Source organism: Rhizobium sp. NZLR1b (genome assembly GCF_019685155.1).
In the GTDB taxonomy this organism is placed as follows: domain Bacteria; phylum Pseudomonadota; class Alphaproteobacteria; order Rhizobiales; family Rhizobiaceae; genus Rhizobium.
In genome coordinates this window covers 1-113,769 of the sequence record NZ_JABDWC010000021.1, presented here as the reverse complement: position 1 = coordinate 113,769, position 113,769 = coordinate 1, and the positions used below count along the sequence as shown (strand labels likewise).

106 protein-coding genes, 8 pseudogenes and 1 other annotated feature (1 of these 115 only partly in view) are annotated in these 113,769 nt (G+C 60.8%); of the genes and pseudogenes, 62 read left to right on the top strand and 52 right to left on the bottom strand.

Annotated elements, in window-relative coordinates:
* From HJB84_RS25380 to HJB84_RS25350, 7 genes are all read right to left on the bottom strand, one after another.
* Nucleotides 1-1,286, bottom strand: the 5' portion of a protein-coding gene (locus tag HJB84_RS25380; RefSeq protein WP_207584598.1) for a diguanylate cyclase. It extends 646 nt beyond the left edge of the window; only the first 1,286 of its 1,932 coding nucleotides appear in the window; the start codon lies at nt 1,284-1,286; its stop codon lies beyond the left edge, outside the window.
* A gap of 86 nt (nt 1,287-1,372) precedes the next feature.
* Nucleotides 1,373-2,296 (bottom strand): ribokinase, encoded by a 924-nt coding sequence (gene rbsK, locus HJB84_RS25375; RefSeq protein WP_207584597.1) that lies wholly within the window; start codon nt 2,294-2,296, stop codon nt 1,373-1,375.
* On the bottom strand, nt 2,293-2,754 hold the full coding sequence (locus HJB84_RS25370; protein WP_207584596.1) for an RbsD/FucU family protein: 462 nt from the start codon (nt 2,752-2,754) through the stop codon (nt 2,293-2,295). Before HJB84_RS25370 ends, rbsK begins: the two co-directional genes overlap by 4 nt.
* Before the next feature lie 44 nt (nt 2,755-2,798).
* On the bottom strand, nt 2,799-3,821 hold the full coding sequence (locus tag HJB84_RS25365) for a LacI family DNA-binding transcriptional regulator (protein ID WP_221117224.1): 1,023 nt from the start codon (nt 3,819-3,821) through the stop codon (nt 2,799-2,801).
* A 17-nt stretch (nt 3,822-3,838) separates the two neighbouring features.
* Complete coding sequence (locus tag HJB84_RS25360) at nt 3,839-4,750, bottom strand: carbohydrate ABC transporter permease (RefSeq protein WP_221117223.1); 912 nt, start codon at nt 4,748-4,750, stop codon at nt 3,839-3,841.
* Nucleotides 4,750-5,868 (bottom strand): carbohydrate ABC transporter permease, encoded by a 1,119-nt coding sequence (locus tag HJB84_RS25355; protein WP_221117222.1) that lies wholly within the window; start codon nt 5,866-5,868, stop codon nt 4,750-4,752. Before HJB84_RS25355 ends, HJB84_RS25360 begins: the two co-directional genes overlap by 1 nt.
* 172 nt (nt 5,869-6,040) lie before the next feature.
* Complete coding sequence (locus tag HJB84_RS25350) at nt 6,041-7,681, bottom strand: extracellular solute-binding protein (RefSeq protein WP_221117221.1); 1,641 nt, start codon at nt 7,679-7,681, stop codon at nt 6,041-6,043.
* 337 nt (nt 7,682-8,018) lie between these two features.
* Here HJB84_RS25350 and HJB84_RS25345 point away from each other — a divergent pair, with 337 nt between their 5' ends.
* Nucleotides 8,019-9,086: an ABC transporter ATP-binding protein gene (locus HJB84_RS25345; protein WP_207584591.1), complete on the top strand. Its 1,068-nt coding sequence runs from the start codon at nt 8,019-8,021 to the stop codon at nt 9,084-9,086.
* Between the two features lie 99 nt (nt 9,087-9,185).
* On the opposite strand, the gene HJB84_RS25340 is transcribed toward HJB84_RS25345, so the two are convergent.
* From HJB84_RS25340 to HJB84_RS25325, 4 genes are read right to left on the bottom strand one after another with little or no spacing between them, the layout of a single operon-like run.
* Complete coding sequence (locus HJB84_RS25340; protein ID WP_207584590.1) at nt 9,186-10,625, bottom strand: coniferyl aldehyde dehydrogenase; 1,440 nt, start codon at nt 10,623-10,625, stop codon at nt 9,186-9,188.
* 21 nt (nt 10,626-10,646) lie between these two features.
* On the bottom strand, nt 10,647-11,753 hold the full coding sequence (locus tag HJB84_RS25335; RefSeq protein WP_207584589.1) for an NAD(P)-dependent alcohol dehydrogenase: 1,107 nt from the start codon (nt 11,751-11,753) through the stop codon (nt 10,647-10,649).
* Nucleotides 11,754-11,787: 34 nt separating this feature from the next.
* Nucleotides 11,788-12,612: a p-hydroxycinnamoyl CoA hydratase/lyase gene (locus HJB84_RS25330; RefSeq protein ID WP_207584588.1), complete on the bottom strand. Its 825-nt coding sequence runs from the start codon at nt 12,610-12,612 to the stop codon at nt 11,788-11,790.
* Between the two features lie 45 nt (nt 12,613-12,657).
* Nucleotides 12,658-14,241 (bottom strand): AMP-binding protein, encoded by a 1,584-nt coding sequence (locus HJB84_RS25325; RefSeq protein WP_221117220.1) that lies wholly within the window; start codon nt 14,239-14,241, stop codon nt 12,658-12,660.
* Between the two features lie 216 nt (nt 14,242-14,457).
* Between HJB84_RS25325 and HJB84_RS25320 the strand changes: the two genes are divergently transcribed.
* Nucleotides 14,458-14,943, top strand: a complete 486-nt coding sequence (locus HJB84_RS25320) for a MarR family winged helix-turn-helix transcriptional regulator (RefSeq protein ID WP_221117219.1) — start codon at nt 14,458-14,460, stop codon at nt 14,941-14,943.
* Nucleotides 14,944-15,066: 123 nt separating this feature from the next.
* Nucleotides 15,067-16,473 (top strand): adenylate/guanylate cyclase domain-containing protein, encoded by a 1,407-nt coding sequence (locus tag HJB84_RS25315; RefSeq protein ID WP_221117218.1) that lies wholly within the window; start codon nt 15,067-15,069, stop codon nt 16,471-16,473.
* A 177-nt stretch (nt 16,474-16,650) separates the two neighbouring features.
* Here HJB84_RS25315 and HJB84_RS25310 read toward each other — a convergent pair whose 3' ends face one another.
* From HJB84_RS25310 to HJB84_RS25300, 3 genes are all read right to left on the bottom strand, one after another.
* On the bottom strand, nt 16,651-17,154 hold the full coding sequence (locus tag HJB84_RS25310) for an SRPBCC family protein (RefSeq protein WP_207584584.1): 504 nt from the start codon (nt 17,152-17,154) through the stop codon (nt 16,651-16,653).
* Nucleotides 17,138-17,494, bottom strand: coding sequence for a helix-turn-helix transcriptional regulator (locus HJB84_RS25305; protein ID WP_221117217.1), 357 nt, complete (start codon nt 17,492-17,494; stop codon nt 17,138-17,140). The genes HJB84_RS25310 and HJB84_RS25305 overlap by 17 nt, the downstream gene beginning before the upstream one ends.
* A 478-nt stretch (nt 17,495-17,972) precedes the next feature.
* A complete protein-coding gene (locus tag HJB84_RS25300) occupies nt 17,973-18,878 on the bottom strand; it encodes a LysR family transcriptional regulator (RefSeq protein WP_207584582.1) in 906 nt (301 codons plus the stop codon).
* 119 nt (nt 18,879-18,997) lie between these two features.
* Here HJB84_RS25300 and HJB84_RS25295 point away from each other — a divergent pair, with 119 nt between their 5' ends.
* A complete protein-coding gene (locus tag HJB84_RS25295; protein ID WP_207584581.1) occupies nt 18,998-19,420 on the top strand; it encodes a DoxX family protein in 423 nt (140 codons plus the stop codon).
* Between the two features lie 45 nt (nt 19,421-19,465).
* Complete coding sequence (locus HJB84_RS25290; protein WP_221117216.1) at nt 19,466-20,338, top strand: NmrA family NAD(P)-binding protein; 873 nt, start codon at nt 19,466-19,468, stop codon at nt 20,336-20,338.
* Nucleotides 20,339-20,675: 337 nt separating this feature from the next.
* On the opposite strand, the gene HJB84_RS25285 is transcribed toward HJB84_RS25290, so the two are convergent.
* Nucleotides 20,676-21,572, bottom strand: a complete 897-nt coding sequence (locus tag HJB84_RS25285; protein ID WP_221117215.1) for an AraC family transcriptional regulator — start codon at nt 21,570-21,572, stop codon at nt 20,676-20,678.
* 254 nt (nt 21,573-21,826) lie between these two features.
* Here HJB84_RS25285 and HJB84_RS25280 point away from each other — a divergent pair, with 254 nt between their 5' ends.
* The 8 genes from HJB84_RS25280 to HJB84_RS25245 all read left to right on the top strand — a co-directional run bounded on the left by HJB84_RS25280 (nt 21,827) and on the right by HJB84_RS25245 (nt 30,366).
* A complete protein-coding gene (locus HJB84_RS25280; RefSeq protein ID WP_246762832.1) occupies nt 21,827-23,260 on the top strand; it encodes an aldehyde dehydrogenase in 1,434 nt (477 codons plus the stop codon).
* 71 nt (nt 23,261-23,331) lie between these two features.
* Nucleotides 23,332-24,651 (top strand): ABC transporter substrate-binding protein, encoded by a 1,320-nt coding sequence (locus HJB84_RS25275; RefSeq protein ID WP_207584577.1) that lies wholly within the window; start codon nt 23,332-23,334, stop codon nt 24,649-24,651.
* A gap of 13 nt (nt 24,652-24,664) precedes the next feature.
* Entirely contained in the window at nt 24,665-25,417 is a 753-nt protein-coding gene (locus tag HJB84_RS25270) for an ABC transporter ATP-binding protein (RefSeq protein WP_405049034.1), read from the top strand.
* Nucleotides 25,414-26,142: an ABC transporter ATP-binding protein gene (locus tag HJB84_RS25265; RefSeq protein WP_207584576.1), complete on the top strand. Its 729-nt coding sequence runs from the start codon at nt 25,414-25,416 to the stop codon at nt 26,140-26,142. Before HJB84_RS25270 ends, HJB84_RS25265 begins: the two co-directional genes overlap by 4 nt.
* Nucleotides 26,139-27,053, top strand: a complete 915-nt coding sequence (locus HJB84_RS25260; RefSeq protein WP_207584575.1) for a branched-chain amino acid ABC transporter permease — start codon at nt 26,139-26,141, stop codon at nt 27,051-27,053. Before HJB84_RS25265 ends, HJB84_RS25260 begins: the two co-directional genes overlap by 4 nt.
* Entirely contained in the window at nt 27,050-28,075 is a 1,026-nt protein-coding gene (locus tag HJB84_RS25255) for a branched-chain amino acid ABC transporter permease (RefSeq protein ID WP_207584574.1), read from the top strand. Before HJB84_RS25260 ends, HJB84_RS25255 begins: the two co-directional genes overlap by 4 nt.
* A 36-nt stretch (nt 28,076-28,111) precedes the next feature.
* Nucleotides 28,112-28,897 (top strand): coniferyl-alcohol dehydrogenase, encoded by a 786-nt coding sequence (locus tag HJB84_RS25250; RefSeq protein WP_207584573.1) that lies wholly within the window; start codon nt 28,112-28,114, stop codon nt 28,895-28,897.
* 23 nt (nt 28,898-28,920) lie between these two features.
* The gene (locus HJB84_RS25245) at nt 28,921-30,366 is read left to right on the top strand and encodes an aldehyde dehydrogenase (RefSeq protein ID WP_221117214.1); all 1,446 of its coding nucleotides are present in this window, start codon (nt 28,921-28,923) and stop codon (nt 30,364-30,366) included.
* Between the two features lie 56 nt (nt 30,367-30,422).
* Here HJB84_RS25245 and HJB84_RS33700 read toward each other — a convergent pair whose 3' ends face one another.
* Both HJB84_RS33700 and HJB84_RS33695 read right to left on the bottom strand, forming a co-directional pair.
* Nucleotides 30,423-30,689 carry a hypothetical protein gene (locus tag HJB84_RS33700; protein WP_246762830.1) on the bottom strand — a complete coding sequence of 89 codons (267 nt, stop codon included), beginning with the start codon at nt 30,687-30,689 and terminating at the stop codon, nt 30,423-30,425.
* Nucleotides 30,690-30,692: 3 nt separating this feature from the next.
* Nucleotides 30,693-30,998, bottom strand: a complete 306-nt coding sequence (locus HJB84_RS33695; protein ID WP_246762822.1) for a hypothetical protein — start codon at nt 30,996-30,998, stop codon at nt 30,693-30,695.
* A 430-nt stretch (nt 30,999-31,428) separates the two neighbouring features.
* On the opposite strand from HJB84_RS33695, the gene HJB84_RS25235 reads away from it, so the two are divergent.
* The 5 genes from HJB84_RS25235 to HJB84_RS25215 all read left to right on the top strand — a co-directional run bounded on the left by HJB84_RS25235 (nt 31,429) and on the right by HJB84_RS25215 (nt 34,705).
* The gene (locus HJB84_RS25235) at nt 31,429-31,950 is read left to right on the top strand and encodes a DUF4142 domain-containing protein (RefSeq protein WP_221117213.1); all 522 of its coding nucleotides are present in this window, start codon (nt 31,429-31,431) and stop codon (nt 31,948-31,950) included.
* 7 nt (nt 31,951-31,957) lie between these two features.
* Nucleotides 31,958-32,278 carry a cupredoxin family copper-binding protein gene (locus HJB84_RS25230; RefSeq protein ID WP_207584570.1) on the top strand — a complete coding sequence of 107 codons (321 nt, stop codon included), beginning with the start codon at nt 31,958-31,960 and terminating at the stop codon, nt 32,276-32,278.
* 39 nt (nt 32,279-32,317) lie between these two features.
* The gene (locus HJB84_RS25225; protein WP_207584569.1) at nt 32,318-33,046 is read left to right on the top strand and encodes an RNA polymerase sigma factor; all 729 of its coding nucleotides are present in this window, start codon (nt 32,318-32,320) and stop codon (nt 33,044-33,046) included.
* A gap of 139 nt (nt 33,047-33,185) precedes the next feature.
* On the top strand, nt 33,186-33,776 hold the full coding sequence (locus HJB84_RS25220; RefSeq protein ID WP_207584568.1) for a TetR/AcrR family transcriptional regulator: 591 nt from the start codon (nt 33,186-33,188) through the stop codon (nt 33,774-33,776).
* Nucleotides 33,777-33,886: 110 nt separating this feature from the next.
* The gene (locus tag HJB84_RS25215) at nt 33,887-34,705 is read left to right on the top strand and encodes an alpha/beta fold hydrolase (RefSeq protein ID WP_207584567.1); all 819 of its coding nucleotides are present in this window, start codon (nt 33,887-33,889) and stop codon (nt 34,703-34,705) included.
* Nucleotides 34,706-35,215: 510 nt separating this feature from the next.
* On the opposite strand, the gene HJB84_RS25210 is transcribed toward HJB84_RS25215, so the two are convergent.
* Nucleotides 35,216-35,644, bottom strand: coding sequence for a DoxX family protein (locus tag HJB84_RS25210; protein WP_207584566.1), 429 nt, complete (start codon nt 35,642-35,644; stop codon nt 35,216-35,218).
* A 116-nt stretch (nt 35,645-35,760) separates the two neighbouring features.
* On the opposite strand from HJB84_RS25210, the gene HJB84_RS25205 reads away from it, so the two are divergent.
* The 5 genes from HJB84_RS25205 to HJB84_RS25185 all read left to right on the top strand — a co-directional run bounded on the left by HJB84_RS25205 (nt 35,761) and on the right by HJB84_RS25185 (nt 40,865).
* The gene (locus tag HJB84_RS25205; protein ID WP_221117212.1) at nt 35,761-36,693 is read left to right on the top strand and encodes a LysR family transcriptional regulator; all 933 of its coding nucleotides are present in this window, start codon (nt 35,761-35,763) and stop codon (nt 36,691-36,693) included.
* A gap of 186 nt (nt 36,694-36,879) precedes the next feature.
* Nucleotides 36,880-38,241: a TadE/TadG family type IV pilus assembly protein gene (locus tag HJB84_RS25200; RefSeq protein WP_207584564.1), complete on the top strand. Its 1,362-nt coding sequence runs from the start codon at nt 36,880-36,882 to the stop codon at nt 38,239-38,241.
* The gene (locus HJB84_RS25195) at nt 38,238-38,768 is read left to right on the top strand and encodes a TadE/TadG family type IV pilus assembly protein (RefSeq protein WP_207584563.1); all 531 of its coding nucleotides are present in this window, start codon (nt 38,238-38,240) and stop codon (nt 38,766-38,768) included. Before HJB84_RS25200 ends, HJB84_RS25195 begins: the two co-directional genes overlap by 4 nt.
* A gap of 1 nt (nt 38,769) precedes the next feature.
* Nucleotides 38,770-39,354, top strand: coding sequence for a TadE/TadG family type IV pilus assembly protein (locus HJB84_RS25190; RefSeq protein ID WP_207584562.1), 585 nt, complete (start codon nt 38,770-38,772; stop codon nt 39,352-39,354).
* Nucleotides 39,355-39,863: 509 nt separating this feature from the next.
* Nucleotides 39,864-40,865 carry an Ldh family oxidoreductase gene (locus HJB84_RS25185; protein ID WP_221117211.1) on the top strand — a complete coding sequence of 334 codons (1,002 nt, stop codon included), beginning with the start codon at nt 39,864-39,866 and terminating at the stop codon, nt 40,863-40,865.
* Between the two features lie 92 nt (nt 40,866-40,957).
* Here HJB84_RS25185 and HJB84_RS25180 read toward each other — a convergent pair whose 3' ends face one another.
* The 10 genes from HJB84_RS25180 to HJB84_RS25135 form a co-directional block, all read right to left on the bottom strand.
* Nucleotides 40,958-41,713, bottom strand: coding sequence for an SDR family NAD(P)-dependent oxidoreductase (locus tag HJB84_RS25180; RefSeq protein ID WP_221117210.1), 756 nt, complete (start codon nt 41,711-41,713; stop codon nt 40,958-40,960).
* 9 nt (nt 41,714-41,722) lie between these two features.
* On the bottom strand, nt 41,723-42,487 hold the full coding sequence (locus HJB84_RS25175) for an SDR family NAD(P)-dependent oxidoreductase (RefSeq protein ID WP_221117209.1): 765 nt from the start codon (nt 42,485-42,487) through the stop codon (nt 41,723-41,725).
* A gap of 8 nt (nt 42,488-42,495) precedes the next feature.
* Nucleotides 42,496-43,530, bottom strand: coding sequence for a proline racemase family protein (locus HJB84_RS25170; protein WP_221117208.1), 1,035 nt, complete (start codon nt 43,528-43,530; stop codon nt 42,496-42,498).
* On the bottom strand, nt 43,527-45,017 hold the full coding sequence (locus tag HJB84_RS25165; protein ID WP_207584557.1) for an aldehyde dehydrogenase family protein: 1,491 nt from the start codon (nt 45,015-45,017) through the stop codon (nt 43,527-43,529). The genes HJB84_RS25170 and HJB84_RS25165 overlap by 4 nt, the downstream gene beginning before the upstream one ends.
* 34 nt (nt 45,018-45,051) lie before the next feature.
* Entirely contained in the window at nt 45,052-46,290 is a 1,239-nt protein-coding gene (locus tag HJB84_RS25160) for an FAD-binding oxidoreductase (protein ID WP_221117207.1), read from the bottom strand.
* Between the two features lie 59 nt (nt 46,291-46,349).
* Entirely contained in the window at nt 46,350-47,228 is an 879-nt protein-coding gene (locus HJB84_RS25155; protein ID WP_207584555.1) for a dihydrodipicolinate synthase family protein, read from the bottom strand.
* 28 nt (nt 47,229-47,256) lie between these two features.
* A complete protein-coding gene (locus HJB84_RS25150) occupies nt 47,257-47,922 on the bottom strand; it encodes an amino acid ABC transporter permease (protein ID WP_207584554.1) in 666 nt (221 codons plus the stop codon).
* Nucleotides 47,923-47,931: 9 nt separating this feature from the next.
* Complete coding sequence (locus HJB84_RS25145) at nt 47,932-48,594, bottom strand: amino acid ABC transporter permease (RefSeq protein WP_207584553.1); 663 nt, start codon at nt 48,592-48,594, stop codon at nt 47,932-47,934.
* Between the two features lie 42 nt (nt 48,595-48,636).
* Nucleotides 48,637-49,419 (bottom strand): amino acid ABC transporter ATP-binding protein, encoded by a 783-nt coding sequence (locus HJB84_RS25140; protein WP_207584552.1) that lies wholly within the window; start codon nt 49,417-49,419, stop codon nt 48,637-48,639.
* Between the two features lie 62 nt (nt 49,420-49,481).
* Complete coding sequence (locus HJB84_RS25135) at nt 49,482-50,315, bottom strand: ABC transporter substrate-binding protein (RefSeq protein WP_207584551.1); 834 nt, start codon at nt 50,313-50,315, stop codon at nt 49,482-49,484.
* A 200-nt stretch (nt 50,316-50,515) separates the two neighbouring features.
* Between HJB84_RS25135 and HJB84_RS25130 the strand changes: the two genes are divergently transcribed.
* Both HJB84_RS25130 and HJB84_RS25125 read left to right on the top strand, forming a co-directional pair.
* Nucleotides 50,516-51,235: a GntR family transcriptional regulator gene (locus HJB84_RS25130; protein ID WP_207584550.1), complete on the top strand. Its 720-nt coding sequence runs from the start codon at nt 50,516-50,518 to the stop codon at nt 51,233-51,235.
* Between the two features lie 4 nt (nt 51,236-51,239).
* Nucleotides 51,240-52,022, top strand: coding sequence for a pyrroline-5-carboxylate reductase (locus HJB84_RS25125; RefSeq protein WP_221117206.1), 783 nt, complete (start codon nt 51,240-51,242; stop codon nt 52,020-52,022).
* Nucleotides 52,023-52,068: 46 nt separating this feature from the next.
* Here HJB84_RS25125 and HJB84_RS25120 read toward each other — a convergent pair whose 3' ends face one another.
* A complete protein-coding gene (locus HJB84_RS25120) occupies nt 52,069-52,617 on the bottom strand; it encodes a cupin domain-containing protein (RefSeq protein WP_207584548.1) in 549 nt (182 codons plus the stop codon).
* A gap of 142 nt (nt 52,618-52,759) precedes the next feature.
* Here HJB84_RS25120 and HJB84_RS25115 point away from each other — a divergent pair, with 142 nt between their 5' ends.
* Nucleotides 52,760-54,094, top strand: a complete 1,335-nt coding sequence (locus tag HJB84_RS25115; protein WP_207584547.1) for an aspartate aminotransferase family protein — start codon at nt 52,760-52,762, stop codon at nt 54,092-54,094.
* Between the two features lie 79 nt (nt 54,095-54,173).
* On the opposite strand, the gene HJB84_RS25110 is transcribed toward HJB84_RS25115, so the two are convergent.
* The 3 genes from HJB84_RS25110 to alr form a co-directional block, all read right to left on the bottom strand.
* A complete protein-coding gene (locus HJB84_RS25110; RefSeq protein WP_221117205.1) occupies nt 54,174-55,193 on the bottom strand; it encodes an AraC family transcriptional regulator in 1,020 nt (339 codons plus the stop codon).
* An 82-nt stretch (nt 55,194-55,275) separates the two neighbouring features.
* Nucleotides 55,276-56,526 (bottom strand): D-amino acid dehydrogenase, encoded by a 1,251-nt coding sequence (locus HJB84_RS25105; RefSeq protein WP_221117204.1) that lies wholly within the window; start codon nt 56,524-56,526, stop codon nt 55,276-55,278.
* Between the two features lie 30 nt (nt 56,527-56,556).
* The gene (alr, locus tag HJB84_RS25100; protein ID WP_221117203.1) at nt 56,557-57,696 is read right to left on the bottom strand and encodes an alanine racemase; all 1,140 of its coding nucleotides are present in this window, start codon (nt 57,694-57,696) and stop codon (nt 56,557-56,559) included.
* 129 nt (nt 57,697-57,825) lie between these two features.
* Here alr and HJB84_RS25095 point away from each other — a divergent pair, with 129 nt between their 5' ends.
* Nucleotides 57,826-58,290, top strand: coding sequence for an Lrp/AsnC family transcriptional regulator (locus HJB84_RS25095; RefSeq protein ID WP_207584543.1), 465 nt, complete (start codon nt 57,826-57,828; stop codon nt 58,288-58,290).
* Between the two features lie 290 nt (nt 58,291-58,580).
* Entirely contained in the window at nt 58,581-59,099 is a 519-nt protein-coding gene (locus HJB84_RS25090; protein ID WP_221117202.1) for a hypothetical protein, read from the top strand.
* An 87-nt stretch (nt 59,100-59,186) separates the two neighbouring features.
* Here the strand turns inward: HJB84_RS25090 and HJB84_RS25085 are convergent, their stop codons facing one another.
* Complete coding sequence (locus tag HJB84_RS25085; RefSeq protein WP_221117201.1) at nt 59,187-60,833, bottom strand: sensor histidine kinase; 1,647 nt, start codon at nt 60,831-60,833, stop codon at nt 59,187-59,189.
* Between the two features lie 143 nt (nt 60,834-60,976).
* Here HJB84_RS25085 and HJB84_RS25080 point away from each other — a divergent pair, with 143 nt between their 5' ends.
* Nucleotides 60,977-62,284: a GGDEF domain-containing protein gene (locus tag HJB84_RS25080; RefSeq protein WP_221117200.1), complete on the top strand. Its 1,308-nt coding sequence runs from the start codon at nt 60,977-60,979 to the stop codon at nt 62,282-62,284.
* Nucleotides 62,285-62,318: 34 nt separating this feature from the next.
* Here HJB84_RS25080 and HJB84_RS25075 read toward each other — a convergent pair whose 3' ends face one another.
* Nucleotides 62,319-62,519 carry a hypothetical protein gene (locus HJB84_RS25075; protein WP_207584539.1) on the bottom strand — a complete coding sequence of 67 codons (201 nt, stop codon included), beginning with the start codon at nt 62,517-62,519 and terminating at the stop codon, nt 62,319-62,321.
* A gap of 207 nt (nt 62,520-62,726) precedes the next feature.
* Between HJB84_RS25075 and HJB84_RS25070 the strand changes: the two genes are divergently transcribed.
* The 3 genes from HJB84_RS25070 to HJB84_RS25060 all read left to right on the top strand — a co-directional run bounded on the left by HJB84_RS25070 (nt 62,727) and on the right by HJB84_RS25060 (nt 65,732).
* A complete protein-coding gene (locus tag HJB84_RS25070; RefSeq protein ID WP_207584538.1) occupies nt 62,727-63,419 on the top strand; it encodes a GntR family transcriptional regulator in 693 nt (230 codons plus the stop codon).
* A 76-nt stretch (nt 63,420-63,495) separates the two neighbouring features.
* A complete protein-coding gene (locus tag HJB84_RS25065) occupies nt 63,496-64,383 on the top strand; it encodes a dihydrodipicolinate synthase family protein (RefSeq protein WP_221117199.1) in 888 nt (295 codons plus the stop codon).
* 8 nt (nt 64,384-64,391) lie between these two features.
* The gene (locus tag HJB84_RS25060) at nt 64,392-65,732 is read left to right on the top strand and encodes an FAD-binding oxidoreductase (RefSeq protein WP_221117229.1); all 1,341 of its coding nucleotides are present in this window, start codon (nt 64,392-64,394) and stop codon (nt 65,730-65,732) included.
* 21 nt (nt 65,733-65,753) lie between these two features.
* Here the strand turns inward: HJB84_RS25060 and HJB84_RS25055 are convergent, their stop codons facing one another.
* The 8 genes from HJB84_RS25055 to HJB84_RS25020 form a co-directional block, all read right to left on the bottom strand.
* Nucleotides 65,754-66,788, bottom strand: coding sequence for an L-idonate 5-dehydrogenase (locus tag HJB84_RS25055; protein WP_207584536.1), 1,035 nt, complete (start codon nt 66,786-66,788; stop codon nt 65,754-65,756).
* Between the two features lie 10 nt (nt 66,789-66,798).
* Entirely contained in the window at nt 66,799-68,205 is a 1,407-nt protein-coding gene (locus tag HJB84_RS25050; RefSeq protein ID WP_207584535.1) for a TRAP transporter large permease, read from the bottom strand.
* 4 nt (nt 68,206-68,209) lie between these two features.
* Nucleotides 68,210-68,782, bottom strand: coding sequence for a TRAP transporter small permease (locus tag HJB84_RS25045; protein ID WP_221117198.1), 573 nt, complete (start codon nt 68,780-68,782; stop codon nt 68,210-68,212).
* Between the two features lie 58 nt (nt 68,783-68,840).
* Complete coding sequence (locus tag HJB84_RS25040) at nt 68,841-69,815, bottom strand: sialic acid TRAP transporter substrate-binding protein SiaP (protein WP_221117197.1); 975 nt, start codon at nt 69,813-69,815, stop codon at nt 68,841-68,843.
* Nucleotides 69,816-69,843: 28 nt separating this feature from the next.
* Complete coding sequence (locus HJB84_RS25035; protein WP_221117196.1) at nt 69,844-70,602, bottom strand: FadR/GntR family transcriptional regulator; 759 nt, start codon at nt 70,600-70,602, stop codon at nt 69,844-69,846.
* A gap of 390 nt (nt 70,603-70,992) precedes the next feature.
* Nucleotides 70,993-71,769, bottom strand: a complete 777-nt coding sequence (locus HJB84_RS25030; protein ID WP_207584531.1) for a molybdopterin-binding protein — start codon at nt 71,767-71,769, stop codon at nt 70,993-70,995.
* Nucleotides 71,766-72,608, bottom strand: coding sequence for a cytochrome b/b6 domain-containing protein (locus HJB84_RS25025; protein ID WP_207584530.1), 843 nt, complete (start codon nt 72,606-72,608; stop codon nt 71,766-71,768). Before HJB84_RS25025 ends, HJB84_RS25030 begins: the two co-directional genes overlap by 4 nt.
* Before the next feature lie 148 nt (nt 72,609-72,756).
* Nucleotides 72,757-73,005, bottom strand: coding sequence for a pentapeptide MXKDX repeat protein (locus tag HJB84_RS25020; protein WP_221117195.1), 249 nt, complete (start codon nt 73,003-73,005; stop codon nt 72,757-72,759).
* Nucleotides 73,006-73,191: 186 nt separating this feature from the next.
* Here HJB84_RS25020 and HJB84_RS25015 point away from each other — a divergent pair, with 186 nt between their 5' ends.
* Nucleotides 73,192-73,740, top strand: coding sequence for a sigma-70 family RNA polymerase sigma factor (locus HJB84_RS25015; protein ID WP_207584528.1), 549 nt, complete (start codon nt 73,192-73,194; stop codon nt 73,738-73,740).
* The gene (locus HJB84_RS25010; RefSeq protein ID WP_207584527.1) at nt 73,737-74,381 is read left to right on the top strand and encodes an NrsF family protein; all 645 of its coding nucleotides are present in this window, start codon (nt 73,737-73,739) and stop codon (nt 74,379-74,381) included. Before HJB84_RS25015 ends, HJB84_RS25010 begins: the two co-directional genes overlap by 4 nt.
* Before the next feature lie 44 nt (nt 74,382-74,425).
* Here HJB84_RS25010 and HJB84_RS25005 read toward each other — a convergent pair whose 3' ends face one another.
* The 3 genes and pseudogenes from HJB84_RS25005 to HJB84_RS24995 all read right to left on the bottom strand — a co-directional run bounded on the left by HJB84_RS25005 (nt 74,426) and on the right by HJB84_RS24995 (nt 78,359).
* Nucleotides 74,426-74,911, bottom strand: a complete 486-nt coding sequence (locus HJB84_RS25005) for a hypothetical protein (protein WP_221117194.1) — start codon at nt 74,909-74,911, stop codon at nt 74,426-74,428.
* A 221-nt stretch (nt 74,912-75,132) separates the two neighbouring features.
* Entirely contained in the window at nt 75,133-77,010 is a 1,878-nt protein-coding gene (locus HJB84_RS25000; RefSeq protein WP_207584526.1) for a methyl-accepting chemotaxis protein, read from the bottom strand.
* Between the two features lie 589 nt (nt 77,011-77,599).
* Nucleotides 77,600-78,359 (bottom strand): annotated as a pseudogene (locus HJB84_RS24995) (IS5 family transposase).
* Nucleotides 78,360-78,424: 65 nt separating this feature from the next.
* On the opposite strand from HJB84_RS24995, the pseudogene HJB84_RS33680 reads away from it, so the two are divergent.
* From HJB84_RS33680 to HJB84_RS24955, 9 genes and pseudogenes are all read left to right on the top strand, one after another.
* A pseudogene (locus HJB84_RS33680) lies at nt 78,425-78,514 on the top strand (phosphopantetheinyl transferase); the annotation flags it as partial.
* Nucleotides 78,515-78,966: 452 nt separating this feature from the next.
* A complete protein-coding gene (locus HJB84_RS24990) occupies nt 78,967-79,710 on the top strand; it encodes a FadR/GntR family transcriptional regulator (RefSeq protein ID WP_207584525.1) in 744 nt (247 codons plus the stop codon).
* A complete protein-coding gene (locus HJB84_RS24985) occupies nt 79,694-81,292 on the top strand; it encodes an ABC transporter substrate-binding protein (RefSeq protein WP_221117193.1) in 1,599 nt (532 codons plus the stop codon). The genes HJB84_RS24990 and HJB84_RS24985 overlap by 17 nt, the downstream gene beginning before the upstream one ends.
* A 65-nt stretch (nt 81,293-81,357) precedes the next feature.
* Nucleotides 81,358-82,317 (top strand): ABC transporter permease, encoded by a 960-nt coding sequence (locus tag HJB84_RS24980; RefSeq protein ID WP_221117192.1) that lies wholly within the window; start codon nt 81,358-81,360, stop codon nt 82,315-82,317.
* 2 nt (nt 82,318-82,319) lie between these two features.
* Complete coding sequence (locus HJB84_RS24975) at nt 82,320-83,198, top strand: ABC transporter permease (RefSeq protein ID WP_207584522.1); 879 nt, start codon at nt 82,320-82,322, stop codon at nt 83,196-83,198.
* Between the two features lie 18 nt (nt 83,199-83,216).
* On the top strand, nt 83,217-84,134 hold the full coding sequence (locus tag HJB84_RS24970) for a dihydrodipicolinate synthase family protein (protein ID WP_207584521.1): 918 nt from the start codon (nt 83,217-83,219) through the stop codon (nt 84,132-84,134).
* Between the two features lie 8 nt (nt 84,135-84,142).
* The gene (locus HJB84_RS24965; protein WP_221117191.1) at nt 84,143-85,159 is read left to right on the top strand and encodes an ABC transporter ATP-binding protein; all 1,017 of its coding nucleotides are present in this window, start codon (nt 84,143-84,145) and stop codon (nt 85,157-85,159) included.
* Nucleotides 85,160-86,113: an ABC transporter ATP-binding protein gene (locus HJB84_RS24960; protein ID WP_221117190.1), complete on the top strand. Its 954-nt coding sequence runs from the start codon at nt 85,160-85,162 to the stop codon at nt 86,111-86,113. It begins immediately after the preceding gene.
* A 24-nt stretch (nt 86,114-86,137) separates the two neighbouring features.
* Nucleotides 86,138-87,073 (top strand): dihydrodipicolinate synthase family protein, encoded by a 936-nt coding sequence (locus tag HJB84_RS24955; protein WP_221117189.1) that lies wholly within the window; start codon nt 86,138-86,140, stop codon nt 87,071-87,073.
* A 47-nt stretch (nt 87,074-87,120) separates the two neighbouring features.
* Here HJB84_RS24955 and HJB84_RS24950 read toward each other — a convergent pair whose 3' ends face one another.
* Nucleotides 87,121-87,885: an IclR family transcriptional regulator gene (locus HJB84_RS24950; RefSeq protein ID WP_221117188.1), complete on the bottom strand. Its 765-nt coding sequence runs from the start codon at nt 87,883-87,885 to the stop codon at nt 87,121-87,123.
* Between the two features lie 193 nt (nt 87,886-88,078).
* Here HJB84_RS24950 and HJB84_RS24945 point away from each other — a divergent pair, with 193 nt between their 5' ends.
* The 9 genes from HJB84_RS24945 to HJB84_RS24905 all read left to right on the top strand — a co-directional run bounded on the left by HJB84_RS24945 (nt 88,079) and on the right by HJB84_RS24905 (nt 97,700).
* Nucleotides 88,079-89,653 carry an ABC transporter substrate-binding protein gene (locus HJB84_RS24945; protein ID WP_221117187.1) on the top strand — a complete coding sequence of 525 codons (1,575 nt, stop codon included), beginning with the start codon at nt 88,079-88,081 and terminating at the stop codon, nt 89,651-89,653.
* 148 nt (nt 89,654-89,801) lie between these two features.
* Entirely contained in the window at nt 89,802-90,656 is an 855-nt protein-coding gene (locus HJB84_RS24940; RefSeq protein WP_221117186.1) for an alpha/beta hydrolase, read from the top strand.
* Entirely contained in the window at nt 90,653-92,263 is a 1,611-nt protein-coding gene (ggt, locus tag HJB84_RS24935) for a gamma-glutamyltransferase (RefSeq protein WP_221117185.1), read from the top strand. Before HJB84_RS24940 ends, ggt begins: the two co-directional genes overlap by 4 nt.
* A 124-nt stretch (nt 92,264-92,387) precedes the next feature.
* Nucleotides 92,388-93,362, top strand: coding sequence for an ABC transporter permease (locus HJB84_RS24930; RefSeq protein ID WP_065282810.1), 975 nt, complete (start codon nt 92,388-92,390; stop codon nt 93,360-93,362).
* A 4-nt stretch (nt 93,363-93,366) separates the two neighbouring features.
* On the top strand, nt 93,367-94,281 hold the full coding sequence (locus HJB84_RS24925) for an ABC transporter permease (protein WP_221117184.1): 915 nt from the start codon (nt 93,367-93,369) through the stop codon (nt 94,279-94,281).
* A complete protein-coding gene (locus HJB84_RS24920; protein WP_221117183.1) occupies nt 94,278-95,255 on the top strand; it encodes an ABC transporter ATP-binding protein in 978 nt (325 codons plus the stop codon). The genes HJB84_RS24925 and HJB84_RS24920 overlap by 4 nt, the downstream gene beginning before the upstream one ends.
* Nucleotides 95,252-96,253, top strand: a complete 1,002-nt coding sequence (locus HJB84_RS24915) for an ABC transporter ATP-binding protein (RefSeq protein ID WP_221117182.1) — start codon at nt 95,252-95,254, stop codon at nt 96,251-96,253. Before HJB84_RS24920 ends, HJB84_RS24915 begins: the two co-directional genes overlap by 4 nt.
* Nucleotides 96,254-96,474: 221 nt before the next feature.
* Nucleotides 96,475-97,149 carry a L,D-transpeptidase gene (locus tag HJB84_RS24910; protein WP_207585187.1) on the top strand — a complete coding sequence of 225 codons (675 nt, stop codon included), beginning with the start codon at nt 96,475-96,477 and terminating at the stop codon, nt 97,147-97,149.
* A 14-nt stretch (nt 97,150-97,163) separates the two neighbouring features.
* Nucleotides 97,164-97,700 (top strand): OmpA family protein, encoded by a 537-nt coding sequence (locus HJB84_RS24905; protein WP_207584511.1) that lies wholly within the window; start codon nt 97,164-97,166, stop codon nt 97,698-97,700.
* Between the two features lie 95 nt (nt 97,701-97,795).
* On the opposite strand, the gene HJB84_RS24900 is transcribed toward HJB84_RS24905, so the two are convergent.
* Nucleotides 97,796-100,258 carry a beta-glucosidase gene (locus tag HJB84_RS24900; RefSeq protein WP_221117181.1) on the bottom strand — a complete coding sequence of 821 codons (2,463 nt, stop codon included), beginning with the start codon at nt 100,256-100,258 and terminating at the stop codon, nt 97,796-97,798.
* 148 nt (nt 100,259-100,406) lie between these two features.
* On the opposite strand from HJB84_RS24900, the gene HJB84_RS24895 reads away from it, so the two are divergent.
* The gene (locus HJB84_RS24895; protein WP_207584509.1) at nt 100,407-101,045 is read left to right on the top strand and encodes a TetR/AcrR family transcriptional regulator; all 639 of its coding nucleotides are present in this window, start codon (nt 100,407-100,409) and stop codon (nt 101,043-101,045) included.
* 6 nt (nt 101,046-101,051) lie between these two features.
* Here the strand turns inward: HJB84_RS24895 and HJB84_RS34160 are convergent.
* A pseudogene (locus tag HJB84_RS34160) lies at nt 101,052-101,193 on the bottom strand (hydrolase); the annotation flags it as partial.
* Between the two features lie 51 nt (nt 101,194-101,244).
* Nucleotides 101,245-104,271, bottom strand: a complete 3,027-nt coding sequence (locus HJB84_RS24890) for a glycoside hydrolase family 38 C-terminal domain-containing protein (RefSeq protein ID WP_221117180.1) — start codon at nt 104,269-104,271, stop codon at nt 101,245-101,247.
* A 981-nt stretch (nt 104,272-105,252) separates the two neighbouring features.
* Here HJB84_RS24890 and HJB84_RS24885 point away from each other — a divergent pair.
* From HJB84_RS24885 to HJB84_RS24850, 8 genes and pseudogenes are all read left to right on the top strand, one after another.
* Nucleotides 105,253-106,187: pseudogene (locus HJB84_RS24885) on the top strand (IS3 family transposase); the annotation flags it as partial.
* Nucleotides 105,537-105,653 (top strand) — a sequence feature (AL1L pseudoknot). It overlaps the preceding pseudogene by 117 nt.
* A 46-nt stretch (nt 106,188-106,233) precedes the next feature.
* Complete coding sequence (locus HJB84_RS24880) at nt 106,234-107,640, top strand: IS30 family transposase (protein ID WP_207584484.1); 1,407 nt, start codon at nt 106,234-106,236, stop codon at nt 107,638-107,640.
* Between the two features lie 4 nt (nt 107,641-107,644).
* Nucleotides 107,645-107,947, top strand: a pseudogene (locus HJB84_RS24875) (integrase core domain-containing protein); the annotation flags it as partial.
* Between the two features lie 324 nt (nt 107,948-108,271).
* Nucleotides 108,272-108,580: a hypothetical protein gene (locus tag HJB84_RS24870; RefSeq protein WP_221117179.1), complete on the top strand. Its 309-nt coding sequence runs from the start codon at nt 108,272-108,274 to the stop codon at nt 108,578-108,580.
* A 349-nt stretch (nt 108,581-108,929) separates the two neighbouring features.
* Nucleotides 108,930-109,196, top strand: a complete 267-nt coding sequence (locus HJB84_RS24865) for a PepSY domain-containing protein (protein WP_207585185.1) — start codon at nt 108,930-108,932, stop codon at nt 109,194-109,196.
* Nucleotides 109,197-109,199: 3 nt separating this feature from the next.
* Nucleotides 109,200-109,766: a cytochrome b/b6 domain-containing protein gene (locus HJB84_RS24860; RefSeq protein ID WP_221117178.1), complete on the top strand. Its 567-nt coding sequence runs from the start codon at nt 109,200-109,202 to the stop codon at nt 109,764-109,766.
* On the top strand, nt 109,763-110,350 hold the full coding sequence (locus tag HJB84_RS24855; RefSeq protein WP_221117177.1) for a response regulator transcription factor: 588 nt from the start codon (nt 109,763-109,765) through the stop codon (nt 110,348-110,350). The genes HJB84_RS24860 and HJB84_RS24855 overlap by 4 nt, the downstream gene beginning before the upstream one ends.
* On the top strand, nt 110,347-111,663 hold the full coding sequence (locus tag HJB84_RS24850) for an ATP-binding protein (RefSeq protein WP_207584505.1): 1,317 nt from the start codon (nt 110,347-110,349) through the stop codon (nt 111,661-111,663). Before HJB84_RS24855 ends, HJB84_RS24850 begins: the two co-directional genes overlap by 4 nt.
* 62 nt (nt 111,664-111,725) lie before the next feature.
* On the opposite strand, the pseudogene HJB84_RS24845 reads toward HJB84_RS24850, so the two are convergent.
* Both HJB84_RS24845 and HJB84_RS24840 read right to left on the bottom strand, forming a co-directional pair.
* A pseudogene (locus HJB84_RS24845) lies at nt 111,726-111,920 on the bottom strand (IS66 family transposase); the annotation flags it as partial.
* A gap of 395 nt (nt 111,921-112,315) precedes the next feature.
* Nucleotides 112,316-112,774: a pyridoxamine 5'-phosphate oxidase family protein gene (locus tag HJB84_RS24840; RefSeq protein ID WP_221117176.1), complete on the bottom strand. Its 459-nt coding sequence runs from the start codon at nt 112,772-112,774 to the stop codon at nt 112,316-112,318.
* Nucleotides 112,775-112,885: 111 nt separating this feature from the next.
* Here HJB84_RS24840 and HJB84_RS34015 point away from each other — a divergent pair.
* A pseudogene (locus HJB84_RS34015) lies at nt 112,886-113,551 on the top strand (universal stress protein); the annotation flags it as partial.
* 15 nt (nt 113,552-113,566) lie between these two features.
* Here HJB84_RS34015 and HJB84_RS24830 read toward each other — a convergent pair.
* A pseudogene (locus HJB84_RS24830) lies at nt 113,567-113,769 on the bottom strand (IS110 family transposase); the annotation flags it as partial.

Genomic DNA, 113,769 nt, shown 5'->3' with positions numbered 1-113,769 from the left:
GTCCGGATGCTGCGCCAGTCGCCGTTATGAAGCTGAACTTCTTCGTCCTTGTTGCTGTGCAGTGAAGCAGTAGCAGCCTTGATCCACTCCTCCACATCCCCTTCCGGAACACCGGGCCGCTCACCGGTTTCGGCGACGCGGCGCAGGATGTCGCTGATATGGGCGCCGACCACGCGGGCCTCTCCGGAGAGCGGGAACGCATTGCGATACTGATCATTGCAAAAGAGGATAAACCCTCTGCTGTCGTACATGGCGATGCCATCGGACATGCCGGCCATCGCATGCGAGAGCAGGTTCTTGCTTTCGCGCAATTCCCGCTCCAGGGCGGTGCGCTCCGTAACATCTCGCGTTACGCCTGCGAGGCCGATCACACGCCCCTGCTTGTCCCTCAGCGGAACCTTGGAGGCGAGCAGAAATCTGCCTTCGATACGCTCGGTGGAATCGATCAGCGGCACCCCGGTGTCAATGACCTGCTGCTCGAGATGATATAATTCCTCGGCGAGTGGTCGCGACATCAGATTGAAATCCGACAATCCGATCATCTCCGCCGTCGTCCTGAAACGGAAGAGGCGGGTCATGTTTTCATTGACGGTGATGAACCGGCTGTTTCGGTCCTTCACATAGAGATAGTCGGGTGACTGCGAAAATGCGGTCACCAATATGCTTCGTTCCAACTCCCATTGCTGCGTCTTCAGGAGAACGAAACCGCCCAGAACGGTCGCCAGGCAATTCAATACGGCCAGGGGAAAACCGACGCCGGCCAGCACATGGGCATTCACCAAGGTGGGAAGCATAGCCATCGACAGGACCAATGCAAAGCCGAGTGCCAGGCTCAGCAGCGCAACATCCATCGGTCCCGGAGATCTCTTGCGGGTCCAGACATGACCGGCCAAACCGATACCGGTGGCGATGGCCATTGTGATGATCCCGTCGACCATCGCCGTACCGCCGACGGCAAAACGAAAGGCAATCGCCAGCGCTGCGGCAAAAGCCGCCGCGATCGGCCCCCCGAACATGCCGGCCAATACAAGTGGCGAAAAGCGCAGGTCGACATAGATGCCGGGATGGAATTCAACGGCCAGCAATATGGATCCGATGGAGGCGCCGCCGGCTATGATTCCGAAGGCGATTTTTTCCTGCCTGAAGGCACGGCGCTGAAACTGGATGGAAAAAAGCGCCCACAGCGAGATCGCCAGGCACACGAATGAAAGGTTGCCACCGAATTGCGTCCAATTGCCATTCACCGCGCTGGATCCACCTTCCAAGCTATGTAACGAAGCTGTCATACGACAACACTAGTTTGAGCTTCGTTAAACCGGGGCCTGTCAGCCTCATTCTTTGGCTGATGCGCCCGCGAGCCTGGCACGAACTCCTAGCGCAGCAAGGCGTCGATCTCGGCGCGCGAAGGCATGGCGGGGGCCGTGCCTGGCCGGGTCACGGCGATTGCCGCCGTCGCGCAACCGAAGCGGACGGCCTCGATCGGCGCATATCCTTCGGAGATCGCTGTCGCGAAGCCGCCCAGGAAGGCATCGCCAGCGCCCGTAGTGTCGACGACGTTGCCCGCAGAAAAGGCGGGTACAAATTCGCTCTGACCGGCCGTGTGATAGAAAGCGCCGCGTGCACCGAGGGTGATGATGACCGCTCTCGCTCCGCGATCCAGCAGGGTACGGGCCGCGGCTCGTGCCTGGTCATCCGTTTCGATCGCATGCCCCGCCAATTCGGCCGCCTCCACCTCGTTTGGAACGATGAAATCGCACAGGCCATAGATGCTGTCCGGTAGCGTGCGGGCGGGCGCCGGATTGAAAATCGTGGTGCCCCCTGCCCTTTTCGCCATCGTCAGGCCATGGACAGCCGCGTCGAGCGGTTGTTCAAGCTGGGTCATAAAAATGGCGGCGCTTTCGATCTCCGCCCGGTTCGCATCGACATCTTCTATGCCGATTAGACCAGCAGCACCCGGCGCGACGATGATGGCATTGTCGCCGCTCATTTCGTCGACGAAGATGAAGGCAGCACCGCTGGAAACGCCGTCCATCTTCATCACATTGGCTTTGACGCCGGCCGCGGCATAGGCCGCAAGGGCCATCTCGCCGAACGGGTCGTTGCCGACCCGAGAGATGAAGGTTACCGTGCCGCCGGCCTTTGCCGCGGCTATTGCCTGGTTGGAGCCCTTGCCTCCCGGCCCAAGCGTGAAGCCCGACCCCATCAGCGTCTCGGCAATATGGGGCAGGCGCTTGGCCTTATAGGCGGTGTCGGCGGCAAAAATACCCAGAATGACGATTCCGCTTTTCCCGCTCATCTGACCGCCTCCTCCGCCGGGATGACGCCCTTGGTCAGAAGGAAGCATCCATAAAATCGCAGTTCTCCCGTTGCGATCACACAATAGGCTTTTTTGGCGATGTCGTAGAACGTCATCCGCTCGACCGGATACATGGGCGATGACTTGCCTTCGGCGCGATCGACGATGACCTGGACTTCCTGTTGAATCGGCGGGATTTCGTCAGGCTTGCCGATCACTTCCATGCGCCCCGCCGAAGGCTGAATCGGGGTGTCCAGCGGGAAGACGGAGAGGACCGCATCTATCGCCTGCGGCGCGGAAATGTTTTCCATCGTCAGAAGCCTACCCAGACGCGTCTGGCGGGCGATCGAATCCGACGGAAAGTTCGTGTCGGAGATGACGAGATAGTCGCCGTGTCCCATGTTGCAAAGTGCTTGAAGAATATCGCCGTTGAGTTCGGCCCTGATTCCCTTGAGCATTCGATCTTTCCATCCCTTATAATGGCGGCAGTGCCGGCCTTGCTTCAATTTTTATGCCCGGCGACCTTGGGCTGCGCGCACGGGCCACTCGAACCCCGCACGATCAGCGATCCGTCGATCATCTCGTCTCCTTTGCCTGGCGGCTCCTCAAGGAGAAGGCTGACCGCGCGCCGTGCCAGCGTGTCGGCCGGCTGGCGTATGGTTGTCAGCCGTGGCACGACGAGGTTAGCGAGCGAAATGTCGTCGAACCCCGTCACGGACAGCTTGCGCGGCACATCGATCTTGAGGTCGCGTGCAGCGCGCAGCGCGCCGATGGCCTGCTGGTCGCTGGCAGCCGCGATTGCCGTGGGTCGATCCTGTGGTGGGCGCGAAAGCAGGTCGCGGGCAACTTTCTCACCGGACTCATAATCGAATTTGCCGTACGCGATTTCGAGTTCAACTGCCTCGCCGGTCTTTCCAAACAGGTCAATGCGGCTGACAAAGCCCTCTTTACGCATGCGCCCCGCCTCCGTGTCGGGTGGCCCAGCGATGTAGGCGATGTGGCGATGGCCCAACCCATAGAGATGGTCTGCAATTAGCGCGGCAGCTTGCGCATGGTTGGTCGACACCAAGGGAAAGGTGCCGAAGCGCCGGTCCAGCGATATGATTGGAACCGCTCCCTCCAAGGGGAGGCCTGAACCGTCGCTCGAAGCCACCACGATGATGCCGCGCACCGACCGGTCGAGGAACGCGAAAACGTGGCTCTGCTCCGCCTCGCGATCGTCATGCGAACTAGCCAGCATGAGGCTATGCCCGCATTCGAGCGCGGCGCGCTCGACGCTTGCAGCAAGTTGCGCGAAGAACGGATTGGTGATGTCGGGAACGACGAGACCAATGACGTCGGTTTTGCTGGTGCGCAACGCTCTCGCGGTCACATTCGGCCGGTATCCGAGCGCAGAAATGGCGGCGCTGACCTTTTCGCGCAGCACAGGTTTGACCGCGGCTTCGCCCGACAGCACGCGCGAAACGGTGCCCACGGATACGCCCGCATACTCGGCGACATCCTTGACTGTAGGCATCTTTGACATTTTCGAACGTCCCGCAGCTACTTTACCGCTCCCGCGGTCATCCCGGCGATGATGTGCTTTTCCAGCATGACGCTGACAACAACCAGTGGAAGGATGCCGGCGGTGGAAAGAGCCGCCATCGACCACCAATTGATGCCCTGGCTGCCCGTCTGGCTGGCAATCATCACCGGCAATGTATTGGTATTGGTGGAAGTCAGCAGCGCGGCGAAAAAATATTCGTTCCAGCACAAGATCAGCGCCAGCAGAAAGGCGGCCACCATGCCCGGCAGAACGAGCGGCACGATGATGCGGGCAAACGCGCCCCAGATCGACAGTCCGTCGACAAGCGCTGCCTCCTCGAGCTCAACCGGAACCGTGGCGAACTGGTCGCGCATGATCCAGACGACAATCGGCAGGACCATCAGTGTATAGACGGCGATCATTCCCACATAAGTGTCCAGCAGCGCCAGTTCCTTGTAGAGAACGAGGAACGGCAGGGCGAGAACGACGGGCGGCATTATGAGCTGCGACAAGAAGAAGAACGAAATGTCGGAGTTGCGCATATGGCCGAACTTGTACGAAAAACGGCTGAGGCCATAGGCCGCGAGCGATCCGAGCACGACCGCAAGAGCCGATGCCGCGACCGAAATGATGACGCTGTTCCAGAGCCTGCGCATGAACTCGTCGCGCACGGTCGAGATCTGGAAAATCGTATCCGGGGAGAGCCCGAGCGAGCGCCAGCCAAGCCAGTTGGGGGCAAAATTGAACCAGGGGATCAGGTTGCCGCGCATGACGTCAGCCGCTGTCTTGAATGAGGTCGAGACCGTCCAGAACAGCGGGAAGACGCAGACAAACGCCCAGGTGACCAGCAGGCCGTAAATGGCGAAACGCATGGCCCACCAACGAATGCGCTGACCGCGTGCATATTTTTCGAAATCGATCCGAACCATCAGAGCCTTCCTGTCATGCGCTTCACGATACGGTCGGAAATCTTCATCAGCCCGGTCATGCCGAAAACGATGATCACCAGATAGACGAGCGCCAAAAGGGTGCCGTATCCCACATTCGAACGGTCGCGATATTCGCGATAAATGAAACTGGTGACGGAATCGGTCGCCCCGCCGGGACCTCCCGATGTCACCGTAATGATGATGTCGGCGAGCTTGAGCTTGAAGATGATGCGGATCATCACCGCTGTTACCGAAACCGGCAGCATGAGCGGGAAAATCACCTTCCAAAAACGTTGCCACTTGGTGGCGCCATCGACTTCGGCCGCCTCGAGCACTTCCCGCGACAGGCCCTGCAGTCCGGCGAGCAGCATGATCATCATGAACGGAATGAAGGTCCAGGCATCCATAATCATGATCGAAAGCCGCGCCACGAGCGGATCGCCGAAGAAGGAGGGATTTTCCCAGCCGAGCCAGCGGGCAAACCGCGCGACCGGGCCGAAGCGGGTTTCCATCATCGACTTGCCGACCATCCAGCTCACCGCGACCGGCGACAGCATCAAGGGCACCAGAAAGGTGACGCGCCAGAACTTGCGGGCAAGGATTTCCTGATTGAGGAGCAACGCCAGGCCGAACGCGATTGCATATTCGACGACGATCGCCAGGCAATAAAGGATCATGTTGAGCAGGGCATTGCCATAGAACGGATCGGTGATCATCCGACGTATGTTGTCGAGCCCGTTGAAGCGCCGCCCTGCCGAAGAGGCGAGGTTCCAATCAGAAAAGCCGATCCAGAGCGCAAAGACCAGCGGAAAGACCACCATCGACACGACGAAGAGCGCAGCCGGCAGAACAAACAGCGCCTTCTTGCCCGACTCGCCGTAAATGACGACGCGGGTGATGCAGAGAACTGCGGCCCAGAGAAAATAGGCATAAAGTACCGGGCGCCAGTTCGAAAAACCCCAATCGGTCCAGCCCAGCGCATGGGCACCCTGCAATGCAAATGATGTTACGAACCATATGGCGCTCAGCCACAGAACCGCTTGGCCCCAGAAACGACGGCTCGCGGAAATGGAGCCGGCTTCGACCGTGTGCAGCAGGTCGCCTTCGACTGTCGACATTTTATTCCTCACCCGAACAGAATGGGCGCCGGCGAAATCGTTGCCGATCCGCCAGCGCGCTTACAGCGCCGCGTGTCTGAAAGACGCGCAAAGAACGCTGCGCACTTTGAATTGCTGCCTAATTTTATCCTTAAATCGATTCCGATTTAAGCAATTATGCAGCAGTCACCGATCAGAGCCCGAGGCTCGTCCGGTAAAGTTTCAGCTGGCTATCGCGGCCGATCTGGTCGGTGATCTTTTCCCAGGCGACCGCAATCGCATCCGCGGTCTCCTGTGCCGACTTGTACTGTCCGGCAAAACCCTTCGCCAGTTCGTCTTCGGCGACGGAGTAATATTGGAAGATGCCGGGGATACGCGGTTCGATAGCGGCGTTCGGGTGGTTGTAGCTATCGACGTTCGAACCCAGATAGTCCTCGATATAGGCGCGGTCGTAACCTGCCTTTTCCCATTCGTCATAGTTGAAGTTGGACTGACGATAGGGTTGGAAGCCGGAGGGATAGGCCGACGTCCACAGAGAAATATCCTTGCCGCCGAGATGGGCAGCAGCAGACCAGGCCGCCTTGCGCTTTTTCTCGTCGCTGGAGACCTGCTTGGTAACGTAAATGCCCCAGCCCAGATAGGCCATGTTAGGCGCTTCGTTATACTTGTCTTCCCACTGCCCGGTCTTGCGGTTGTAGACACGGTTGGAGCCGCGGTTGATGCCGAAGCCGACCACGTCGCCGACGACCGAGGTGTCGGAGGTGCGTGCGCTGGAGCCGACATCGCCCCACCACATCAGCATTGCGCCGGTGCCGGCCAGGAACTGCGAGAAGGCCGTGGTGCCGGGATCGGCATTGATCTGGTCGGCCGGATAGGCCTTCGCCGCAATCAGATCCAAAACGTCCTGGATCGCCTGAACCCATGCCGGGTTGTTGACCAGCGGCTTCATGTTTTCAGGATCGAAAAGCCAGGCCGGGTCGCCCGGATATTTAGCATAGGCCGTTGCGCGGTTCTCGATGAAATAGAAGCCGAAACCGCCCCATCCCTTGAGGGGATCGAGATAGCCGTAGGCTGGCTGACTGGTCAGCGGATCGGTCTTGCCGATCAGCGCCTGGGAAGCTGCATTCACTTCTTGCCAGGTCTTCGGCGGCTCGGCCATGCCGCTGATCGAGCCTTCGCCGAAGTAATCCTTGCGGTAGGCGAAGGTGTGGCAGTCGCCATCGATCGTCACGCGATAGGTCTTGCCATCCCAGGTGCCGACCGGTGGCTTCAGGTAGCTGACCATGTCGTCCGCCTCGATCTGCTTTGCAACCCAGTCAGGCATCTCGTCCAGAAGCCCGCGTCCGGCGGTGTCGCCTTCGAACGGTGCACCCATCTCCAGGATGTCGAAGTCGACCGTGCCGGTTGCGATCGATTGTTGAAGGCGAGCGTTGTAATCAGCCTGAGCAAGGTCGATCCAGTTGATCTTGGCGCCCGTATAGGCTTCCCACGGCTTCAGGAATCCGCGGAACAGGAAGTTGTGGAGGTTCTGATTGTTGAGCCCCATGAAGGTCAGCTCGACACCGGCGAACTCGCCCTGCTTGACATTGGCCTTGGTCGGACCGAGGCAAAGCTCGCCGACCTTCTGCCAATCTGAGTCCGTCGGCGAGCCCTTGCCGACACCTGGAATTTTCAGGATCTGGGCGCGCAGATCATCGGCAGCAAACGCCGTGCCGGCAATGCCGCCCATCGCGCCAGACAGCCCGAGCAGAGCTGCGGCACTTGCCGTTCCGCGCAAGACGTCGCGGCGACTTGCCTGACGGCGCATCAATGCATCATATATTTCAACTCTCATGCCTTCCTCCTCCATGTTTCGTTGTGCTGCCGCCAGCTGGCCTTGCCGGGCTGGCTCCAGTGCTTTTTTACACTGGCCTCGTGCGGAACTATCTGGTAACAAGAAAATGAAACGTTTCATATCTTGCCTGAAACCGCTCCTCCCGGTCTCGATTTCGAGAATTAGACGGCAGGTGGAAAAAGTCAACAGGAAATGAAACGTTTCATGGAGGAGGCCTGACAGGTAGTTTCAAATCGGCAAAAGGCGGCTCATCGGCCCTCTTGCAGGAAGCACCTGTCGTGAGATGTACGGCCCTTGGGGAGCGCCCGGGGGCCGGCAGAAAGCGAGTGGGAGGCACATGGCTGAGGTCAATATTTCGGGGGCACGCAAGGCCTACGGCGCGTTAAATGTCCTGCATGGCGTCGATATAGAAATCCGCGACGGCGAGTTTGTGGTGCTTGTCGGCCCTTCCGGTTGTGGCAAGTCAACTCTGTTGCGCATGGTGGCAGGGCTCGAAAGCATCACCGACGGCACGATTTCAATCGGCAGAAACGTCGTCAACAATCTCCCCCCGAAGGACCGCGATATCGCAATGGTCTTCCAGAGCTATGCGCTCTATCCGCACAAGACCGTTGCCGAAAACATGGTTTTTGCGCTTCGCCTACAGAAGCAGCCAGCCGACGTTATCAAACAGCGCCTGCAGGCGGCGGCCGAAACACTCGATCTCGTGCCTTACCTCGACCGTTATCCGCGCCAGCTTTCGGGTGGCCAGCGGCAGCGTGTGGCGATGGGGCGGGCCATCGTCAGATCTCCGCAGGTATTTCTGTTCGACGAACCTTTGTCGAACCTCGATGCCAAGCTGCGCGTTCAGATGCGCAAGGAGATCAAGGAACTGCACCAGCGGCTGAAAACCACGACCATCTACGTCACGCATGACCAGGTCGAAGCGATGACCATGGCCGACAAGATCGTGGTGATGCAGGGAGGCAAGGTCGAACAGATCGGCACGCCGCTGAAACTCTACGACCGTCCCAACAACACGTTCGTGGCAACCTTCATCGGCTCGCCGTCGATGAACCTCCTGAAAGGCCGGTACAAGGCCGATGGCGCTATCTTCGTCACCGAGACCGGCGACGAGATCAGTCTTGGTTTCACACCCGAAGCAACAGACGGGCAGTCCGTGCTCCTCGGCGTTCGCCCCGAACATCTGTCGCTCGCCGAACGCGGCTTGAAGGCAACGGTCAGCGTCACCGAACCCACCGGCCATGAAACGATGGTGTTCCTGCGCTACGGGCCGGGCGAACTTGTCGCGGTGTTTTCGGAACGCCATGAGTTCGAGCCCGGGCAAGTCGTGACGGTGGCTCCCCGTACGGAAAAGCTCCATCTATTTGATGCTGGATCGGGCAAGACGCTGCGGCTCGATTAAGCCGCCACGCCTTCGGATAAGGGACGCTTGACGGTACGTCGAATGAACAGGGATCGATGGCCTCGCAAATATGCGGTGCCATCGATCCCTGTTCTGTCGTTACTTGCAGATCGCCGCGGCCAGGAAGCCGCGCATTGCCTCGCCGAAGGGCGGGCGCATCATATACTCCGCTTCCACCATCTTGCTCTGGTGGTAGACGGCGCGCGGATGCGAGAAGGCGAGGAAGCCGAATTTGCCGTGATAAGCGCCCATGCCCGAATGGCCGACGCCGCCGAAGGGTAAGCCTTCCGCCGTGACATGGCTCATGCAATCGTTGACCGTCACCCCGCCGGAGGTCGTATTGTCGAGAACCCGGCGCTCCTCGTCACCATCCTGGCTGAAGTAATAGAGAGCGAGCGGGCGCGGCTTGGCATTGATCCGATCAATGACGTCGGCGATATCGCGATAGGCAATAACCGGCAGCACCGGCCCGAAGATTTCCTCCTGCAGCACGCGCATGTCTTCGGTGGGATCGAGGATCAGGGTCGGCGGTATGCGATGGGCCGATTGCTGGGAGAAATTCTCCGCCGCCGGGTTGATCTCGACGACGCGGGCACCCTTGGCCCTGGCGTCGGCGACCAGGCTCTGGACGCGGGCATGATGGCGGGCATTGACGATCGAGGTGTAATCAGGATTTTCCTTCAGCCCCGGATACATCGCGCCGACCGCCGCGGCCGCATGTTCGGCGAAGGCCGTCACACTTTCCTCGGGCACATAAACATGGTCCGGTGCCAGGCAGATCTGGCCGGCGTTCAGCGTCTTGACGGTCATGACGCGACGCGACGCGTCCGCGAGGTCGGCCGAGCGGCCGATGACGACGGGGGACTTGCCGCCGAGCTCAAGTGTCAGCGGCGTCAGGTTTTCCGCCGCCGCGCGCATGACGTGGTGGGCGATCGCGGTGCCGCCGGTGAAGATCAGATGGTCGAAGGCAAGTGATGTAAAGGCCGTGCCCGTGGCCGGTCCGCCCTGCACGACGGCGATTTCCGTTTCGTCGAAGGCGCCGGCAATGAGTTGCGCCATCAAGGAGGAGGAAGCCGGCGTCACCTCTGACGGTTTGATCATGGCGCGGTTGCCGGCGGCGAGAATGCCGGCAAGCGGCGCAAGGGCCAGCTGATACGGGAAATTCCAGGGGCTGAGTATCCCGACCACCCCCTTCGGCTGATAGACCACTTCGGCCACCGCGTCCGGGAATAATGCCTCGTGCTGCTCGGGCTTCAGCCATTCGGCGAGATGGCCCTTGGCATATTTGAGCGAACCGACGCAGGTGAAGACATCGAGAAGCAGGCTCGCCTCGACGCTGCGGCTGCCGAAATCCTGCGACAGCGCCGCGGCGATCGCATCCTTGTAGTCGACGAGAAGAGCGATGACGCGATCGATGCGATCGGCACGGGTTTGGATGCTTGGTGGCCCTTCCCTCAGGAAGGACGCCCTTTGCCGTTCGAGCAGCGCCTTCATGGCATCGGGACTGGTATCGGTAGCGATTGGGGCGACGGTGTTCATTCTTTCCTCCCTTGAACGGTGTCAGACGGCCGGCTGGCGCACGACCGGTTTCAGCACGATGCCCTTTTCGGCATCCTCCACCGCCCGGTTGATGTCGGCGAAATCATAGAAGGTGACGAGCCTGTCGAAGGGGAAGCGGCCCTGTCGGTGAAGGTCAATCAGCAGCGGGATCAGCACGTCGGGATTGGAATCACCCTCGACGATGCCGCGCACCCGGCGTCCACCGGAGAGAATATGAGTGAGATCGAGCGTCAGCGTCGCGCCATGGGGCGAAGCGCCGACAATGCCGCAGGTGCCGCGCGGCGCCAGCACCCGCACGCACTGGTCGATGACGGCGGGCACGCCGGAGGCATCGATCGCATAATCGACGCCCGCGCCCGTCAGCGCCATGATCGCGGCGACGGCGTCGCTCGCTTTGCCGTTGACGATATCGGTCGCGCCGAGTTCAGTGGCAAGCGCCAGCCGCGCCTCGTTGACGTCGACGGCGATGATGCGCGAAGCGCCGACGATCCGCGCCGCCATGACGGCGGCGAGGCCCACGGACCCCATGCCGAAAACCGCAAGCACTTTTCCCGGTTCGACCTTGAGCGCATTCATGACCGCGCCGGCGCCGGTCTGGATGCCGCAGGCAAGCGGCCCGAGCAGCGCCAGATCGGCATCGCTTGGCACTTTCACGATATTGCGCTCATGACAGAGCGCGTGGCTGGCAAAGGAGGATTGCCCGAAAATATTGCCGTTCACCCGCTCCCCTCTATAGGAGAGCCCGCTCGAACCATCGGCGCGCGAACCGAAGAAATTGCGCGGGAAGAATTCGTGGCAATAGGTCTCCTCGTGATCGTTGCAGCTCGGGCAATGACCGCAGGAATTGAAGGTCATGACCACGTGATCGCCTGGCGCTACCTTGGCAACGCCCGGCCCGACACGCTCGACGATTCCAGCACCTTCATGGCCGAGCACCACCGGCTGCGGCACCGGCAGATGCTGGTCGCGCATGACGATATCGGTGTGGCAAACCCCGGTCGCGACGACGCGAACCAGGATCTCCCCCTCGCGCGGCTCCTCCAGATCGAGGCTTTCCAGCGAAAACGGCATATGCGGCGCACGCGCCACCGCGGCATGAATCTTCATGGTTTCCTCCTCCTGATGATTTGCCCGCGAACCCTCAGCGGCCGCGCTTGTAGGCACCGAGCCCCGGCTGATAGGTCTTGTCGTCGAGGAACTGCTTCAGCCCCTCGTCGCGCCCCTTGGTCTTGTCGAGAAACAGCATCTGCTCCAGCTTGGCGTAGATGTAATCGTCGGCCAGATCCCAGGGCAGGTTGCGCACGCGCTTATAGGTATCCTTGGCGGCCTTCAGCGTCACCGGGTTCTTTTCGAGCAGGCTGGCGCAGATCTTGCGGACCCGGGTTTCAAGCTCGGCCAGCGGCACGGCCTCATTGACCAGACCCATTTCGGCGGCCTTGCGCCCGCCGAACAATTCGCCGGTCATGATGTAGTAGAGCGCGTCGCGATGGCGCATCACCTCGGCGACCGCGCGGGTAACGTTGCCGCCCGGCAGGATGCCCCAATTGATCTCGGAAAGGCCGAAATTCGCTTCCTCGGCGGCGATGGCGAGATCGCAGGAAACCAGCGGCGTGAAGGCGCCGCCGAAGCACCAGCCATTGACCATGGCGATCGTCGGCTTTTCGAAATACATCAGCCGGCCCCACCAGCCGCCGGATTGGCGCCGCGCCTTCAGCGTGGCATCGCGCGGCTTGTCGTCATTGTCGCGGAAATATTCCTTCAGATCCATGCCGGCGGACCAGGACTCGCCGGCGCCGCGCAGGACGAGAACGCCGCAGCGCTCGTCGCCCTCGAGTTCATCGAGCACTTCCATCATCCGGGCGTTCAAAGCCGGATTCATCGCATTGCGCTTTTCAGGGCGGTTGAGGGTCACGAAAGCGATGCCGTTATCGAATTCGACCAGAACCGGCGATTGATTTTCAGTCATGGGTCTACTCCATTGGTTTCGGCATTGAATGCCGGGGCCGCTTCATCAGGCCTGTCGTTGAAGGGTTTCGTCGGAATGCAACCGGCGTAGAACGTGTTTCTGCACCTTGCCGGAGGCGGTGCGGGGAATACTCTCGATGAAGAGGATGCGGGCCGGGCGCTTGAAGGCGGAGAGCCTTGCCGCGCAATGGCCGGCAATCTCCTCGCCCGTTGCCGCGGCACCCGGCCGCTGCACGACATACGCGACGCCGCATTCGCCCCACCTGATATCGGGAATACCGACGACCGCGACGTCGAGGATATCGGGATGGCTTGCGAGCGCTGCTTCGACCTCGGCGGGATAAACATTCTCGCCACCGCTGATATACATGTCCTTCAGCCGGTCGACGATCTGATAGAAGCCGTTGGCTTCGCGGCGGCCGAGATCGCCGGTGCGGTACCAGCCGTCGGTGAAGGCGACAGCGGTCTCTTCAGGCTTGTTCCAATAGCCCGGCGTCACCGCCGGCCCGCGCAGCCATAATTCGCCGATCTCGCCTTCCCCGACGTCGCTGCCCTCTTCGCCGACGATACGGATGTCGAGAAGCGGTGCGGGAAGACCGACACTGCCGGGATTATCCTGGACGGCACGCCGGTCGATCGGCACATGCAGCACCGTTCCCGCCTCGCTCATGCCGTAACCGTTGACCAGTGCCACGCCATCGCCGAGATAGCTTTCGATCAACGGCTGGGTCAGCGGCGCGCCGCCGACGAAGAGCGCGTGCAGGCCGGAAAGAGCCGCGGCGCTATAAGCGGGGTCGCCGCGCAGGGCGAGCGCGATCTGCGGCACGGCGAAATAATGGCTGATGGCGCGTTGCCGATCGGCAAGGACTGCGAGTGTGCGCGCCGGCGTGAACCGGTCGGAGACGACAAGCGTGCCGCCCAGCATCAATGTTGTGCGCGCCACGGCGATCAGGCCGATCGTGTGGAAGAACGGCAGGTCGCACAAAGCGACCGATCCCGGCCCTATCTCGCCGACGAAGGAAAAATTGACGGCAGCAAAGAAGGCGTTGCTGCGGGTGATGACGACGCCCTTCGGCTGGCCCGTCGTGCCCGACGTATAGAGCAGGACGCAAGGCTGATCCGCATCGACGGGCACGGGCTCCCCCGGGAGGCTCGCCTCGATCCGCGCGGCAAACCCGCCCGGGCCATCGGCCGTCGCGATCACCGTCATCTGGGGATCAACGTCCGCAAGGCTTGTCACGGCTGCCGAAAACTCTTCGTCGTGGACTAGGAGAGCCGGCGTGCAATCGGCAAGGATCGGCCGAAGCTCGGCGGCATTGAGGCGCCAGTTAAGCGGCACGTAGATGGCGCCGGCGCGCTGGCAGGCAAAGGCAAGCACGAGCGAATCCATCGAATTGCGCGCCAGCATGGCGACACGCGCCCCGTCCCGCCGCTCTCCCAGCATATCGCGGAGGAAACCGGCGCAGCGGGCAATCCGCACATCGAGTTCGGCATAGGTCAGCTGCCGGCCGGTGGCGATCTCGAACAGAGCCCGACGATCCGGCGCGACGCGGGCGCGGTAGAGGATCGGATCATCCTTCACCAGTCCGCAATCCGCCGAAGAAGCCATCCCGGAAAAGGAATGCACCATTTTCTCCTCCCATGCCCGCCGCTCCTCCGCCGCAGGCATCAAATTTGTATGCAACACATACTAATATCTTTTTCCGACGAGATGCAAGAGGCTGTTTTTCGGCAAATCCGAGCCTTCGGAGGATCGCGGGAAAATATCCCTGCTGCCGCCAACAGGGATATTGACTAACCCGCTGATTTTGATGGTTATGATCCCCGAACGAAACGAGAGCGAACGATGCGCACAAAACCCCCGCCGGAGGATGTCGAAGCCGAGGAGGCCTCCTTTACGCCGCCGCTCGACGTCGGTCGGCTCGGCGATCTCCTGGGCTTTCATCTGCGCATGGCGCATGTCGCGATCTATCGCGACTTCGCTGAAACCATGGAGGAGCTTCGGCTGACGCAGAAGCAGCTCGCAGTGATGGAACTTGTCGCGGGCAATCCCGGCGTATCGCAGATCGACCTTGCCAATACGCTCGGCACCGATCGCGCGACCATGATGGCCCTCGTCAATCGGTTGGCGGCCCGTGACTTCATCGAGCGCCGTCCTTCCGCGGCAGATCGCCGGCGCCAGGAACTGCATCTGACGGAGGCGGGACGCGCCATGCTCGCGCGGGCACGCGCGCTGATCGCCATGCATGAACAGCGCTTCATCGAGCTGTTTTCGCCGGACGAAATGGATGCGCTGTTGGCCGCGCTGAAGCGGATCTATAAGGGGGGCTGAAACCCGCTTCCGCTTGTGAAGCAAGCAGCATTTAAGCCCATAGATTTCTATTGGGAAACTCCCGTGTTATGATCCCGGCCCTGGCGTTGTCCGCCGTGGGTTATGCACACGGAGACTTGTCTCATGAGTGAAATGGACGGGCTTTTTGCCACATTGCGACAGGCGGCTGACCCGCAGACGGTCGAGTGTATAGAAAACGTCGTCATGCATGGCTCGGATCGCGATCTCAATCGCATCAATGCGCTCGCCTTCGCCAAGACGCATCATCTCGATGAAGAGAAAACGATCGCAGCGCTTCTGCATGCAGCCCGCATAGGGGCGTTCGAGATGACCTGGAATGTCCTTTGCCCGGGATGCGGCGGAGTTCTTGACAGTGGCGCAACTCTCAAAGGGGTCGTCCATGAGACGTACCATTGTGCGCTTTGCGCCGCCGGATACGAACCCACCCTCGACGAGATGGTCGAGGTAACGTTCACAGTCAGTCCACGCGTTCGCAGGATCGCTGCCCACGACCCCGATCGGCTGACTCCGCTTGAATACTACCGCCAAATCTTCTTCAGCTCCGGCGTCGACTTGCCGGAGGATCTGGAAGCGAAGTTCGCCCGCATCATGTTGGAGATGATCGAGTTGGCTCCGGGCGAGAAGGCTTTCGTCTCACTGCAACTGCCGGCGCAATTCGTCATCATCTTCGATGCGGTAACGCACTCGGCGCAGTTCATCGACGTGAAGGGTGAGCCCACCGACGAACGTCAAAACCTCTCAATGGTCATCAGTCGGGGGCATGCGCTGAACGAAACGGTCACGCTGCGTCCCGGCTTGCTGCGGCTGACCCTTGAAAACCACACCGATAGCAGAGTCGTACCAAACGTTTGCATCGCTGGAGATGACCTGCACGATCTGCTGGGTAGCAGGCGCGCTTTTCTGACCGCTAAACGTCTGCTGACGAACCAGAGTTTCCGCGACATCTATCGGACCGACACGCTCGACGTCGACCAGCGCCTCAAAATCACCAGCCTGACTTTCCTCTTCACCGACCTGAGAGGCTCGACTGCTCTTTACGAGCGCGTCGGAGATCTTGCCGCTTTCGATCTGGTGCGGGCGCATTTCAGGGTTTTGCACGAGATCGTCGCCACGGAGGCCGGAGCGGTGGTCAAAACCATAGGCGATGCCGTGATGGCGACCTTTCCGAGCCCGGACCGCGCAGTGGCGGCCGCACTTCGGATGCGGGAGGCGATGCTTCGTCTAAATGCCGAACACGGCAGCGACGATCTCCTGCTGAAGATCGGCATCCATGAAGGACCATGCCTTGCAGTCAACCTGAACGACCGGCAGGACTATTTCGGCCAGACCGTCAACATCGCTTCCCGCGTTCAGGGCCTTGCCGATCCCAACGTGATCATGACGACGGAAGCGATTGTCGGGGATGCCCAGGTTTCGGAGATCCTGCGTGACAGCGGCATAAAATCCGCCTCCCGGATGGCGGAACTTCAGGGCATCGGGCGGGAAGTCAGAATTTTTGCCCTGTCGTGAGGTTGGTCTGCTCTTCGAGGTCAAGTGAACGTCAGCAGTTTCCGCTACGGTCCATTGCGGACTTTCATTGGGCAATCTGTGTTTGGCAGCTTCGCGCTTTCGCTCCGGCCAGAAAGGCCGTGGAGTCACGTCCTCCCAAGAGCAGACGTTCCCACGAGGCGAGCTTCCCGACCCTCGCTACTCGCCCAGGCTGGAAAGCAATTCGTCGAGCTGCTCCAACTGCTCCGGCAATGCGGCCGCCGAGCCCTGTAGTGCTTCCTCAAGCGCCTGCTTGGACGGATAGACTTCGTGGAAATTGAGTAGTGTCCTCCCGCCCTGGTCCTCGAAGGTCACGGTCGTGATCGCGCCCTCTTCGCCCTCGTCGTTGGTCCAGACGATGCGCTCGTTCGGCACCACCTCGAGATACTTGCCGTAGAAGGCCATGGTGTCCGAACCGCCGGCGCCGAATTCCAGCCGATATTTGCCGCCGGTACGGACGTCCATATCGCACGACACGAGCGACACGCCGGATACCGATTTTGGCATCCACCAGCGCTGGAACAGCTCGGGCTGGCTCCACGCCTTGTAAACCGTGCTCGGCGGCGCATTGAATGTCCGCGTTACGACGAGTTCGCGATCCCCTCTGCGCTCGACTGACGTGCGGTTCTGCGCATCACCTGCACTGTTAACTTGCTGAGTCATCCCTTCCCTCCTGTTTCATTTCGCTGATGATTTCGTCCAATGCTTCGAAGCGGGCCTGGAAGAGCTTGCGATGCGCCTCGATCCACTCGGCCTCCGCCTTGAGGCCGCGTTCCCCAAGCTTGCAGGTTCTCACCCGTCCGATCTTCTGCGTGACGACGAGCCCCGCCCGCTCAAGAACCTGGACGTGCTTCTTCATGCCGGTCAGCGTCATCTGGAACTTATCCGCGAGACTGGTGATCGACGCGTCCCCTCGCCCAAGCTGATCGATGATCCCGCGGCGGGTCGCGTCGGACAGCGCCGCAAACGAGAGATCGAGAGGAGGACCTAGATACTGAACCATCTAGTTCAGTATCTACCCTGTTCGCGCAGGAAGCACAAGCGTCCCGAACTTTCCACGCCGTAGACCGGCATCCGAGGTCATACGCCGCGGCGGCGGCAGCAAAAATCGTCTGGCGTGGGCCGACAGCTGCAGAAGTGTTTCGGCAGCTTCGCGCCCTCATCCTCGCCGTTCCCAGGCAAAGTGAGCCGCCCCCGAAAGCGACCATTCGTTCCCATTGCCCGTTTGCTGCCTTACGGAGATCGACGGGCGGCCCCGGATAAGGTTGCGAGCAACAGGATAGCTCCGAACCTGATACGGAATGGTTCTGTTGCATTGGCACGGCGTTGTGGAGACAGAAGGCGGAAAGTTTGAGGATATCTCTGTCAGATTTCAAAAGGTCGCCGGTTTCAGTGTCGCATTCTGTTGGACCGCCGGCCGCCGACCGGCAGACACAACTTCAGAATGTTGATTTCGAGGGCCGGATGAAGATGTTCGTCTCCTATTCCAGATACGGTGTCAGCACATCTTCGATCCATTTCATGAATGCGCGGACTCGGCGCGAAAGATTGCTCCGATGTGCTACGACGAGGGAAACGGCGAGCGCCCGGCGACGAAAATCGGGTATGATCTCCACAAGCGCTCCACTCTCTAAGTATGGGCCAATCCCCAAGAGTGGCGCCTGAATCAAGCCAAGGCCAGCGAGGGCAGCAGCTTCGTAGGTCTGCGCGCTGTTGACGTGTAGCGCACCTGGCAACTGAATCGTCGCGTAACTGTCGCCGTCCGGATATTCCCATCCATAGGGTCTTGCGCCTAGCATCGTCGAAAAATGAATTGTCCGGTGTTCCTGACGCTGGAGATCTTCTAGCGATCGAGGAGTGCCATAGCGCGCCAGGTAGGCGGGACTGGCAGCGTTGACCATGCGCAACAGTCCCAGTGGGCGGGCAATTAGCGTCTCGTCCCTTATGGGTCCAAGCCGCAATACACAGTCGAACCCCTCTTGAACCAGATCAACCTGGCGGTCCGTACTCGACACCTCCAGCTCCAATTCGGGATAAGTCGCCATGAAATCCGGCAAGACCGGCACGATCGTTTTGCGCGCAACCTCGGTCGGAAGATCGACCCGTAAACGCCCGCGAAGTGCCACGTGATCGCCTGCGAACATCGAGTGTAGGTCATCGACTTCAGCAAGCAGATCGCGGGCACGGGCATGAAATGCGCGCCCGTCCTCCGTCAACTGCACGCTGCGCGTCGTCCGGTGCAGGAGCCTGACACCGACATCTTCTTCCAGCTTCCGCACCGCCGTTGAGGCTCTCCCCTTTTGGATGCCCAGGCTATCGGCCGCGCGGGTGAAGCTCCCCATTTCTGCTACCGTTATGAAAATGAGGATGGGTTCGAGATTCTGCATTTTCGTGCCTCGGCATTGTTCTCCACAAAGAGAACAGTTAGTTAATTTCCTCGGTGTTTATCATACCTAGGCGACACAGTAAGCTCCGAATATGGGATCCCCTCATCGGAGAATGACAAGTGTCCGAAACTATGAAGCTGCATCAGGTGCCTGAAACTATGACCTTGCATCGTGCCCTGTGGGCCGGCCGGATAATGAGCGCGTTTGTCGTTCTCGCTCTGGTGGCAGACGGCACTATTCAGCTTTTCGCGCCGGCACAGATCGCGAGCATGTTGCAGGAAACCGGGTTCGCGATGGACCTGACCCGTGTCGTGGGTCCGATCATACTCGCCTGCGCCATCCTTTACGCCATCCAGGCCACTGCCGTCCTCGGCGCGATCCTAGTGACGGGCTTTTTGGGAGGTGCCATCTGCGCCCATGTCCGCATTGGTGAGTTGGGGTCGCCGCCGGAAATCATTTCCCTGCTTCTGGGAGCGATGACATGGGGCGGCCTCTACGCGCGCGATCCCCGAATCCGGGCCATTCTACCGCTCATTCATTGAACCAACAGGGGCAGTGCTCTGTCCCTCATCATCAGGAGAAAACACATGTTTTTAGTAATGGGAATCACGGGAAAAGTGGGCGGCGCAACGGCGGAACATCTGTTGACGCACGGCAAGGAAGTGCGCGCGCTCGTCCGCAATCGCGAGAAGGCGGTTAACTGGGCGAACCAGGGCGTGGAACTGGTAGACGGCGATTGGAATGATTCGGCAGCCATCGAGCAAGCGCTCAAAGGCGTCGAAGGCGTGTTCGTCATGTTGCCGGCTGTCTGGGCGCCCTCGCCCGATTACAAAGAAGCAAAGGGCGTGATTGCAAACTATGTTGAGGCGCTCACCAAGGCAGCGCCGCCGCGAGTGGTTGCCCTTTCGTCGATGGGTGCGAACAGAACCAGCGGGCTCGGGATGCTCACGGCCTTGTCGCTTCTGGAGCAAGGTTTTCGCGACTTGACATCCCCAATCGCATTTGTGCGTGCAGGCGGCTTCTTCGAAAATTTCCTCTACGGCTTGCAGGTCGCCCGGGGCGGAACGCTACCGGTCTACTACAATCCGACAGACCGGAAATCGACCATGGTCGCGACGAACGACATCGGCGCGGAAGTCGCAACCCTTTTGACCGGGCCAGCGTGGTCAGGGCAGCGCGTCGTCGAGCTTGGTTCGATGGTCACCGCGGATGAAGTCGCGGAGCAATTGGGTGAAGTCCTGAATCTCGACGTGAAAGCCTTTGCAGTCCCGCGTGCAGGATGGGCGGAAGCGTTCGAGCAATTCGGCATCCCGAAGGGCCACACCGGACCTGCCGAAGAAATGTTTGAGGCCGTGAATGCAGGATGGATGGACCTCGGAATCGCGGGTACGGAGCACGTAGCGGGTACGATGTCCGCACGCGATGTATTCGAGGCTGCACAGAACACCGCCAAAGCGTAAATCCGGGACGGATCAAGTATGAGACGGAGACTGCCCGCTTCTGCGCCGGACGCATCGCGGGCAGAGCTCAACAGCTCAAAGCAACGCGAAGCGCCTCCACTCCCGCCTGCCAGGCTCAACCTTGCCGCGCAGGCGGTTCCTAGGCCAAATGCCGCTATCCACGTCTCTTCATTCCATAGCGGACCGGCAGCTTGCGGCCCCAAAGCGGTCGTTCACCCGATCCGTTGTGACGGTTACTATTGGCGCATTGCAGTCCTACGTCTGTTGGAACTTCCATATCAATGTGATTTGCGATCCAAGACCGGCAAATTCCAACTTTGACCAATGAACCCCGAGCCTAAGGCCAATCGGCATAGCCCGAGGAGAGCATGCTGTTTTCCGATCCGGCCGACGCGCGGGCGATCTCGCGGTAGCCGGCGGGGGAAAGGCCGGTCTTGCGTTTGAAGAAATGGCTGAAATAGGTCGGGTCGCGAAAGCCGAGGCCGTCGGAGATTTCTTGGATATTGCGGGCCGAGCGCTCCAATCTCAGCTTTGCCTCCTGCACCACGCGCTCGTGCAAAAGCTGGATCGGCGAGCGGCCGAGCGCCCTTTGGCAGATCGAATGAAGCCGGTCGGCGGTGACGCCCAATTCCGCGGCGTAGTCGCTGATGGGCCGGTGCTGGCGGAAGCCGGCCTCGACGAGTTGCCGATATCTTTGCAGGATCGATCCGGTTTCGCCCTGCCCGCGCGGCTCGCTTCTCTCGCCATCCCCGCGCCACAGCGCCATCAGGATCAACCTGATATAGGCGGACGCGACCATCCAGGAGGAACGCAAGGGATCACTGAGTTCCCGCACGAAACCCAAAATCAGCGGACTGATTTCGGCTATCAGCAGGGGATCCAATGCCTCGACCAGCCTGCGCTGCTCGGTGAAGATGCGCAGCGAATAGGATTCCACCTTGTCGCCGATCGCATCGACCATGATCTGCGGCGAGGTTCCAACGAGATGGGCAGCGGTTCCGGCAGAAATCGACAGGTCGCAGCGAGCCTGAGGCGGCAGGAAGGCAAGCAGCGGTCCCTGCAACGGCCGATCCTCGCCGCTGTCGAAGTGAAGCTCGGCCCGCCCCTCCCCGAGCAGAAGGAAATGGTGGAAATCGGCATAGAGTCCCTTCTGAAGACGGATGCGCCGATGCGAAAGCGACGGCGCGTGCCACTCGCCCCTGGCATAATGATGAATGCCTCCGTCCGTCGCCAACGCCTCTCCTCCGCTTCCACCAATCATTGCAGCAATCGCCGGATAATTACAATATTAACCCAATAAATCGCATTCCATCCGCCGATGATCGGCGTAACCTGACCGTCATCAGCCTTTGGGAGGAGGCATTCCGACAGACACACAGATGGTCAGGCGGCCTTGAGGCTGCGGCGTCGGCTCGTCTTTCTCCCCATGGCAACAATGCAAGCGCCAGCACATGGCGGGTGGGTGAAACAGTGTTTTCGGCAAAGCTGATGATCAATAACGAGGCGATGGAGGCTTTCGAGGGGGCCACCTTCGAACGCATGGATCCGCTGACCGGCGATGTCGCAACGATTGCTTCGGCGGGATCCGTCGCCGACATGACGCGGGCAGCCAATGCGGCCGCAGCCGCCTTTCCCGACTGGTCACAGACCGGCCCCGGCGAACGGCGCCGGCTTCTGAATGCCGCCGCCGATCTGCTGGAGGCCCGCACGCCGGAGCTCATTGCCGCCATGACCGGCGAAACCGGCGCCACCGCCCAATGGGCGGCGATCAATTGCGGGCTCGGCGCCGATATTCTTCGCGAGGCGGCGGCGATGACCACGCAAATATCAGGCGAACTCATTCCGTCGGGCATTCCCGGCAGCCTCGCTATGGCCGTGCGCCAGCCGGCAGGCGTCTGCGTCGGCATTGCCCCCTGGAACGCGCCGATCATTCTCGGCACCCGCGCCGTCGCCATGCCGCTTGCCTGCGGCAACACCGTTGTCCTGAAGGCCTCCGAACTCTGCCCGAAGACCCATGGCCTGATCGGCGACATCATGCGTGACGCCGGTTTCCCGCGCGGCGTCGTCAATGTCGTCTCCAATGCGCCGAGCGATGCCGCCGCAGTCGTCGCCGCCCTGATCGCCCATCCGGCCGTGCGCCGCATCAACTTCACCGGCTCCACGCGTGTCGGCAGGATCATCGCCGAAGCCTCGGCACGCCATCTGAAGCGCTGCCTGCTCGAACTCGGCGGCAAGGCGCCGTTCATCGTGCTTGCCGACGCCGATATCGACGAGGCCGTCAGCGCCGCCGCCTTCGGCGCCTTCATGAACCAGGGCCAGATCTGCATGTCGACGGAGCGGATCATCCTGATGGACGAGATCGCCGACCACTTCGTCGGCAAGTTCGGGACGAAAGCCGCGACCCTCGTTGCAGGCCACCCAGGGGACGGCAACACGCCGCTCGGGACGCTGATCAACGCAGAGGCGGTGCGCCGCGTCAGGTCGCTTATCGACGACGCGCTGCAGAAGGGTGCAGTCCTCGTCTGCGGCGGTCAGGCCCACGGGACGCTGATGGACGCGACCGTCATCGATCACGTGACGCCGGCCATGCGCATCTACCGTGAGGAGAGCTTCGGGCCTGTCGCGGCGATCGTCAGGGTCGGCAGCGTTGACGAGGCCGTGACGGTCGCCAACGACAACGAATACGGGCTCTCGGCCGCCGTCTTCAGCGCCGACGTCAGTGCCGCGCTTGCCGTTGCCATGCGGCTCGAATCCGGCATCTGCCACATCAATGAGGCCACAGTTTCCGACGAGCCGCAGATGCCGTTCGGCGGCGTCAAATCGAGCGGCTACGGGCGCTTCGGCGGCAAGGCCGCGATCGACGAATTCACCGAGCTGAGATGGATCACCATGGCATCGGGAAAACGGCACTACCCGATCTAATCACCAGATCGGGCGGGATGAACAATGGGAGCAGGCCCAAGAGGCCAGCATCAAGAGGGAGGAATGATTTCATGAACGGCATTTTCCGCAACGGAAAATTCAACGCAGCATCGCTCACCCGCCGCTCTTTCATCGCATCGGCCGCAGCGGGCGGAACAGCACTGGCGCTCTCCGGTCGCACGGCCTTCGCTCAGAGCGGCGATACGCTGAAGGTCGGCTTCATCAGCCCGCGCACCGGCCCGCTCGGCGGCTTCGGCGAGACCGACGGTTACGTGCTCGACCTCGCGCGCAAGGCGCTGGCGAACGGCCTGCAGGCGGGCGGCAAGACCTGGAAGGTGGAGATCCTCGACCAGGACACCCAGTCCGATCCCTCGCGCGCCGGCCAACTGGCGAAGGACCTGATCAACAACAAGGCGATCGACCTGATGCTCGCCGTCTCGACGCCCGAAACCATCAATCCGGTGGCCGACGCCTGTGAAGCGGCCGGTATTCCCTGCCTCTCGACAGTCATGCCCTGGGAAGCCTGGTATTTCGGTCGCGGCGCCAAGCCGGGCGCGCCTTCACCGTTCAAGTGGACCTATCATTTCGGCTTCGGCGTCGAAGAGTTCCACAAGGCCTATGTTTCGCAATGGAACCTGATCGAGACCAACAAGAAGGTCGGCGTCATGTATCCAAACGACGCCGATGGCAATGCGATCCGCACCCATCTGGCGCCGGCGCTTGCCAAGGCGGGCTTCACCATCGTCGATCCCGGCGCCTATGAAACCGGAACCACCGATTTTACGGCGCAGATCGCTCTCTTCCGGCAGGAGGGCGTCGAGATCTTCAACTCGTTCCCGATACCGCCAGATTTCGCCGCCTTCTGGCGTCAGGCCGCGCAACAGGGCCTTACCCAGCAGATCAAGATCTGCCAGGTCGCCAAGACGGGGCTGTTTCCTTCCGACATCGAGGCGCTCGGCGACCTCGGCTTGAACATTGGCAGCGCCGCCTACTGGCATAAGGCCTTCCCCTACAAATCGACGCTGACGGGCGTGTCCGGAACCGAGCTCGCAGACGGCTACGAAACGGCAAGCGGCAAACAGTGGACACAGCAGCTCGGCGCCAGCCTTGCACTTCTCGATGCAGGCTTCGATGCGCTGAAGGCCAGTACCGACGTCAAGAGCAAAGAGGCAGTGGCCAAAGCGATCAGCACGCTGAAGACGACGACGATCGCCGGCAAGGTCGACTTCACCAGCGGCCCGGTCGCCAACGTCTCTCCCGGGCCGATCATCGGCACGCAATGGGTGAAGGCGGCAGAGGGCTCGAAATTCGCGCTCGACTATGTCGTCACCGAAAACGCCACCGACCCCAATGTGCCGGTCGGCGCCAAGCTCATCGCTTATAACGGATAACGGATAACGGATAGTGCAGCAGCTAGCTCAAAATCGGCCGGGGGGAGCCTTTCTCTCGGCCAAGGGGATCCACAAGCAGTTCGGCGCGCTCGTCGTCCTGGAAAACCTGGATTTTTCCATGGGCGATGGCGACGCGGTCGGCATCGTCGGGCCGAATGGCGCGGGCAAGACGACGCTGCTCAGCGTGCTCGCCGGCGCCTTCCCGCCAAGTGCGGGAACCGTCACCTTCGATGGCGCCGATGTCACGAGCCGGACGGCGGCGGAGCGCTGCCGCTCCGGGCTCGTCCGGACCCATCAGGTTCCCAAACCCTTCAGCGGCATGACGACCTTCGAAAACGTCTTCGTCGCCGCATCGCACGGCAATGCCGCAAGCCGCGACGAAGCATATCAGCGGGTGGTGGATTCGCTGTCGCTCTGCGGCATGCTCGACGTCGCCAACCGCCCGGCCGACACGCTCGGCCTTCTCGATCGCAAACGCCTGGAGCTTGCCCGTGCGCTGGCCACGCAGCCGAGGCTGTTGCTGCTCGACGAGATCGGCGGAGGACTGACCGATGGCGAGGCGAGCGAGCTCGTCGAAACCATCCTCGAATTGCGCCGCCGCGGTATCGGCATCGTCTGGATCGAGCACATCGTCCATATCCTTCTGCAGGTGGCGGAACGGCTGATCTGCATGGACGCGGGCAGGATTATCGCCGACGGCGAGCCGAAAATGGTCATGAGCAATGCGGAGGTGGTCAAGGCCTATCTCGGAGGGACACCCGCATGAGCCTTCTCTCCATCCGCGACCTCGACGTCCGCCACGGCCTGCTTCAGGCGGTGCGCGGCGTCAGTTTCGATATTGCCAAGAGTGAGGTGCTGGCACTGGTCGGCGCCAACGGCGCGGGCAAGACGACGCTGCTCAGATCGATCGCCGGCGCCCATCTTCCATGCTCCGGCCAAGTCCTTCTCAACGATGAAGACCTGGCCGCCGTCCCTTCCCACAAACGGATCGCCAAGGGCATTGCCCTGGTGCCGGAAGGCCGGCGCCTTTTCTCGCAGATGACCGTGGAAGAGAACCTGCTTCTCGGAAAGAGCTGCGGCCGCAAGGGTGAATGGAGCGTCGACCGCGTCCTCGACGCCTTCCCGAACCTCAAACCCCGCCGCCACGCAAAGACCGGGCATCTCTCGGGCGGGGAACAGCAGGCGACTGCCATCGGCCGGGCGCTGATGAGCAATCCCGATATTCTTCTGCTGGACGAAGTCTCGCTCGGACTTTCGCCTCTGGTCGTCGATCGCGTCTACGCCCAACTGCAGGCATTGCTGACCTCGGGAACGACCATCGTGCTCGTAGAGCAGGACCTTGCCCGCGCCATGAGCGTGGCAAGCCGCGTCATCTGCATGCTGGAAGGACGCATCGTCCTCGACAGGCCGGCCGCAGCCGTCACTCGCGAGCACGTCACCCAGGCCTATTTCGGATTGCACCGGGCCGCCGGCGAAAGGAGCGCATCATGATCAACACTCTGATCCAGGGCATTCTGCTCGGGGGCTACTACGCCGTCATCGCCTGCGGCCTGTCCTTCATGTTCTCCGTCATGCGGATCATCAATCTCGCCCATGGCAGCCTGGCGGTCGCGGCCGCATATGGGCTGTGGCTGCTTGCCGCCAAGGCCGGCATTCCGCCTTTCGCCGGCCTGCTGATCGTGCTGCCCGTCATGGCGATCCTCGGCTGGCTGCTGCAGCGATTCATTCTGGAACGCAGCGCCCGTGGCGGGACGCTGCTGCCGATCCTCACAACCTTCGGCCTGTCGATCGTCATCGACAACCTGCTGTTTGAGCAGTTCGGCGCCGACACACGGTCGCTCGCGCCCTTCATCGGCAACCTGTCCTATGCGTCCTGGCAGTTGCCGGGCCACATCTTCGTCGGCAAGCTTGCCGTCATGATGATGGTGACGGCAGTCTTCATTCTCGGGGGGCTGCAGTTTTTCCTCGGCCGCTTTGCGCTCGGCCGCGCCATCCGCGCCACGGCCGAGGATCCCGATACGGCAGGGCTGGTCGGCATCGATGCGCGCAGGGTCAATGCCGTCGCCACCGCGATCACCATGGTCACCATCGGGATTGCCGGCGCCTTTCTCGGGATGCGGGCAACTTTCAGCCCCTATGCCGGCGGCCCGCAGCTTCTCTTCGCTTTCGAGACGGCTGTCATCGGCGGAGCGGGATCGCTGTGGGGCACGCTTGCCGGCGGCATCGTTCTTGGCCTTGCCCAATCGCTCGGTGCGCAATTGCATCCGCAAGGCTTCCTGATTGGCGGCCACGCCGTATTTCTGCTGGTACTTTTCATCAGGCTGTCCCGCTTCGGCATGCCTCAACTCGACAAGCTCGGTGCGTTTTTCAACCTTCGTGCACGTCTCCGGAGCCCGACATGACCTTTGTCTCCAACGGCATATCGATAGAACGCTGGACGAAATCGTCGCGGGTGGCGCTTGGCTCCATGGCCGCGGTGCTTGTCCTGCTGATCTTCGCCCCCGCCGTCCTCGGCGCCGGCGCGATCGACCGGATGACGGCCCTGTTCATCTACGTAATTCTTGCTGCCATGTGGAATGCGCTCGCCGGTTTTGGCGGGCTGGTTTCGGTCGGCCAACAGGTGTTCTTCGGGCTCGGCGCCTACTTCACCATTCGGCTCGCCGATGCCGGGCTCGATCCGTTCATCGCGCTCTTTGCGGCCGCGATCGTGACCGGCGCGCTGTCGATCCCGCTTTCGCTGTTCATGCTGCGGCTGAAGGGCGGCGAGTTCGCGATCGGCATGTGGGTCATCGCCGAACTCGCCCACCTGCTCGTCAACCTCGACCGGCTGATCCAGGGAGAAACCGGAACCTCGCTGATCTCGCTCAACGTCTATGACAGCGGCACGCGGCGGGCGACAATCTACTGGCTTGCGCTCGCGTCCATGACCGCCCTGCTCGGTGCGCTCTTCATGCTGATGCGCAGCCGCGCCGGCGCGGCCATGCAGGCGATCCGCGACAATGAAGAGGCGGCGACCTCGGTCGGCGTGCGTGTGATCGCCACCAAGAGGCTGCTCTTCGTGCTCGCCGCCTTCGGCATCGCGATCGCCGGAGGCCTGTGGCTGGCGACTGCCACCACCTTCCAGCCGAAGACTTATTTCAGCGTCCAATGGACGGCCTACATGATCTTCATGGTGCTGGTCGGCGGGATCGGCAAGTTCGAAGGCGCGATCATCGGCGCCGTCCTGTTCTTCATGATCGAGACCTTCTTCGGCGGAGCCGGCGTGTGGTACCTGATCGGCCTCGGCGCCACCGCCCTGATTTTCTCGCTCTACCTGCCGCGCGGCCTCTGGGGCGAAATCGAGCGCCGCTTCGACCTGCAACTTCTTCCCGTCGGCTACCGGCTGAAATTGCCCGGTCCGAATAAGATCAAATGGGAAGAATGAGCCGGCTTCCGGATTCTATTGTGAAAGGTGACGTTGATGCTTTTTGGTAAAACAATCCTGGTAACCGGAGTGGCTTCCGGCATCGGCGCCCGGACGGCGGAACTGGCCGGCCAGATGGGCGCCGAGGTCATCGGTGTCGATGTGCGCGAGCCGGCCAATGGAGGCGCCGCCTTCATCACGGGCGATCTGTCCACGCCATCGGGCGTTGCCGAGATCGTTGCACGGCTCCCGACGCGCCTGGATGCGCTCGCCAATGTCGCCGGCCTTTCCGGCAGCACCGGCGTCGTCGCGACGCTCGCGGTCAACTTCTACGGTCTTCGCGCCCTGTCGGAAGCCGTGGCACCCCGCCTGCGCGAAGGCAGCGCCATCGTCAACGTCGCCTCGATCGCCGGCTACGGTTGGCGCGCCAATCTCGAGCGAGCAAAGTCGCTGACATCAATCGAGGGCTTTCCCGATGTGGCGGCGATCGTTCGCGAACACGGCCTCAAGGACGAGCAAGGCTACCCGCTCTCCAAGGAACTGCTCCTACTCTGGACCATGCGCGCGGCCCACCAACCATTGTTCAAGAACCGTGGCATCCGGGTCAATGCGGTCAGCCCCGGGCCGGTGGAAACGCCGATCCTTAAACAGTTCCGCGCCGTGCTCGGCGACGCCAGGGTCGACAGCGACATTACCCGCGTCGGCCGCGCCGGCACCGCCGCCGATATCGCGCCCGCCGTGCTCTTCCTCTGCTCTGACGGCGGGCGCTGGATCAACGGCGCCAATCTAGCCACCGACGGCGGCCTCGAAGCATCCATCAACGCCGAAGTCCTCGGCTTCTAGTTCTTTCCCTCAGGAGACCCCAGATGAATATTTCCCTCCTCATCAACGGCGCGGACCGCGCAGCCTCCGGCGGCCGGACCTACGACCGCCTAGATCCCTTCACCGAGAAGCTCGCAAGCCGCGCCGCCGCCGCCAATCTGGAAGACGTTGCCGCAGCCGTCGATGCCGCCGCCGTCGCCTTCGGCGCCTGGTCAAAGACCGGCCCTGGCCAGCGCCGCGCCATCCTGATGAAGGCTGCCGACATCATGGATTCCAAAGTGGGCGAATTTACCCGGCTGATGATCGAGGAAACCGGCGCGACCGCGCGCTGGGCCGGCTTCAACGTCATGCTCGCCGCCAATATCCTGCGCGAGGCCGGCGCCATGACGACGCAGATATCAGGCGAAATCATCCCGTCCGACAAGCCCGGCACGCTCGCCATGGGCGTTCGCCAGGCGGCCGGCGTCTGCCTGGCGATCGCTCCCTGGAACGCGCCCGTCATTCTCGCCACCCGCGCCATCGCCATGCCAATCGCCTGCGGCAACACCGTCATCCTCAAGGCATCCGAACAATGCCCGGGCACACACCGGCTAATCGCCACAGTGCTGACCGAGGCCGGCCTGCCAGCTGGCGTCATCAACGTTCTTACCAACGCGCCCGAAGATGCGCCTGAGATCGTCGCCGCGCTGATTGCCCATCCCGCGGTCAAGCGCGTGAACTTCACCGGATCGACCAAAGTCGGCAGGATCATCGCCGAGACCTGCGGCAGGCATCTCAAACCCGCTCTCCTCGAACTCGGCGGCAAGGCGCCGCTGGTTATCCTCGACGACGCCGATATCGACGGCGCCGTCAATGCCGCCATTTTCGGCGCCTTCATGCATCAGGGCCAGATCTGCATGTCGACGGAGCGGATCATCGTCGACGCGACGATCGCCGATCAGTTCGTCGCCAAGCTGGCCGCCCGCGCCAGCCAGCTGCCGGCAGGCGACCCACGCGGCCATGTCGTTCTCGGTTCGCTGATCAGCCTCGATGCAGCCAAAAAGATGGAAGAGCTGATCGCCGATGCGACGGCCAAGGGGGCAAAACTCGTAGCCGGCGGCAAGCGCTCCGGCACCGTGGTCGAGGCGACGCTGCTCGATCACGTCACATCCGACATGCGCGTCTATGCGGAAGAATCCTTCGGCCCGGTCAAGCCGATCATTCGCGTCTCCGGCGAGGAAGAAGCGATCCGCATCGCCAACGATACCGAATACGGCCTGTCGTCGGCCGTCTTCAGCCGTAACGTGCAACGGGCGATGGCAGTTGCGGCCCGGATCGAATCCGGCATCTGCCACATCAACGGCCCAACGCTGCACGACGAGGCGCAGATGCCCTTCGGCGGCGTCAAGGGCAGCGGCTACGGCCGCTTCGGCGGCAAGGCGGCGATCGCCGAATTCACCGACCTGCGCTGGATCACGATCGAGGATTCCGCCCAGCATTACCCCTTCTGACGACGAAACACATCACCGTGCCACAACGGCTATTGCAGTTGTGGCGCGGTCAATGTTCAGGCTGAGAAGCCATCCAGCGCATCGGCAAGTTTCAGCCAGAGATCATGGGGAGGCGAAGGAATTGGCCGTGAATCTTCATCGGAGATCCGGATTTCGAAAGCGACCCCATTCGATCTGAAGCCCGCCAGCATCCGGCGAAATTTCGTCGCCTTCTCCGTGAACGGGCCCGAACCCTGTTCGCCCAGCACGGTGCGGACCGTCGCCAGGGCGAGATTGAAGTTCTTCTGCAATTGTCCGAAGGCGCCGCGATGTTTGTCCCGCATGCCTCAATGGAGATCCCCGTGGGCGAGAGCGGCCATCGCATCGTTGAAATCGGACAAGTTATCGTCAATCGACACGATCAGCTCATTGAGGATGACAGCCGAACGGGAGAGATCCGGATCGGCGTAGTCGGCATTCATCCGCCGCGTCAGATCTCCGCTCAGGACAGCCGTCGCCAATGCCGCGATCTCCGCGCAGAATCTGTCTTTCTGATCTTTGAGATCAGTTGGCGCTTCAATGCTGCCGGGATCATCGGGAACTCGATCCTGATGCGCCGCATTCCAACCCGAACCGTTCGTTGTCTCGACCATGCACATCGAGCCTTAACGCAATACACCGCAGCCGTAGAACCAGCGGCGGATCATAAGTGCACAACTGCTATGGACCATGTCGTATTCCCGTATCCCTGCCGACCAATCGTGCCGCTGTCCCCGTGACAAGCGCGATCCCATCCAAGGCGGCAAGGCTTAAAAAAAGTGCTTCGGCGCCATCCCCGGTCGGATGTTTTGCGCGCGAAACGGATAGCATCGACGTATTTTTGACTATGATTGAGCGGCCTGCCACGCGTTTCGAAAGCTGCTGGTGATCCGAGGGGCTTGGCGGCGGCCGACGCCGATGAGGCGCCGCTTGCCTGCAAAAATTTCCGGGAACCTTTTCGGCCGATCTGCATCCAATGCCTGCTTCCAAAGGGGCCACCGCCGCAGAAGCCATTCCGTCACATGGACACAAAGGAGACAGATCATGTTGAAACAGATTCTCGGCGCAACCCTCCTGGCAGCCTCGCTCGGCACGGCTTCGATCGCCGCCGATGCAAAGCCGACCGACCCTCAGATTGCTCATATCGCCTATACGGCGGGACAGATCGACGTCACCGCCGCGGATCAGGCGTTGAAGAAAAGCAAGAATGCCGAAGTCATTGAATTCGCCAAGACCATGGAGCGCGACCACAAGGCCGTCAACGATCAGGCGCTCGCCCTCGTCAAGAAACTAAAGGTGACGCCTGAAGACAACAAGATCAGCCAGTCGCTCTCGACTCAAGCAAGCAAGGAGTTGAAGACGCTTGACGCTCTCGACGGCGCGGCTTTCGACAAGGCCTATGTCGAAAACGAAGTCGCCTATCACAAGTCGGTCAACGATGCGCTTGCCAAGGTGCTGATCCCCTCGGCGCAGAACAACGAGCTCAAGTCGCTCCTGGAAACGGGCCTGACCCTGTTCAAGCAGCACCAGATGCATGCCGAGCATCTTGCCTCGACGATGAAGTAGACTGGCGATGCATTTGCTGACGAAATCGCTGCCGCTGCTGTGTGCGCTACTCTGGACAGGCGGCGGCGTCGCCTCTGCCGCGGAATACCAAGTCACCATTGCAGGGATGAAATACAGCGCGCCGCCTGCCGAACTGCATGTGGGCGACGTGATCGTCTGGCGAAATGATGATATCTTCCGGCACACGGTGACGGCCCGCGACAAAAGCTTCGATATCGACCTGCCGCCGAAATCGGAAGGTCGCATGACGATCAGCCGAGCGGGAGCAGTCGACTTCTATTGCCGCTTTCATCCGGCCATGACGGGCAAACTGGACGTCCGGCCATAGGGCCGGGCTTCAATCAAATACGGCAGGCGGAGGATTCCCATGACAGCCATTCCGGTTCCGACCGAGCGACAGCAGCAGCACCAGCAGCAGATGTCGACATTCTCCGACGCAGATCTCGTGCCCTTGGCGAAAATGGGCGACGAGCCCGCCATCCGCACCATCATTCAACGCCACAACCAGCGCCTGTTCCGCACCGCGCGCGCCATCATCCGCAACGATGCCGAGGCGGAAGACGTCGTTCAGGCCGCCTATATCAAAGCATTCACCAATCTGGCGGCGTTCCGAGCCGATGCGCAGTTTTCGACGTGGCTGACCCGAATTGCGATCAACGAAGCGCTGGGCCGCGTGCGGCGCCGAAAGAACACAGCTAGGCTCGAGGAAATCGACATGCAGACGACATCGCCGGGCGGTGAAGTACTACAATTTCCTTCCTCCTTGTCCGCAACCGATCCAGAAACCGAGCTGTCGCGGAGCCAGGCGCGGCATCTCCTCGAACATGCGGTCGACGAACTTCCGGATGATTTTCGCGCCGTCTTCGTACTGCGTGATGTCGAGGGCATGAGCACCGACGAGGCCGCATCCTATCTCGGCATAAGACCCGAAACTGCCAAGACCCGATTGCACCGGGCGCGGAAGATGATGCGTCAGTCGATCGAAAAACGGCTCTCCGGCGCATTCTCGGCGCTGTTTCCGTTCAATGGCGCCCGGTGCGCTTTCATGGCCGATCGCGTCATTGCCGCCCTAGGCTCAGGACTCACAACGGGGTAGCCAAATAGGAGGATGGCGGCGAGGGTGATTGCGCCCATGAAGGTGTTGGCGCAGCGATCGTAGCGGGTGTGAATGTGTTACCCGTGTCCCCACCAAAAACTGCTTGACAATAACAAGACGACCGGTCATATATCTATTCATGCCTAGACCAGCCAATCCCGAAACGCGATCGCGCCTCCTGGATAAGGGGGGAAACCTCATCAGCACCCGCGGCTTCAATGCCACGGGCGTGCAGGAGATTACGTCGGTCGCCGGTGTGCCCAAGGGTTCGTTCTACAATTATTTCGAAAGCAAGGAGGCCTTCGCTGTCGAGGTACTGACCGAGTATTGGGATTCGGTGGTTGCTACCTACGGCCCGATCTTGGCCGATCACAACATGGCGCCGCTCGCGCGTATCGCGCGCTATTTCGCGAGCCTAGCAGAGTTTCACGAGCGCCGCGGTTACGCGGTTGGCTGCCTGATCGGGAATATGGCGCTCGAGGTCACGCCGTCGAGCGAGCATGTACGCATTACGCTGGCGGCAATCTATCGCCAATGGATGGCCTCGCTCACCGAATGCCTCCGGGAAGCCCAGGCCCAGGGCGAATTGCCGGCCGGAAAGGACCCGGGACAGGTTGCCGTCGCGTTGATCGACGCGTTCGAAGGCGCGGTCACGCGTGCCAAGGTCGAACGTAACCGGTCGCCATTCGACAGCTTTGAAGGTTTCGTTTTGCCCGCCCTTGTAACCTGAACAATTTTGGCCGGTAAATATACGACCGGTCATGCATTTGACAAGTTTCTCGCTGGAACGCCGCGACAACGAGTGCTGACCTTTATCCGCGGCAATCAAAGGAGCAAATCATGTCCACGATAATTACTACAGACGGCGTAAATATCTTCTACAAGGACTGGGGATCAGGTCAGCCGATCGTTTTCAGCCACGGTTGGCCGCTGACAGCGGACGACTGGGATGCCCAGATGACATTCTTCCTTCATCACGGGTATCGGGTGATCGCCCACGACCGGCGCGGCCACGGCCGGTCCGACCAGCCCAGCACCGGCAACGACATGGACCACTGGGTTGCCGACCTCGCGGCGCTGACTGAACACCTCGACCTGCGCGACGCGATCCATATCGGGCATTCGACGGGTGGCGGTGAGGTAGCTCGCTATGTCGCTCGCCACCAGGAGCGGGTTGCGAAGGCGGTGCTGGTCGCTTCGCTGACGCCGAACATGTACCGGAGCGAGGACAACCCGGCCGGTCAGCCGCCGGAGTGGTTCGAAGCGATCCGGGCCGGCGTGCTGGGCAACCGGTCGGAGTTCTACCGTTTCGTCCCTGAGAACCCGTTCTACGGCTACAACCTCGATGGGGCGAAGCCTTCGGAGGCAATCATTGCGAACTGGTGGCGCCAAGGCATGGCCGGCGGTGCCCTCGCTCATTACGCGACCGTCGACTCTTGGCTCGAAGATTATACCGAAGACCTCAAGAAGATCACTGTGCCGGTGCTGGTGATGCATGGCGAGGCTGATCAAGTCGTCCCGTTCGCAAGTTCAGTGCCGCGTGCGGTCGACCTGCTTAAGAACGGGTCGCTGAAGACTTATCCGGGCTACCCCCACGGCATGCTAACCACACATGCGGATGTCCTCAACCCTGACCTGCTGTCTTTCATCAGGTCTTGACGACACCTCTTGTCCATCATCGTATAGTGGTAACACTTGGGTTCGTAAATTGAGGAGGGTTCGGGTTTCGTCGTAGTGTTGAAGGAACGAACAAGAAGCTCAAACCCTCCTCGAGAATTCGTCGGCCAAGGCCCCTATCGAAGCGGCGGCCTTGGCAGCGTTGCTCGGCCTTGGCGGAGGTCCACTCCGACGTCGGCCTCGCGCCCTACCTGCCCTAGACGATGCCCGACAGCACCGCCGGTCGTCCACCCGCGCTCGACCACGCGACAAGGGGAAGTAGGGCTCGATCCGGCGCATCTGCGCCTCGTTCAGCAGGAACATGTCGGTCATCGGCAGCGCCACCTCGACGCCGCCACTGAATCAAACTGGCCCCGCTCCACAAGTCCGTTTATGGGTCCTGAGCCTAATCCAAAAGACATCATGACTGGCGATGCAGCTCAAAACTCAATCTGTCGAGTTCGTCCAAAACCTGTTGGATCCGGGCGCGCGCCTCCCGATCGGCGGCGTCCGTCATTGGCGCGGCGTAATCGGCGCCCTCTTGCCACGGCCCCACAGGATGAAAGCTGAAAGGGCAAGCAGGATGACATTGAGGGGCAAGGCGGACGCTTCGCCGCGGGAGAGATGAAAGATCATCGCAGTGATCTGCAGCAGCACGCAGCCAAGCGCCGCAAGCACGGTCAGACGCGGCTGAATCCGAGTTAGGGCCGGCAGCAACACGCCCACTCCGCCGGCGAAATCGATAATACCCATGAGGCGCAGAAACCATGCGGGAACGTCGCCGGGCCATACCCACATTGCCGCCAGTTGGTCGACCGGCATGAAAAACTTCATACAGCCGAACAGCGTGAAGGCAATAAAGAGAAGCACCTGAGCGGACCATAGCCCGATTAGAAGCAACTTCCCCTGGGGCGCAGGCAAACCAGTCGCGGTGTTGGACATTCGAACCTCCTTGATAAGGGATGACGGCAATCCCGTCGAGCGAACAGATACAGCTGGAAGCTCATCGTGAAAACCGTTATATTTTCGTGAAAATTTATCGACAGGATCGATGAGATATGCAGCCCCACCCGACTTTGGATCAGCTTCAGGTCTTCCTGACCGTGGTGGAGAAAGGCAGTTTTTCAGCCGCGTCCCGCGCCCTCAACCGAACGCAGTCGGTGGTCAGCTATACGATCGCCAATCTCGAGGCGCAGCTCAGGGTGGCGCTTTTCAGCCGCTCCGGCACCAAACGGCCGCAGCTGACGGAAGCCGGAAGGTCGGTGCTCGAGGATGCCCGCCGGTTGCTCGGCGATCTCGATCTGATGCGGGCGCGCGTCCAGGCCCTGAGCGACGGGCTGGAGGCCGAGCTCAATGTGGCGATGAGCGCTATCGTGCCGACGGACATTGTCGTCGACGTGCTGCGTGCCTTCCGCAGTCATTATCCCACCGTCTCCCTGAATGTAACGGTCGGCACATTGGGGATCGTCATAGATGCGGTTAGCAATGCGAGGGCCGTCGTCGGCTTTGGCGGCGCCATGGCGACGAGGAACGATCAGATCGTTTTCGAACGGATCGGCCAGTCGGCGATGATCCCCGTCGCCGCCCCCGACCATCCACTTGCAAAGTTGCGCCGGCCGATGACCCTCGCTGATGTGCGGGACGAAACCCAGCTCGTCGTCTACGACGCTTCGGGCTTGACGAAGGGACGCGATTTCAACGTGTTCTCGCTCAAGACTTGGCGTGTCAGCGACAACGCGACAAAACATCTCTATATCCGCGGCGCATTGGGCTGGGGCGGACTTCCGGCATCCTTGGTTAGAGATGATCTCGCCGATGGCCGTCTCGTCCATCTCCAGTTTCCCATCTTCGACCAGGGTGAGTACCCCATCCACGTGATACGCAATGTCGCAAACCCGCCGGGGCCGGCGGCAAGGTGGCTTACCACCGAACTTCAGGCGCGGCTTTCAGCCACTGACAAAGACGGGGGAGATCAAAAGGGCGTCCATTGAACGAGCCGCACTCAGTTCGATGCGTATCCTTGCGATATCCAAATTTCGCAGGCATGTACAATATGCGCAGGAAACCGTGCGTCGGCTACCCGTTTTTCTACAGGAACTGCAGGAATTAACAGAGGCTTAAGCGCTTTAGCGACATCTCGCACGGGACTATTTTCATAATCCATATGCGGTGTTTCTTTGCGGTCGACTCTTTCACATTCACTTGCCCGGGTCTTCGGAACCCTTCGCAGTCTCGGAAGAGATAGAGGCGGCAACGTCGCGATCGTCGTCGCCCTCACCCTGGTCCCGATGATCATCGCGGTCGGCGCGAGCTTCGACTACATTCGCACCTACAATATCCGACAGAGGATGCAGAGCGATCTTGACACTGCCCTGATTGCCGCTGTCAAAGAGATCGACACCGACGACAGCACCGCCCTCAAACAGAAAGTGTCCGACTGGTTCGGCGCGCAGGTGGAAAGCAGCTATACGCTTGGTGACATCAATATCGATACCAGCAACCATAAGATAACCGCGACGGCAAGCGGCACCGTTCCGACGACGTTGATGAAGATTGCCAACATCAACACCGTTCCCATCAGCGTCGGCAGCGCCGTCAAGGGGCCGGCCACCTCCTACCTCAACGTCTATATCGTCATCGACACGTCGCCTTCGATGCTTCTGGCGGCAACGACTGCAGGTCAGGCGACCATGTATTCCGGGATCGGCTGCCAGTTCGCCTGCCACACGGGCGATTCCCACACTATCGGCAACAAGACATACGCCAACAACTATGAATACAGCACGGCCAAGAACATAAAGCTGCGCGCCGATGTCGCCGGTGACGCCGTCAAGGACGTGCTTGCTTTGGTCGACACGTCCGACAGCAATCATCAACGAATCAAGGTCGGATTATATAGCCTGGGCGATACGCTGACGGAGGTTCTGGCCCCAACGCTGAGCACGGACACCGCGCGCAGCCGCCTCGCGGATTCGAGCTACGGCCTCACCAGCGCGACCTCGAAGGCGGCCACCTATTTCGACGTGTCGCTGGCGACGCTGAAGCAGAAGGTCGGCACCGGAGGGGACGGAACTACCTCAGGCACGCCGCTCAAGCTCGTTCTGCTGTTGACGGATGGCGTCCAGTCGCAGCGCGAATGGGTTACCGACAGCGTCGTATGGAAGAACAACAAGGCTGTATCCGGAGCATACTGGAATAAAGTCGCGCCGCTCAATCCGGACTGGTGCGGTTATCTGAAAAATCAATCCGACACGATGGCCGTGCTTTACACTGAATACCTGCCGCTCACCTCGGATTGGGGTTACAACGCGACCGTCGGCTCGACCATGGCAAGCGCCAACTGGAAGAATACCTGGGGCGGCACCATGCAGAGCGGCGTGTCTACAAGCATCACGAGACGCGACTACATTCCCTATGCGCTCTCGGACTGCGCATCCTCCAAGAGCCTGTTCATTTCAGCAGCGTCATCAGCCGAGATCACGGCAGGTCTGTCGGCGCTCTTCACACAATATCTCTCTTCCGTTCGGCTGACCCAATGAGGCGAAGGGGATTGTTTGTCTTGCTTCGCCGCATCTTGGGTGATCGCGATGGCGTCGCTGCAATTGAATTTGCGATCCTGGCCCTGCCGCTCTTCATCATCATATTTGGCATTATCGAAGTGTCGCTGATGTTCTTCGTCAACGCCACGCTTGACGCTTCGGTGCACAAGATCTCGCGGATGATCCGCACCGGCGAGGTAGCGTCTTCGAAGATCACATTGGCCGATTTCAAAGCCAGAATTTGTAATGACATGCTGCTCTCGTTCAACTGCTCCAGCGATCTCCTGGTCAAGGTGAGCGTGCTTTCCGATCTGTCGTCCGCGACCAGCGGCAATCCAATCGACACCAGCGGCAAGCTCGCCGTCACCGAGACTTACAATATCGGTCAGGGCAGCGACTATATCCTGGTCCAGACCTTCCTGCCCTGGACGGCCGTCGTCAATTTCCTCAGTCTTTCGAGCGCTAAGCTTTCCGACGGCCGCTATCTCATCGGATCTTCCGTGCTGTTTCGTAACGAGCCTTTCTGAGATGATGATAAAGCGGAATCTCTCCTTTTTCCGATGCGTCCTATCCCGCATCCTCCATCTTACGCGCGACCGCAGAGCCGCCTCGGGGGTCGAATTCGCGCTCGTGCTGCCGCTCCTGGTGATGCTGCTGTTCGGCACTGTCGACCTCGGCCATGCGCTCACGGTCAGCCGCAAGATAGACGAAATCGCCTCCACAACGGGCGACATGATCTCGCAGCAGAACACCTGGACGACGTCTGACGTCGCCAAGCTTCTTTCCGGCGCCAGCTTCATCCTCCAACCCTATGACACGACGGGTCTCACGATAACGGTCACCGTCAACGATATCAGCAAGACTGGCAGCGCGACGGTCAACTGGTCTGCCGCATTCAACACCACCGCGCTCAAATCCGGTACCGCGAGCGCGATCGAAATCCCGTCGCAAATCCAGGATCAAGGCGTTCAGGTCGTACTGACGCGGGTGCAATACAAATTGACGACACCCGTCTCGGCGTTCTTTTCAAGCTTTACCGGAATGAACGGCTACAGCTTCGATCAGCATTTCTTCAATCGACCGCGGACCAGCGATACGATCACCTACAAGTAGACCGTAAGTGACGAGGCATGGGTCAGAAGAGTAACGGACGACCGCCGCCGCGGCGCGCCCTCGTTCTGCTGACCACGCTGCGTTCGCATATGTCGTCGCGGCATCCTGAGATCGGCAATGCCCGCAAGATCCCGGCAGCCACTGCAATTCGTAGCACCGGCCTGCTTGACCAGCGGGCCACACCCTTGGATCGGTGCCCCGTCAATGGAAAGGCGCCAGGCGAAGGGATGTTGCCCCGCCGGGACGGCGAGCGAGTCCGGCGGCGTCTCAATCCAATGGCGAATTCACGCATCAAAGCGCGTCGCGATCTTTCATATTCGCTCCTTGCGCTTTAGCTCTTTGTTTTTGCGCATGTCGTTGACGCAAAACCGCTGCACACTTTTGCGCGACATGCTTTAGTCTTGCAGACACTATTGTACATTTTGCTGTTGGCGGTCCCCTGCTTTTGCTAGGACGGTCGGGCCACGGCACCGATCGGACCGGATGCCCTGAAAGAGCGGAGATTTGAGATGCCGGATGAGGTCGTAGTCTATCAGGCGGAAGCCGAGGCTTTAGCGATGCGAGCCTGCCTGGCAGCCGGCGCTCGGGAAGCCACCGCCCGCTCCCTTGTGGGCGCCACCTTGTCCGCCGCGCTTTATGGGCCTTCGACACTCGGATTTCCGCACATGGTGGATTACCTCGACAGCTTCCGCGAGGGCCGCATCAACTGCGATCCTGCGCCGACCTGCGAGCGTCCCTATCCCGCCTTCTTCGTCGCCAATGCCGATCAGGGCATCGCCCAACTCGGTTTCGATCTTGCGTTCGACGATCTCACGGCCGCGGTGCGCAATTTCGGGCTCGCCGTCTTCACACAGACGAACAGCTATACGGCAGGAGAACTCGGCTATTATGTTCGCAGGCTCGCCGGCGAAGGGATTGTCGGCATCGCCGCAACCAACGCCAATGCCATGGTGGTCGCCAAAGCAGGCGGCCCGGCTGTCTACAGCACGAACCCGCTGGCCTTCGGCTTTCCGCTTGGAGAAGGGTCGCTGCCTCTCATCATCGATCAGGCCTCCAGCGCCACCGCCTATGTCAATATCGTCGCAGCAGCAGCCGAGGGGCGCAGCATCCCGGAAGGATGGGCCGTCGACAAAGCGGGAATGAACACCTCCGATGCCGCAAAAGCGCTCGGCGGAGCCCTGCTTCCCTTCGGCGGGCGCAAGGGCGCCAATGTGGCGCTGATGGTGGAAATGCTGTCGGCCGGCCTGTCCGGCGGCCCCTGGTCATTGGACACGCCGTCTTTCAGAGAGGGGAGCGCCAGCCCCGCAGTGGGCTTGACGGTCGTGGCGATGATGCCCGGGCGCCCTGATGATGGCCTTGTCGAACGTGCACGTCGCCAGGCAGCCCGCCTCCAAGAGCACGGCGTGTTCGTGCCTGGCGTCAGCGGCATCGAACATCCCAGGCCAGGGTCGGAAGGGCTGAAAATGCCGCGCGCGGTATTCGAAGCCATCGTGAAGATTGCGGGCGCCTGACGGGTCCCCGTCGATCATGAACTGCCGCACAGCGGGGCTTTTTTCGGGGAGATGTTCGAGGAACGATCCGGATGCAAAGCCGATCGGCACTTTCACGCCACGGCTTGTGCGCCGGTAATTTCCACGAGCGAGCCGCACATGAATGCCGCCTCGTCGGAGGCGAGGAATGCGACGAGGGCCGCGACCTCCTCCGGCCTGCCGATGCGACCGTAGGGAACGAGCTTGTCAAGATCGGCGATCGTCCGGCCCGAGCGGGTGACGCCGGCCTCCAGCATCGGCGTGTGGATTTCGCCAGGACAGACGGCATTGACCCGCACTTTGTCGGGCGCGTAGTCCCTGGCGAGATTCTGGGTGAAGGCGGCGACCGCCGCCTTCGTCGTGTTATAGGCAATGTGGTTCGGCGCGGGATGGAGCCCCCATTGCGAGCCCGTGTTGACGATCGCACCGCCACCGCCCGCGATCATATGCGGCAGGGCCGCGCGGCAGAGATGGAACATCGAATCCAGATTGACCGCGAAACTCGTCTGCCAATCTTCATCCGACAGAGAGAGCAGGTTGCCGCGCCGGTTGATACCGGCATTGTTGACCAGCACGTCGAGCCGCCCCTTGATGGCAAAGGCTTTCTCGACCAACTCGACGCATTCCGGCTTGCGGGAGATGTCGGCCGCAATGGCGGTCGCCGATCCGCCTGCCGCCTCGATGAGCGCGGCGACTTCGCCTGCGGCCTGGGCGTTGGCATCCGTCACCACCACCAGAGCGCCTTCATCGGCGAGCCTCCTTGAGATGGCCGACCCGATGCCGCCTCCGCCGCCTGTCACGACCGCGACCTTGCCCGAAAATCTCTTCATGTCACTCTCCTACCTGATATAGCTGCCGCCGTTGACATCGAAGGTCGCTCCATTGACCGACGCCTGCGAAGGGCGGAGCAGGAACGCCACCAGCTCGGCGATCTCGGCTGTCTCTGCCATCTCGCCGATCGGGATGTCGCCGACAACAGCGTCCTTTCCGTGTTTCGCCACGAACTCTTCGGCCATGTCGGTGCGCACCCAGCCCGGCGCAATGGAGACGGCGACGACCCCATCGCGCCCGAAGCTGCGCGCGATCGATTTTGTGAGATTGATGAGCGCGGCCTTGGTCGCGCCGTAGGGCATGGCGTCGGCGGCGTAACCGCGCTGTCCGGCGCGGCTGGCCATATTGACGATCCGCCCGCCGCCCTGTTGTTTGAAATACATGATGGCCTCCTTGCAGAGGTCCGCCGCTGCGAAGAAATTCACCTGAAATTCTTTCTGCCAGGCGGCCCGCCAATCGGACGGATCGGCGTCGATCGAAATCTCGTTGCGGATGCCGGCATTGTTGACGACGGCATGAATGCGCCCCGCCGCCGCGAGCGCGTCGCGCCATAGCGCGAAGGCGCCGTCCAGGCTGGAGAGGTCGGCCTGGACGATCAGGCCGTTGCCACCGAGCTTGCGGAGCAGGGCTTGCGCCCTCTCTTTGTCACGCCCGCAATGGATGACGGGGCGCGCGCCTTCGGCAGACAGGCGCTCGACGATGGCGGCGCCGATCCCGCCCGATGCTCCGGTGACGAGGACCGTCTGGCCGGCCAGGGATTGAACGTGGGACATCGTGACTCCTAACCGAGCAGGTCGACCCGGGGGCCCCAGGTGTCGGACAGGGCAAATCCTGCGGCGAAGGGATCGTCGTCGGAGATACGCAGCTGTTCCCGGCCATAGATATATGCTTGGCCGGTTATTCTCGGCAGCACGGCGCGGCGGCCGCCCACCTCGGTTTCGCCGATCGCCTCTGCCAGGAACTCGCCGCCGATGATCGACCGCGACGTCCTCGCATCTCCAACGGAGACCTCGCCGCGGGCATAGAGCGTTGCCAGGTTCGCCGAACTGCCGGTTCCACAGGGCGAGCGGTCGACGCGGCCCGGCTGCAGCGTCGTGCAGGTCCTCACCGCGCCATCGGCTTCACGGCCGCGGAACATCACGTAAGCGATCTCGTCGACGCCGCTCAGGACGGGATGAGCGACCGAGACCTGGCCAGCCAGAAGCGCCTTGAGCTCGATACCGGCTTCCGCCAGCAGTCGGGCATTGACAGGCGCAATATCGAGGCCGAGCTGGTCGACGTCGACCAGCGCATAATAGACGCCGCCGAAAGCGACATCGATCTTGATGCGCCCCCATTTCGGCGTCTCCACTTCCCGGTCCAGCGCTTCCGCGAAGCTGGGCACGTTGTCGAGGCTGACGGACAGGCATCTGTTGTCACGGCAGATGGCACGCGCGACGATGAGACCGGCCGGCGTATCGAGGCGGACGATCGTCTCCGGCTCCGACATCGGCAGCCGCCCGCTCTCGAGAAGGGCGGTGACCACGCAGATGCAGTTGCTGCCGGACATCGGATGAGCGCGGTCGGCCTGCAGCACGATGAAGCCGGCGTCGGCATCGGCGCGCGTCGGCGCGACCAGCAGGTTCACCGACATGGCGACATTGGCGCGCGGCTCGAAGGTGACGAAGCGGCGCAGGCTGTCGTTGACCGTGTTGATATGGTTCATTTTATCGAGCATCGTCGCACCCGGTATCTCGGGCGCGCCTGAGACGATGACCTTGCCGATCTCACCCTGGCAGTGGACCTGCAGCAAGTCGAGGCTGCGGTCCCAGTTCATTCGGCCGCCTCCGGCTTGATGTACCAGCCCCAGGGATCTTCGCTGGCGAAGCGGGTGATCTGCTTGGTCTCGAGATAGTTGTCGAGACCCCAGCGGCCGAGTTCGCGGCCGATGCCGGATTCCTTGTAGCCGCCCCAGGGCGCCTCGGTGAAGGTCGGCTGCGAGCAGTTGATCCAGACGATGCCGGCGCGGAAGGCGGCCGCGACGCGCTCAGCCCGAATGTCGTCCTTCGACATCACCGCGGCTGCAAGGCCGAAGCGGGTATCATTGGCGAGCTCGATCGCCTCCTCCTCGGTCTTGAACGGCCTTATGCAGACGACGGGCCCGAAGATTTCCTCCACCCAGGCGGCGCTGTCGAGCGGAACGTCCGTCAGAACGGTCGGCTGGAGATAGTAGCCCCTGTCGAACCCTTCGGGACGGGCTCCACCACAGGCAACCGTCGCGCCTGCCTGCCGGGCCGCTTCGATCGCCGCAACGACCTGCTCGTGCTGGCGCTCGGAAACCAGCGGCCCCAGCAGAACGCCCGCGTCCAGGCCGTTGCCGATCTTGATCTTGGTCGTTTCCTCGATGAGACGCGCAAGCAACCGCTCGTAGACGGTGTCCTGCACCAGGACTCTAGACGTCGCGGAGCAGACCTGGCCCTGGTTCCAGAAGATGCCGAACATGATCCACTCGGCGGCCTTGTCGATATCGGCGTCCTCGAAGACGACGAAGGGCGACTTTCCGCCGAGTTCGAGGCTGACGCGCTTGATGTCGCGAGCGGCTGCCGCCATGATTTTCGAGCCGACCGGCCCGGAGCCGGTAAAGGCCAGCTTGTCCACCTCCTTGTGATCGATGATCGCCTGTCCGGCGACCGACCCCGCTCCCGTAACGATGTTGAGCACGCCCGGCGGCAACCCGGCTTCGTCGGCGACCGCCGCCAGTTCGAGCGCCGTCAGCGACGTCAATTCGGCAGGCTTCAGCACCATGGTGCAGCCGGCGGCCAGTGCCGGCGCAACCTTCCACGCCGCCATCAGCAGCGGATAGTTCCAGGGAATGATCGCGCCGGCGACGCCCAGCGGCTCGCGGACCGCCTTGGAGGTAAAGCGCTGATCGGGAAGCGCGATCGCCTCCTCGGGATTGTTGTCGAGCTGTTCGGCGAGCCCCGCATAGAAATCGAAGCAGCCCGCCGCGTCGGCAACGTCCCAATCGGCCTCGGGGAACGGCTTGCCATTATCGAGAACTTCGAGGTGTGCGATCTCGGCCTGATGGGCACGGATGCCATCGGCGATCGCGCGGAGATACCGCGCGCGCTGGGCACCCGTCAGCTTCGGCCAGCCGTCCTTGTCGAAGGCTCGGCGAGCTGCCTTGACGGCAAGATCGACGTCCTCGGCCGTTGCGGCGCCGATCGTCTGGATCACCTCTTCCGTTGCAGGGTTGGTCACCGTGCAGGTACCGCCCTTGATCGGCTTCACCCACTGTCCGTCGATATAGAGTTCGCTTCGCATGTTCACTCCCTTGCTTTCGTAGGTGTCAACCGCCCTAGAAGCGGTCGATACGGTAGGGTCTCATGTCCACGGGCGGCTGCGCGCCCGTAACAAGATCGGCCATCAGGCGGCCGGTCGTGGCTGCATAGGTGAGACCGAGATGTCCATGGCCGGTGGCGTACCAGACGTTGCGGCGCTTGGCGGACGGCCCCATGACCGGCACGGTGTCGGGCAGCGCCGGGCGATGCCCCATCCATTCCGTCGTCTCCACCGCCTTCAGCTCAGGCAGCGCCTCTTGGGCTCGCTTCACCAGGATCTTTGCACGCCGATAATCCGGCGGAGCATCGAGGCCGGCCATTTCGACCGTACCGCCGACGCGGATGCCGCCTGCCGTCGGCGTAACCATGAAAGCGCGCGCCGGCCAGATGATCGAATGGCGCATCGAAATACCAGGCTCCATGATCTGCGTGTGATAGCCGCGTTCGGTTTCGAGCGGGATATGTTCCCGCAGCAGCGCGGAAAGCCGGGCAGTGAAGGCGCCGGCCGCAAGCACCACCGCGTTCGCGGCAAAGATCTGCCCATCTGCCAGGCGGACCGCGGAAACGCCGGCCTCGTTTTGCTCGAAATCGACGACATCACCCTGAACGATCCTGCCGCCGAGCGCCTGGAATTTTTCAGTCAGCGCGGTGACGAGCTTGTACGGATCGGTGATCGACCGGTTGTCGGGAAAAAGGACCGCCTTGCCGATCGTGGTCGTCAAAGCCGGCTCGAGATCGCGGATGGCATTGCCGCCAAGGATTTCGTGCCGGAAGCCGAAGCGCTCCAGGATATCGATATGTTCCCGGTCCGTCTGGAACTCGGCCTCGTCGGCATAGAGGCTGAGGCACCCCTCGGCCGTCAGCATGTGCGTGAGGCCCGTCTCCTTCAGCAACACGTCCAGATCTTCGTGGACGCGCCGGCAGAGCACGGCGCCGGCCGCCTCCAATTCCCTCAGCTTCGAGGGACGGCTCGCAGCGAGGAACATGAGGAACCAGGGCACCAGTTTCGGCAGATAGCCGGGCCGGATGCGCACAGGACCTTCCGGATCGAGCAGCCATTTGGGCATCTGCGCCCAGATGCCGGGGCGCGAGGCCGGCATGAATTCGGTGACGGCGATGCTCGCCATATTGCCATAGGAGGCGCCTCGACCCGGCGCCGCCTTGTCGAGCAAGGTGACGTTGTTTCCCCGGCGCTGCAGTTCATAGGCGATGGTGGCGCCGATAATGCCGGCGCCGACGACCACAATGGATGACACGGTGAACCTCGCAAATTCAGAGATCCTCGGGGCGGCTCGGCCACCCCGACCTGTTCTTATTACCAGTTGAGGATCGGTTGCATCGCCGCCTTGAACTCGGCCTTTTCCTCCACCGTCAGTTCGCCGAGTGGTGCGCGGCACGCACCCACGGGCAAGCCCTGAAGCTCGCAGCCGTACTTGATCTTCTGCACGAACTTGCCGCTCTCGAGAATATTCATCGCCCGGTAGAGCGTTTTCATCTGCTGGCGCGCCTTGTCCAGATCGCCGGATCTGAACGTGCGGTCGAGATCGCAGCAGGCCTTGGCCATGCAGTTGGACGGACCGCAGATCCAGCTTTCCGCGCCCCAGAACATGAAATCGAGCGCGATATCGTCGGAGCCGCTGACGAGCTGGATCTTGCCCTCATAGCGACTGGCGATGTCGATCGCGCGCTGCAATACCCCAGAGCTTTCCTTGATCCCGATCACATGCGCATTATCGGCAAAATGATCCATCAGCTCGAAACTGATGTCCGAGCCATCCTTGGCCGGATAGGAATAAAGGACGAGGCTCACATCGACGGCACGGAGCACGGCTTCGTAGTGCTTGATGAGCTCTGCCTGGGTCGGACGGGTATAAAATGGCGGCGCCAGCAGCACCGTGTCATAGCCGATATCCTTGGCCATCGCCGTCTGCTCGATCACCTCGCGGGTGGCGGGCGCGTTGGTGCCGGCGATCAGAATTTCGCCCGGTTTGGCAAATTCCTTGACGAACTGCAGCACGTCACGGCGCTCTTCCTTGGATTGGCTGAAATACTCGCCGGTCGACCCGTTTGGAACCCAACCGGTGACGCCTGCCTCACGCAGATGTGCCAGGAGCTTTTCGAATGCCTTGAAGTCGATCTTGTTGTACGCGTCGAAGGGAGTGATGAGCGCGGGCATGACGCCGGAAAGTTTCATGGGATTCTCCTGTCTGGGAACGACATTGTTAGATTGCGAGCTTCTTGAGAATGCGTCCCTCGATGAGGGAGACGGCCCGCGTGAGTGGGAAGGCGATGATGAAGTAGATCAGGGCGACGATCGTCAGCACCTCGACGGGACGGGCGGTGTTGTTGGAGATGTTCTGGCCGACGAACATCAGATCGGCCATCCCCACCGCCGAGACGAGCGCGCTCTCCTTGAAAAGGCTGACGCAGTTCGACAGCAGCGTCGGAATTGCCCGCAGCACCGCTTGGGGTAGCACGACGTTCAGGACCTGGGCCCTGCGCGGCAGGCCGAGAGCGACGCAGGCGTCCAGCTGTTCCCGGCCGATGGACTTGAGGCTGGCCCGGAAGGTTTCGCTGGCAATCGCTCCCATGTAGAGCGTGAGCGCGATGACGCCCGATACCAAGTTCGAAAGCTCGACGCCGAGGATGAGCGGCAGGCAGAAAAATATCCAGAAGAGCTGGATGAGGACCGGCGTGCCGCGGAAGAATTCGACGTACAGGCTCGAGACCGCGCGAAGTACGAGGTTGCGCGACGTTCGGGCAAGGCCGACGAGGAAGCCGAGGGAGCATCCGAGCACGACGCAGATGACCGTGAGCTTGATCGTCATCCATAGGCCGAGCAGGAGTGCGTTTTCGAAGCGCAGCAGGATCGAGAAGTCGAGTGTCATTCTGGCCTCCTAGCTGACGAGGATCTGGCGGCGGCGTTCGAGCAGGCCGACGATCTGGGTTATCGGGAAGGAGACAGTGAAATAGATGAGGGCGACGACGGTGAAGGTCTCGATCGGACGATAAGTCTCCGTCGCCAGCGTTTTGCCCTGGTACATCAGGTCCTGGATCGCCACGATCGCGACCAGCGCGCTCTGCTGGAAGATGACGATGCCGTTGGTCAAAAGCACCGGGATCGAGGCGCGGAACGCCGTCGGAAACACGATGTAAAGCACCCGTTGCAGCGGATTGAGACCGAGCGCGATGCCGGCGTCGAGCTGCTCGCGCGGAACCGCCTGGATGGATGCCCGGTAGGCCTCGGCGTTGAACGCCATCAGGTTGAGACCGAGCGCCATGATGCCCATCGTCATCGGATCGAGGAAGACGTCGAACAGCATCGGTACGCAGTAGAATATCCAGACGATCTGAACGATGGCCGGCGTGCAGCGGAAGAATTCGACGAAAAGCATGAACGGCAGCCGCACGACCTTGATCGGGCTCATGATCAGCAGGGCCAGTCCGAAGCCCAGAACGATGCCGATGACGTTTGCCGCGGCCGTCAATTGCAGTGAAACCCACAGCCCCTGCAGAAGCGGAGCGATGGAGACTGCGTTGAAGTCGAACGTGTAGTTCACTTGTGCCTCCCTACTTCTTGATGGGCCTACTTCTTGATGGGCCTACTGCTTGATATGGAAAACGCGGTCGATGAATTCCTTCGTACGCTCCTCGCGCGGGGCGGCGAGCACCTGCTCGGGAGGACCGTCCTCGACGACCACGCCGCCGGCGCAGAAGATGACGCGCGAGGCGATGTTCTTGGCGAACCACATGTCGTGGGTCACGATCATCATCGGCATGTTCTGGGCGGCGAGTTGCAGGATGACCTGCTCCACCTCGCTGACGAGCTCCGGGTCGAGAGCCGACGTGACTTCGTCGAAAAGCATCAGTTTCGGGTCGAGCATGAGCGCGCGGGCAATAGCGACGCGCTGTTTCTGGCCACCGGAAAGCTGGGCCGGATAGGCATTGGATTTGGCTGCGAGCCCGAACCGCTCGAGCAGCGCCTGCGCGCGGGCCGTGGCCTTCGCCTTGGCTTCTCCGCGCACCTTGCAGGGAGCAAGAATCAGGTTCTGAATGACGTTCAGATGCGGAAACAGCGTGTAGTGCTGGAACACCATGCCGATCGAACGGCGGACATCGGTGTCGATCTGGGTCTTCCGGCCTGCGCTATCGGATGAAATATATGCACTCCCATCGAAGCTGACTGACCCGCTGTCGATCTGCTCCAGCCCCATCATCACGCGCAGCAGCGTGCTTTTGCCGCCGCCGCTGGGCCCGATGACGACGACACGTTCGCCGGGCTTCATTTCGATGTCGATGCCTTTCAGCACCTGAATGGCTCCGTTTCCATAGCTTTTGTGGAGCGCCTGCATTTTCACGAGGGGAAGGCTGAAAGACGTGGTCATGGCCAATCTCCGATGATCGAAGCTGGAAGGGCCGGCGCGATCTTCGCACCGGCCCGGCGAGGTTACTTTGCGCCCTTGAGCACGTCGTCGACCGCCTTGCGGATCAGTTCATCGACATGGCCGGTGGCGACCCTCTCTTCGAGGAAGATATTGATCACTTCGACGTCGGCGGCCGAAAGCTGATGCGGCAGGCCGAAAGCAACGCCCTGCTTGGCGAGTGCCGGCGTCGGGTTGAGCGCCAGCGCCCAATCCGGGTTCGATTGCGTGAAGAGCTGGTTGGTGTCGGAAGCGTCGACCAGGATATCGGCGCGCTTCGAGCTCACTGCCAGGCGGGTTTCGTCGTTGCCGGGAAGACGCATGACCGTGGCATTCTTCACCGCCGCGGAGATGGCTTTGTCCTGCGCCGTGCCGGACATGACCGCGAGCGTCACGCCCGCCTTGTCGATATCGGCCACCGAGGCGGCGCCGGCCGGAATTTTCGGATTGTTTTTGTTATAGGCGAGCGAGATCTGGTACTCCATCGCCGGGATCGAAAACTGCACAGCCATGGCACGCGCCGAGGTCCGGTTGAGCGCCAGTGACAGATCCCATTTGCCCGCCTGCAGGCCGGCAACGATGTTGTCCCAGGTCGTATCGACGAATTCAGGCTTCACCTTAAGGACGTCGGCAAATTCCTTGCAGAGATCGGCAAAGAAGCCGGAATATTCGCCGGTTGCCGGATCGCGCATGACATAGGGCGGCGCCACTGCCGCGCCGCAGCGCAGCACACCCGCCTTCTGCACGCCCTGCCAATATCCTTCGGCGGTCTCAGCATGTGCGGCGGTTGCGCAAAGACCGCCCATCAGGGCGAGCGCGGGCAGCGCCCGCAAGGCGGACGTCATCAGTTTCGAAAGCATCGGGCATTCCTCTTTTGCTGTGCGCGAAGCGCGCGGTTCCACTCGTCGGCTGCAGCCGTTTCTCTTATTTTCTTGTCGGCTTCGTGTCGACTGTGAATAATATGTCAACAGCATGTCGACAAAGTCAAGCGGAAAAATTCCATTGCCGACACGCTGATTTTCTGGCCCAATGGGACCTGCGTTTGGAGAAAGGGACTTGAGTGTCTGATGAATCGGAAGTGAAACGAATCCGTGGGACTGGCTGGAAGAGCGTCTACGAGACGCTCCGCAACGAGATCCTGTCGCTCGCTCTGCCGCCCGGTCAGCTCCTCGACGAGATGACGCTCGCCGAACGCTTCGACATGTCGCGCTCGCCGGTGCGCGAAGCCCTGATCCGGCTCGGCGGCGACGAACTGGTCGTGACGCTTTCCAACCGCAGCACGATTGTTGCGCCGATCGAAGTGGCGACCTTTCCCAAATATGTGGAGGCGCTCGATATCGCGCAGCGCATGAATACGCGGCTTGCCGCCGCACTCAGGACGGAAACCGACCTGAAGACTATCACCAAGCGGCTGAAAACCTTCGAGGCGGCAGTCAAAACCGGCAATCACCTGGCCATGTCGGAAGCCAACAAGGAGTTCCACATGGCCATCGCCCATGCCGGAAAAAATCAGTATCTCGCCTCGTTCTACGAGAAGCTGCTGTCGCAGGGACAGCGCATGCTCCACCTGCATTTCGAATATCTGGAGCGGACCCATGAGGGCTATCTCTTGACCGACGAGCACTCGCTGATGCTCGATGCCATCAAGGACAAGAACGTCGATCTCGCCGATGAGCTCGCTCACGCCCATACACGCCAGTTCCAGGACAATTTCATCAACTTCATGCGCGAGAACTACACGACGGATGTCGCGCTGGGACCGTTGCGGGCTGCGGAGTAATTAGATGAAGATCGACAGAATCGGATTTGTCGGCACCGGCGCCATCACCGAAGCGATGGTTCGTGGGCTACTGGCCGAACCGGCCTATGCCGCCGAGATTCACGTTTCGCCACGAAGCGCCCATATCGCCGAGGGCCTGGCGGCCGAATTCGCCGCCGTGACGATCGCCCGCGACAATCAGGATGTCGTCGCGCGCAGCGACATGGTGTTTCTGGCGATACGGCCGCAGATCGCCGAGGAGGTCGTGCGGGAACTTTCGTTCAGGAATGGCCAGATGGTCGTCAGCCTCGTCGCGGCGACGGAGCGCCAAGCCCTGCTCGAATGGATCGGCGCCGATGTCAGCCTCCTGCAGGCGATACCCCTGCCCTTCGTCGCACACCGGCAAGGTGTGACCGCCGTCTATCCCCCGGATGCCACGGTTGCGGCGCTGTTTGACACGCTCGGAACGGCCGTCCAATGCCAGTCCAGGAAGGAATATGATCTCCTCGCAGCCGCAAGCGCCGTCATGTCGACCTACTTCGGCATCATGGAATCGGTTGCCGGCTGGCTGGAAAAAAGCGGGCTCGAAAGGGCGAAGGGACAGGCCTACATAGCCCCGCTCTTCGCAGGCCTGGCGCAGAAGGCGAGCGGAGCCGGCGCCGAGCCGTTCAGTGCGCTGAGCCGCGAATTCGCCACCAGGGGAGGACTGAACGAGCAGGTTCTTTCCGACTTCGACAAGAAGGGCGGCGTTGCCGCACTTACCGCAGCACTCGACGGGGTGCTCGCCCGCATCGAGGGCAAAGGCTAGAGCATGATGCCGAAAGGTTTAAGCGGTTTTCGGACGACATCCTGTTCTAAAAAGTTGGTGGCGTGCAGGCGCTGATGACGTCGCAAGGTACAGGCCCGACACAGCGGAACCGATGCGGTCGCCGGCTCTCGAAATAATAGGCATCGCCCGGCCCGAGGATACGCCGCTCGTCGTCGACGGTCACCTCAAGCCTTCCCGAGAGTACGATCCCGCCCTCCTCTCCCTCGTGGACAAGCGGAATCTTTCCGGTGTCGGCGCCTGGCTGGTAGCATTCCTTGAGCATTTGCAGGCTGCGCCCGAACAAGTTCTCCCCAACCTGCCTGTAGGAGATGGCGCCCTTGCCGATCTCAACCAGTTCCTCGGCCGCATAGAAGGCCTTCCTTGGACGCTCAGGCTCAAAGGCGAAGAATTCCGCCAGACCGATCGGGATCCCGTCCAGAATTCTCTTCAAAGCCCCGACCGAGGGGTTGGAGGCGTTCGATTCTATCAGCGAAATCGTCGAATTCGGCACTCCCGTACGCTTGGCAAGTTCACGCTGCGAAAGCTTGCGGGCGATACGGAGATGGCGAAGGCGGTTGCCGATATCGACTGACATGGTGCGGTCCGTTTATGTTGTCCAGAATATCGAAAAGACTACCTTCTCGTCTATTTAATTTCAATGACTTGTGCCGACTGAGAAAAGGACTTGTTTGACAAGAAGAAATTGCCATGCTCGGCGGCAATCACAGGAGGCCAGCATGGACCAGATCAGCAAAACCAACGCGCCCGTACTCGATAATTTCTGGATGCCGTTCACCGCGAACCGGCAATTCAAGGCGACGCCGCGCCTTCTGGCGGCCGCGGAGGGCATGTATTACACCGATGTCGATGGAAATCAGGTGCTTGACGGCACCGCCGGGCTCTGGTGCTGCAATGCCGGCCACGGCCGCAGGAAGATCTCCCAGGCGGTCGAGCGGCAGCTTGCGACGCTCGACTATGCCCCGACCTTCCAGATGGGCCATCCGATCGCCTTCGACTTCGCCGCGAAGCTGGCTGCGAACGCGCCAGGCGGCCCGGAAGCCAAGCTCGACAGGGTCTTCTTTACAGGCTCTGGTTCGGAATCGGTCGATACGGCGCTGAAGATCGCCATCGCCTACCAGCGTGCGATCGGCCAGGGCACGCGTACGCGGATCATCGGGCGCGAGAAGGGATATCACGGCGTCGGCTTTGGCGGCATTTCCGTCGGCGGCCTCGTCAACAACCGGCGGGTCTTTCCGCAGATACCGGCCGACCATATGCGCCATACGCTCGACGTCGAGCGCAATGCGTTTTCGAAGGGCCTTCCTGCCCACGGCGTGGAACTGGCCGACGATCTGGAACGCCTGGTGCAACTGCACGGCGCCGAAACCATCGCCGCCGTCATCGTCGAGCCGATGTCGGGATCGGCGGGCGTGGTCCTGCCGCCGAAGGGCTATCTGGAAAAGCTGCGTGCAACCGCCGACAAGCACGGCATCCTGCTGATCTTCGACGAGGTCATCACCGGCTTCGGCCGCCTCGGCACGCCTTTCGCGGTCGATTATTTCGGCGTCGTGCCCGATCTCGTCACCACGGCAAAGGGCCTCACCAACGGTGCAATCCCGATGGGCGCGGTCTTTGCCAGCCGCAAGATCTATGACGGCCTGATGGTCGGCCCGGAAAATGCGATCGAGCTCTTCCATGGCTATACCTATTCCGGCCATCCGGTCGCCTGCGCAGCCGGCCTCGCGACCCTCGAAATCTATGAGGAGGAGGGGCTATTGTCCCGTGCATCCGAGCTTGCCGAATACTGGCAGGAGGGCCTCCATTCGCTGAAAGGCCAGCCTCATGTCGTCGATATCCGCAATCTCGGTCTGGTGGGCGCGGTCGAACTGGCGCCCCGTGACGGGGCACCGGGAACCCGCGGTTACGACATCTTCGTCGACTGCTTCAACAAGGGCCTGCTGATCCGCGTGACCGGCGACATCATCGCGCTCTCGCCACCGCTCATCATCGAGAAAAACCAGATCGACACGATCGTTTCGACCCTCGGCGATGCACTGAAGCGCGCCGCATAGACCTGCATCCGGCGTCCCCCGTCAGCGATCGGACATTTAGTCCATCGCCGACGGAACCATCCGGCCGCCGACGTGGAACTCAGCGCTTCAAGGTCTGCGACGGCAGTTGACCGAAACGCTTCTTATATTCAGCTGAAAATCGCCCGAGATGGGTAAACCCCCATCTGAGCGCGATGTCGGCGACGGCCTGTTTCAGGCCGGATTCGAGCAAATCGCGATGGGCGGCAAGCATCCTGAGTTCATGCAGGTAGGCCATCGGAGTGGTATCCCTGAACTGCCGGAAACCCTGTTGCAAGGTCCGAACGCTGACCTCGGCTGCGGTCGCGATGTCGCTCAGCGAAATCGGCTCGGCGATATGTTCCCGCATGAAGTCAATGGCCCATTTCACATGGCGTGGAGCGGGCGCCGGAGCGGGGAGCGCGAGTGCCTCCGAATAGCGATGGGGACAGGTCTCCAGCAGCAGATAGATCGTCGCGTCGCAGAGCGCGTTCAGAGCCAGCGGCGACTGTCGCAGCGGCCCGTCGCGGTTCAGCCCGCGATGGAGGTTCACGGCCAGTTGCTGCAACACAAGTCCCGAACCGGTCGTCAGGTCGATAATGGGATGAAAATCGGTGTCACCGATGATCGTTCGCTCAAACATATGCGTCAGCTGCCTGTTGATCCTCGCTTGATCGATGAACAGACCGAGATGATGGCGCGGGCCGACTAGGCGGGCACCCGAGGCGCGGCCTGCCCCGAGAATGGTACCGCAACCGGGAACCGAATGGATCTGCTCCTTCCCCGCATGGAAGACGGCGTTTCCCTCCATCGGCAGGAATATGATCACCTTGCCGCTGGGTGCCTCCCGCCTGATCGAGATCGTGCCTTCGTAGGCGCATTCGGCTATGGCCAGATCTTCCGTCGAGACGAAATTGCAGCGGTAGGCGATGGGCGCGTCAGCCTGAGCCGCAGCCTTGATCGGGGAGTTCGGCGTCGACAATATTTCCGAGAGTGCGTCCGGATCCGTCCCGCTGAAGGCCGTCTCCCAAAACGACGGACTCTGCCTCGCCGGATCGTGGAGGAAGCTGCCATTGACGGGGTTATGGGAACGACCGGACATTCATGACCTCGAAGACAATGCCCATCGGTGATAAGCGATTTGCGCAATCAATTCTCTTCATTTAGCGCCGTCGGATGAGGTTTCAGCCGTAGCGATTGATTGCGAGATCCCGAGCGTCGATCTCAGGCGTGCGGCCGCCGACCAGATAGCTGATCAACCGCGCCGAACCGGTGCTCATCGTCCAGCCGAGCGTACCGTGGCCGGTATTGAGGAAGAGGCCGATGATCTTTGTCGGACCGATGACCGGCGTGCCATCCGGCGTCATCGGGCGCAGGCCGGACCAGAAGGACGCTTTGGAAACATCGCCGCCGGGGAAAAGGTCGGTCACGGAATGCTCCAGCGTGCTGCGGCGGGCCAGGCCGAGATCGTTGGTATAGCCTGAGATTTCAGCCATGCCGCCGACCCGGATCCGGTCGCCGAGCCGGGTGATCGCAATCTTGTAAGTCTCGTCCATGACGGTTGATTCCGGTGCGCGCGACGCGTCAGTGATCGGGATAGTGAGCGAGTAACCCTTGACGGGATAGACCGGCAGGCTGATGCCGAAGGGCTTGAGCAGCAGCGGCGAATAGCTTCCGAGCGCAACCACCACCGCATCCGCACTCATCCGTTCACGATCGGTGATAACGCCGCGCACGCGGCCGACCTCGACATCCAGTGCTTTGATCGTCGTCCCGTAAACGAATCGGACACCAAGCGCTTCGGCCTTCGCGGCCAGCGCATTGGTGAATTTGAAGCAGTCACCGGTCTCGTCCTTCGGCGTCAGCAGGCCGCCGACGATCTTGTCGCGCACGTGCTTCAATGCCGGTTCGAAGCGGATGCAGCCGTCCCGGTCCAGCACTTCATAGGGAATGCCGTCGGCGGCCAGCGCCTTGACATCCTTTGCCGAGGCATCAAGCTGCCGCTGCGTGCGGAACAGTTGCAGGGTTCCCTGCATGCGTTCGTCATAGGCGATGCCGGTTTCTGCGCGAAGCTCGGCCAGTGCGATGCGGCTGTAATCTGCAAGGCGCAGCATGCGGCTCTTGTTGATCGCATAGCGCTCGGAGGTGCAGTTCGACAACATCCTTGCCATCCAGGAGAGCATGGCCATGTCGAGTTTCGGGCGCAGGACGAGCGGCGCATGTTTCATGAACAGCCACTTGATGGCCTTGGCAGGAATGCCGGGCGCTGCCCATGGCGAGCAATAGCCGAAAGAGACTTCGCCGGCATTGGCAAAGCTCGTCTCCAGCGCCGGACCTTTCTGCCGGTCGACGACCGTGACCTCATGGCCTGATTTAGCCAACTGATAAGCGGATGTGATGCCGACAATGCCGGCCCCCAGAACGATGACTTTCATGATCTTCCCAATGATGCAGCCGGCGGGCTCTCAGCGATATTGCCGGTGATAACGATCGCCCAAACCGGTTAGAATTTCGTAAGATACAGTGCCGGCGTCGCCGGCGATGTCCTCGAGCGTCTGCCTGGGGCCGAGCACTTCGACAAGGCTGCCGAGGCTCAGCGCGCCTTCCGGCAATGCCGATATGTCGACGGTCGTGCTGTCCATCGACACGCGGCCGACGATTGGCAGGCGGATACCGTTGAAATAGACGGCGCCGCGATCGCTGAGGCTGCGCGGCAGGCCGTCGGCGTAGCCCGCGGCAATGGTGGCGAGACGCATTTCCCCTCGCGTGACATGCGCGCCGCCATAACCGACCTTGGCGCCGGATGGTACAGTGCGCGTCTGCACGACGGCGACATCAAGTCTGACGACCGGTTCCATCGGGTTCTCGACGCTGGAGTTCGGAGCGCCACCATAAAGGGCGATGCCGGGGCGAGCGAGCACGTCGTGACAGGCCCGGCCCAGGAACACGCCGCCGGAATTGGCGAAGGAGATATCGTAGCCGGGAAATTCGTCGGCAATGCGCGACATTTCGGCAAATTGCTCGCCGTTCTGCTCGCTCCCCACGTCGTCGGCTGAAGCCAGATGGCTCATGATGAACAGGATTTCGACGTTGCTGGCTTCGCCAAGGGCCACCGCCAACTCGGTTCGCTCCTCCTCGGGAAAACCGAGCCGCGACATGCCGGTGTCGAATTGCAGCACGGCAGGCAGGCAGCGCTTCAGCATGCGCGCTGCCGTCGCCCATTGCCGCCACTGGGCCAGCGAGTTGAGAACCGGGACGATGCCCATCTCGGCGCAGGCGATCTCGTTGCCCGGCTGCAAGCCGTTCAGCACGAAAATCTGGGCGTCGCGCGCAAGGGCCGGCCGCAACCTGACGGCCTCGACGAACTGGGCGACGAAGAAGTGTCTGCAGCCGTGATCATAGAGTGTTTGGGCGACCCGTTCGGCGCCGAGGCCGTAGGCGTCGGCCTTGACAACGGCCCCCGAGCGAACCGGCGCCAGCACCGATACGAGCTTACGGTAGTTACGGCCGAGCGCTGCCAGATCGATTGTCAGATAGCCCGTCGCACCCTGCATGGCCGGGACGGTGCGGGTGCGGGTGCGGGAAACCAAAATGTCGCTATCCATATCGACCCTTATCCATTTGCCACCCAGAGTCTATGAAATAATGAGCGAAATTGCTCATCATTTCGTCGCATGATCTTGCACACTTTATCTATTATCCGCATAATCAGCGAAAAATTGGAATGATCAATCATGTCCGCCCTCGACGCTACCGATCGCAATATTCTGAGACTGTTGCGCCTCGATGCCCGCATGAGCAATGCCAAGCTCGCAGCAGAGATCGGCCTTTCTCCATCGGCCTGCCTCCGGCGCATCAAGATCATGGAAAAATCAGCCGTGATCCGCGGCTATACGGCGCTGGTGGACACCGGCAATGCGGATGAGATGATCGCCGTGATCATCAACATCACCCTCGAACGGCAGACGGAGGACCATCTCGACCGCTTCGAGGCGGCGGTCCGCCGGCATCCTGAGATCCGCGAATGCTTTCTGATGACGGGCGGTTCCGACTATCTCCTGCGCGTGGAGGTCGCCAGTCCGGGCGAATTCGAGCGGATCCACAAGGAAATACTATCGACCCTGCCGGGCGTTCTCAGAATTCATTCCAGTTTCTCGATCCGCAATGTTCTGGCGACGCGCACGAGGGGCAGGCGGTGAATCACACCGCGCAGGTCGAAATGCACAACGCACCTCCCTCTCCTTATTACTCAACGGTTTCAGGCGGAAGAGGAATAGCGGCCACCGTGCCTTTCCCGGTACGCGTGTTCTCGAGAGCCGGCATGACCCAATTTATCGTATCCCATAGAAGGCGACCCGATTGACGCCGCAATGCGGCAAGGGCACTGACCTTCACCGCAAACGTGGCACGCCCATTCAAAGGCATGAGCCTTGTCGGAACAATCGGCCGCATCATCGGTTCGGGAGAGCGCTTAACCGGGGAGGCTTTCATGCGTGCGGCTCTGATTGCTGCCATATTCTCGCTGTCGTGCCTGCCTGACACCGCAAAGGCGTCGGAGACAGGGTTTTTGCGATCCTTGACAGGCGATTGGCACGGGACCGGGATGGTGCTCACCAAGATCGGCGGCACAAACCTCTATGTCTCCTGTTCGCTCCGATCCGACGCCAGTGAATCCGCTGTGTCGATGAACGGGAAATGTCGCGGCCTTGCGGTTTTCACAAGAGCTTTCTCGGCCAATGTAAAGGTATTGGGACAGCGTTACACCGGCAGCTACATCGGACCATCGGGACAGCCATCCAAACTGGTGGGCAGCAGGCAGGGCGACGCGCTCAATCTCCGCGTGACCTGGGCTCGCGTGGTCAATGGCGACCGGAACGCAATATTGATGATCGAAAAAATCGGGCAGGATAGGCTCCGACTGCAGACGGTCGATCGAGACCCGGCGTCAGGCCAATCGGTAGTAACGAGCCGCATCGATCTGCAACGTCCTACTTCAGCGGGAAGATAGGGAGGCAGTCGGGAGTATTGGCGTGGTCAGCTTCAACCCGCTCATGCTTCCCGGCATATCTGCTCGAATGATATCCCTGTCTGGACTTTACCTTCCGCCTCCAGGTTCCCCGGTTGAGAAGACAACTTCGAAGACGAGCCCTTCGGGCCTGTAGTCCGACCTGGATTGCGCCCGCGCCTTGGAGGAAAAGGCCCGCTCTATAAGGACGGAGCCGAAGCCTCTTTTCGTCGGCATCGACACCGCCGGCCCGCCGGTTTCCGTCCAGACGAGAAGGACGCGCCCATCATCGTGCCTCCACTCGATGGCGACGGTTCCCTGCTCGCCTCCGAGGCTCCCGTACTTCGTCGCATTGGTCGCCAACTCGTGGAGCACGAGTGAAAGCGGCAGGGCGATGTCGGCGGGAAGAACCACGTCGGGGCCAGCGAGACGAATGCGTTCCTCCGAGGCGATGTGCGCCCGCAAGGCGGCGGAGATGATCTCCCGGATGGGCGCGGCCGATCCCTCCCGCGAGAGGATCAGATCATATGTGCCGGCGAGCGCCGCCAGCCTGTCGGCAAAGGAATTGTAGCTTTCCGGATTGGCGCGCGAGAAGGTCTGCCGGGCGATCGCCTGAACGAGGGTGAAGCCATTCTTGACCCGGTGCGCCATTTCGCGGACGAGCAGGGTTCGCTCCTCCTCGGCCTGCTCGTTCTGGCGTCTGCGCTCGTCGAGTTCGTCGAGCAGCCGATCGAAGGTAGCGCCGACGACTTCCAGCTCGTCCGGCCCCGTCATGCCGGTGCGCGCCGTCGTCTGGCCGCTGCGCCACTTCTCCATCACCTCTGCTATCCTGGAGATCGGCAGGAGGATGAAGCGGTTGCCGATGAAGATCGCGGCGAGGAAGGCGAAAAGCGCGCCGCCGATGATGGCGAGCGTATTCATCAGCGTCGCCCGGTTGATCGGCGCAAAAGCCTCCGGTTTCGAGAAGCCGGCACTGACATAGAGGGGACTGGCAGGCAGGGCTATCGGGCGATAGCCGAGAACGCTCGTTGTTCCATCCTTGCCTGTAATCTCGACCACGTCGGGCTGCTCGGCATGGACCAGGCGCTGGTATTCCTCGGATATGACAGTGCCGACGAACTGCTCCGGAAGGGGAACGTGCGCGACAACGGTTCCCTTGCCGTCGGCTATGGTCACCTCGTTACCGGGCGCGACGCCACGCTCGGTGATGCGGTTCTGCAGCCAGTCCACCCGGATCCCGCTGACGATGACGGCCTTGACGGTCTCGCCTTCCATCAAAGGCATCGCAAGCGGCAGGACGGGGCGGTCGGTTAGGCGGCTCTGCGTGTAGGTCCCGACGGAAAAGTCTTTGGTTTCCAGCGTCTGCTGGAAGTAATCGCGATCGGAGAATACCACGCCGTCCGGAAAGGCCATGCTGCCGCAGACGGGCCGTCCATCAAGGCCGACGACGAAGATGGTGCGAATGTTCGGAATGCTTTCGGCGACCGACTTGAGCGCCTCGTTGCAAGCCTGGACATCGAGGTGGCGGACCGAAGGCATGGCGGACACGGACACCAGAAGGGCGTGCAGCCCCTCCACGATCCGTTCTACTTCCGAGGATGCTTGTCTGGCCGCCTCCGCCGCGGATGCGCGCATCTCTTCGTTGCGCTGATTGCGAAGCGCGACTTCGTTGTAGGCGAGCATCGCAACCACCGGCGCGAGCGCCGCGACCGCAACTGCAACCAGCTTGAGTCTCATCCTGTTCCCTCTCGGACAAGGGTTCGTAGCACGATCTGGCCGAGATCACGCGGGCTAACTTGTTTACAAAATATCAACGCACGAATCCGGCCGTCGGCGCGCAAGCCTTGCCGACCTTTCGATCGCGGCTAGATAATCCAAGGATGATTGATGCCAAAAGCATGCCTTCCGAAGGTTCTGCAGCCGGGTCTTGCTCGTCGCGGCCGCTGACTGGCGCGATGGCGGATGAGGTCGAACGTCTTTTGTCCGGCCGAACCCGTGATATCAGGCTGTCAGGAGATCTGCGCCGCCGATTCGACGAAAAGTCATGGCGACAGACGGCGAAGGTCATCCGTTCCTGGATGATCTGGGTGGCATTCGTCGATGTTCTGACGCTGGCGCTGAACGCTATTCTGCTTCCTCACCCAGTCGTCCTGTCGATGGTCGCTCCCGCCTGCCTTTTGCCGCCGGCGGCAGTATTTATGGCGATCGTTTGGAGCAAGCCGCGCGCCGCAACGGTTCAGCGAGCGTCGCTGCTTGCGGGAATGTCTCTCATTCTTCTCTCGGTGGCACTCGTCGGCGTTTTTGCCGGAGGGGAGTTTTACGAACGGCATTTGAACATCATGCTGTTCGTCGCAACGAGTGCAATCACCATCTTCAGCGTGCCGCTGGCGTGGACAATCGCGATCGCCTGTTATGCCGTCTGCCTTTATTTTATCCTTCAATGGCATAACCCGATCTTGGAAGCGGGCAGCGTCGTCGCCGCGACGCTGTTCTTTTCCTGCGGTATTATCGCGACCGTGGTTGCCCGGCGGACGATGAACATCCTGGCGCAAAAGACATTTCTGCTGGATTGCAGGGATCGGCGCCGGGTCGCGGAGCTTGCCGATGCAAATGCAAGGTTGGAGCGGCTGGCCAGAACCGATCCGCTGACGGGAATTGCCAATCGCCGCTGGATGATGGAAACGCTCGAGGGTCTGTGGCGCGACGGTCGTGAAACCGGCGTCGTCGCAGCCATGCTCATGTGCGACATTGATCACTTCAAGGCGCTCAATGATAAGCTCGGCCATGGCGAGGGCGACCGCTGCCTCGTCAAGGTTGCCGGCATCATCCAGAGCTGCGTGCGAGCCGATCGCGACCTCGTCTCGCGCCATGGCGGCGAGGAATTTTTAATCGTGCTTCCGGATGCCGAAGAAGAAGAGGCAGTCGGGGTTGCAAAGCGAATACGCGAGAGCGTGGAAGCCGCCGCCCTTCCAAACCCCTCCTCCGGTGTCGGCCCTTCCGTGACGATCAGCGTCGGAGTAGCCTTGAAATCGGCTCTCGATACCGACATTTCACTGACCAACCTCCAGCACCAGGCCGACATGGCGCTTTATCGCGCTAAGGAGGCGGGACGCAACCAGGTCTGCGTCTTTCGTCGGCCGCAACAGGCTGCGCTATCCGCCGCCGAGCAGATCGCCGCCCGACGCTAGAACGGGAATCCCAGTGGCCAACGGCTGATCGACGTCATCGGATCACCAGGATTGCAACCATGGCGACTGCCGAGGCGAGGCCCGCGGCGTTGAGCCCGAACATCAGATATTCCGCCGCTTTTTGTCGGGGATGACCGGGCTCCACGTTTCCGAAGACGGCCGTCAACCCGCCTGCGATCCAGCTCGCCAATGTCAGGGCACCGAGAAGAAGCGCCCACTGCGTTGCTGTATCCATGTCCTGCTCCAATGCGGATACACGCCAGGCAGGGAAATGCTGCTGCGCGGGTTGATCACGCGGGGTCCGTTTTTGTTTCCCGGCGGTAACGCACTTTGTTGTGAGCACCCTTAGGCAGCAGGCTTGAGAGATTGAGCGACGAAGACTTGACGTCCACCTAATGTCTACATAATGTCTTCAAAAGAAATTATATAGACGAGCAACATTATGAATGCCATCGCCGCCCCGGACCGTAAATCCAGCCTCGAACTCGCCTTGCGCAGACGCATCCTGACGATGGAACTGCCTCCCGGTGCGGTGCTTGATGAAGTGGCCCTGAGCGAAGAGTTCGGGCTGTCGCGACCGCCGGTGCGCGAGCTGATGCGGCAGATGGCTGGCGAAGGTTATATCGAGCTTGAGACGAACCGCGCCGCGCGCGTCAGCTCGATGAGCTACCACTCCCTGCGCGACTTCTTCCTGCTTGCGCCGATGATCTACATTACCGCCAACAAGCTTGCGGCGGAAAACCGGACGAAAGCAGAACTCGAGATTCTCAAAAACACACAGCGCGCCTTCCGCAAGGCGGTCGACGACTGCGATGTCGAGGGCCGGGTGTTCTTCAATGACCAGTTCCACCGGCAAGTCGGCGAGATGGCTCACAATGTCTACGTGGTCCCAAGCCTGCGCCGCCTGCAGATCGACCATGCTCGCATCGGAAAGATCTTCTACAAGCATCCAAATACGCCACGCATGCAGGAAGAACTCGAACTGGCGACGGATCAGCACGACGAGATGATCGAGGCCATTGAGCGGCGCGACGCCGAAGCCTCCGGGGAATTGGCGCGGCTTCACCTCGAACTGTCCCGGCGGAACATGGCCATGTACGCGGCCCCTGAGGGAATGGAAGCGCCGACCCTCTAGGCCGACCAAGATCAATACACGCAGCTCAAGACAACCTAGCTCGAACTTTCGGCCTAACGCAACGGGATTTCACTCCATGACAGCCTTTCCGTTTCCAGGACTCAATCTCGCAATCACCACCCCGTTCGACGATGCCGGCCGCATCGACTACGGGCGGCTCGAAGTCAATGTCGAGCGCTATCTCGCGGCCGGGGTCCGCAGCTTTCTGTTCAGCTCCGGGACCGGAATGCACGTCTATCTCTCCAAGCAAGAATCCGAGGAACTGATCGCCCGTGGCGTGAAACTCGTCAGCGGCCGTGCGAAGGTGATTGCCCAGACCTCGGCGCTGCTGGTGGAAGACGTCGTGGAGCGGACCGCCTGGGCGCGTGATGCCGGGGCCGAAGGCGTCATGGTGCTTCCGCCCTTCTTCGAAGGGCCGACCGACGACCAGGGCATTCTCGATTTCTACGCCGAAGTTGCTAAGGCCGGCCTACCCGTCATTGGTTACAATGTGCCGCAGGCGGTTGGCGTCGCGATCACGCCGGAACTCCTCAATAGGCTGAATGAAATTCCAGGCTTCTGCGCCGTCAAGGACAGCAGCGGAGACCTAGGGAAACAGGCGGCACTCATCCGCACCGGCCGTTTCGTCATGAACGGCGCTGACCCCCTCGTTCCCTATGCACTCTATGCCGGCTGCGACGGTTTGATCTGGGGCGGAGCGAACTTTGCGCCGCGCACTTCTGTCGCCCTCGTCGAGGCGGCAGCACAGTGCAAATGGGATGAGGTGCGCGCGCTCTGGAAAATCCTGGAGCCGTCGATGGGGCTGATCTGGGAAGGCGATTACGTGCAATCCGTCTATGTAGCCGCCGAGCTCATCGGCTACGGCGCCGGCGCGCCGAGAAAGCCGCTGCGGGCGCTCGATCCGGAAAAGCTTCCAGCCCTCCGGCGCTCCCTGGAAATGCTCATGGAGCGAGAAGCGATTTGACCGAGACCATGGCCGCCAAGAACATCTTCGTCGCATCGAAGTTTCCGAAACGCGCCGGCGTTTCTGGCTGGGTGGCCACACTTCCGCCACGCACGCCTCGACCCGCATTGGGCGAAGCGATCAGCGTCGACGTCGCGATCATCGGTGGTGGTTTTGCCGGCCTATCCGCGGCCCACCGGATCTCGCGGCTCGACCCGGCCGCCCGGGTGGCCGTTCTCGAAGCGGGCATTGTCGGCGAGGGACCGGCGGGAGCCAATTCGGGCTTCATCATCGACCTTCCGCACGAGGTTTCCTCGGCCGATTTCAGCGGCGAGTCCGAAGGCAAGTTCCGCGACTCCGTGCTCTTGCAGCGTTCGGCGATCGCTTTGGCGACTGAGCTGGCCGCTGAGAACGGCTGGGGAAAGGCGCTGTTCGATCCGTGCGGCCGCTACAGCGTCGCGATGAGCACGGAAGGCGATAAGCATCTCGAGACCTATTCGATGCAGCTTTCCAGGATGGGCGAAGCGCATCGCCTGCTGAAGGCAGCGGAAATCGAAGCAGTGACGGGTTCGAAGGCCTTCACATCAGGTCTATACTCGCCGGGCACGATCATCATCCAGCCGGCCGCCTATATCGGAGCGGTGGCCGATTGTCTGAAGGAGCCGGTGAAGCTTTTCGAGCAGACGCCGGCTCTCTCCTTCGAGCGCTCCGGCGACGGCTGGCTGGTGAAGACACCAAAGGGAAGCGTGCAGGCGGGGAAGATCATCCTGGCCAATAATGGCCATGCGGAGAGCTTCGGCTTCTTCCGCGGGCGCCTGCTCCATGTCTTCACCTACGCATCTCTGACGGAGGAATTCGATCCGGCAAGGCTCGGCGGCGACCGGAAATGGGCGGCGACTCCGGCGCTGCCGATGGGAACGACCGTTCGGCGCATCAACACCGACGGCGGCGACCGGATCCTGGTGCGCTCGCGCTACAGCTACAATCCGAGCATCGAAATCAGCAATGCCGCCATCCAGAGCGCCGGCCGCCTGCACGACGGCAAATTCTCCCACCGTTTCCCGACGCTTGCCGGCGTCGGCATGCAGTATCGCTGGGCAGGCGCGATGGCGCTGACACGCAACCATGTACCGGCCTTCGGGGAAATCGAACGGGGTGTTTTCGCAGCCTGCGGCTGCAACGGCCTCGGGGCGTCGAACTCGACCGCCGCCGGCATCGCCGCGGCCGAACGCGTGCTTGGGCATCAATCTGAACTCGGTCGCGTCTTTAGCCGACTGGCCGAACCGGTTTCGCTGCCGCCGCGGCCGCTGACGACGATCGGCGCCAGGGTTCATCTGGCCTATCGCGAATGGCGTGCGGGAGCGGAATGACAGCGTGCCGGCGCCACACCGCTAAAACGTAAGCTGTACCTTACAGGCGGCACTGCGGTCACCAGCAAGAACGAAAGCTGCCATGGCCTGTTCGAGCGGCAGGCTGTGGCTGATGATCGGCCGTATGTCGATCGTGCGGCTCGCGATCAGGTCGACCGCGGTGGCGAATTCCTCGTGGAAGCGCTGCGTGCCGTGGATGTGAAGCTCCTTGCCGACAATGGCATTGAGAGGAATCGGAATCTCTCCCGTTACGCCGACCTGCACGATCGTGCCGCGCGGCCTGATGGCGGCGATGGCGCTGCGGATCGCCGGGGCGGCGGCGGAGCATTCGAAAACGAGATCGAAATAGCCCTTCCCCGCCTCGAATTCCCCAAGCGCTGCGGCATCCCGGGAAACGTTGATCGTCCGGCTGGCACCCATCGCCTTGGCCCTCTCCAGCGCCGCGTCCGCCAGATCGGTCACCACGATCTCGGCTGCACCGTGATAAGCGGCAACGGCGACCATCAAGGCGCCGATCGGGCCGGCTCCGGTGACGAGGACACGTTTGCCGGTGATATTGCCGGCGCGCGATGCGGCGTGCAGGCAGACCGAGAGGGGCTCGCTGCAGGCCGCTTCCGCGGCGGTCGTCGCGGCCCCCACGTCGAAGCACTGCCTGGCCGGCACCACCAGCCACTCGCGGAACATGCCCTGCTCATGCGGCAATCGCATCGCGCTACCCATGAAGCGCATTTCAAGGCAGTGGATCGGCAAGCCCTGCTGGCAATACTCGCAATGTCCGCAAGGCTGGCTCGGATTGACCGCCACCAGCGTGCCGGCCTTGAGATCGACGCCCTCGCCTGCCTGGCTCACGGTTCCCGAGGCCTCGTGGCCCGGTATGATCGGCTCGCGAACCCTGACAGGTCCGAAGCCGCCATCCTGATAATAATGCAGATCGGAGCCGCAGATGCCTGCGGCGGCCATTTTGAGAAGCACCTCGCCTGAACCGGGGACCGGAACGGTGTCGGTTTCTATCCTGAGATCGCCCTTTTGGTAAAGCCGTGCCAGACGTGTCTGCATTGTATCCCTCCTATCTCAGCAGCCCGAGCTGCTCCGGCAGCCAAAGCGATACCGAGGGCACGAAGGTGATCAGGATCAGCGCCAGGAAAAGCGGCACCAGCCAGGGCAGGATCGCCATCGTCGTGCGTTCGACCGAGAGTTTCGCGACCCTCGACAGCACGAAAAGCACCATGCCGAGCGGCGGGTGTAGCAGGCCGATCATCAGGTTCAGCGTCATGATCAGGCCGAATTGAACCGGATCGATGTCGAACTTCGCGACGATCGGCAGCAGGATCGGCACGAGGATTGTGATCGCCGCGATCGTATCCAGGAAGCAGCCGACGAAGAGCATCAGCAGGTTCACGAGGATCAGGAACACCCATTTATTGTCGGTGATCGACAGTATCGCATCGGACAACAGTGCTGCGGCCTGGCTCACCGTCAGCAGCCATGCGAAGACCGAGGCCGCGGTAACGATGAAGAGAACGGATGCCGTCGTCTCGATCGTATCGAAGCTTGCCTTGGCAAGCGTCGAGAACGTCATCGTGCGGTAGCGCACAAGGCCGAGAAATAACGACCAGAGGACGGCTGCGACGGCGGCCTCCGTCGGCGTGAACCAGCCCATCGTCATGCCGCCGATCAGAATGACCGGGGTCATCAGCGCCATGACGGCGGAAAAGCGGAAATGCCAGTCGAGCGCCAGAAGCACGAGAAGAGCAATGCCCGCCGCCGCGTTCATCGATAGCCCGGCGCGCATCATCAAATAGATTGTTACAGGCACCAGCAGGACGACGACGATTTCCATTCCGGCCGACAGCAGCTCGCGCATATTAAACGGCGCGTCCGAGCCCCATCGCTTCCAATAGGCAAAGGCGGCGACGGTGATCATCATCAGCAACGTCATGACAATGCCGGGCAGGATGCCGGCCATGAAAAGTGCGCCGATCGAGACGTTCGCCATCATGCCGTAAATCACGAAAGGCAGCGACGGCGGGAAGATCGGCCCGAGCGTTGCCGACGCCGCCGTCACGCCAACCGCGGCCTCGACCGGATAGCCGTGGTCCTTCATCGCCTTGATCTCGATCGTGCCGATACCGGCCGCATCGGCAAGTGCGGTGCCCGACATGCCGGAGAAGATGACGGAACCAATGATATTGACCTGCGCCAGCCCGCCCTTCATCCAACCGACGAGCGCAACCGCAAAGGAATAGATGCGGCCTGTGACACCCGCCGAATTCATCAGGTTGCCCGCCAGAATGAAGAACGGCACGGCGAGCAGGGGGAAGCTCTCGACACCGGCGATCATGCGCTGGGCGACGATGATGTCGGGGGCAACGCCGTAGAGAACGATGTAAAGCACGGACGCGACAGCCATCGAGATTGCGACCGGCACCCCGATCAGCATCAGCACCAGAAACGAGCCAAGAAGCAGCAGCATCGGATCAATCCTCGACGGTCTGGAATTCTTCCGGGCGCTCCAGAACGGAGTAGCCGCGGCGCATATTGGCGATGAAGACGATGACCGCGCGGATCAGCATCAGCACGAAGGCGACGAGAACGGAGTAGAAGACGATGTTGCGCGGCAGCTCGACAGTGACCATTTGCTCGTCGGCGACGATATCGACATAGCGCCACATCAGGTGGCAGCCATAGGCGAAAAAGCCGATGCGAACGATGTCGACGACGGTCGCCAGCACGCGGGCAAGGCCTGCCGGCATATAGTGATAGAACACGTCCACCTGGATATGCCGCGAGGTGCGCACGCACATGACGGCGCCCAGAAAGACGACGCCGATCAGGCAGTTGATCGCGATCTCCTCGGTCCATGCATAGCTGTCGTTCAGCACATAGCGCGTGAAGAACTGCAGGAAGACACAACCCGCCATCAGCCAGAAGACCATCAGCGTGATCCAGTCTTCGATGGCGTAGTCCGACATGTTTGCGGTCGGCGCGTGGCCTTCGAATTCGTGACCGATTTCCTCGGCCGTGATTTGCGTGCGTATTTCTTGCGACATGATCGGCCTTGTTCCGGTTGGGGAAGACGGGCGCGGCGGCTAACGCCGCGCCCTGGCTTTACTGGATCGCGCGGATTGCTTCCCAATCGGCTTTCTCGTAGCCGAAGTCCTCGAACTTGACCTTTTCCATCACGGCCTTCTCGAAATCGCCCTTATCGACCTCGGCAACGTTCAGCCCCTTTTCCCTAAAAGTCGCAATCAGGCTGTTTTCCTTGCCGGCGATCGTCTTGCTCGTGCGCTCGGCGGCTTCCTGCATGACGTCGCCGAAGATCTTTTTGTCTTCGTCGGACAGGCTCGCCCACCGCGTCTTCGAGATCACGGTGTTGAGGTGATCGACGATGTGTCCGGTGAGGATGATGTTCTTCTGGACTTCGTAGAACTTCTTCGCCTCGATTGTCGTCAGCGGGTTTTCCTGTGCCTCGACCGTGCCGTTCTGCAAAGCGAGATAGACTTCGGCAAAAGCGATCGGCGTGGTGTTGGCGCCGCAAGCCCGCGGCATGGCGAGATAGGCCGGAACGTCGGGCACCCGGATCTTCAATCCCTGCATATCGGCGCATTTGGCGATCGGCTTGTTCGCAGTTGTGTGGCGCGTGCCGTAATAGCTGACGGCGGCAATGTGGTTGCCGGTTTTATCCTCATAGCCTTTGGCAAGGCGTTTGAAGACATCGCTCTTGGTGTAGGCGATCAGATGATCGGGACCGCGAAAAATATAGGGGAAGTAGGTGACGCCGATCGGCTTGTAGTCGCGTGCGGCAAAGCTCGATCCCGAGATGATGATGTCGACCGTGCCGAGCTTGAGGCCCTGGTTGATATCGGCTTCCTTGCCGAGCTGCGAGGCCGGATAAACCTCGATCTTGTAGCGCCCGTCGGTTCGCTTGTTGATCTCTTCCGCGGCCCAAACGGAATCCGTGTGGAAGGGCTCGGACGTTTCATAGACATGCGCCCATTTCAGCACTGTCTCAGCATGCGCGACCGCCGTCGTCGCCATGATCGCGGCTGCGGTGCAAAGTATCGTTGTCAGTCTGCTCTTCATCGCTCTCTCCTCCGAGCTCAGTTAAGTCTCAAGTCTTGGTCGTTCCTTTCGCAGGCCGCTTGCTGCGGCCGCGCTCTTCCTCTCCCGAAAACTCTTCCCCGAAGCTCTCGGAAAACCTCTTCTGTGACATGGTGAGATGGGCGCGCATGGCCGTTTTGGCGCCCGTGGCATCGCCGGCGGCGATCGCGTCGCGAATGGTCCGATGTTCGTCGACGGCGCTGCGCCATGTTCCCGGCCCCTCGAAGTGGCTGGCGAGCTTGGCGAAATAAGGCGTCATCCGCATGTCGAACATCTCGCCGGTTACCCGGATCAGCGTCGCATTGCCGACGATCGCGGCAATGCCGGTGTGGAAGGCGCGATCGGCGGCAAGCACCGTGCTCGCATCATTGACGCCGCCGCTCATACGCGTCAGCGCTTCATCGAGCAGGGCGATATCGTCCGGCTTGGCGCAGCCTGCAGCTTCCTCGGCAATCGCGCATTCGATGATGGCGCGCGCCTGCAGCAGCTCGAAAGGCCCCTCCACCGGCTCGCGCTCGCTCCCCGCCACAGTCGCGGCATGCTGGCGCACCACATAGATGCCGGATCCCATACGGATGTTGACGAGGCCTTCGACCTCCAGGACGATCAGCGCTTCGCGGACGGTCGGGCGTGACACCGACAGCTGTTCCGCCAGGTCACGTTCGGCCGGCAACCGCTGACCGACGGCAAGCTCGCCGCTTACGATCATCAATCGAATCTGATCGGCCACCTGCCTATAGAGGCGGCGTGATTCAACAGGCGAAAACATCTTGGGCCTCCTCGGCGCGCTTCTCCTCAAGCACGCATCTGGTCAACTGGCCTGACCAATTGGCGCATAGGTATCATCGCTGGGGTTGTGCGTCAATCCGTCGCATAAACGTTAAACAGGAAAACCACAGATGGGAACCTTCATGATTTCCAAGGGTCGCGGGCTATAGGGAGAATGCGACGATCGAACAGGATCTGCCGGGGAAGTGACGCCAGACAGGCCGACTATCTGGGAGATGATCGGCCAATGGCGGATAGTGGGGCGATGGCTGATCCCGTCCTCTTGTACCAGGAACGTCATGGCGGCTTCGAGCGACGCTCGCAGATCATTGCCACACCCCGGGTGGAATAGATGGGAGGCTCGCCTCGGTTTCAGAGCCCTACCGAGGAGCTATATCCCGGCATACCATTCGTAGCCGCGATCCTCCCAGAATCCGCCATTGCCGCCGTAAAGCCGACCGAGATCCGCGACCGCTTCGATGCGGGTCAGATACTTCGCCTGCTTGTAACCGAGCTGCCGCTCGACTCTGAGCCTCAGCGGCGCTCCATGCGCCACTTCCAGGTCGCGGCCGTTCATCGAATAAGCAAGGATCGTCTGCGGGTGGAAGGCATCGACCAGATCGATACTCTCATAATACCAGCCGGTGCCATCAAGCGACTTTTCGTATTCGTCGGCGCAGTGGAACACGATATAGCGCGCCTCGGGCTTCAGCCCGACCGATTGCAGCAAGGCGCCAAGCGGCAGACCAGTCCATTTGCCGATCGCACTCCAGCCTTCGACGCAGTCGTGGCGGGTGATCTGGGTGTGCGACGGCATCGCCTTCAACTGGGCGAGCGACAGCTGAGCCGGTTTTTCCACCAGTCCGCCGATATCAAGTCTCCAGGTCGAAAACTGCTGGCTCATCCAGTCGAGATATTGCGGGTTGTCAGGCATGCTGGTGCCGTTCGAGCGAAAGACCGGCGAGAGATCCGCCTCGCTGAATTCACGCGCCAGCGCGTTGTCGCCTTGCAGGAAGCGCTGCGCCTTCATGCTGAACCCCTCAGCGATCTTCAGGACCGATTTCGTCCGGTCGCTTTCGACCAATGCGTCGCAGCCGCTCAATCCCAGCGCGGAGGCAGTCAGGGTCGAACCGATCAGGAAGCGGCGGCGGGTGATGAGGCGGCTCATTGTTCATCTCCCTGTTCGATGGCGAAATAACCGGTGATCATCGAACGCAGATTGTTGAAGACACCCGACAGGATCACCATGGCGACATGCACCAAGACGAAGGCGACGAGCGAGAAGGCAGTGAGAAAATGCAGTGTGCGGGCCGATTGCCGCCCACCGAAGATATCGAGCAGCCAGGGCGCCACGGCATCGAAGCCCGGCGACATGGTCAACCCCGTCGCAACCATCAACGGCAGCAACAGGAAGATCACCAGGAGATAGGTCAGCTTCTGTAGCGTGTTGTAGTGGCGTGCCTCGGCTCCTTTGGGAAAGCGCAGCCGGGCATGGTTGACGACCTCATGGCCGAGATGCGTGAGTGTCAGCTCCGCGCCGGCCGGGGCGAGATCCCGGCCGAAATGCCGGCTGACCAACCCATAGGCGAGATAGACGAGACCGTTGAGGACGAACAACCAGGCAAAAAAGAAATGCCAGTGCCGACCGGTCGACAGATCCTGATAGCTTGGAAGGGTAAGCCAGCTTGGAAAACCCCTCGCCGTCGCCTCGCCGTCGACATTCGAAAGACCGAGCATGCCTGTCGTATCGAAGGTGAACGAACCGACATGCGTCAGCCCCTTCACCTGACTGCCGTCTTCGGTAGCTTCCATGGAGATGAAGGACGGGTCGTTGTCGGCGCCATACTGGCCCCAATAGAGCGCCGGATGTGCATTGAATATCTGCAGGCCGCTGAACAGCAGCACCGTGAGGCACAGCACGTTCACCCAATGCGAAAGGCGCACAGTAAGGCTGTGGCGGTAGATGAGCGTGCGGCCGGTTTGCGTGCCGGCATCGATCGTCGCCATGACTGTTCTCCGGATGAATGGACATTTCGGGACAAGAAGACGGGGCCGCCTACAAATACATAATTCAAAGTGCGACAGCGTCCTTTGCGTCTCTAAAAAGACGCGCGGCGCTGTAGAAAGTTTCAGCAGCCGCGCAGATGCGAAACGCCTACTTCATCGCATCGCAGGTCTTCATCATGTCGGTCTTTTTCATCGCGTCCTTTTCCATGCCGGCCTTGTGCATGCAGTCCTTCTTGGTGCCCGACATCTTCATGGCATCCTTCGACATCTTGCCGCTCTCCATAGTGTCCTTCTTCATCGCATCGGTCTTCATGGCGTCCTCAGCCGATGCGACGCCTGCGAGAGAAAGACCGACGACGAAGGTGCAGGCTGCAAGGCTGGAAAAAAGCTTGGTCATGGAACTCTCCTGAAAATGGATTTTCGTGTCCGCTGGCGGCGTGCCGATGGCTCACATTAAGCTATTCGAGAGAGCGTCGGAATGCGTTACAGCCTCACGTGCATGTGATAGAGCTGTGATGCCGTTACTTTTTTGATCTTCCCTGTAACCGATTGGCCGCTTCTAGCGAATGAACTCTCTGACAGCATGACAACCGCCCATTCGGAAGAAGCCCTGAAAGCATTGATGCTTCTGTCCCTTGACGGGGACGAGGCGGCGTATCGGCGTTTGCTGGCGGCTTTGCGCCTGCTGCTCGTCGGTTATTACAGCCGCAGGATGGCCGCGGCGACGAAAGCGGATATGGAAGACCTGGTCCAGGAGACATTGCTGGCACTGCATTCTCGCCGATCCACCTATGACCGAAGAAGACCGTTCACGGCCTGGTTCTTCTCGATCGCCCGCTACAAGCTGATCGACCATCATCGCGGCCGCGGCGGACGCAGGCTGGCAGAGACCGAGCTTGGCGAGGAAATCGAAAGCGACTTCAGCGAGGATAGCTTGACGGCCCGCATGGACGTCGAGCGGTTGCTCGACGGCTTGCCATTGAGACAACAGGAGCTGATCCGGCTGGTGAAATTGGAGGGCCAGTCGGTTGCCGACACCGCAAACCGCACCGGCCAGTCTGAATCGGCGGTCAAGGTCGGCATCCACCGGGCGCTCAAGGCGCTCGGAGAGAGATTGCGAGGCGCATCGTGACAAAGACGGACGACATAATCGAAAGCCTGGCAAGGGACCTGACGCCGGTGCCGCGCAATTCACTGTGGCAGCACTTTGCGCTCGGCATATTGCCGGCCCTCGGGCTCTCCCTGGTGCTGATGCTGACCATTCTCGGTCCGCGGGTCGATATGCCTGACGTGCTGATGCTGCCGGTCTTCTGGATCAAATCGGCCTATAATGCGCTGATTGCGGTAGCGGCCTTCCTCGCCGTCTATCGGCTCTCCCGACCCGACGGTTCCGAGGGCCGCTTTTTCGGTTGGCTTGCCGTGACCTTCGCCGCCATGGCAGCGGTGGCAGCCGTCCAACTCATCATGGCTCCGACCGAGACTTACCCGGTGCTGATCCTTGGCTCCTCGGCGCTCCATTGCCCGCTGCTGATCCTTGGCTTCGCGATACCTATTTATGCCGGCGCCGTCTGGGCACTGCGCCGTACGGCACCCTCGGATCTGCGGCTGACGGGCTTCGTCGCCGGTATCGCCGCGGGAGCAGCGGGCGCCTGGGTCTATTCCTGGTTCTGCACCGAAAACGGCATGCCCTTCGTGCTGATCTGGTATTCCCTCGGCATCCTGCTCACCGGCGCGCTCGGCGCTTTCACCGGCCCTCGCCTGCTGCGCTGGTAGATCCTTCCCGGCTGGAGATCAGCGATGTGCGAACGACACATGATCTATTGCTTCATCCAATACGAAATCACCCGAATGCTTTCCCGGCTCTTCCATTGCATGGTCAATCTGAAATCAGGCAATTCCCAGAAATGGATACCAAGGCGGCCGACTCTCGTTGGCGTCCCCAATTTCTCCTCCGCATCGGCCAGTGTGCTGGAGAAGCTCAAGTCCTTCCAGATCGGACCCTTATAGCTTTCGTACTCATCCTCATCCCCCCAGAAGGCGCAGTGCGTCAACAGGAACGGACCTTTGCCGTCATCCTGGAATTCATGGTCGAAGACCACGCCCGAATGCTTGAAAGTAAGGTGTATACCCAGTCGGGGCGCGGAAATGTCGTAGGTATCCAATCCTTTATCGAGGGCGACAGCGTTGCCCCAGACAATTCCGAAAGGCTCCACTATCGTCCTGCCAGTCTCGCTATCGAATGCTTGCCCAAGCGCAGCAACGAAACTCTGCGGAGCAGGATATTCCACCGGCGAAGTCGGCATTCGGTCTCCTGACATTATCCCGATTCATGCCTTCAAGGCGGTGGTCATCTCACGCGCGGACAACACCTTCATGACGCTTAGATCGGCGTTGTCTCATTCGCCGACTGATTGGCCCGATCACTTGCTCCGAGGCGGGCCAATACGGGTCCGGAAAACGGCCGACCTGACCATCTCAGCACGTCGCTCCACCTCTGAGGCGAACAATCTGACGTCATCGCGCTTCATCTTTGCGTCACGCGTCGCGGAGTGACCAACCGGATTGGCATGTTGCCTTCGAAGGCCCGGCTGCTGCGCTCCACGCCCGCCGCGTTTTTGTCGCCGTCCAATTGAAATTGACTGACCAGATCCCGCAGACGGCCTGCCTCGGAGGACAAAGAGGCGGCAGCAGCCGTCGACTGCTCGACCATGGCGGCATTTTGCTGGGTCGCCTGGTCCATATGATTGACGGCTGTATTGATCTCGGCAAGGCCAGTCGACTGCTCGCGCGCCGATGTGGCAATCGCATCCATGAGTTGGTTGATCTGTACGACGTATTCACCGATCGACTTGAGCGACGTACCGGTTTCGAGAACCAGTTTCACGCCATTTTTCACGTCGGTTGACGACTTTTGAATAAAGCCCTTGATTTCCTTGGCTGCTTGCGCGGCGCGCTGGGCAAGCTCACGGACTTCCTGTGCGACCACTGCAAAACCTTTGCCGGCCTCACCCGCACGGGCGGCCTCAACGCCGGCGTTCAGCGCCAGGAGGTTGGTCTGGAAGGCGATTTCATCGATTGCACCAATGATGTTCGAAATCTGCTCCGAACTGTCCTCGATGCGTCGCATGGCCTGCTCCGCCTCCGACACGACAGCTGCCGACCGCTGCGCGCTGATATCGGCTTCCAGGGCCACATTGCGTGCCTCGTCGGTACGTTTGGACGCCATCGACACATTCGAGGTGATCTCGTCCAAAGCTGCAGCCGTCTCCTCGAGAGAGGCAGCTTGCTGTTCGGTACGCTTGGAAAGGTCCTGCGCGGCAGAGGCAATCTCACCAGTGCCGTTGTCTATGCTGTGCACCGTCTGCAGCACGGCTCCGATCGTCGCCCCCAATTGCCGGAGCGAGGCGTTGAAGTCTTCGCGCAAGCTTTCGTATTCGGATGCAAATTGTTCCGAAAGCTGGAAAGATATGTCGCCTGCTGCAAGCCGCCGGAGGCCTCCGCCCAATGTTGTCGTTGCGAAGCGCAATTGTTCCGCCTCGCGTTCGGCGCGCTGCTGGGCTGCCGCGCGCACTGCTTCGCTCTCGCTGCGGGATGCAGCCGCTTCCGTTTCCAACCTGACGACATTGAGAGCATTCTGGCGGAAGACTTCGACGGCACCGGCCATTTCGCCAACTTCGTCGGCGCGGCCGGCACCGGGTATGTCGCTATCAAGGTCACCGTCCGACAGACGCCTCATGGCGGAGGCGATGCTTCGGATCGGATTGGCGATGCCGAATATCGCAAACACCATGCCAGCCATGGCGATCAGTACGGCCAGCGCTGCGATTGCGGACGTCAACATGAAAGCGGACGTCGCTGAACCATCGCTGGCGGCCACAAACCCTTCAGCCTGGTTGAGAATAAAAGCGACCAGATCGCCCACAGCCTTGTCCACCAGCTCGGATTGAGGTTCCATATTTTCCTTGAAGAAACGGACTGCGTCAGGCTCCTTCCCGCTGTTCTCAAGTGCGATCATTTGCTCTGCCAATTCGCGATATTTGCTCACTTCAGGCTTGAGCTGATTGATCAGTTCGCGCCCTCGCTCGGTACGGACGCCCTTTTCGTATTCGGTGACGACCTTCTCGACCGCGGCGCCGGCGGCATCGATTTTTTGCCGTGCGACGGTCTGCTCCTCCGCTGTATCCTCCAGAAGGTATTGAGCGTAGACCAGTTTCAGCTCGAGGAAGTTGTCCTTGATTTCGCGAGCGGTCACGAGCCGCTGCATCCAGAACGTCCCAATCTGCTCGGTATTGGCACGGAGTGTCGAAATCGTGCTCAGCGAGACATAGGACAGGCCAACCATGAACAGGCTGATGATCGACAGCTTCACGATCAGGGCTTGCTTGATACTGGGGCGCTTCATGCGGGTCTCCTCGAAGATAACTGGTGCGACCGGCTTGCCGGTTAATGCAAAATCTCGCACCAGATTCAAAAATTTAGTATTAACTAAACAACGGATCCGTGCGGTTTCCAGAAATCTTCTGCGCCGGCCGAAACTTCCGCGATTATTTAAACGCACAACGACCCTAAGTTACTGGAAACTCCAGCAATAAAGCAGCCATAACGAGCGAAAATCGGATCTCAATCTCCGAAAAATAACGCTCGGCCGATCGGGCCAGCGCCGGCTGATGAACGATTGGCGGACTGCGTGCTTGCCGCGCGGTCCTGAGCAGACATACTGGATCTATGCAACAGTCAGAAAATCAACCCGCCGCCATCGAAATTGCGCTCTGGCGATATCCCAAGAAGGAACACGACTGGAACCGCTGGGAGCAGTCGCTTTCACAGGCCGAACGGGATCGGGCGACGACCTACCGATTTGAAGGAGACCGAGCCTCGTTCATTGCCGGCCGCTATCTCTTGCGGCGGCTGTTGAGCGGGTCTATCGGGACAGTGCTAGGCAATGTCGTATTGTCTCCGGACAAGTACGGCAGACTAGGAATTGCGGACAGTTATCTGATCCATAGGACGATAGCCGCGATAATGACGACTGCGAGGTAGTTTTCGGCGGTTTTTTCGAAGCGCGTAGCGACCCTGCGGAACTGCTTGAGTCTTGAGAAGCAGCATTCGATGAGGTGGCGCTGGGCATAGAGATGCTTGTCCAGCGGGTATTTTTGCGCACGGGAAGGATTGTTGGGGATCACCGCCACGGCACCTTTATCGGCGATGGCATTGCGCAGGCGATCGCTGTCGTAAGCGGTGTCGCCATGACGATGTCGGCGGATAGGCCCTCGATCAGGGCTTCGGCTTGCGGCGCGTCGCCCTTCTGGCCTGCGATAAGTGTGAAGCGGACCGGGCAGCCGAGACCACGCACAGCCATGTGGATCTTGGTGCTCAGGCCGCCGCGAGAACGGCCAAGGGCCTGATCTTCAGCCCCTTTTTTGCGCCGGCAGCGTGCTGATGGGCGCGGATGATGATGGAATCGACGATCAGGTATTCGAAGTCCGGATCGTCCGACATCGCGGCGAACATGCGCCACCAGATGCCCTTCCGGCTCCAGCGGCTGAAACGGCGGAAGACACTGTTCCACTCGCCGAATACTTCCGGCAGGTCACGCCAGGGTGAGCCGGTACGGACAATCCAAAGCACCGCTTCCACAAACATGCGGTTGTCGCGGCCGGACGAACCGCGCGTGCGCTCGTCACCAATGATGTGATGCGATATCCGCTCCCACTGCTCATCCCGAAGGATCAGACGATCCAAAACACCCATGACTGCCTCCAAAAGACAGTCTTGAATCTGATTTGCTAAGCCTTGGGAATCCCAAGAGTCCACACTTCCTAAGGCTCGAGGATCGTGATACGCCGCAATTCAGCCTCGCCAACACCGACGGGCTTGTGACGGTCGCTGTCGCTTCAGGATGTGATCGCCGGCGATGCTGCAATGCCGATCACGACCAAAGCTGTCGTGGCAAACAGGCTATTCCTGTAAATTCCCGATACAACATTAGAAACATTCAAAAAAACACGCGCCATTCTTGGTCCCTTCCTCACGGATGCGGGCGGAACCTATGGAGCGGTACAAGCCTTGTCAACATAAGGTGATTATTTTAGTCATCTTTTACCGATGAAATCCACTGCCTCCACACTCCCGAGTAGGTTGCACGCGTCACCGAGGCTCAGCAGGCGCCCTACCTTGTGTTTCAACTGCATAGCCGCGACATCGAAGTGGGGAGGGCTCTCGCCGGGACGCTGTTTTTCGCGGGCGATGTGGCTGCAACGACGTTGCTAGATGGGCCCATCAGCCTAACCATTTGACAGATATCCTACAAGTATATATGCAACAAGCATCTTATCGGCAATGCGAGAAAGTGACCGGCATGACATTGAAATCGATGAAGCCGCTGACGCGCGCGCCGCTGCTGCATGTCTCCGTTCAGGAAAGTCTGCGCGCCTATATCGATGACAACGGCCTTGCGCCCGGAACCCTGCTTCCGGCGGAAGGAGAGCTTGCCACCCAGCTCGGCGTCAGCCGCAATTCGCTGAGAGAAGGCATCAAGGCCTTGGAATCGCTCGGCGTGCTGGACACGCGGCGCGGCGTCGGCATCTTCGTGAAGGCATTTTCCTTCGAACCGCTTCTCGACAACCTCGCTTACGGCCTCGGCGGCGCCCTGCGGCAGATCGAGGAGGTGCTTGAAATCAGGCGTACGCTGGAAGTGGGATTGATCGGCAAAACGATCGATGTAATCGGCGAGGAGGACATCGCCGAACTGCGCGCCACCGTCGGTCGAATGCGCGCCCATGCCGAGCGCGGCGAAACCTTTGCGGCAGACGACCAGCTGTTCCACCGGCTGCTGTTTCGCTGCCAGGACAATGAAACGCTCGTACGGCTGATCGACGTCTTCTGGCTCGCCTTCTACAAGGCGTCGGATTTCGTCAACCTTGAAAATCTCGATCCGATGGCGACGTGGCGCGATCATGCCGCGATCGTCGATGCGATCGAGGCAAAGGATCTGGAGGAGGCACGCCGACGCCTGGATCGTCATTACGAGGGTATTGCCCGGGTGATTGCCAACAACAAGACAAGTTCAAACGTGGGAGGAACACATGAAAAGACTGTCTAGATTATCCGTTATCGCCCTTGGCGCCCTGCTGTCGACGGCTGCCGTTCCGGCTCTTGTCGTTTCAGGCACTGCAGCCGAGGCTCAGGCAGCCACGCTGTCCGGCGGCTTCGATGTCGGCCCGGGCGGCTTTCAGGGCAACTTCAACCCGCTTGCGGCGACCGCCGGTTTCACCTGGCTCAGCATCTACTACGAACCGCTGATCACCTATGACCAGAAGTTGCAGAAGGTCGTCGGCGCACTGGCAAGCTCCTACGAGGTCAGCCCGGATCAGACGACCTACACGTTCAAGCTGGCGGACGCCAAATGGCATGATGGCAAGCCCTTCACCGCCAAGGATGCGAAATTCACCATCGGCCTTGCGATGGACGCGAAGACCGGCTCGGTGCTCGCTGCCCGGCTGAAGGGCATATCGTCCGTCGAGACGCCGGACGATCACACGGTCGTCATCAAACTCAGCGCACCTAGCAGCAGTTTTCTCGACACGATGACCAAGGTGATGATGCTGCCCGAGCATGCGCTCGCTTCGATACCGGCCGACCAGCTGGCAAAGAACACTTGGTGGTCCACCGCTCCGATCGGCACCGGGCCGTTCAAATTCACCAAATACGTCTCGGATCAGTATGTCGAGCTTGCTGCAAACACCGATTATCGCGGTGGCAAACCGGCACTGGAACGCGTCATCAACCGCTATTTCGCCAGCCCCGCCGCAGCGATTGCGGCGCTGAGATCCGGCGAGATCCAGTTCACCTATGTCGATTCCAACGACGTGCCGACCTTCAAGGACAACAAGGACTTCAAGGTCATCGAAGGCAACTCTTTCGTCGTCAACTATCTGGGCTTCAATCACGATTCCCCGATCTGGAAGGATGTTCGCGTCCGCCAGGCGGTGATGTATGCGATCAATCGCGATGCCATCATTCAGAGCCTCTATGGCGGCGCGGCCAAGCCAGCCAACTGCGCCTATGTCGCCGAACAGCTGATACCCCAGGGCATCGACACCTATGCCTACGATCCCGAGAAGGCCAAGAAGTTGCTGAAGGACGCCGGCTGGGACCAGATCAACGGCGCCAAGCCGATCACGCTTCTGACCTATTACAGCACGCCGCTGGCCACCAACGTGCTTGCCGCCGTCCAGGCGATGCTTGCGCAGGTCGGCATCAACATCGTTCCGCGCGCCGTCGATGCGCCGACCTATAACAGCATCGTGCTCGATGCGACGCCGGATATTGCCCAGTTCCAGATGGTTTACGCCGGGCTACAGAACGGGCCGGATGCCGGAAGCATCAATGTCGGCATCAACGAGAAGCAGATCCCTCCGGCCGGACCGAACGTCGCCAGAGTTCGCATGCCCGACCTCACCAAGGCACTCGACAGCGCCCTTGCCGAGCCCGACAGTGCCAAGCGGGATGCGGCCTATCAGGACGTCTGCAAGGTGATGAACACGAACCTGCCCTGGGCGACGCTTTGGGTGGCAAACCGCTACGGCATCGTCTCGACAAAGGTGAAGGATTTTGTCTGGACGCCGGCGCCGGGTGGTGGCCCTTACCAGGCCGCCCCGCAGAAATGGTCGATCGCCGAATAGGCGTTTCCGCAAGCCTGGGTGGCTTCGGCCACCCTGATAGGACGGCCTGACAATACGGATTGACGATGCTTCGATACAGTCTTAGACGCCTGATCATAGGGGTAGGCATGCTCGTTGCCCTGAGCATGCTGATCTTCCTGCTGCTGCGCCTGACACCCGGCGATCCGATCGATGCCTATATCGATCGGAACCTGCCGATGTCGCCGTCAGATCTTGCCGATCTGCGCAGAAACCTCGGACTCGACCAGCCCTTGCCCGTCCAGTATCTGGGTTGGCTGCAGCAGGCGTTGACCGGCAATCTTGGCTATTCGATCAAGCGCCTCGACCAGCCAGTACTCAGCCTGGTGCTGTCGCGGATCGGACCTACGGTGCTGTTGATGGGCACCGCACTTGCCGTCGCCATCGTCCTCGGCATCGCCTGCGGGGTGATCGGCGCCGTCCGCCGCAATTCGTTCGCCGATCTCTCCTTGTCGGTGGTTGCGCTTGCCGGCATTTCGAGCCCGGCATTCCTCAGCGCACTGATCGGCCTTTATATTTTCTCGGTCCGCCTGCACTGGATGCCGTCGGGTGGCATGCTGACGCCCGGCGAGGAGTTCTCGGTCGGTGATCTCCTTCACCATCTGATCCTGCCGGCCGCCCTCCTGTCCGTCGCGCAAACCGCATTGATCATGCGTTACATGCGCGCTTCGCTGCTCGAAGTTCTGAACCAGGATTACGTGCGCACGGCCCGCGCCAAGGGCGTTCTCGAGTTCTGGGTCATCGCTAAACATGCGTTGCGCAATGCGCTTCTTCCGATCGTCACCCTGATCGGCTCAACCATCGGGCTTGCGATCGGCGGCGCCATCTTCATCGAGAGCGTCTTCAACTGGCCGGGCATGGGGCTTTTGCTCGTCGATGCCGTGCAGACCCGCGACTACCCCGTCATCATGGGAGCGACGCTCGTCATCGGCGCTTGCGTTATCGTCGTCAATCTTCTGACCGACATCACCTATGCGGTTGTCGACCCGCGCATCAAGGTGGGCTGACCATGCTGGCACGCTCCCCCCAACGCCGCAGCCCGGGGCCACTTGCCCGCGCCTCCAGCCGTTTTCTGCTCAACAGCGCGGCCGTTGCCGGCGTTTGCATTGCCATTCCGATGCTGCTGCTGATCCTCTCCTATCCTTTATGGTGGGCTTTCCAGCCGAACGATATCGATCTTCTGGCGATGAACAGCGGCCCGACGGCAACCCACTGGTTCGGAACCGACGGCGTCGGCCGCGATGTCTTTGCGCGCGTACTCGAAGGCGGCAGGATTTCTCTGCTGGTTGCCGTCGCGTCGACCGCCCTTTCCGCGGTCATCGGCTTTCTGTTCGGAGCCATATCGGCGCTTGCGGGACGTTGGACGGACGCGGTCTCGATGCGCTTTGTCGATCTGGTGATGACCCTGCCGCCTGTCATCTTCCTGCTTGTGCTCGCCTCGATTGCCGGCACCGGCATCTGGCCGACCGTGCTCGTCATCTCGCTGCTCTCCTGGCCGCTGCTTGCCCGCATGATCCGCTCCCGGCTGCTGGAATTGCGTGAGCGCGACTTCGTCATGGCCGCCCGCGGCATGGGCGCCGGTATCGGGCATCTGCTCTTCCGCCACGGTCTGCCGAACTCGATCGATATCCTCGTGGTCTACGCAACGCTGCAGATTGCCAATGCCATCCTGCTCGAGGCGGGCCTGTCCTTCCTCGGCCTCGGTATCGCGCCGCCGGCGGCCAGCTGGGGCAACATGCTGAATGCGGCGCGCTCGACGGCCGTACTCGAACAATATCCGTGGCAATGGCTCTTCCCCGGCGGCGCGCTGATCCTTGCCGTGCTTGCAATCAATTTCATCGGCGATGGCCTCAGAGATGCCTTCGACCCGCGTGCCGAACTGAACTGACAATCGAAAGAAGCGAAAATGACCAAATTCAAGGGTGTCGTCCCCCCCGTCGTAACACCGCTCAATCCGGATCTCACCGTCGACTACCCCTCCTATACCCGCGTGCTGGAACATCTGATCGATGCCGGCTGCCACGGCGTATTCGTGCTCGGCTCGACGAGCGAAGTGATCTTCCATGACGAAAAGACCCGCCGCGAAATCATTGAGCATTCCGCCAAGGTGGTGAATGGCCGCGTGCCGCTGATCGTCGGCGTCATCGATCCGGCCACGGATCGGGTCATCGCTCATTCGAAGGTCGCAAAGGCCGCCGGCGCCGACGCAGTGGTGGTAACCGCACCATTTTACACTGTCACCAGCCAGTCCGAGATCCTCGACCATTTCCGTTATGTGAGAGACGCGGTGGATGTACCGCTGATCGCCTACGACATTCCTGTCTGCGTTCACGTCAAGCTGCAGCGCCAGACCGTCGTCACGCTTGCCAGGGAAGGCGCCATTATCGGCCTCAAGGATTCCAGCGGCGACGACGGCAACTTCCGCTATGCGCTCCTCGACCTTGCCGAACACAAGGACGTCTTCCTGATGACCGGTTCCGAGATCGTCGTCGACACAGCGCTATTGATGGGGGCCGACGGCGTTGTTCCCGGTATCGCCAATGTCGATCCGCACGGTTATGTGCGCCTTTGGGATGCCGCGCAGCGCGGCGATTGGGTCGCAGCAAAGAAGGAGCAGGAGCGCCTCTGCCGGCTCTTCGAAATCGTCTGGGTCGCGCAGGGCCGTGTCAGTGGAGGTGCATCGGGTATCGGCGCCTTCAAGGCCGCCATGCAGAGCCTCGGCATCATCGACAGCGCCGTCATGCCGCGACCGCGTGCCTCGCTCAACGATGCGGAAACGGCACGGATCGACGAGATCCTGCGTGCAACCGGCCTGCTGAACTGAGCAAGCCGATGGAACAGACCGCCGGACCGGTACTCGATATCAGGGGATTGCGAACGATCTTCCGCATGCGCGGCGGCGAGATCACCGCGGTCAACGATATCGACCTGACGGTTGCCGCCGGCGAGACGCTGGCGCTCGTCGGCGAATCCGGCTCCGGCAAGTCGGTCACCAGCCTGTCGGTCATGCGGCTGCTCACCCGCAACATCGGTGTGATCGCCGCAGGCAGCATCCGCCTGACCACGCGGTCCGGCGCGGTCCGGGACCTTGTTTCCCTTGATGAAAGGAGCATGCGCGGGATCAGGGGCGACGACATCGGCATGGTGTTCCAGGAGCCGATGTCGAGCCTCAATCCCGTTTTCACCATCGGCGACCAGATCGCCGAACCGATCCGCATCCATCGCGGGGCGGGCCGCAAGGCGGCGATGGACGCAGCCGTCGCCTTGCTTGAAAGCGTCGGTATACCGGACGCCCGGCGCCGTGCCGGCCAATATCCGCACGAATTGTCGGGCGGCATGCGCCAGCGTGCCACGATCGCCATGGCGCTCGCCTGCGATCCGGCGCTGCTGATCGCCGACGAGCCGACCACGGCGCTCGACGTGACGATCCAGGCGCAGATTCTCGATCTGCTTCTCAGGCTGCAGCGCGAGCGCGGCATGGCCATGCTCTTCGTCACCCACAATCTTGGCGTGGTCGCCGAAATCGCCCATCGCGTCGCGGTGATGTATGCCGGCCGGATCGTCGAAGAGGGACCGGTCGGCGAGGTTTTCCGCAATCCGAAGCATCCCTATACGATGGGCCTTCTCGCCTCCATGCCGCGCCTGGGTGACGCGGCGCGGATGAAGCAGGCCGGCGACAAGCTCGCCGCCATTCCCGGCATGGTCCCGAGCCTGATGAACATGCCGAGCGGCTGTGCCTTTTCGCCGCGCTGCAAATTCGCGATCGATGCCTGTAGCGCCGCGGTTCCCGTGCTTGAACAGGTCAATCCGCAGCACCGCAGCCGCTGCATCAGATGGCAGGAGATCTAGATGAGCGCACCGCTGCTATCCGTCCGCGACCTCTCGAAACATTATACTTCCCGCGGTACGCGGCTGAACATTCTTGAGGGCATCTCCTTCGATATCGGCAAGGGGGAAGTCGTCGGGCTCGTCGGCGAATCCGGCAGCGGAAAGACCACGATCGGGCGCTCCGTCCTTCGGCTCGTCGAACCTTCGTCAGGCAGCGTCCGCTTCGACGGGAATGAACTCACAGCACTTTCCGCCTCGGCGCTCAGACGGCAACGGCCGCGCATGCAGTATATTTTCCAGGATCCCTTCGCCAGCCTGTCGCCGCGCATGACGATCGGCGAAATCCTGACCGAGGGCCTGAAGATCCAGGGGATCGGCACCTCTCACGACAGGTTGGAACGGGCGCTGTCGGCCTTGGCCCAGGTCGATCTGCCCACTGAGGCGATCAATCGGTACGCGCATGAATTTTCCGGTGGCCAGCGCCAGCGCATCGGCATCGCCCGGGCATTGACCTTATCGCCCGAATTCATCGTCGCCGACGAGCCGGTCTCGGCGCTCGACGTGTCGATCCAGGCGCAGGTGATCAATCTGCTGCGCGAACTGCAGCAGCGGCTTGGCCTTACCATGCTGTTCATCTCGCATGATCTTGCCGTCGTCGAATATATCTGCGACCGGGTGATCGTGCTCTATCTCGGCCGTATCATGGAAATTGCGCCAAGCGCCGATCTCTATGCGAGGCCGCAGCATCCCTATACGCGCGCGCTGCTCTCGGCGATTCCGTCGCCCGATCCGGATGCCCGCCGGAACAGACAGATCCTGAAAGGCGATATTCCAAGCCCGGCCAATCCGCCGAGCGGATGCGTTTTTCGCACGCGCTGTCCGAGCGCGCTCGATGCCTGCGCCGGCGTCGTCCCGCAATTGCGGGAAATCGCGCCCGGCCACGTCAAGGCCTGCATTCGCGACGACCTCGACTGATCCGCCATCTACCGGAGAAAACAGATGAACCTGAAGACGCCACATCCCGCCATCGGCGGAAACTGGGCGAGCCTGCTTTTGCCGATCGCAGCCGATGACAGTATCGAATTCGACAAGCTCGGCGAAGAGATCGATATCCTCATCGATGCCGGTGTCGATGGTATCTATTCGAACGGCACGGCAGGGGAATTCCACAATCAGACGGAGGAGGAATTCGACAGCATCCAGGCGATGCTGGCCGAACGCTGCAAGGCTTCCTCCATGCCATTCGTGATCGGCGCCTGCCAGCCCGACCCGCGGATCATGCTCAATCGCGTCCGCCGCGCCGCCGGGCTCGATCCCCGCGCCATTCAGGTCATATTGCCGGACTGGTGGCCGATCAGCGATGCCGAAGCAGTCGACTTTTTGAAACGGGCGGCCGTCGTCGCCGACGGAATTCCGCTCATCCTCTACAATCCGCCGCATGCAAAACGGGTGCTGGCGCCAAAGGAGTTGGGCATGGTCTGCGCGGCAGTGCCGGAGGTGACCGGCATCAAGCTCGCCGACGGCGACGCTTCCTGGTATGCCGAAACACGCCGGCATCTGTCCGGGCTTTCGCTCTTCGTCCCCGGCCATCATCTCGCAACCGGCATCAAGCAAGGCGTCGCAGCAGGCTCCTTTTCCAATGTGGCCTGCCTTAGTCCCCGCGGTGCTCAGACCTGGACACTCTCGATGCGAAGCGATCTCGACGCCGCACTCGAACTGGAACGACACATCTGCATGTTTATGGACGCGCATATCGTCCCCTTTCGCCAGGATTTCGGCTATTCGAACGCCGCTCTCGACAAGCTTTTGTGTGCCATCGGCAATTGGGGACCGGTGGGCACCCGCTTACGCTCTCCTTATCAATCGATAGACTCGGCAGAAGCGGTCAGGTTGCGACGCATCGCACGCTCCGAACTCCCCGATCTTTTCCCCTGAATTTGCTTAAAGAAGGGGCTTTCCGATATGGCGCAGAACGAAAAGCTCTACCATCCCAGCCGGGCCGATATCTTGCTGGAGGCCTCCTTCAGCAGAACGATGAAGCGGTCGACGTCGCTTTTTTGCGTGCGAAAGGCGGGGGCGCCGACATTCACCGCGGCGATCACGGATCCGTCGAATGCCAGAACCGGCACTGAGACGGAGACGAGTTGCTCGCTGACTTCACCGTAACTCACACAAAATCCCTGGCGGCGGATTTTATCCAATTCAGCAACCAACTTGCTGCGATCCGTGATGGTGCGCTTGGTCAGCCGCGGCAAAGTCTCGGGGATCATTTGCAACTGCACCTGGGGGTGGAGATAGGCGAGAAGCACCTTGTACGAGCCGGCGGTGAGCGGTCGTCTTCGACCGATCATCGCCTGTACCCGCAAGTCGCGCATCGGTTCGAACTTTGCAATGCACAGGGATTCGCCATTGTCGATGATCCTGAGCTGGGTAGTTTCGTTCGCCTTCTGGCCAACTTCTTCAAGAACAGGATTGGCTATTCGCACCAGATCAACCTGTGTCGAGGCGGCAGTCCCGAGAATGATCGCAGTCGTCCCCAGCCGGTAAGTGCCTGTATCGCTCTTCCGCACCAGGCCGCGCCGTTCCAGTGTGCGTAACATGCGCAAAATTCTCGGCTTGGTTTCCCCGAGGTTCTGCGCCACCTCAGTCAATCTGATATCCGGGTTTTTGGCGACATTTAGCAAGACGTCGATGCAGACATCAACAGACTGCACGATATCGCTTTTTGACGGTTGTCTTTTGTCCATGGGACCAGAATTTTTTCCGCGACAGAGGTTGAAGGCATGGCATAGTTTGAAGTTACACCTATCGTAACGCGCTTGTTTTCCGTTTGACAACCCCCTTGAGGGGCCCTTACCAATTTGTGTCGAGAGTGGACGGGAACCTGCTCGTACCGACCAAGCAAGGTCGGCCTAAAAACGCTAAACCGGGATTGAAGAAATGGCCGTAAAAACATTGACGCGAGCAGCTATCGGGCTGTTCGGCACGATTGCTATTCCTGCAATGGTCGTCGCACAGGAAACCCCGCTGACGATCGGGATGTCGACGACGCCGACGACGCTCGACCCCCATGAAGACAGTTCGGCGCCCAACAATGCGACCTCGCGCCATATCTGGGACAGCCTCATAAACCTCACCGGAACGTCGGCAAATGCGCCGGAACTCGCCACCGAATGGAAGGTCGTCGACCCTACCCACTGGGAATTCAAGCTGCGAAAGGGCGTGAAATTCCATGACGGCAGCGAGTTCAACGCCGATGACGTCATCGCTTCGCTTCTGCGTGCCCGCGACAAGCCCAGCCAGAGCTTTGCTTCCTACACACGCAATATTGTGAACGTCACGGCCACGGATCTCTATACCATCGTCGTCGAGACGAAGGTTCCGGATCCGATCCTGCTGAATTCCGTCAGCCGAATTCGCATTATCAGCGCCGATTGCAAGGAGGCGCCAGTCCAGGATTTCGACAACGGCAAGTGTGCAATCGGAACCGGGGCATATTCCTTCGTCTCCTATTCGCCAGGCAGCAACCTGACCTTGAAGCGCAATGACAGCTATTTCGCTGGCCCCTCGCACTGGTCGAACGTCACGCTCCGCTTCCTGCCCGACGATGGCGCCCGTCTGGCATCGCTTCTCTCCAACGAGATCGACATTGTCGAAACCCTTCCTGCCGATGGAATGGCACGCGTGGAAGCGAGCGATAATCTGCAAGTCATCAACGGCCTGTCTTCCCGCTTCGTTTATCTTGGCCTCGATGTCAGCCGCGATGTTTCACCTTTCGTGAAGGCTGCGGATGGCTCCGATCTCGACAAGAACCCGCTCAAGGATGAGCAGGTGCGTCGCGCAATGCTGATGTCGATCAACCGGCCGGCAATCGTCGACCGCGTCATGCAGAAGAACGGCACGGTGGCCGACCAATTCGTCGCCCAAGGCTATGCCGGCTATTCCGAAAAAGTCGAGAAGGTGGGCTATGATCCTGCCGCCGCCAAGGCGCTTCTGGCCGAGGCCGGTTATCCGGATGGCTTCAGCCTGACCCTGCATGGTCCCTCTGGCCGTTACGTCAAGGATGCCGAAGTTCTGCAGGCGGTCGGCCAGATGTTCACGCGCATCGGCATCAAATCGAAAGTCGAGGTCCTGCCCTGGTCGATGTATTCGGAAGCCTATTCGAAAGGCGCCTACAGCACCTATTTCGGCTCCTGGGGTGTCAACACCGGCGAAACCACCAATCCGACTGTTGCGCTGGTCGCCACGCGCGACGAGAAAAAGGGGACCGGCAGATATAATGGCGGCGGCGTGTCCGATCCGCAGATCGACGAGGTGCTGGCCAAGGCGAGTTCGACGCTCGATGAAGCTGCACGCGCGCCCCTTCTCCAGGAGCTGTCGATTGAGACCTTCAACAACCTCTGGCTCCTACCGATGCATTACGAAAATGTCGTGCTGGGTGCCAAGAAGACCGTGTCCTACACTCCGCGCGGCGACAAATATACGCTCGCTTACGACGTGAAGCCGGCGGACTGATGCATGTCGTCCAAAAGCGTGCAGCGGTTTTGAGACAAATTAAGATTTGAAGTGCGTCGCATCGATCCATTCGATGCGACGCGGTTTTAAAACAGCAGCATGGGGCCGCACCAGAGCCGTCCCTTTCTTCATCTTCCAGGAGACATTCATGCAGGAACTTGGAACGGGCGAAGCCGTCGCCCGGGCGAAGGCCATCTATGACTATGGCCAGACGGCCATCTTCGCCTCTCAGGCCGATCCCCGCCTCCATATGGTGCTTTATGTGCCACCGACGGCGGCAGATGGCCGCGAGCTCGACCTCCTGGTCGCGGTCCACGGCACCGGGCGCACGTCGGCCATCGACTTCCGCGACGGTTTTGCCGAATTCGGGCTCTACAACGACTGCGCCATCCTTTGCCCAATCTTCCCGGTTGGCGTTCTCGGCGATGGTGCGCGTTCCGGCTACAAGTTCCTTGAGGAAGGCGACATCCGTTACGACCAGGTCGTCCTCGCCATGGTCGCGGAGATGGCCGACAAATACCGCCAGGACTGGTCCAAATTCGCCATGTTCGGCTTCTCCGGCGGCGGGCATTTCGTGCACCGTTTCACCATCCTGCATCCGGAAAAACTCTGGGCGGCATCCATCGGCGCACCTGGTTCCGTCACCCTTCTGGATCCGACGCGTGACTGGTGGGTCGGCATTCGGGATCTGGAGGCGCGCTTCGGCAAGCCCTTCCGGCCCGAAGATCTCGCCAGGGTGCCGGTGCATATGATCGTCGGCGATGCCGATCTGGAGACCTGGGAAATCACCCACAAGCCGGGCGGCAAATATTATATGGACGGCGCCAACGACGCCGGCAACACCCGGCCCGAGCGCCTTGCCGCCCTGGCGAACTCATTCCGCAAAGCGGGTGTCGATGTGACATTCGATCGTGTTCCGGGCGTCTCTCACGACCGGATGAAGGTTCTCGGTCACGTCAAGGCCTTCCTGGCAAAGGTGCTGGAGGAGCGGCTCGCGAAATGAGAAATGCAACGATCGTAGCGCCTCAGCCGGAGGCAGTCGAAGCCGGGGCGGAAGTTCTCGAACGCGGCGGCAATGCCATCGACGCAGCACTCGCCTGTGCTTTCGTCCAAGGGGTGGTCGACCCGCAGATGGCCGGCATCGGCGGCTTCGGCTCGATGCATGTCTACATGCCGAAAAAGGGCGTGCACGAGATCCTCGAATTTTATGCGCGCGCGCCGTTGAAGGCTGCACCGGACATGTGGCTCGACAAGATCAAGCACCAGAGCCGCGACGGCTTCGGCTACGTGCTTGAAGGCAATATTTCCGATATCGGCTACCTTGCCGTCTGCACCCCCGGCTCGCTCAAGGGCTATGAGACCGCGCTGCGCGACTACGGCACCTTCGATTGGGCCGATCTCATCAAGCCGGCCATCCACCTTGCCCGTAACGGTTTCATGATCCGAAACCACATGCACTGGTATTGGGCCAAGGACCAGTCGAACGACGGCTTTGCCAACACGCTCGACAAGCTGCGCTTTTCTGCAACGGGCCGGAAAACCTATTTCCACGACGACGGCACGCTCAAGAATGTCGGCGACCTGCTCGTCAACAAGGACATGGCCGAGACCCTCGAACGCATCGCGCGAAGCGGCGACTCGGACATTTTCTATCACGGCGAACTGGCCGAACAGATCGCCGACGATTTCAAGACACATGGCGGCTTGATCGATCGGGAGGATCTGGCGCGTTACGAATTATCGAAGGTAGAGCCGGTTTGGGGCGACTACCGCGACAACCGCATTGCTACCTCACCTCCGCCAGGCTCGGGCTTCTCGATGCTCGAACTCCTGCATATCATGGAGCAGTTCGATGTCGGCTCGCTGCAGCATGGCAGCGCCGAACATGTCCGCATCCTGTTCGAAGCGATGAAGCGGATGACGATCGACAAGGACGCGCATATGGGCGATCCCGCCTATGTCGACGTGCCCTATGAAAAGCTGCTGTCGAAAGAGCATGCAAAGGCGCATGCCGGCGCGATCAAGGCGGGCGAGATCGCCAGTGTTTCGCGTCCTGATGGCTCACAGCGCGACACTACCCACATCTCGGTGATCGATAAGGACGGCAATGCAGTCGCGATGACCCACACCCTCGGCAGCCCCTCGGGCGCGATCACCGACGGCCTCGGCTTCATGTATAATGGCACGATGAGCCGCTTTAATCCGCTTCCCGGCAAGCCCGGGTCGATCGCACCCGGCAAGCGGCGTCCCAGCTCGGCTGCACCGACGATCGTCTTCAAGGGCGACGAGCCCAGCATCGTCATCGGAGCGCCAGGCGGCAGCTATATCGCGCCGGCCGTTGCGCAATCCCTGATGAACATGATTGATTTCGACATGTCCGTGCTCGAAGCCGTCTCGGCGCCAAGGATTGTAGGGGTGTCAAACACGATCGACATCTGCAATCGGATTCGACACTCTGTCGAAGACGGGCTGCGGGCGCAGGGCTACCAGGTGGCGCGGTCGCCGCAGACATACGCGTTCGCCGCAGTCCACGCGATCAAGATTGACGGCGGCATCTCGAAAGGCGCGGCCGATCCGCAGCGCGACGGGATGGCGATCTCCGTCGGCTAAAGCGTGTCGCGCAAAAGTGCGCAGCGGTTTTGCGACAACGACATGCGTGAAAACAACGACGTCGATCAAAGTGTTACAGCGTCCTTCGCGGCTCTCGGAAGACGCGCGCTGGAGGGAGAGTTCAATGGTCACATCCATTATCAGGCGGTTGATACAGGCGCTGTTCGTCATTGTCGCGATGACGATCATTGTCTTCATCGGCGTCAATGTGATCGGCAACCCGGTCGACATCCTCATCAACCCGGACGCCAATCAGGCGGAGCGGGCACTGGTTATCGCCCATTACGGTCTGGATCAGCCGCTGTGGAAACAGTATCTGCTGTTTCTCCAAGGACTTCTGCATGGGGACTTCGGCAACAGCTTCGTTTATGGGCGGCCGGCGCTGGGTCTGATCCTCGAACGTCTCCCGGCGACGCTCGAACTGGCGATCACGGCTCTCGGCATCGCGCTGCTTTTCGGCTTGCCGCTTGGGCTGTATGCAGGGCTCTACCCCAATCGGATTTCCTCCAAGCTGATCATGAGCGGCTCGATTCTGGGCTTCTCACTTCCGACCTTCTGGGTCGGCCTCATGCTGATCATGGTGTTTTCCGTCGAGCTCGGCTGGTTGCCGACGAATGGCCGCGGCCCAACGCGGGAACTGCTTGGTGCACAATGGTCGTTTCTGACCGGAGACGGCATCCGGCATCTCTTATTGCCGGCCTTCAACCTGGCTCTGTTCAAGACGTCGCTCATTCTTCGGCTGACCCGCGCCGGTGTACAGGAGGTTCTTCCCCAGGACTATGTGAAGTTTGCCCGCGCCAAGGGATTGCGAGAGCGGCGGATCATTTCGGTGCACGTTCTCAAGAACCTGATGATACCGGTGGTGACCATCATCGGTCTCGAGTTCGGCTCACTGATCGCCTTTTCGGTCGTCACCGAAAGCATCTTTGCGTGGCCGGGCATGGGCAAGCTCATCATCGACTCCATCAACCTTCTCGATCGCCCCGTCATCGTCGCCTACCTGATGATGATGGTGCTGCTCTTCGTTGTCCTCAATTTCATCATCGATATCTGTTATACCCTTCTGGATCCTCGGGTCCGGCTGGAAGGAAAGGCTTGACCCCATGGCCGAACCAAACACGCAAGACACAAGCGCTCCAACGCCCGAACCCGGTCGTCTGTCGAAAGGGATCGCGGATTTCTTCAACTCTCCGGCAGCCGCGATCGCATTCCTCACGCTGGTGATCATCTGTTGCCTGGCGTTGCTCGCGCCATGGATTTCCCCGCAAAATCCCTATGATTTGATGCAGCTCGACATCATGGACGGGCGACTGCCGCCGGGGTCCGAATCCATGACCGGGCTCGTCTATCACCTCGGTACCGACACCCAGGGCCGCGATATCCTGTCCGGCATCCTCTATGGCCTGCGCACCTCGTTACTGGTGGGCGTTCTGTCGGCTTTCGCTGCTGCCATTATCGGAACCTCTGCCGGGCTGTTCGCCGCTTACATGGGAGGGCGCACGGAAACCGCAATGATGCGGCTCGTCGACCTGCAGCTGTCTTTTCCCACCATCTTGATGGCGCTCATGATGCTCGCCATCCTCGGCAAGGGTGTGTCCAACGTCGTGATCGCACTGATTATCGCCGAGTGGGCGACTTATGCCCGCACGGTCCGCGGCACCGCTCTGGTCGAGCGCGAAAAGGAATATATCGAGGCGGCCCGGATGCTGCGCCTGCCCGGATGGCGCATCCTCTTCAGGCACCTGCTGCCGAACTGTCTTGCGCCGGTCATCGTCATAGCCACCATGCAGATCGCCAGGGCGATCAGCCTCGAAGCAACCTTGTCCTTCCTCGGTCTCGGTGCATCCGTGACCGAACCCTCGCTCGGCATGCTGATCTCGACCGGCTACCAGCATCTTCTGACAGGCCTCTACTGGATCAGTTTCTTCCCAGGCATTGCCCTTCTGGTCACGATTGCGGCGATCAATCTCGTCGGCGACCGGCTGCGCGATGTCCTCAACCCGAGGAACATGTCATGACCCCGTTGCTGCAAGTGAGCAATCTCGTCACCGAATTCGGCGACGGCAGGGGACGCCCCAGCCTTTGCGCCGTCAATGATGTGTCGTTTACGGTGGAGCGCGGCAAGGTCCTTGGTCTTGTGGGAGAATCCGGATCCGGAAAATCGGTGACCGGCTTCTCGATCATGCGGCTTCTCGATAAACCCGGCCGGGTTGCCGGCGGCAGGGTCATCTTCGACGGCGCCAACATTGCGAAATATTCGGACGAGCAGATGCGGCAGCTACGCGGCAAGCGGATCGCCATGGTATTCCAGGATCCGATGATGACGCTCAATCCGGTCCTGACGGTCGGGACGCAGATGGTGGAAGCCGTCCAGGCACATGAGCGTGTCTCAAAGGATGCCGCCCGGCAGTGGGCGCGGGATGCTTTGGCGCTGGTCGGAATACCAAGCCCTGAAGAAAGGCTTGCCGCCTACCCACATCAGTTTTCCGGCGGAATGCGCCAGCGCGTGGCGATTGCCATCGCGCTTCTTCACAAGCCGGACCTTATCATTGCCGATGAACCGACAACAGCGCTGGATGTGACGATCCAGAGCCAGATCATTTCCCAATTCCAGAAACTCACCGAAGGGGGAAATACGGCGGTGATCTGGATCACCCACGATCTGGCGATCGTCTCAAGATTGGCCGATGAGATCGCTGTCATGTATGCCGGCCGCCTCGTCGAGACCGGACCGGTGGGCAAGGTTCTGACCGATCCCCACCATCCCTACACTGCCGGCCTGATCGCTTCCGTTCCTTCGCAAAACAGACGCGGAGAGCCGCTTCGCCAGATCCGCGGCATGACGCCGGCGATCAACCGCCTCCCACAGGGATGCAGTTTTCGTACGCGCTGTGATCGGGCAACCGACGGCTGTCTGGTCATGCCGGCGCTCATGCCGGAAGGTGATCGCTCCTTCCGCTGCATTCACCCCGTAACGAAAGAGATAGCATGATGACCGCCATGCCCCTGATCGAAGCGAGGAACGTGTCGCAGCGCTTCGGAGCCAAGCCCGACCTGGCCGCCAAGATCGCGCTCAAGCTCAAGCTGGCCAAACCGGCGCCTGTCGTTCACGCACTTGATGATGTCAGCCTCAGCATCCGGCCTGGAGAGGTTGTCGGCCTTGTCGGCGAAAGCGGCTGCGGAAAGTCGACGCTTGGCCGCGCCATTGCAGGGATCACCTCGCCGAGCCAGGGCCACATTCTCTGGAAGGGGATGGACCGAAGCGCCATGTCGAAAGGCGAGCAGCATCAGTTCGGTCTCGCCAGCCAGATGATCTTCCAGAACCCGATGGCGGCTCTCAATCCGCGAATGACCGTCGAGGAGCTTATCTGGGAGGCGCCTCGAGCACATGGGCTTGCCCGCTCGACGGAACGCGACGCCTATGTCGACAGATATTTGATGCTGGCCGGTTTCAACCCGGCCATGAAAAAGCGATACCCGCACCAGTTTTCCGGTGGCCAGCGGCAACGCGTCAACATTGCGCGCGCGCTTGCCGTGCAGCCGAAATTCCTCGTCTGTGACGAAAGCGTCGCGGCGCTCGACGTTTCCATCCAGGCCCAGGTCATCAACCTGTTCATGGAACTTCGTGACAAGCTCGACCTGACCTATTTGTTCGTCAGCCATGATCTCGGCGTCGTGGAACATATTTCCGACCGCGTTGCGATCATGTATCTCGGCCGCATCGTCGAAGAGGCGCCCGTCGAGGAAGTTTTCAGGCGGCCCAATCATCCTTACACGAAAGCGCTCTTGGCCGAGGTGCCGCGCATCGAACCCGGCAAACGACAGTTCAAGCCCGTCGATGGCGAACTCCCCAGCCCGATAAACCCGCCGAAAGGCTGTCACTTCCATCCGAGATGCCCATTCGCGATGGACCGCTGTCATATGGAAGTGCCGGTGAAAAAGGAAATTGCACCGGGGCATCTGTCGGCTTGCCATCTCAATGATGAATGATCTCAAACGACAGGACCGCTGACAGCGATCTGTTTGTGCAAGTGGTTCGCGGGTTTGTAGGCGTGGCGTCATCTTGGATGAGTAACGATTTGAGCAAAATTTATCCAGAAGGCCGGCAACTCGACCCCGGCCCTGAGGGAAGGGAAGAATTTTCTGTTGTCGCAAATGAAAAATCTGTTTTACTGATTTTCACTGCTGTGGCTTTAAGGGGGATATTGTCGATGGTGGGGACCCGCAGGGATATTTTGCTTGGTGGTTTGGCGTTACTTGGCGCCGGTGCAGTCGGGAAACCGGCGCTCGCCGCGGCGTCTTCCTATTTTGGTGGCACGATCGTCGATAATGGCGTGACGTTCCGAGGGACCAACTTCGCCAAGATCGACAAACAGTGGCACCGCCAGGTCGTCAAATACTTCAGCAGCGAGCCGATCGGCACCGTCGTCGTCGATACAAGGCACCATTTTCTTTACGTGATTATGGAGAACAAGACCGCCATCCGCTACGGCGTCGGCGTCGGTCGCGAGGGCTTCAAATGGTTCGGCCGCGCCACGATCGATGCCAAATCGCTTTGGCCGCGCTGGACGCCGCCGCCGGAGATGCGCAAGCGCCATCCAGAACTGCCGGAATTCGTGGCGGGAGGCTCCCCGAAGAACCCGCTTGGCCCGCGCGCCATGTACCTGCATCGCGACGGCGTCGACACCGGCTATCGCTTCCATGGCACGCTTGAGCCCTGGAGCATCGGCAAGGATGCCTCCAGCGGCTGTATCCGCATGTTCAACGAGGACGCCATCGATCTTTACCAGCGCTGCCCCATCGGCACGGCCGTACAGGTTCTCCCGCATATCGCCGACCAGGCTGAAAGCACCACTCAGGTCAGCCAAACAACTCCGGTCGAATAAGGAATATCACCCTGATGTCTATCACGACCGGATACACGAGACGCCTTCTTGCTGCCGCCATGCTCCTGGGGCTTGTGGCCTGCTCCACCACAGAAATCGCCTCCCTGGAAGAACCCACCGCAGCGCCGATGACCGGCCAGACCAACGATCCCGCGCCCGGTTTCGAAAAAGTGGCGGCGGGCAGCGAAGAGGATTTTATCCTCAATGTCGGCCGGCGGATCTACTTCAAGCAGGACTCCGCCGCGCTCGATTCCGTCGCCATGGCAACCCTGGATAATCAGGCCAATTGGCTCAACAGGAACCCGACCTGGCTGCTCAAGCTGCAGGGATTTGCCGACGATTCCGGTTCCGCTTCGAAGATGGAGACGCTGTCGCAGAAGCGCGCCGATGCGGCAATGGCCTATCTCACCTCGAAGGGGGTGGACGCCAAGCGCATGTGGGCCAGGGGCTACGGCAACGATCGCGAAGTTCGCGACTGTACGGATCGCTCCTGCAAGGTGCAGAACAGGCGCGTCGTAACCAATCTCCGCACCCAGCCCGACGCGGTCTGATCGCAGGTCGAACCACGCGACCGTCTCTTCGAAGGCGGACGGCTGAGGGTACCGACAAGGCCCGGGTCGACTATAAAGGGGCTTTGCCGCCACCGTTAGTGAGACGGCGGCAGCACGTAGCTGGATGGGGACGGCAGCTCGACGACGAACTTGATATCCGCGGCATTCGCCGCCACGACCAGCTGATAATCGCCCGGTTCGGCCCGAAAGGCGCCGGCCCCGACGTCGAAATAAGCGAGATCGCGCGGCAGGATCTTCATTGTGACCGTGCAGGTCTCACCGGGCTGCAGCGATAACTTTGCGAAGGCGCGCAGTTCCTTGTCCGGCCGCTCCACTTTGGTCTTCGGTGAACGCACATAAAGCTGCACCAGTTCCGATCCCGCCCGGTCGCCGATATTGGTCAGATCGACACTGACAGTCACGCCTTCGGCGCCCATTTCGCTGGCCGAAAGCCGCGGCGCACCCCAGTCAAAGCGCGTATAGCCAAGGCCGAAGCCGAAGGGGAAGAGCGGCTCGACGGCGCGTATGTCGTGATGACGGTAGCCGACGAAGACGCCTTCGGCATAGCGTACATGCCCATCCTTGCCGGGATAGACGATGGGATCGCCAGTGATGGCGGAATTGTCGGCCAGCGCCTTCGGGAAGGTCTGCGGCAGGCGCCCGCCGGGCTCGGCATCGCCGAACAGGATATCGGCGACGGCATTGCCCAGTTCCTGCCCCGGATACCAGATCTGCAGCACGGCGCGAACCTTGCCGAGCCAGGGCATTTCCACCGGGCCGCCGGTCTGCAACACGACCACGGTGTTGGCGTTGACAGCCGCAACCCGCTCGATCAGTTCCTCCTGCCGGCCGGGAAGCCGCATGTCGGGCAGGTCCAGACCCTCGGTATCCCATTCGCCATCGCGGCCGACGAAGAGAAGCGCAACATCGGCATTGCGGGCCGTCTCGACGGCTGCCCCGATATCGGCCTCGCCGAGCGGCTTTTCCAGACCGAAACGGACGGCGATGAGGTTGATGCCCTCCCCGCTCGCGGTAGACGGCTCATACTCGACGGTAACCGCATAGTCCCGGCCGGCTTCGAGCGTCAGGGTGCCGCGCTGCTCGTCATTGGCTGTGCCGAAATAGTTCTCGCCGCGCGTCCAGCCATCATGGCCGTCGACCGTCAGCACAGCATCGACGAAGAGCCGCGCCAGGCCGGCATTGGTCATGCCGAAGACATGATCACCGCTCTCCTCGGGCACGAATTGCATCGTCATCCGGGCCGAGAAATCTGCGGGGTCGAGTTCGCCCGACGGCAGCTCGAACCAGAAGAACTCGCCCTTGTCGACGGTCTCGACATGCAGCGGATTGCCCTGACAGCCACGCCCCTTGAAATATTCGACGGTGATCTTTCCCTTGAACACGTCGATCAGACGGTTGTGGCGGCAGCCGACCGCATGGCTGATGCTGTTGGCATAGGAAAGCGCGGCCCGAATGCCTTCGAGCGGGCTAACCGTATAATGCGCCGCCATCTGCGCACTGCCGCCGCCCATGACACGCGCGCTTGCGGCATTGGGGCCAATAACGGCAATCCGGTCGAGCGAGGTCTTGGCAAGCGGCAGGATGCCGTCGTTCTTGAGGAGGACCGCGCCTTCCGCGCCGAGGCGCCGGATCAGTGCCCGGTCTTCAGGCAGATCGATCGCCTGCTCGGTGAGATCGGGCTTCTTCTCGAAGGCGCCGACCCGCTCGAGCAGACGCAACATGCGCCGCGCCGCCGCCCGCACAGTGGCGGCCTCAACCTTGCCCTCGCGCACGGCGGCAACCAGCTTCTCGCCGCGATCGCGCGCCGGACCCGGCATTTCAAGATCGAGACCGGCGTTGATCGTCTCTTCAGTCGAATGCGATCCGAACCAGTCGGACATGACGATCCCGTCAAATCCCCATTCCTCACGCAGCACCTTGGTCAGCAGCCAGTGATGCTCGCTCGTATAGGTGCCGTTGAGGCGGTTATAGGAAGACATGACGGCCATCACGCCGGCGCGGCGGACGGCCTGTTCGAAGGGCGGCAGATAGATTTCGCGCAACGTCCGCTCGTCGATATCGGAGGACATGGTCTGCCGCTCGATCTCGGATTCATTGCCGGCGAAGTGCTTGATCGTCGCCGCGATCCCCTCGCCCTGGACGCCGTCGATATAGGCGACGGCGAGTTCGGCGGTCAGCATCGGATCTTCGGAATAACATTCGAAATTGCGTCCGTTGAGGCCGGAGCGATGGATATTCACCGTGGGCGCCAGCAGTACCGCCGCACCCTTGCTCTTTGCCTGACGCGCCAGCGCCACACCCATCTGCCGGACGAGATCAGGATTCCAGGTGGCGCCGAGGGCGACGCCGACGGGAAAACAGGTCGCCTTGACGCCGGCGACCAGTGAGCCGGCGCCGCGGGCGCCATTCGGCCCGTCTGTCACCTTGATCTTCGGTACGCCGAGACGCTCGACAGGAACGGTCGTCCAGAAATCGGCGCCGGATAGCAGGGAGACCTGCTCCTCGAGCGTCATCTGGTCGAGAATGGAATCGATCATGCAAACCTCCCAAGAAAATCCTTAAACCTACCGATTACTCGGTATTTTTAAGATGTCAATCGGGCAAGCCTGATGTATGGATGAAGAGCACCGGAGAAATCAGTTGAGGCGCGCGCCGATCGCCGCTCCAAGAGGCAGGCAAGAGACGATGGCGGAATTATCAGAACAGAAGACCGGACAGGACGAAAAGCGGCAGCGTCGATCCACCAAGGGCGAAGCCCGCCGCGCGGAAATCCTGACGGCGGCGATGCGGCGCTTTGCCGAAGACGGCTACCAGAATGCCGCCATCGCCGACATCGCCCGGGATGTCGGCCTGTCGCTGCCCGGTCTTCTGCACCACTTCCCGACCAAGGTCGATCTCCTGCTCGCCATCCTCGCCAGGCGCGATCTCGAAAGCGCGGATTTCATCGGGCACTACCGCTCCGATCTCAGCGGCCTGCTCAAGGGCATGATTGCAGTCTTCCGCCGCAACGCCGAAATGGTCGAGGTGGTCAGGGCCTTCGCCATCCTGAATGCTGAGAGCCTGATGAAGGATCACCCCGCCAAGCCATGGTTTCTCGCTCGCGCCACCCAGATGCAGAACGATGTCGCCTCGACCTTCGAACGAGCCATCTCAGATGGCACGATCGACGCCAAGATCGATGGCGAGGCGATGGCCGCCGAACTGATCGCCGTGATGGACGGCCTTCAGATGCTCTGGCTGCGCGATCCCACCCGCTTCGACATGGTCGGCGGCCTGGAAGCCTATGTCGGCCGGCTGTTGGCAAGCCTCGGTTTGGAAGACTGATTGGATTTATCTTCCATCAAGCCGGGCCAACCAGTTCACGATGCCGCTTACGGCTTCGCGATACCTCTGCCCGACCAGCAAACCCGTATATCTCGCACCCTGAATATCTATACGTGCCGCCAATGTGCCGCGCTGTCGCCCGGCCTCGTCCTCACCGCCGCATCGGAGCGGCGGTGCGGGCTCTCCCAAGAAAGCAACGTCAGGCCCTTTGCAGTCTCCAGGTCCTGATTTCGAACGGCATGATGTCGGCGGGTCCTTTCCGCTCCATCGGCTCTTCGAGAATGTTCAACGGCTGCGAGGCCGACCATCCGGAAGGCAGGGCAAGGGAGAGGCGGCCGCGCCGGCCGGCGGGTTCGTAGAGGCGCAGGATCAGGCCATCGCCCTCCTCGGCCGGCTTCAGGCCCGAGAAGGCGACAGGGGTGCCGGCGATGGTGAGTGGCGCGAAATTGCCGGCGGAGAGATCCTTGGCTTCGGTCGCGACGAGCGGCTGGTTGAGATCGATCGCCTCGTCGAGGACGCCGCCTTCATGCCAAGCGCCTTCATGCGGCATCAGCGCATAGGTAAAGCTCTGTTCGCCTTCGTCTGCCAGCGGATCAGGATAGATCGGCCCGCGCACCAGGCTCATGCCGATCACGTTGCCACGGGCGCTGTGGCCGTATTTGGCATTGTTGAGCACTGCGACGCCGAAGCCGGGTTCGCTGATATCGACGAAACGATGGGCGACGGCCTCGAACATTGCCTGCTCCCAGGAGGTGTTCGTGTGCGTTGCCCGCTCGACGAAGCCGAAGGCGCATTCGAACGTGGCCTTGCGAGCCCGGACGTCGACCGGGTTCAATGTTCGTAGCAGGGTGCGGCGGTCATGCCAGTCGATCGTCGTTTCGATATCAAGCCGTTTGGCGTTGGCTGTCAGCACATAGGTCTGGGTGACGCTTGAATTGCGGTATCGGTGGATGACGCGGATCGCCGCGCGGTGCGGGCCGCTTTCGACGAGGGCGATGCTCTCCGGCGCCTCAAGGCGGACGGCCTTTTCGGCATAATCCGCATCGATATCCCAGGCGTCCCAATTGCGCGGCTTGTCGGCCGGATAGACCCAGAGCTGGTTGGCCGAGCCGTCGACCGCTTGACGGCCCGTCGCCTTGTGGATGAGGCTCGCAACCGCGCCATCCTTGCCGATGATGACGGCGAGATGGTCGTTTTCGAGGCGGTCGGGACCGGCCTTCAGCCCACCCGCCGGCCGGAGTGCGCGCTTGTCGAAGACCGCGACGGATAAGGGGGCGACGATATCCTCGGCAGAGACGACAGTGCCGTCGGCAAACGTGGCGCTGAGCGCCCGCGGCGCAAGCGACGGATTGACAACGACGAGCGCATCAGCAATCCCGCCCTTCGGCAGATTGGCCGACAGCACTTGCAATGCATTTGCCTGCTCGTTCCTCGCATTGTCGATGACGCCATCGAGCTCCTGCTCCGCATCCTGATAGACTTCATGGATGCTCGAGCCCGGCAGAATGTCGTGGAACTCGTTCTTCAGCACCACGCGCCAATCCGCTTCGAAGCTTTTGGGCCTGTCGGCGCCCAGCAAATGCGCCAGCGACGCCAGAGTTTCAGCGGTGATCAGCGCCCGCTCCGCCTGGCGATGCTTGCGCTTGACGCCGCTTTGGCTCGTCAGCGTGGCGCGGTGCAATTCGAGATATATTTCGCCGTCCCACACCGGAAGGCTCTTTTCCCCCGCGGTGCGGTGCGCCTGCTCATAGAAGCTTTTGACCGTGCCCCAGCGCGCCTGCGGGATGGCCGGGAAATCACGCAACTGCACTTCGCGCTCGACCATTTCAGGCGTCACGCCGCCGCCGCCGTCGCCGTAACCTACAGCCAGAAGCGAGGTCTCATGCTGCGTCTTGCCGCGGAAATTCTTCCATGTCGGTACGTAGCAATCGGCCTGCACGAAGCCGTTATAACCTTGCATCGGATTGTCGAAGGTGTGGGTCAGCACCCGGCTGCCGTCGAGGCCCTTCCACCAGAAGATATCGGAGGGAATATGATTGGTCTCGCTCCAATTGACCTTGATAGTGAAGAAGCTGTCGATGCCGCCTTGCCTCAGTATCTGCGGCAGAGCGCCGGAGAAACCGAAACAATCCGGCAGCCAGCAGACCGTGTGGCGCGTGCCGAAGGTCTTTTCGAAATAGCGCTGGCCGTAGAGAACCTGGCGGACGAGGCTTTCGCCGGTCGGCATGTTGGTGTCGGGCTCCACCCACATGCCGCCGACGGTTTCCCACTTTCCTTCCGCGACCTTCTGCTTGATGCGTTCCAGAAGCTCCGGGTCTTCCTCTTCCATCTGCGCGTAATAATGGGCGGTCGATTGGTTGAAACGGAAATCGTCGGAACGCTCCATCAGCGACAGCGCCGTATTGAAGGTGCGCCGCATTTTGCGCCGCGTCTCGCGATAGGGCCAAAGCCAGGCGAGATCGATATGCGCATGGCCGGTCAGCAGCAATTCGCCATTCGGGGGAAACCGCTTCTGCAGCGCCTTCAATCTTGCCGTCAAAGCCTCGAAGGCAGAGGCCGCCGAAGCGCTCTGCTCGTCGGTCAGTCCTGCGGGATTTGCCTCAAGCTCCGGCAGTTCCCAGATCTTCTGCTGCATCACGGCGTCCGACGTGCGGGAGACATAAGCCGCCGTATCCGAGGGCCAGTCGAGGTTGCGAAGCGCATGCTCGGCCGCCTCCATCAGATGCGGCACGACGTCATGCTCGCCCAACACGTCGATCGCTTCGGTAACCTGCTTCAACAGAAGATGCAGACGATGCGCCGGACCGTCGAGCCAGATGAACCGGGCCTTGTTCAGCCTCGGCGCCCGGTTCGGCTCCCCGAACGGAAAGCGGGCGACGCTTTCCGTCGCAATCTGGAAGCGGCGCCCCTTGACCGGAAATTCCTGATGGTAGGGATCGAGGCCGAATGTCTCGCTCTGGCCATCGGGATAGCTCAGCGTGATCAGGCTCTCGCCGCCGAGATCGAGCTGCAGGCGGATATCTTGGAGAGGCCAGCCCGCCGGGGCTTCAGCGCTCGCGGCAAAATGTACGACGCCCCGACGATGCGGCCAATCCTGCTGATGGCCGATCGACTCGCCCTCAAATGTCCAACCCTCGATCGCCGCACTTTGTCGATCCCGCCAATGCGCCAGCTCGGCAATGCGGACTTTGAGGCCATTGAGGCGTTGGGTGATAGTCAGAGACATGGCTTATCCTGTTGAAAATCGACGGCGAACGATCCGGAATCATGGCTTAGGGCGATGAAGATGGTGCGACAGAGACCGCGAAAGCTCGGTCCCGCTCCTCCAAGAGTTCCGAGCCCGTTAGATTAAGTAACTTTGATTTCCCGTCAAGCCCGAAGGAAATTCATTCGACGCCATTCTTGTCGATGTCCCAATCTCATTTCCATTTATCCCAGCTTCCTTTCCCAATGTTCGATAAGTCGCTTCCACCCGTTCAAAAAGGAGGCGAACGAATTCTGCTGGCTGCCAAAGCACCGAGAGGGATGATTGCCCGTACGTCTTGAACCGTTAAATTTGGCGACGACCGCGAAACGGGCATGCCGTGCGCGGGTCGTGGACATGGCGCTGAAGCCTGGGGCGTTGACCAGGAGATAGACTCAGTCATAAGCCGTACGGCGGTGTGTACCGGCAACAGAAATGGCTATGTCCGGGTGGCGCCCGTGGTTCCCGCGTCCGCGCCAACAGCTCTAACTCCGTCCCATATATCGCCTCGAACGTCTTGGTGCCCTTATGGACGGCGTGACCATACGGAAGCGGCGATTGGGCGGAATGGTGATTGAAACACAGCGGAATCGCTTGAGAATGGTGGGCCCGTTGCCCATCCCCTGTCCGTCACGTGGGTGGTGGATTTCAGCCGGGGGCAGCACCGCTCGCCGGTATCGGGAAGCACCACGGTGCAGCCGAGGGCGGCGACGCGGGAAAGGTGCTGGCGATCGGAGGAATTCACCCCTAGATCCTGAAGGTAAACAGCTCATCTCGTCAATCTGGACGAGAACACGCCAACATGCATAATGCATCACGTGGTGGGGATTATTTTAGGCTCAATTCGACTTAGGTGGGGGATGCCTTTGGTGACTTCTCCCTAAAGGTGCCGTCATTGCGCGTTCCATTGCAGTGAACCGCGCCGGCTTTGCCGGAGACCCCAACTCGTGAGAAGTAGGGTCTATGACAAGCAAGACGACGAACAAATTCTCTCCTGAAGTCCGCGCCCGCGCCGTTCGGATGGTGACGGAACATGAAGCCGAGCACTCATCGCGCTGGGCGGCGGTATCATCGATAGCGGCCAAGATCGGCTGCTCGGCGCATACCCTCCATGAATGGGTGAAGAAGGCCGAGGTCGACAGCGGCAAGCGTGCAGGTTTGCCGAGTGACGTGGCGGAGAAGATGAAGGCTCTGGAGCGGGAGAACCGCGAGCTTCGTCAGGCGAATGAGATTTTACGCAAAGCCTCGGCGTATTTTGCCCAGGCGGAGCTCGACCGCCCACTGAAGCGATGATTTCCTTCATCGACGAACACCGCTCGGTGCTCGGGGTCGAGCCGATCTGCAGACTGCTGCCGATTGCCCCGTCCACCTATTATGAGGTTATCGCCAAGCGCACGGACGTGGACCGCCTATCGGCCCGCGAACGGAATGATATTGCCATGAAAGTCGAGATACGCCGGGTGTTCAACGAGAACTTCCAGGTCTATGGCGTGCGGAAAGTCTGGCGACAGTTGCAGCGAGAAGGCTTCGATATCGCTCGCTGCACCGTCGCAAGGCTCATGAGAATGATGGGTCTTCAAGGCATCATTCGCGGCAAGCCAGTCAAAACCACCGTGTCGGACAGGTCTGCCCCATGTCCGCTCGACCGCGTCAATCGCCACTTCGAGGCTCCAGCACCGAACATGCTCTGGCTTTCCGATTTCACCTATGTCGCGACCTGGCAGGGCTTCGTTTACGTGGCCTTCGTCATTGATGCCTTCGCCCGCCGCATCGTCGGTTGGCGGGCAAGCCGGACTGCCCATGCAGGTTTCGTCCTCGACGCTCTGGACCAAGCACTTCATGATCGGCGGCCCATCCATCGCGGCGGGCTCATCCACCACTCCGACAGGGGCGTTCAAGGCAGATTCAACCGGTCGCCGCAACACCGCAAACTTGGAGGTGTTTATGGTGACGGGAAGACGAAAGTCGGAGCACTCAACGCGGCAAAAATTATCGTCGCCAGGTCGGCCACCTGTGTGGCAACGTGAGAACCTCTGCCGGTTCTGGCGAGAGGTGGCGGCGGGCTTGTCTAGCGAAGATGCCGCTGTGGAAGCCGGCGTTTCTGCGCCCGTTGGGAACCGCTGGTTTCGGAGTTCAGGTGGCATGCCTCCCACACATTTGTCGCCCTCAGCGGCACCAATCAAAAGCAGAAGCCTGACCTTCCGAGAGCGAGAGGACATAGCTTTGGAATGCGCTCGGGGTGCTGGCATCCGCGCAATCGCACACAAGCTGGGGCGATCGCCGAGCACAATCTCACGCGAGATCAGGCGCAACTCAGCGACCCGAAGCGGAGACTTCGACTATCGGGCCATTACCGCGCAGTGGCACGCTGATCGTTCAGCGCGACGGCCGAAAGCCGCAAAACTTGCAACCAACCTGGCACTTCGTGACTACGTCCAGGACCGGCTCGCGGGCCTTATTGCCACGCCGGGCGGCGTCGCCTTTGACGGACCTATCGTGGTATGGAAAGGACGACGGGCCGTTCATCGGCAAAGTCGACGTTGGTCCAAAGCCTGGAGCCCGGAACAGATCGCGCGGCGTCTGAGACTGGACTTTCCCGAGGACCCAACCATGCGTATCAGTCATGAAGCCATCTATCAGGCGCTTTACATCCAGGGCCGCGGCGCACTGAAACGAGAACTTTCGGCCTGCTTGCGCTCTGGACGGGCGCTGCGCTTACCCCGCGAACGTGCTCGTAACCGTGGCAAATCCTTCCTTGGTGATGCATTGATGATCAGCGATCGCCCCGCAGAGATTGGCGATAGGGCGGTCCCTGGCCATTGGGAGGGCGATCTCATTCTCGGTCTCAGCAGCTCCGCGATCGGAACGCTCGTAGAGCGCACGACGCGGTTTACAATGCTCCTACACCTGCCACGCATGGAACGTCATGGGATCGACAAATCCATCAAGAACGGTCCTGCTCTTGCTGGGCATGGCGCCGAAGCCGTCCGTGATGCTATCGCCGAAACCATCATGGAGCTACCGGCGCACCTACGCCAATCCCTGACTTGGGACCAGGGTGCCGAGATGGCTCAACACGCACAGCTTCGGATCGACACTGGCCTCGATATCTATTTCTGTGACCCTCAAAGCCCGTGGCAGCGCGGGAGCAACGAAAATACCAACGGCCTGCTGCGACAATACTTTCCAAAGGGCACGGATCTCAGCCAGCATAGCGCCGATGAGATCAACGCTGTAGCGCATGCTCTCAATAGCAGGCCCCGCAAAACGCTGGGCTGGCGCACACCTGCAGAGGCTCTCGACGGGTTGCTCAAATCAGATATGGTCAAGGGTGTTGCGGCGACCGATTGAATCTGCCCAATACGTGTCAATCAAGTATTCCGAGCGGCTGGCGGAGGCAGGCATCGAGCCGTCGGTCGGCAGCGTTGGCGATTCCTATGACAACGCTCTCGCCGAAACGATCAACGGCCTTTACAAGGCCGAGGTGATCCATCGCCGGGGACCATGGCGCAACTTCGAAGCGGTGGAGTTCGCCACGCTCGAATGGGTCGACTGGTTCAACCACCGCCGCCTTCTGGAGCCCATCGGAAACATGCGCCCAGTCGAGGCCGAGGAACGCTACTACGCCATGCTGGACGAACCAGCCATGGCCGCATAACTTAAACCAAACGGTCTCCGGCAAACCCGGCGCGGTTCAATGCGGCCGGCCCGCAGATCGTCTAGCACTTGGTTCGCATGAGCGAGGGGCGGCGGCGAAGGATCCGGTCGCTCTACAAGGCGAAGCGGACGACCTACCTGTTCGAGTACCATGGCCTTGAAGCTATTCTCCATTGGCAATATCGCCTTCGGAACGCTATCGCCCTCCCAAACGGCGGCGTCCGTCAAACGCAAGGATTGATGCGCGTCAAAGACCGCGCGCGCCGCCTCCGATAGCCTGCTTGGATAGGACCTTAAACCATGGCTTCATCCGAAGGACACGGACATGCGCGATGATGGCATCATCCATAAAAAGGAGACAACAGCCGCGACGCCGACCGCCGGGCTGGCCCCGGTCGAGCGGAACGCCACCGACCTGGTTCTCGAGCGCCGGGACGAGGATCGCTGGGAGGTGACGGTGGCAACGCCGCGAGGCTTGTCGTGGGTGAGAGATCTCTTTTGCTGCCCGTTGAGGCAGTCGTTCAACGGAGCCATGTGCCTCGACATCATGAGCGCCGACCGTCTCCTCAAGGAAGCCCACATCGAAGGTCTGACGACCGAGTTTATCGGCCTGTCTGGGAAGGACGTCTACTGACATGTATGCCACCGTCTGCGCCATCGGCCGAGGATCGTGACGCATGCTCCGGTTCATCGAAACCACCCGCATGTAGGTCGCTCCCGACGGGAGCCGTCACCCCGTTCTTGCCGCGGAGGGACCGACGTCTTCGATGGCCGGGCCGGACTGCTGCGGCCGGCGTTGCAGCCAACGCCGAGAACAGACTGACGGAGGCGCCGCGGTCGACCGTAACCGCCGTGGCGCTCGCACATTGACGCCTGAATGAGTCGCCGAGAGCACCTTTCGTACCGTCTGACAGCAAACGGACAGCTGGAGAATTCTATTGCTCGGTTCGTCGCCCGGTTGGGTGTAAGCAAAGGACCGCATGATTATGTTGAAACTGATGACCGCAGTCGCAATCGTCGCTTCAGTACCGGCACTGGCGTTGGCCAGCCCGAGTTGTACAAAAGAGCCGAAGTCCAAGTGGATGTCGGAGAACGCCATGAAGGCGAAGATCGATACGCTCGGCTACAAGGTCAAGACCTTCGAAGTCACGGGAAACTGCTATGAAATCTACGGCAAGGATAAGGAGGGCAAGCGAGCCGAGGTCTACTTCAATCCGGTATCCGGTGACATCGTGCAGAAGGGCGATTGAGCGATGACGGTGATCTCGTCGACGAAGGGGGGCGTATCGCCCTCCGACACCGCACAAAAGAGCGTCAAGGTCTGGGACCCGATCGTCCGTATTTTCCATTGGACCATTGTCACAGCTTGCACACTCAACCTTTTCATCCTGGAGGAAGGGAAATACTGGCATCGCATCACTGGTTACGTGGTGGCGGGAGCGATCATCGTTCGTCTCGTCTGGGGCCTTGTTGGCACGAAGCATGCGCGATTCACCGAGTTCTTTCCGACACCGCGCAAGGTCAAGGATCAAATCAGCGGGATCATTCAGCGCAAAGAGAAGCGATACCTCGGCCACAATCCGCTGGCATCGGTGATGATGCTCTTGCTTATCGCTCTTCTTGGGGCAACTGCCCTGACAGGCTGGATGACGACGTGGGACGCCTTCTGGGGCGAAAAATGGCTTGAACAATTGCACGGCACCATCGCCAACAGCATTATGGTTCTCGTCTTCGTCCACGCTGGCGCTGCTATCGTGGAAAGCTGGAGGCATCGAGAAAATCTCGTCTGGTCGATGGTTACGGGTCGAAAGAAGGCATGAGGATTCTGCTCATCGAGGACAGCGCCCGGCTTCGTGGGCTTCTTTCCGAGGCAATCCGGGATGAGGGTTGGAAGATCGACGCGTTCGAGACCGCACAGGAGGGACGCGTGGCCCTTCGAGAAGGGGAGTACGACCTGCTGCTGCTCGATCTCGGTCTCCCTGATGAAGATGGGATCGACGTTCTGAAGTCGCTCAGGGATGCGGGCACCCAGACGCCAGTGCTTGCCTTAACTGCAAGAGGTGCGATCGACGAACGGATCGCCGGACTTGATGCCGGCGCTGACGACTATCTGGCTAAGCCGTTCCACAACGGCGAACTCACTGCGCGGATACGCGCACTTATCCGCCGGTCGCCCGTCACATCCATGCCAGGATTGCTCGAATTGCTGATGCGCAATGGTGGAAAAGTTGTCGCCAAAGCCAGGATTGAGCATACATTCTCGGAATTTGGCGATGAGAGAAGCAGTAACGCTGTCGAACTGGCCGTATCCCGTCTCAGAAAGAGGCTAGAGAGGCACAATACCCACTTATCAATCGAGACGATCAGGGGCGTGAGCTATCTGATGCGTGAGGTGCGTGATTGAGCCAGTCGCGCGCGACGCTAGGGGCCATTCTCGCTCGCCGGATTGCGTTCTTCGCGCTCTTCGCCATGCTTCTGCAACTTGCCATCGTCTTCTCGGACTACTACTGGAATGTTGGTGAGCTATCTCGATTGTTCGTTGAGCAGGAAACAGAGCGGCTTGCGGCCGGGATCACAGTGGAAGAATCCAGCATTCGCTACCGTCTTCCAGATAGTGTGCAGCAACGTTACCATAAAGGAGACAGCGGTTATGTTGCCCGAATTCGTGCAGCAAACGGTGCGCTGGTGTTCCAATCGTGCGACGCCGCCTGTGAGGATCGCTTCCTCCCAACCGATGTGAACCCTCCGGACTTCTGGCTGCGATCTTTGGTACCTGGAAAGCCTCTGTCGCTGGTCGGCGGGCGGGCGTTCGTAATTGCTAATCAGCGCTTCCTCGTCGACATCGCGACAATCGGTGATCCCTCTGACATTATGTCTGACGTCCTCTGGAACGAGGTGATTGAACACCTGATTGTGCCGATGAGCATTCTCCTCGTGCTCGTACTTGGTGGAACCTTGTTGTCTGTCCGCCAAGCATTGCGGCCGGTCCGAGCTGCCGCAGATGCAGCCGACCGGATTGACCCTATGGATTCACGTTCGCATTTGGACTTCGACCAAATGCCGCGGGAAGTTGCGCATCTTGCAGCCGCAGTCAACCGCGCCTTCGAGCGCGTTGGCGAGTTGATGATGTCGCAGAAGGTCCTGACATCCGGGATCGCCCACGAAATCCGAACACCGCTTGCGGCGCTGAAGTTGGAACTCGGTCATATCGATGATCCCCGTGCCAGGAGGGCAGAAGCCGACCTTGATGACCTGGTGAACTTCGTTGCTCAGCTTACCGCCCTTGCTCGGCTCGACAGCGTTGATCACGGCATGTTCGAGGAGGTCGACCTCGTGGAGCTAACATCATCCGTCGTGGCGCAACTAGCCCCCTGGGTTTACGAAAACAAACATTCGCTGGAGTTCTTCAGTCAGGTCGAAAGCACCATATTCAGGGGTGCGCCTTCTCTTCTAAGAGACGCGGTTCGCAATTTGATCGAGAACGCCGTCAGGCACACCCCTGATCACACCGTGGTGATAGTTTGTGTGGGCAACGGCACCATCGCAGTCGAGGATCGCTCCCCCAAACTCTCGCCGCTTCATAAAAGCGCGTCCAGCCCCCCTGACAGCCTTGGGATCGGGCTGAAGATTGTCGGACGCATAGTAGAAATACATCAAGCGTCGTTCTCGACATCACGATCGAATTCTGGACATATCGTCGAATTGGACTTCCGATAAAGCGGTGCGCTTTGCACGATTTGCACTCAATACCGCGCGTTTCTGCCAGATTATGGGGTGATCTATGGCATTAACTCGTCGATCTTGCTCTGCTTGTGGCTATTGGCGGTAAGCGTCGCGGTCAGGTAGGCCAGCAGATCGACGGCGAGCTTGCAGATCTTGATAAGCGAGGCGATGATCGCCCAGTTCTCAGCCCCTGCGCCATGCCCGACAAAAAGAGCGTCCTTCCGTTTGAGAGCCGTCCCCCGTTCATTCCGCCCAAGTCGGCGATGAAGTGGAAGTTCATTACCCTTGGCATCCGTATTTCGGTCAGAAGGTCTGTGTTCGTCGCGTCGAGCGGTGGGCGACAGGTGAGTTTTTCGGGTCTTAGGTCCGACCGGTGTCGTAATCGCGATGGCCGGATGGATGATTAATCCTATGACCTGTGCCGGCAAGACGATGGGGCCGGCCCGTCGACACTCCCGCTTCGGTTCACGCGTGTGCGAGCAATCGGTTCCAGGTCATCGTTTTGATCGGCAAAGAAGTCGGCGCCAATCTCATCGCAATTGCCGCCGATTGGGACGTGTTCGGCTCGGTCGTAGACCATGCCGTTTAGCGCGCGCCCTGCTCCATTTTTCGTTCTGCGGACGACCGCTCGAGTCGCGCCAGGACGTCAGTTGGTGTCGGACGCTCTCCTTCCTGATACGCTCGTGACGGCGATGCCGTAAAAGACATGCGGCGACACTTCGAGCACGGGGAGCTCCTGGGGCTTCATGGAGCCGATCTCCCACCAGTCCATGTGCTTCTGCAGAAGCGACCAGGCCCGCATCCTTTCGCTTTGCCACACTCCGCTGTCCGGGAACTCTTCGAACCGGCCTTCGATGATGACGCTCGTCCACCCGTCGCCCGCCGGACGCTGTTCGACATGAAGGCAGACCTTGTCGTTCGCCCGCATCCAATCGAGCTTCCTGCCCGGCATCGTGAAACTGTAGGCGACACCGCCCGAAAAGGCGAAGTAGATCGCCGCGACATAGGGCTGGCCGTCCTTGCAGCACGCGAGATGACCAAAGCGCGCATTTTCAAGGATGCCGTAGCATTCGACCGGATTGATCTCCCTGAGCTTCATCGTCATGGCCATGCTCTCCCCTTATGTTTAAGGCAAGATGATAGGAGTTTCGTCGGAAGCCGCCTTGATCAAGCGCAATGCAAACGTCCTCTCGAGCCTTAACCTCAGGAGGCCCGCATGAAGCCGCAGCTCCTCCATCTTCCATTGTCGACCTGCCCCGACGCCAGCTCGTTCACCATCGTCGACAACGCGATCGATCTCGCCCGTCAGCACGGCGCGGATCTCTTAGCGAGCATCCCGCAGGTACGGGTCCCGCCGATCCATCAGCCGTTCCCGACGACAATCGACGTCGACAGTTGGAGGGCGCAGGCGGAGACCTACAGCCGGGACAGCGGATCGTCGATCCAAAGCTATATAGCCGATGCGGTTTCCAAAACCGGGATCGAGGTCAGGATACGCGGCTTCGAGACCAGGGAGCCGTACGTCTATAATTCTTTCGCCGAGATATCGATGGTTCATGACCTGTCGATCGTGGAGGCCTGCGAGCTGACCCGCCAACTTTCCGAGACACTTCTTTTCGGAAGCGGCCGCCCGCTCCTGTTGTTTCCAACATCCAGCGTCTGCGCTCGCGTGGACACGGTTGCCATCGCCTGGGACGGCAGCGCGGCCGCGGCACGTGCTATCTCCTGTGCTCATCTCTTCATGGAGCGCGCGATGAAATTGCAGGTCATCTCGATTACTGACGACAAGCAGATCGACGAGGCGAACCGCTCGCTTTTGATCGCCTCGCTGAGGCACTCGGGGTTCGAGGTCGAGGATGTGCCGGTTCAAGCTGGGGGAGAGCGACTGTCTTATTTGTCAAGCGTTTTGCCATGGTCGTCCGTCCCTGATGATGGCATTGAGGATGGTGAGCAGCTTGCGCATAGTTGCGACGGTTGCGACGATCTTGGGCTTGCCGGCCGCGACCAGACGGTCGCGGAAGGCCTTGAGGTCGGGGTTGTACCGACTGGCGACGAGGGCGGCCATGAACAGCACAGCCCGCACCTTGCCGCGGCCGCCGC

Excerpts from the sequence above, each read along its gene's own strand:
- rbsK (WP_207584597.1), bottom strand. The coding sequence starts at position 2,296 with ATGAGCGGGAAAAGCGGAATCGTCATTCTGGGTATTTTTGCCGCCGAC.
- HJB84_RS25370 (WP_207584596.1), bottom strand. The coding sequence starts at position 2,754 with ATGCTCAAGGGAATCAGGGCCGAACTCAACGGCGATATTCTTCAAGCA.
- HJB84_RS25365 (WP_221117224.1), bottom strand. The coding sequence starts at position 3,821 with ATGTCAAAGATGCCTACAGTCAAGGATGTCGCCGAGTATGCGGGCGTA.
- HJB84_RS25360 (WP_221117223.1), bottom strand. The coding sequence starts at position 4,750 with ATGGTTCGGATCGATTTCGAAAAATATGCACGCGGTCAGCGCATTCGT.
- HJB84_RS25355 (WP_221117222.1), bottom strand. The coding sequence starts at position 5,868 with ATGTCGACAGTCGAAGGCGACCTGCTGCACACGGTCGAAGCCGGCTCC.
- HJB84_RS25350 (WP_221117221.1), bottom strand. The coding sequence starts at position 7,681 with ATGAGAGTTGAAATATATGATGCATTGATGCGCCGTCAGGCAAGTCGC.
- HJB84_RS25345 (WP_207584591.1), top strand. The coding sequence starts at position 8,019 with ATGGCTGAGGTCAATATTTCGGGGGCACGCAAGGCCTACGGCGCGTTA.
- HJB84_RS25340 (WP_207584590.1), bottom strand. The coding sequence starts at position 10,625 with ATGAACACCGTCGCCCCAATCGCTACCGATACCAGTCCCGATGCCATG.
- HJB84_RS25335 (WP_207584589.1), bottom strand. The coding sequence starts at position 11,753 with ATGAAGATTCATGCCGCGGTGGCGCGTGCGCCGCATATGCCGTTTTCG.
- HJB84_RS25330 (WP_207584588.1), bottom strand. The coding sequence starts at position 12,612 with ATGACTGAAAATCAATCGCCGGTTCTGGTCGAATTCGATAACGGCATC.
- HJB84_RS25325 (WP_221117220.1), bottom strand. The coding sequence starts at position 14,241 with ATGGTGCATTCCTTTTCCGGGATGGCTTCTTCGGCGGATTGCGGACTG.
- HJB84_RS25320 (WP_221117219.1), top strand. The coding sequence starts at position 14,458 with ATGCGCACAAAACCCCCGCCGGAGGATGTCGAAGCCGAGGAGGCCTCC.
- HJB84_RS25315 (WP_221117218.1), top strand. The coding sequence starts at position 15,067 with ATGAGTGAAATGGACGGGCTTTTTGCCACATTGCGACAGGCGGCTGAC.
- HJB84_RS25310 (WP_207584584.1), bottom strand. The coding sequence starts at position 17,154 with ATGACTCAGCAAGTTAACAGTGCAGGTGATGCGCAGAACCGCACGTCA.
- HJB84_RS25305 (WP_221117217.1), bottom strand. The coding sequence starts at position 17,494 with ATGGTTCAGTATCTAGGTCCTCCTCTCGATCTCTCGTTTGCGGCGCTG.
- HJB84_RS25300 (WP_207584582.1), bottom strand. The coding sequence starts at position 18,878 with ATGCAGAATCTCGAACCCATCCTCATTTTCATAACGGTAGCAGAAATG.
- HJB84_RS25290 (WP_221117216.1), top strand. The coding sequence starts at position 19,466 with ATGTTTTTAGTAATGGGAATCACGGGAAAAGTGGGCGGCGCAACGGCG.
- HJB84_RS25280 (WP_246762832.1), top strand. The coding sequence starts at position 21,827 with ATGATCAATAACGAGGCGATGGAGGCTTTCGAGGGGGCCACCTTCGAA.
- HJB84_RS25275 (WP_207584577.1), top strand. The coding sequence starts at position 23,332 with ATGAACGGCATTTTCCGCAACGGAAAATTCAACGCAGCATCGCTCACC.
- HJB84_RS25265 (WP_207584576.1), top strand. The coding sequence starts at position 25,414 with ATGAGCCTTCTCTCCATCCGCGACCTCGACGTCCGCCACGGCCTGCTT.
- HJB84_RS25260 (WP_207584575.1), top strand. The coding sequence starts at position 26,139 with ATGATCAACACTCTGATCCAGGGCATTCTGCTCGGGGGCTACTACGCC.
- HJB84_RS25255 (WP_207584574.1), top strand. The coding sequence starts at position 27,050 with ATGACCTTTGTCTCCAACGGCATATCGATAGAACGCTGGACGAAATCG.
- HJB84_RS25250 (WP_207584573.1), top strand. The coding sequence starts at position 28,112 with ATGCTTTTTGGTAAAACAATCCTGGTAACCGGAGTGGCTTCCGGCATC.
- HJB84_RS25245 (WP_221117214.1), top strand. The coding sequence starts at position 28,921 with ATGAATATTTCCCTCCTCATCAACGGCGCGGACCGCGCAGCCTCCGGC.
- HJB84_RS33700 (WP_246762830.1), bottom strand. The coding sequence starts at position 30,689 with ATGCGGGACAAACATCGCGGCGCCTTCGGACAATTGCAGAAGAACTTC.
- HJB84_RS33695 (WP_246762822.1), bottom strand. The coding sequence starts at position 30,998 with ATGGTCGAGACAACGAACGGTTCGGGTTGGAATGCGGCGCATCAGGAT.
- HJB84_RS25235 (WP_221117213.1), top strand. The coding sequence starts at position 31,429 with ATGTTGAAACAGATTCTCGGCGCAACCCTCCTGGCAGCCTCGCTCGGC.
- HJB84_RS25230 (WP_207584570.1), top strand. The coding sequence starts at position 31,958 with ATGCATTTGCTGACGAAATCGCTGCCGCTGCTGTGTGCGCTACTCTGG.
- HJB84_RS25225 (WP_207584569.1), top strand. The coding sequence starts at position 32,318 with ATGACAGCCATTCCGGTTCCGACCGAGCGACAGCAGCAGCACCAGCAG.
- HJB84_RS25220 (WP_207584568.1), top strand. The coding sequence starts at position 33,186 with ATGCCTAGACCAGCCAATCCCGAAACGCGATCGCGCCTCCTGGATAAG.
- HJB84_RS25215 (WP_207584567.1), top strand. The coding sequence starts at position 33,887 with ATGTCCACGATAATTACTACAGACGGCGTAAATATCTTCTACAAGGAC.
- HJB84_RS25210 (WP_207584566.1), bottom strand. The coding sequence starts at position 35,644 with ATGTCCAACACCGCGACTGGTTTGCCTGCGCCCCAGGGGAAGTTGCTT.
- HJB84_RS25205 (WP_221117212.1), top strand. The coding sequence starts at position 35,761 with ATGCAGCCCCACCCGACTTTGGATCAGCTTCAGGTCTTCCTGACCGTG.
- HJB84_RS25195 (WP_207584563.1), top strand. The coding sequence starts at position 38,238 with ATGAGGCGAAGGGGATTGTTTGTCTTGCTTCGCCGCATCTTGGGTGAT.
- HJB84_RS25190 (WP_207584562.1), top strand. The coding sequence starts at position 38,770 with ATGATGATAAAGCGGAATCTCTCCTTTTTCCGATGCGTCCTATCCCGC.
- HJB84_RS25185 (WP_221117211.1), top strand. The coding sequence starts at position 39,864 with ATGCCGGATGAGGTCGTAGTCTATCAGGCGGAAGCCGAGGCTTTAGCG.
- HJB84_RS25180 (WP_221117210.1), bottom strand. The coding sequence starts at position 41,713 with ATGAAGAGATTTTCGGGCAAGGTCGCGGTCGTGACAGGCGGCGGAGGC.
- HJB84_RS25175 (WP_221117209.1), bottom strand. The coding sequence starts at position 42,487 with ATGTCCCACGTTCAATCCCTGGCCGGCCAGACGGTCCTCGTCACCGGA.
- HJB84_RS25170 (WP_221117208.1), bottom strand. The coding sequence starts at position 43,530 with ATGAACTGGGACCGCAGCCTCGACTTGCTGCAGGTCCACTGCCAGGGT.
- HJB84_RS25165 (WP_207584557.1), bottom strand. The coding sequence starts at position 45,017 with ATGCGAAGCGAACTCTATATCGACGGACAGTGGGTGAAGCCGATCAAG.
- HJB84_RS25155 (WP_207584555.1), bottom strand. The coding sequence starts at position 47,228 with ATGAAACTTTCCGGCGTCATGCCCGCGCTCATCACTCCCTTCGACGCG.
- HJB84_RS25150 (WP_207584554.1), bottom strand. The coding sequence starts at position 47,922 with ATGACACTCGACTTCTCGATCCTGCTGCGCTTCGAAAACGCACTCCTG.
- HJB84_RS25140 (WP_207584552.1), bottom strand. The coding sequence starts at position 49,419 with ATGACCACGTCTTTCAGCCTTCCCCTCGTGAAAATGCAGGCGCTCCAC.
- HJB84_RS25135 (WP_207584551.1), bottom strand. The coding sequence starts at position 50,315 with ATGCTTTCGAAACTGATGACGTCCGCCTTGCGGGCGCTGCCCGCGCTC.
- HJB84_RS25125 (WP_221117206.1), top strand. The coding sequence starts at position 51,240 with ATGAAGATCGACAGAATCGGATTTGTCGGCACCGGCGCCATCACCGAA.
- HJB84_RS25120 (WP_207584548.1), bottom strand. The coding sequence starts at position 52,617 with ATGTCAGTCGATATCGGCAACCGCCTTCGCCATCTCCGTATCGCCCGC.
- HJB84_RS25115 (WP_207584547.1), top strand. The coding sequence starts at position 52,760 with ATGGACCAGATCAGCAAAACCAACGCGCCCGTACTCGATAATTTCTGG.
- HJB84_RS25110 (WP_221117205.1), bottom strand. The coding sequence starts at position 55,193 with ATGTCCGGTCGTTCCCATAACCCCGTCAATGGCAGCTTCCTCCACGAT.
- HJB84_RS25105 (WP_221117204.1), bottom strand. The coding sequence starts at position 56,526 with ATGAAAGTCATCGTTCTGGGGGCCGGCATTGTCGGCATCACATCCGCT.
- alr (WP_221117203.1), bottom strand. The coding sequence starts at position 57,696 with ATGGATAGCGACATTTTGGTTTCCCGCACCCGCACCCGCACCGTCCCG.
- HJB84_RS25095 (WP_207584543.1), top strand. The coding sequence starts at position 57,826 with ATGTCCGCCCTCGACGCTACCGATCGCAATATTCTGAGACTGTTGCGC.
- HJB84_RS25090 (WP_221117202.1), top strand. The coding sequence starts at position 58,581 with ATGCGTGCGGCTCTGATTGCTGCCATATTCTCGCTGTCGTGCCTGCCT.
- HJB84_RS25085 (WP_221117201.1), bottom strand. The coding sequence starts at position 60,833 with ATGAGACTCAAGCTGGTTGCAGTTGCGGTCGCGGCGCTCGCGCCGGTG.
- HJB84_RS25080 (WP_221117200.1), top strand. The coding sequence starts at position 60,977 with ATGATTGATGCCAAAAGCATGCCTTCCGAAGGTTCTGCAGCCGGGTCT.
- HJB84_RS25075 (WP_207584539.1), bottom strand. The coding sequence starts at position 62,519 with ATGGATACAGCAACGCAGTGGGCGCTTCTTCTCGGTGCCCTGACATTG.
- HJB84_RS25070 (WP_207584538.1), top strand. The coding sequence starts at position 62,727 with ATGAATGCCATCGCCGCCCCGGACCGTAAATCCAGCCTCGAACTCGCC.
- HJB84_RS25065 (WP_221117199.1), top strand. The coding sequence starts at position 63,496 with ATGACAGCCTTTCCGTTTCCAGGACTCAATCTCGCAATCACCACCCCG.
- HJB84_RS25060 (WP_221117229.1), top strand. The coding sequence starts at position 64,392 with ATGGCCGCCAAGAACATCTTCGTCGCATCGAAGTTTCCGAAACGCGCC.
- HJB84_RS25055 (WP_207584536.1), bottom strand. The coding sequence starts at position 66,788 with ATGCAGACACGTCTGGCACGGCTTTACCAAAAGGGCGATCTCAGGATA.
- HJB84_RS25050 (WP_207584535.1), bottom strand. The coding sequence starts at position 68,205 with ATGCTGCTGCTTCTTGGCTCGTTTCTGGTGCTGATGCTGATCGGGGTG.
- HJB84_RS25045 (WP_221117198.1), bottom strand. The coding sequence starts at position 68,782 with ATGTCGCAAGAAATACGCACGCAAATCACGGCCGAGGAAATCGGTCAC.
- HJB84_RS25040 (WP_221117197.1), bottom strand. The coding sequence starts at position 69,815 with ATGAAGAGCAGACTGACAACGATACTTTGCACCGCAGCCGCGATCATG.
- HJB84_RS25035 (WP_221117196.1), bottom strand. The coding sequence starts at position 70,602 with ATGTTTTCGCCTGTTGAATCACGCCGCCTCTATAGGCAGGTGGCCGAT.
- HJB84_RS25030 (WP_207584531.1), bottom strand. The coding sequence starts at position 71,769 with ATGAGCCGCCTCATCACCCGCCGCCGCTTCCTGATCGGTTCGACCCTG.
- HJB84_RS25025 (WP_207584530.1), bottom strand. The coding sequence starts at position 72,608 with ATGGCGACGATCGATGCCGGCACGCAAACCGGCCGCACGCTCATCTAC.
- HJB84_RS25020 (WP_221117195.1), bottom strand. The coding sequence starts at position 73,005 with ATGACCAAGCTTTTTTCCAGCCTTGCAGCCTGCACCTTCGTCGTCGGT.
- HJB84_RS25015 (WP_207584528.1), top strand. The coding sequence starts at position 73,192 with ATGACAACCGCCCATTCGGAAGAAGCCCTGAAAGCATTGATGCTTCTG.
- HJB84_RS25005 (WP_221117194.1), bottom strand. The coding sequence starts at position 74,911 with ATGCCGACTTCGCCGGTGGAATATCCTGCTCCGCAGAGTTTCGTTGCT.
- HJB84_RS25000 (WP_207584526.1), bottom strand. The coding sequence starts at position 77,010 with ATGAAGCGCCCCAGTATCAAGCAAGCCCTGATCGTGAAGCTGTCGATC.
- HJB84_RS24990 (WP_207584525.1), top strand. The coding sequence starts at position 78,967 with ATGACATTGAAATCGATGAAGCCGCTGACGCGCGCGCCGCTGCTGCAT.
- HJB84_RS24985 (WP_221117193.1), top strand. The coding sequence starts at position 79,694 with ATGAAAAGACTGTCTAGATTATCCGTTATCGCCCTTGGCGCCCTGCTG.
- HJB84_RS24980 (WP_221117192.1), top strand. The coding sequence starts at position 81,358 with ATGCTTCGATACAGTCTTAGACGCCTGATCATAGGGGTAGGCATGCTC.
- HJB84_RS24975 (WP_207584522.1), top strand. The coding sequence starts at position 82,320 with ATGCTGGCACGCTCCCCCCAACGCCGCAGCCCGGGGCCACTTGCCCGC.
- HJB84_RS24970 (WP_207584521.1), top strand. The coding sequence starts at position 83,217 with ATGACCAAATTCAAGGGTGTCGTCCCCCCCGTCGTAACACCGCTCAAT.
- HJB84_RS24965 (WP_221117191.1), top strand. The coding sequence starts at position 84,143 with ATGGAACAGACCGCCGGACCGGTACTCGATATCAGGGGATTGCGAACG.
- HJB84_RS24960 (WP_221117190.1), top strand. The coding sequence starts at position 85,160 with ATGAGCGCACCGCTGCTATCCGTCCGCGACCTCTCGAAACATTATACT.
- HJB84_RS24955 (WP_221117189.1), top strand. The coding sequence starts at position 86,138 with ATGAACCTGAAGACGCCACATCCCGCCATCGGCGGAAACTGGGCGAGC.
- HJB84_RS24950 (WP_221117188.1), bottom strand. The coding sequence starts at position 87,885 with ATGGACAAAAGACAACCGTCAAAAAGCGATATCGTGCAGTCTGTTGAT.
- HJB84_RS24945 (WP_221117187.1), top strand. The coding sequence starts at position 88,079 with ATGGCCGTAAAAACATTGACGCGAGCAGCTATCGGGCTGTTCGGCACG.
- HJB84_RS24940 (WP_221117186.1), top strand. The coding sequence starts at position 89,802 with ATGCAGGAACTTGGAACGGGCGAAGCCGTCGCCCGGGCGAAGGCCATC.
- ggt (WP_221117185.1), top strand. The coding sequence starts at position 90,653 with ATGAGAAATGCAACGATCGTAGCGCCTCAGCCGGAGGCAGTCGAAGCC.
- HJB84_RS24930 (WP_065282810.1), top strand. The coding sequence starts at position 92,388 with ATGGTCACATCCATTATCAGGCGGTTGATACAGGCGCTGTTCGTCATT.
- HJB84_RS24925 (WP_221117184.1), top strand. The coding sequence starts at position 93,367 with ATGGCCGAACCAAACACGCAAGACACAAGCGCTCCAACGCCCGAACCC.
- HJB84_RS24920 (WP_221117183.1), top strand. The coding sequence starts at position 94,278 with ATGACCCCGTTGCTGCAAGTGAGCAATCTCGTCACCGAATTCGGCGAC.
- HJB84_RS24915 (WP_221117182.1), top strand. The coding sequence starts at position 95,252 with ATGATGACCGCCATGCCCCTGATCGAAGCGAGGAACGTGTCGCAGCGC.
- HJB84_RS24910 (WP_207585187.1), top strand. The coding sequence starts at position 96,475 with ATGGTGGGGACCCGCAGGGATATTTTGCTTGGTGGTTTGGCGTTACTT.
- HJB84_RS24905 (WP_207584511.1), top strand. The coding sequence starts at position 97,164 with ATGTCTATCACGACCGGATACACGAGACGCCTTCTTGCTGCCGCCATG.
- HJB84_RS24900 (WP_221117181.1), bottom strand. The coding sequence starts at position 100,258 with ATGATCGATTCCATTCTCGACCAGATGACGCTCGAGGAGCAGGTCTCC.
- HJB84_RS24895 (WP_207584509.1), top strand. The coding sequence starts at position 100,407 with ATGGCGGAATTATCAGAACAGAAGACCGGACAGGACGAAAAGCGGCAG.
- HJB84_RS24890 (WP_221117180.1), bottom strand. The coding sequence starts at position 104,271 with ATGTCTCTGACTATCACCCAACGCCTCAATGGCCTCAAAGTCCGCATT.
- HJB84_RS24880 (WP_207584484.1), top strand. The coding sequence starts at position 106,234 with ATGGTGACGGGAAGACGAAAGTCGGAGCACTCAACGCGGCAAAAATTA.
- HJB84_RS24870 (WP_221117179.1), top strand. The coding sequence starts at position 108,272 with ATGCGCGATGATGGCATCATCCATAAAAAGGAGACAACAGCCGCGACG.
- HJB84_RS24860 (WP_221117178.1), top strand. The coding sequence starts at position 109,200 with ATGACGGTGATCTCGTCGACGAAGGGGGGCGTATCGCCCTCCGACACC.
- HJB84_RS24855 (WP_221117177.1), top strand. The coding sequence starts at position 109,763 with ATGAGGATTCTGCTCATCGAGGACAGCGCCCGGCTTCGTGGGCTTCTT.
- HJB84_RS24840 (WP_221117176.1), bottom strand. The coding sequence starts at position 112,774 with ATGACGATGAAGCTCAGGGAGATCAATCCGGTCGAATGCTACGGCATC.